Annotated in this window: 126 protein-coding genes, 7 pseudogenes and 1 riboswitch (1 of these 134 only partly in view); of the genes and pseudogenes, 95 read left to right on the top strand and 38 right to left on the bottom strand. The window is 39.4% G+C overall.

Going from position 1 to position 115,343, the window contains the following annotated elements; translation table 11 throughout:
- The first annotated feature begins 525 nt into the window (after positions 1 to 525).
- Together AC6CIB_RS04125 and mgtE are read left to right on the top strand one after the other, a co-directional pair.
- Positions 526 to 3,690 carry a DEAD/DEAH box helicase gene (locus AC6CIB_RS04125; protein WP_498278195.1) on the top strand — a complete coding sequence of 1,055 codons (3,165 nt, stop codon included), beginning with the start codon at positions 526 to 528 and terminating at the stop codon, positions 3,688 to 3,690.
- 312 nt (positions 3,691 to 4,002) lie between these two features.
- Complete coding sequence (mgtE, locus tag AC6CIB_RS04120) at positions 4,003 to 5,361, top strand: magnesium transporter (RefSeq protein WP_498278194.1); 1,359 nt, start codon at positions 4,003 to 4,005, stop codon at positions 5,359 to 5,361.
- Between the two features lie 481 nt (positions 5,362 to 5,842).
- On the opposite strand, the gene AC6CIB_RS04115 is transcribed toward mgtE, so the two are convergent.
- The 3 genes from AC6CIB_RS04115 to AC6CIB_RS04105 all read right to left on the bottom strand — a co-directional run bounded on the left by AC6CIB_RS04115 (position 5,843) and on the right by AC6CIB_RS04105 (position 11,113).
- Positions 5,843 to 6,337 (bottom strand): DinB family protein, encoded by a 495-nt coding sequence (locus AC6CIB_RS04115; protein ID WP_498278192.1) that lies wholly within the window; start codon positions 6,335 to 6,337, stop codon positions 5,843 to 5,845.
- Between the two features lie 134 nt (positions 6,338 to 6,471).
- The gene (locus AC6CIB_RS04110; RefSeq protein ID WP_498278191.1) at positions 6,472 to 7,923 is read right to left on the bottom strand and encodes an MDR family MFS transporter; all 1,452 of its coding nucleotides are present in this window, start codon (positions 7,921 to 7,923) and stop codon (positions 6,472 to 6,474) included.
- A 130-nt stretch (positions 7,924 to 8,053) separates the two neighbouring features.
- Entirely contained in the window at positions 8,054 to 11,113 is a 3,060-nt protein-coding gene (locus AC6CIB_RS04105) for an efflux RND transporter permease subunit (protein WP_498278189.1), read from the bottom strand.
- A gap of 211 nt (positions 11,114 to 11,324) precedes the next feature.
- On the opposite strand from AC6CIB_RS04105, the gene AC6CIB_RS04100 reads away from it, so the two are divergent.
- Both AC6CIB_RS04100 and AC6CIB_RS04095 read left to right on the top strand, forming a co-directional pair.
- On the top strand, positions 11,325 to 12,209 hold the full coding sequence (locus AC6CIB_RS04100; protein WP_498278187.1) for a TetR family transcriptional regulator: 885 nt from the start codon (positions 11,325 to 11,327) through the stop codon (positions 12,207 to 12,209).
- Between the two features lie 279 nt (positions 12,210 to 12,488).
- Complete coding sequence (locus AC6CIB_RS04095; protein ID WP_498278185.1) at positions 12,489 to 13,691, top strand: M14 family zinc carboxypeptidase; 1,203 nt, start codon at positions 12,489 to 12,491, stop codon at positions 13,689 to 13,691.
- Positions 13,692 to 13,737: 46 nt separating this feature from the next.
- On the opposite strand, the gene AC6CIB_RS04090 is transcribed toward AC6CIB_RS04095, so the two are convergent.
- Entirely contained in the window at positions 13,738 to 14,151 is a 414-nt protein-coding gene (locus AC6CIB_RS04090; RefSeq protein ID WP_498278183.1) for a VOC family protein, read from the bottom strand.
- Between the two features lie 200 nt (positions 14,152 to 14,351).
- Here AC6CIB_RS04090 and AC6CIB_RS04085 point away from each other — a divergent pair, with 200 nt between their 5' ends.
- The 11 genes from AC6CIB_RS04085 (at position 14,352) to AC6CIB_RS04035 (ending at position 22,404) form a co-directional block, all read left to right on the top strand.
- Positions 14,352 to 14,660: an RNA polymerase sigma factor gene (locus AC6CIB_RS04085; RefSeq protein ID WP_498278182.1), complete on the top strand. Its 309-nt coding sequence runs from the start codon at positions 14,352 to 14,354 to the stop codon at positions 14,658 to 14,660.
- Positions 14,661 to 14,879: 219 nt separating this feature from the next.
- Complete coding sequence (locus AC6CIB_RS04080) at positions 14,880 to 15,365, top strand: GyrI-like domain-containing protein (protein ID WP_498278180.1); 486 nt, start codon at positions 14,880 to 14,882, stop codon at positions 15,363 to 15,365.
- Between the two features lie 492 nt (positions 15,366 to 15,857).
- Entirely contained in the window at positions 15,858 to 16,508 is a 651-nt protein-coding gene (locus AC6CIB_RS04075; RefSeq protein WP_324748334.1) for an ABC transporter permease, read from the top strand.
- 18 nt (positions 16,509 to 16,526) lie between these two features.
- Entirely contained in the window at positions 16,527 to 17,519 is a 993-nt protein-coding gene (locus tag AC6CIB_RS04070; protein WP_498278179.1) for an ABC transporter ATP-binding protein, read from the top strand.
- Positions 17,520 to 17,523: 4 nt separating this feature from the next.
- Positions 17,524 to 18,261, top strand: coding sequence for an ABC transporter permease (locus AC6CIB_RS04065; protein ID WP_498278178.1), 738 nt, complete (start codon positions 17,524 to 17,526; stop codon positions 18,259 to 18,261).
- 23 nt (positions 18,262 to 18,284) lie between these two features.
- Positions 18,285 to 19,190: a glycine betaine ABC transporter substrate-binding protein gene (locus tag AC6CIB_RS04060; protein ID WP_498278176.1), complete on the top strand. Its 906-nt coding sequence runs from the start codon at positions 18,285 to 18,287 to the stop codon at positions 19,188 to 19,190.
- Positions 19,191 to 19,344: 154 nt separating this feature from the next.
- Positions 19,345 to 20,082 carry a glycosyltransferase gene (locus AC6CIB_RS04055; RefSeq protein WP_498278175.1) on the top strand — a complete coding sequence of 246 codons (738 nt, stop codon included), beginning with the start codon at positions 19,345 to 19,347 and terminating at the stop codon, positions 20,080 to 20,082.
- A gap of 13 nt (positions 20,083 to 20,095) precedes the next feature.
- Complete coding sequence (locus tag AC6CIB_RS04050) at positions 20,096 to 20,374, top strand: hypothetical protein (RefSeq protein WP_498278174.1); 279 nt, start codon at positions 20,096 to 20,098, stop codon at positions 20,372 to 20,374.
- A 340-nt stretch (positions 20,375 to 20,714) separates the two neighbouring features.
- Positions 20,715 to 21,110: a VOC family protein gene (locus AC6CIB_RS04045; RefSeq protein ID WP_498278173.1), complete on the top strand. Its 396-nt coding sequence runs from the start codon at positions 20,715 to 20,717 to the stop codon at positions 21,108 to 21,110.
- Between the two features lie 94 nt (positions 21,111 to 21,204).
- Positions 21,205 to 21,777, top strand: a complete 573-nt coding sequence (locus AC6CIB_RS04040) for a maltose acetyltransferase domain-containing protein (RefSeq protein ID WP_498278171.1) — start codon at positions 21,205 to 21,207, stop codon at positions 21,775 to 21,777.
- Positions 21,778 to 21,909: 132 nt separating this feature from the next.
- A complete protein-coding gene (locus AC6CIB_RS04035) occupies positions 21,910 to 22,404 on the top strand; it encodes a GNAT family N-acetyltransferase (protein WP_498278169.1) in 495 nt (164 codons plus the stop codon).
- Positions 22,405 to 22,445: 41 nt separating this feature from the next.
- On the opposite strand, the gene AC6CIB_RS04030 is transcribed toward AC6CIB_RS04035, so the two are convergent.
- Positions 22,446 to 22,970 (bottom strand): glycosyltransferase, encoded by a 525-nt coding sequence (locus AC6CIB_RS04030; protein WP_498278168.1) that lies wholly within the window; start codon positions 22,968 to 22,970, stop codon positions 22,446 to 22,448.
- Positions 22,971 to 23,867: 897 nt separating this feature from the next.
- On the opposite strand from AC6CIB_RS04030, the gene AC6CIB_RS04025 reads away from it, so the two are divergent.
- Both AC6CIB_RS04025 and AC6CIB_RS04020 read left to right on the top strand, forming a co-directional pair.
- Positions 23,868 to 25,283 (top strand): N-acetylmuramoyl-L-alanine amidase, encoded by a 1,416-nt coding sequence (locus AC6CIB_RS04025; RefSeq protein WP_498278167.1) that lies wholly within the window; start codon positions 23,868 to 23,870, stop codon positions 25,281 to 25,283.
- A 131-nt stretch (positions 25,284 to 25,414) separates the two neighbouring features.
- A complete protein-coding gene (locus tag AC6CIB_RS04020; protein ID WP_498278166.1) occupies positions 25,415 to 25,729 on the top strand; it encodes a DUF3892 domain-containing protein in 315 nt (104 codons plus the stop codon).
- A gap of 107 nt (positions 25,730 to 25,836) precedes the next feature.
- Here the strand turns inward: AC6CIB_RS04020 and AC6CIB_RS04015 are convergent, their stop codons facing one another.
- Together AC6CIB_RS04015 and AC6CIB_RS04010 are read right to left on the bottom strand one after the other, a co-directional pair.
- Entirely contained in the window at positions 25,837 to 26,598 is a 762-nt protein-coding gene (locus AC6CIB_RS04015; RefSeq protein ID WP_498278165.1) for an AAA family ATPase, read from the bottom strand.
- 87 nt (positions 26,599 to 26,685) lie between these two features.
- Positions 26,686 to 26,922, bottom strand: coding sequence for a hypothetical protein (locus AC6CIB_RS04010; RefSeq protein ID WP_498278163.1), 237 nt, complete (start codon positions 26,920 to 26,922; stop codon positions 26,686 to 26,688).
- A gap of 205 nt (positions 26,923 to 27,127) precedes the next feature.
- Between AC6CIB_RS04010 and AC6CIB_RS04005 the strand changes: the two genes are divergently transcribed.
- The 4 genes and pseudogenes from AC6CIB_RS04005 to spoIIP all read left to right on the top strand — a co-directional run bounded on the left by AC6CIB_RS04005 (position 27,128) and on the right by spoIIP (position 30,646).
- Positions 27,128 to 28,603: a flavin monoamine oxidase family protein gene (locus AC6CIB_RS04005; RefSeq protein ID WP_498278162.1), complete on the top strand. Its 1,476-nt coding sequence runs from the start codon at positions 27,128 to 27,130 to the stop codon at positions 28,601 to 28,603.
- Between the two features lie 141 nt (positions 28,604 to 28,744).
- Positions 28,745 to 29,221, top strand: a complete 477-nt coding sequence (locus AC6CIB_RS04000) for a DUF2975 domain-containing protein (RefSeq protein WP_498278161.1) — start codon at positions 28,745 to 28,747, stop codon at positions 29,219 to 29,221.
- Between the two features lie 9 nt (positions 29,222 to 29,230).
- Positions 29,231 to 29,407 (top strand): annotated as a pseudogene (locus tag AC6CIB_RS03995) (helix-turn-helix domain-containing protein); the annotation flags it as partial.
- Between the two features lie 75 nt (positions 29,408 to 29,482).
- On the top strand, positions 29,483 to 30,646 hold the full coding sequence (spoIIP, locus tag AC6CIB_RS03990) for a stage II sporulation protein P (RefSeq protein ID WP_498278159.1): 1,164 nt from the start codon (positions 29,483 to 29,485) through the stop codon (positions 30,644 to 30,646).
- A gap of 92 nt (positions 30,647 to 30,738) precedes the next feature.
- Here the strand turns inward: spoIIP and AC6CIB_RS03985 are convergent, their stop codons facing one another.
- Positions 30,739 to 30,915, bottom strand: a complete 177-nt coding sequence (locus AC6CIB_RS03985; protein ID WP_498278157.1) for a hypothetical protein — start codon at positions 30,913 to 30,915, stop codon at positions 30,739 to 30,741.
- A gap of 96 nt (positions 30,916 to 31,011) precedes the next feature.
- Here AC6CIB_RS03985 and AC6CIB_RS03980 point away from each other — a divergent pair.
- Positions 31,012 to 31,289 (top strand): annotated as a pseudogene (locus tag AC6CIB_RS03980) (four-helix bundle copper-binding protein).
- Between the two features lie 49 nt (positions 31,290 to 31,338).
- On the opposite strand, the gene AC6CIB_RS03975 reads toward AC6CIB_RS03980, so the two are convergent.
- The gene (locus tag AC6CIB_RS03975) at positions 31,339 to 31,554 is read right to left on the bottom strand and encodes a Fur-regulated basic protein FbpA (protein ID WP_498278155.1); all 216 of its coding nucleotides are present in this window, start codon (positions 31,552 to 31,554) and stop codon (positions 31,339 to 31,341) included.
- A 106-nt stretch (positions 31,555 to 31,660) separates the two neighbouring features.
- Positions 31,661 to 31,768: riboswitch (SAM riboswitch) on the bottom strand.
- 232 nt (positions 31,769 to 32,000) lie between these two features.
- Between AC6CIB_RS03975 and AC6CIB_RS03970 the strand changes: the two genes are divergently transcribed.
- Entirely contained in the window at positions 32,001 to 33,398 is a 1,398-nt protein-coding gene (locus tag AC6CIB_RS03970) for a protoporphyrinogen oxidase (protein WP_498278153.1), read from the top strand.
- A 103-nt stretch (positions 33,399 to 33,501) separates the two neighbouring features.
- Here AC6CIB_RS03970 and AC6CIB_RS03965 read toward each other — a convergent pair whose 3' ends face one another.
- The 7 genes from AC6CIB_RS03965 to AC6CIB_RS03935 form a co-directional block, all read right to left on the bottom strand.
- Positions 33,502 to 34,428, bottom strand: a complete 927-nt coding sequence (locus AC6CIB_RS03965) for an NAD-dependent epimerase/dehydratase family protein (protein WP_498278151.1) — start codon at positions 34,426 to 34,428, stop codon at positions 33,502 to 33,504.
- Positions 34,429 to 34,476: 48 nt separating this feature from the next.
- Positions 34,477 to 35,745, bottom strand: coding sequence for a glycosyltransferase family 4 protein (locus tag AC6CIB_RS03960; RefSeq protein WP_498278652.1), 1,269 nt, complete (start codon positions 35,743 to 35,745; stop codon positions 34,477 to 34,479).
- A 29-nt stretch (positions 35,746 to 35,774) separates the two neighbouring features.
- Positions 35,775 to 36,836: a phosphotransferase gene (locus tag AC6CIB_RS03955; protein WP_498278149.1), complete on the bottom strand. Its 1,062-nt coding sequence runs from the start codon at positions 36,834 to 36,836 to the stop codon at positions 35,775 to 35,777.
- A 2-nt stretch (positions 36,837 to 36,838) separates the two neighbouring features.
- Positions 36,839 to 38,017 (bottom strand): carboxylate--amine ligase, encoded by a 1,179-nt coding sequence (locus tag AC6CIB_RS03950; RefSeq protein WP_498278147.1) that lies wholly within the window; start codon positions 38,015 to 38,017, stop codon positions 36,839 to 36,841.
- Positions 38,017 to 39,351 (bottom strand): glycosyltransferase family 4 protein, encoded by a 1,335-nt coding sequence (locus AC6CIB_RS03945; RefSeq protein WP_498278145.1) that lies wholly within the window; start codon positions 39,349 to 39,351, stop codon positions 38,017 to 38,019. The genes AC6CIB_RS03950 and AC6CIB_RS03945 overlap by 1 nt, the downstream gene beginning before the upstream one ends.
- Positions 39,348 to 40,004: a PIG-L deacetylase family protein gene (locus tag AC6CIB_RS03940; protein ID WP_498278143.1), complete on the bottom strand. Its 657-nt coding sequence runs from the start codon at positions 40,002 to 40,004 to the stop codon at positions 39,348 to 39,350. The genes AC6CIB_RS03945 and AC6CIB_RS03940 overlap by 4 nt, the downstream gene beginning before the upstream one ends.
- A 92-nt stretch (positions 40,005 to 40,096) precedes the next feature.
- Positions 40,097 to 41,905 carry a hypothetical protein gene (locus tag AC6CIB_RS03935; protein WP_498278141.1) on the bottom strand — a complete coding sequence of 603 codons (1,809 nt, stop codon included), beginning with the start codon at positions 41,903 to 41,905 and terminating at the stop codon, positions 40,097 to 40,099.
- A 162-nt stretch (positions 41,906 to 42,067) separates the two neighbouring features.
- Between AC6CIB_RS03935 and AC6CIB_RS03930 the strand changes: the two genes are divergently transcribed.
- From AC6CIB_RS03930 to AC6CIB_RS03920, 3 genes are all read left to right on the top strand, one after another.
- Complete coding sequence (locus AC6CIB_RS03930; RefSeq protein WP_498278139.1) at positions 42,068 to 43,162, top strand: hypothetical protein; 1,095 nt, start codon at positions 42,068 to 42,070, stop codon at positions 43,160 to 43,162.
- A 136-nt stretch (positions 43,163 to 43,298) separates the two neighbouring features.
- Positions 43,299 to 43,505: a hypothetical protein gene (locus AC6CIB_RS03925; RefSeq protein WP_498278138.1), complete on the top strand. Its 207-nt coding sequence runs from the start codon at positions 43,299 to 43,301 to the stop codon at positions 43,503 to 43,505.
- A gap of 156 nt (positions 43,506 to 43,661) precedes the next feature.
- Entirely contained in the window at positions 43,662 to 43,850 is a 189-nt protein-coding gene (locus AC6CIB_RS03920) for a hypothetical protein (RefSeq protein ID WP_113967738.1), read from the top strand.
- Positions 43,851 to 44,030: 180 nt separating this feature from the next.
- On the opposite strand, the gene AC6CIB_RS03915 is transcribed toward AC6CIB_RS03920, so the two are convergent.
- Positions 44,031 to 44,582, bottom strand: coding sequence for a kinase (locus AC6CIB_RS03915; RefSeq protein ID WP_498278136.1), 552 nt, complete (start codon positions 44,580 to 44,582; stop codon positions 44,031 to 44,033).
- Between the two features lie 644 nt (positions 44,583 to 45,226).
- On the opposite strand from AC6CIB_RS03915, the gene AC6CIB_RS03910 reads away from it, so the two are divergent.
- The 7 genes from AC6CIB_RS03910 to AC6CIB_RS03880 all read left to right on the top strand — a co-directional run bounded on the left by AC6CIB_RS03910 (position 45,227) and on the right by AC6CIB_RS03880 (position 49,397).
- Positions 45,227 to 46,150: a hypothetical protein gene (locus AC6CIB_RS03910; protein ID WP_498278135.1), complete on the top strand. Its 924-nt coding sequence runs from the start codon at positions 45,227 to 45,229 to the stop codon at positions 46,148 to 46,150.
- Positions 46,123 to 46,557 (top strand): hypothetical protein, encoded by a 435-nt coding sequence (locus tag AC6CIB_RS03905; protein ID WP_498278134.1) that lies wholly within the window; start codon positions 46,123 to 46,125, stop codon positions 46,555 to 46,557. The genes AC6CIB_RS03910 and AC6CIB_RS03905 overlap by 28 nt, the downstream gene beginning before the upstream one ends.
- 243 nt (positions 46,558 to 46,800) lie before the next feature.
- Complete coding sequence (locus tag AC6CIB_RS03900) at positions 46,801 to 47,646, top strand: aminoglycoside adenylyltransferase domain-containing protein (RefSeq protein WP_498278133.1); 846 nt, start codon at positions 46,801 to 46,803, stop codon at positions 47,644 to 47,646.
- A 61-nt stretch (positions 47,647 to 47,707) separates the two neighbouring features.
- On the top strand, positions 47,708 to 47,923 hold the full coding sequence (locus AC6CIB_RS03895; protein WP_498278132.1) for a diacylglycerol/lipid kinase family protein: 216 nt from the start codon (positions 47,708 to 47,710) through the stop codon (positions 47,921 to 47,923).
- Complete coding sequence (locus AC6CIB_RS03890; protein WP_498278130.1) at positions 47,898 to 48,596, top strand: diacylglycerol/lipid kinase family protein; 699 nt, start codon at positions 47,898 to 47,900, stop codon at positions 48,594 to 48,596. The genes AC6CIB_RS03895 and AC6CIB_RS03890 overlap by 26 nt, the downstream gene beginning before the upstream one ends.
- A gap of 12 nt (positions 48,597 to 48,608) precedes the next feature.
- Positions 48,609 to 48,920: an iron-sulfur cluster biosynthesis family protein gene (locus AC6CIB_RS03885; RefSeq protein ID WP_498278128.1), complete on the top strand. Its 312-nt coding sequence runs from the start codon at positions 48,609 to 48,611 to the stop codon at positions 48,918 to 48,920.
- A gap of 102 nt (positions 48,921 to 49,022) precedes the next feature.
- Positions 49,023 to 49,397: a nucleotide excision repair endonuclease gene (locus tag AC6CIB_RS03880; RefSeq protein ID WP_498278127.1), complete on the top strand. Its 375-nt coding sequence runs from the start codon at positions 49,023 to 49,025 to the stop codon at positions 49,395 to 49,397.
- A 92-nt stretch (positions 49,398 to 49,489) separates the two neighbouring features.
- Here AC6CIB_RS03880 and AC6CIB_RS03875 read toward each other — a convergent pair whose 3' ends face one another.
- Positions 49,490 to 49,927 carry a hypothetical protein gene (locus AC6CIB_RS03875; RefSeq protein WP_498278125.1) on the bottom strand — a complete coding sequence of 146 codons (438 nt, stop codon included), beginning with the start codon at positions 49,925 to 49,927 and terminating at the stop codon, positions 49,490 to 49,492.
- Positions 49,928 to 50,181: 254 nt separating this feature from the next.
- Between AC6CIB_RS03875 and AC6CIB_RS03870 the strand changes: the two genes are divergently transcribed.
- Complete coding sequence (locus AC6CIB_RS03870; protein ID WP_498278124.1) at positions 50,182 to 50,709, top strand: GNAT family N-acetyltransferase; 528 nt, start codon at positions 50,182 to 50,184, stop codon at positions 50,707 to 50,709.
- Between the two features lie 375 nt (positions 50,710 to 51,084).
- Positions 51,085 to 51,789: a class I SAM-dependent methyltransferase gene (locus AC6CIB_RS03865; RefSeq protein WP_498278123.1), complete on the top strand. Its 705-nt coding sequence runs from the start codon at positions 51,085 to 51,087 to the stop codon at positions 51,787 to 51,789.
- Between the two features lie 75 nt (positions 51,790 to 51,864).
- Here AC6CIB_RS03865 and AC6CIB_RS03860 read toward each other — a convergent pair whose 3' ends face one another.
- Positions 51,865 to 52,743 (bottom strand): LysR family transcriptional regulator, encoded by an 879-nt coding sequence (locus AC6CIB_RS03860; RefSeq protein WP_498278122.1) that lies wholly within the window; start codon positions 52,741 to 52,743, stop codon positions 51,865 to 51,867.
- A gap of 109 nt (positions 52,744 to 52,852) precedes the next feature.
- On the opposite strand from AC6CIB_RS03860, the gene AC6CIB_RS03855 reads away from it, so the two are divergent.
- The 5 genes and pseudogenes from AC6CIB_RS03855 to AC6CIB_RS03835 all read left to right on the top strand — a co-directional run bounded on the left by AC6CIB_RS03855 (position 52,853) and on the right by AC6CIB_RS03835 (position 55,626).
- Positions 52,853 to 53,944 (top strand): citrate synthase/methylcitrate synthase, encoded by a 1,092-nt coding sequence (locus AC6CIB_RS03855; RefSeq protein WP_498278650.1) that lies wholly within the window; start codon positions 52,853 to 52,855, stop codon positions 53,942 to 53,944.
- A 102-nt stretch (positions 53,945 to 54,046) separates the two neighbouring features.
- A pseudogene (locus AC6CIB_RS03850) lies at positions 54,047 to 54,429 on the top strand (VOC family protein).
- A gap of 397 nt (positions 54,430 to 54,826) precedes the next feature.
- Entirely contained in the window at positions 54,827 to 54,955 is a 129-nt protein-coding gene (locus AC6CIB_RS03845) for a VOC family protein (RefSeq protein ID WP_498278648.1), read from the top strand.
- Positions 54,948 to 55,133 carry a hypothetical protein gene (locus tag AC6CIB_RS03840; RefSeq protein WP_498278121.1) on the top strand — a complete coding sequence of 62 codons (186 nt, stop codon included), beginning with the start codon at positions 54,948 to 54,950 and terminating at the stop codon, positions 55,131 to 55,133. Before AC6CIB_RS03845 ends, AC6CIB_RS03840 begins: the two co-directional genes overlap by 8 nt.
- Complete coding sequence (locus AC6CIB_RS03835) at positions 55,126 to 55,626, top strand: NUDIX hydrolase (protein WP_498278120.1); 501 nt, start codon at positions 55,126 to 55,128, stop codon at positions 55,624 to 55,626. The genes AC6CIB_RS03840 and AC6CIB_RS03835 overlap by 8 nt, the downstream gene beginning before the upstream one ends.
- A gap of 164 nt (positions 55,627 to 55,790) precedes the next feature.
- Here AC6CIB_RS03835 and AC6CIB_RS03830 read toward each other — a convergent pair whose 3' ends face one another.
- Complete coding sequence (locus AC6CIB_RS03830; RefSeq protein ID WP_498278118.1) at positions 55,791 to 56,297, bottom strand: GNAT family N-acetyltransferase; 507 nt, start codon at positions 56,295 to 56,297, stop codon at positions 55,791 to 55,793.
- A gap of 186 nt (positions 56,298 to 56,483) precedes the next feature.
- Between AC6CIB_RS03830 and AC6CIB_RS03825 the strand changes: the two genes are divergently transcribed.
- The 5 genes and pseudogenes from AC6CIB_RS03825 to AC6CIB_RS03805 all read left to right on the top strand — a co-directional run bounded on the left by AC6CIB_RS03825 (position 56,484) and on the right by AC6CIB_RS03805 (position 59,996).
- On the top strand, positions 56,484 to 57,131 hold the full coding sequence (locus AC6CIB_RS03825; protein ID WP_498278117.1) for a pentapeptide repeat-containing protein: 648 nt from the start codon (positions 56,484 to 56,486) through the stop codon (positions 57,129 to 57,131).
- A 172-nt stretch (positions 57,132 to 57,303) separates the two neighbouring features.
- Complete coding sequence (locus AC6CIB_RS03820; RefSeq protein ID WP_498278115.1) at positions 57,304 to 57,648, top strand: DoxX family protein; 345 nt, start codon at positions 57,304 to 57,306, stop codon at positions 57,646 to 57,648.
- A 185-nt stretch (positions 57,649 to 57,833) separates the two neighbouring features.
- Positions 57,834 to 58,745, top strand: coding sequence for an ABC transporter ATP-binding protein (locus AC6CIB_RS03815; RefSeq protein WP_498278113.1), 912 nt, complete (start codon positions 57,834 to 57,836; stop codon positions 58,743 to 58,745).
- Between the two features lie 15 nt (positions 58,746 to 58,760).
- Positions 58,761 to 59,504 (top strand): ABC transporter permease, encoded by a 744-nt coding sequence (locus tag AC6CIB_RS03810; RefSeq protein ID WP_498278112.1) that lies wholly within the window; start codon positions 58,761 to 58,763, stop codon positions 59,502 to 59,504.
- A gap of 29 nt (positions 59,505 to 59,533) precedes the next feature.
- Positions 59,534 to 59,996 (top strand): annotated as a pseudogene (locus AC6CIB_RS03805) (GNAT family N-acetyltransferase).
- A 112-nt stretch (positions 59,997 to 60,108) separates the two neighbouring features.
- Here the strand turns inward: AC6CIB_RS03805 and AC6CIB_RS03800 are convergent.
- The gene (locus AC6CIB_RS03800; protein WP_498278110.1) at positions 60,109 to 60,594 is read right to left on the bottom strand and encodes a sigma-70 family RNA polymerase sigma factor; all 486 of its coding nucleotides are present in this window, start codon (positions 60,592 to 60,594) and stop codon (positions 60,109 to 60,111) included.
- A gap of 330 nt (positions 60,595 to 60,924) precedes the next feature.
- Between AC6CIB_RS03800 and AC6CIB_RS03795 the strand changes: the two genes are divergently transcribed.
- The 3 genes from AC6CIB_RS03795 to AC6CIB_RS03785 all read left to right on the top strand — a co-directional run bounded on the left by AC6CIB_RS03795 (position 60,925) and on the right by AC6CIB_RS03785 (position 62,114).
- Positions 60,925 to 61,224, top strand: coding sequence for a hypothetical protein (locus tag AC6CIB_RS03795; RefSeq protein ID WP_498278108.1), 300 nt, complete (start codon positions 60,925 to 60,927; stop codon positions 61,222 to 61,224).
- Positions 61,225 to 61,606: 382 nt separating this feature from the next.
- Positions 61,607 to 61,945 carry a DUF4181 domain-containing protein gene (locus AC6CIB_RS03790; protein ID WP_498278107.1) on the top strand — a complete coding sequence of 113 codons (339 nt, stop codon included), beginning with the start codon at positions 61,607 to 61,609 and terminating at the stop codon, positions 61,943 to 61,945.
- Positions 61,946 to 61,958: 13 nt separating this feature from the next.
- Positions 61,959 to 62,114, top strand: coding sequence for a hypothetical protein (locus tag AC6CIB_RS03785; RefSeq protein ID WP_498278105.1), 156 nt, complete (start codon positions 61,959 to 61,961; stop codon positions 62,112 to 62,114).
- Positions 62,115 to 62,206: 92 nt separating this feature from the next.
- On the opposite strand, the gene AC6CIB_RS03780 is transcribed toward AC6CIB_RS03785, so the two are convergent.
- Positions 62,207 to 63,259, bottom strand: a complete 1,053-nt coding sequence (locus AC6CIB_RS03780; protein WP_498278104.1) for a serine hydrolase domain-containing protein — start codon at positions 63,257 to 63,259, stop codon at positions 62,207 to 62,209.
- Positions 63,260 to 63,436: 177 nt separating this feature from the next.
- Here AC6CIB_RS03780 and AC6CIB_RS03775 point away from each other — a divergent pair, with 177 nt between their 5' ends.
- Together AC6CIB_RS03775 and AC6CIB_RS03770 are read left to right on the top strand one after the other, a co-directional pair.
- A complete protein-coding gene (locus tag AC6CIB_RS03775) occupies positions 63,437 to 63,802 on the top strand; it encodes a VOC family protein (RefSeq protein ID WP_498278103.1) in 366 nt (121 codons plus the stop codon).
- A gap of 118 nt (positions 63,803 to 63,920) precedes the next feature.
- Entirely contained in the window at positions 63,921 to 64,376 is a 456-nt protein-coding gene (locus AC6CIB_RS03770) for an NUDIX domain-containing protein (protein ID WP_498278102.1), read from the top strand.
- Between the two features lie 17 nt (positions 64,377 to 64,393).
- Here the strand turns inward: AC6CIB_RS03770 and AC6CIB_RS03765 are convergent.
- Both AC6CIB_RS03765 and AC6CIB_RS03760 read right to left on the bottom strand, forming a co-directional pair.
- Positions 64,394 to 64,861: pseudogene (locus AC6CIB_RS03765) on the bottom strand (isochorismatase family protein).
- A gap of 71 nt (positions 64,862 to 64,932) precedes the next feature.
- Complete coding sequence (locus tag AC6CIB_RS03760) at positions 64,933 to 65,115, bottom strand: DUF1272 domain-containing protein (RefSeq protein ID WP_498278101.1); 183 nt, start codon at positions 65,113 to 65,115, stop codon at positions 64,933 to 64,935.
- A gap of 419 nt (positions 65,116 to 65,534) precedes the next feature.
- On the opposite strand from AC6CIB_RS03760, the gene AC6CIB_RS03755 reads away from it, so the two are divergent.
- From AC6CIB_RS03755 to AC6CIB_RS03720, 8 genes are all read left to right on the top strand, one after another.
- A complete protein-coding gene (locus AC6CIB_RS03755; RefSeq protein ID WP_498278100.1) occupies positions 65,535 to 66,212 on the top strand; it encodes an HAD family hydrolase in 678 nt (225 codons plus the stop codon).
- A 4-nt stretch (positions 66,213 to 66,216) separates the two neighbouring features.
- The gene (locus AC6CIB_RS03750; protein WP_498278098.1) at positions 66,217 to 66,762 is read left to right on the top strand and encodes a GrpB family protein; all 546 of its coding nucleotides are present in this window, start codon (positions 66,217 to 66,219) and stop codon (positions 66,760 to 66,762) included.
- 123 nt (positions 66,763 to 66,885) lie between these two features.
- Positions 66,886 to 67,653 carry an aminoglycoside phosphotransferase family protein gene (locus AC6CIB_RS03745; RefSeq protein WP_498278097.1) on the top strand — a complete coding sequence of 256 codons (768 nt, stop codon included), beginning with the start codon at positions 66,886 to 66,888 and terminating at the stop codon, positions 67,651 to 67,653.
- A gap of 349 nt (positions 67,654 to 68,002) precedes the next feature.
- Complete coding sequence (locus AC6CIB_RS03740) at positions 68,003 to 68,242, top strand: helix-turn-helix transcriptional regulator (protein ID WP_498278095.1); 240 nt, start codon at positions 68,003 to 68,005, stop codon at positions 68,240 to 68,242.
- 73 nt (positions 68,243 to 68,315) lie between these two features.
- A complete protein-coding gene (locus AC6CIB_RS03735) occupies positions 68,316 to 69,587 on the top strand; it encodes an MDR family MFS transporter (protein ID WP_498278094.1) in 1,272 nt (423 codons plus the stop codon).
- Between the two features lie 218 nt (positions 69,588 to 69,805).
- Positions 69,806 to 70,486, top strand: coding sequence for a serine/threonine protein kinase (locus AC6CIB_RS03730; RefSeq protein ID WP_498278092.1), 681 nt, complete (start codon positions 69,806 to 69,808; stop codon positions 70,484 to 70,486).
- Between the two features lie 60 nt (positions 70,487 to 70,546).
- Positions 70,547 to 71,620 (top strand): NAD(P)H-dependent flavin oxidoreductase, encoded by a 1,074-nt coding sequence (locus AC6CIB_RS03725; protein ID WP_498278091.1) that lies wholly within the window; start codon positions 70,547 to 70,549, stop codon positions 71,618 to 71,620.
- A gap of 181 nt (positions 71,621 to 71,801) precedes the next feature.
- Positions 71,802 to 72,491 carry a DUF4145 domain-containing protein gene (locus AC6CIB_RS03720; RefSeq protein WP_498278090.1) on the top strand — a complete coding sequence of 230 codons (690 nt, stop codon included), beginning with the start codon at positions 71,802 to 71,804 and terminating at the stop codon, positions 72,489 to 72,491.
- A 35-nt stretch (positions 72,492 to 72,526) separates the two neighbouring features.
- On the opposite strand, the gene AC6CIB_RS03715 is transcribed toward AC6CIB_RS03720, so the two are convergent.
- On the bottom strand, positions 72,527 to 72,664 hold the full coding sequence (locus AC6CIB_RS03715) for a hypothetical protein (RefSeq protein ID WP_498278089.1): 138 nt from the start codon (positions 72,662 to 72,664) through the stop codon (positions 72,527 to 72,529).
- Positions 72,665 to 73,191: 527 nt separating this feature from the next.
- Here AC6CIB_RS03715 and AC6CIB_RS03710 point away from each other — a divergent pair.
- The 16 genes from AC6CIB_RS03710 (at position 73,192) to AC6CIB_RS03635 (ending at position 90,194) form a co-directional block, all read left to right on the top strand.
- A complete protein-coding gene (locus tag AC6CIB_RS03710) occupies positions 73,192 to 74,370 on the top strand; it encodes a TraB/GumN family protein (protein ID WP_498278088.1) in 1,179 nt (392 codons plus the stop codon).
- Between the two features lie 105 nt (positions 74,371 to 74,475).
- A complete protein-coding gene (locus tag AC6CIB_RS03705) occupies positions 74,476 to 74,670 on the top strand; it encodes a hypothetical protein (RefSeq protein ID WP_498278087.1) in 195 nt (64 codons plus the stop codon).
- A gap of 679 nt (positions 74,671 to 75,349) precedes the next feature.
- The gene (locus AC6CIB_RS03700; protein WP_498278085.1) at positions 75,350 to 75,535 is read left to right on the top strand and encodes a hypothetical protein; all 186 of its coding nucleotides are present in this window, start codon (positions 75,350 to 75,352) and stop codon (positions 75,533 to 75,535) included.
- Between the two features lie 890 nt (positions 75,536 to 76,425).
- A complete protein-coding gene (dppA, locus tag AC6CIB_RS03695) occupies positions 76,426 to 77,250 on the top strand; it encodes a D-aminopeptidase DppA (protein ID WP_498278084.1) in 825 nt (274 codons plus the stop codon).
- 14 nt (positions 77,251 to 77,264) lie between these two features.
- Positions 77,265 to 78,197: an ABC transporter permease gene (locus tag AC6CIB_RS03690; RefSeq protein ID WP_498278083.1), complete on the top strand. Its 933-nt coding sequence runs from the start codon at positions 77,265 to 77,267 to the stop codon at positions 78,195 to 78,197.
- On the top strand, positions 78,197 to 79,150 hold the full coding sequence (locus AC6CIB_RS03685) for an ABC transporter permease (protein ID WP_498278082.1): 954 nt from the start codon (positions 78,197 to 78,199) through the stop codon (positions 79,148 to 79,150). The genes AC6CIB_RS03690 and AC6CIB_RS03685 overlap by 1 nt, the downstream gene beginning before the upstream one ends.
- Before the next feature lie 5 nt (positions 79,151 to 79,155).
- A complete protein-coding gene (locus AC6CIB_RS03680) occupies positions 79,156 to 80,169 on the top strand; it encodes an ABC transporter ATP-binding protein (protein ID WP_498278081.1) in 1,014 nt (337 codons plus the stop codon).
- A gap of 42 nt (positions 80,170 to 80,211) precedes the next feature.
- Complete coding sequence (locus AC6CIB_RS03675; RefSeq protein WP_498278080.1) at positions 80,212 to 81,837, top strand: peptide ABC transporter substrate-binding protein; 1,626 nt, start codon at positions 80,212 to 80,214, stop codon at positions 81,835 to 81,837.
- A 90-nt stretch (positions 81,838 to 81,927) separates the two neighbouring features.
- Complete coding sequence (locus AC6CIB_RS03670; protein ID WP_498278078.1) at positions 81,928 to 82,866, top strand: S66 peptidase family protein; 939 nt, start codon at positions 81,928 to 81,930, stop codon at positions 82,864 to 82,866.
- Positions 82,863 to 83,942: a dipeptide epimerase gene (locus AC6CIB_RS03665; RefSeq protein ID WP_498278077.1), complete on the top strand. Its 1,080-nt coding sequence runs from the start codon at positions 82,863 to 82,865 to the stop codon at positions 83,940 to 83,942. Before AC6CIB_RS03670 ends, AC6CIB_RS03665 begins: the two co-directional genes overlap by 4 nt.
- 21 nt (positions 83,943 to 83,963) lie before the next feature.
- Positions 83,964 to 84,887, top strand: coding sequence for a C40 family peptidase (locus tag AC6CIB_RS03660; protein ID WP_498278075.1), 924 nt, complete (start codon positions 83,964 to 83,966; stop codon positions 84,885 to 84,887).
- Positions 84,884 to 85,888: an ABC transporter ATP-binding protein gene (locus AC6CIB_RS03655; protein ID WP_498278074.1), complete on the top strand. Its 1,005-nt coding sequence runs from the start codon at positions 84,884 to 84,886 to the stop codon at positions 85,886 to 85,888. Before AC6CIB_RS03660 ends, AC6CIB_RS03655 begins: the two co-directional genes overlap by 4 nt.
- 14 nt (positions 85,889 to 85,902) lie before the next feature.
- Entirely contained in the window at positions 85,903 to 86,694 is a 792-nt protein-coding gene (locus tag AC6CIB_RS03650) for a serine hydrolase (protein WP_498278072.1), read from the top strand.
- A gap of 476 nt (positions 86,695 to 87,170) precedes the next feature.
- Positions 87,171 to 87,482: a metal-sensitive transcriptional regulator gene (locus tag AC6CIB_RS03645; RefSeq protein ID WP_498278646.1), complete on the top strand. Its 312-nt coding sequence runs from the start codon at positions 87,171 to 87,173 to the stop codon at positions 87,480 to 87,482.
- 14 nt (positions 87,483 to 87,496) lie between these two features.
- A complete protein-coding gene (copZ, locus tag AC6CIB_RS03640; RefSeq protein ID WP_498278070.1) occupies positions 87,497 to 87,703 on the top strand; it encodes a copper chaperone CopZ in 207 nt (68 codons plus the stop codon).
- Positions 87,704 to 87,776: 73 nt separating this feature from the next.
- The gene (locus AC6CIB_RS03635) at positions 87,777 to 90,194 is read left to right on the top strand and encodes a heavy metal translocating P-type ATPase (protein WP_498278069.1); all 2,418 of its coding nucleotides are present in this window, start codon (positions 87,777 to 87,779) and stop codon (positions 90,192 to 90,194) included.
- A gap of 70 nt (positions 90,195 to 90,264) precedes the next feature.
- On the opposite strand, the pseudogene AC6CIB_RS03630 reads toward AC6CIB_RS03635, so the two are convergent.
- Together AC6CIB_RS03630 and AC6CIB_RS03625 are read right to left on the bottom strand one after the other, a co-directional pair.
- Positions 90,265 to 90,504: pseudogene (locus tag AC6CIB_RS03630) on the bottom strand (cupin domain-containing protein); the annotation flags it as partial.
- A gap of 134 nt (positions 90,505 to 90,638) precedes the next feature.
- Positions 90,639 to 90,980, bottom strand: a complete 342-nt coding sequence (locus AC6CIB_RS03625; protein WP_498278068.1) for a YqzG/YhdC family protein — start codon at positions 90,978 to 90,980, stop codon at positions 90,639 to 90,641.
- Between the two features lie 269 nt (positions 90,981 to 91,249).
- Here AC6CIB_RS03625 and AC6CIB_RS03620 point away from each other — a divergent pair, with 269 nt between their 5' ends.
- The gene (locus AC6CIB_RS03620) at positions 91,250 to 94,327 is read left to right on the top strand and encodes a GNAT family N-acetyltransferase (protein ID WP_498278067.1); all 3,078 of its coding nucleotides are present in this window, start codon (positions 91,250 to 91,252) and stop codon (positions 94,325 to 94,327) included.
- 124 nt (positions 94,328 to 94,451) lie between these two features.
- On the opposite strand, the gene AC6CIB_RS03615 is transcribed toward AC6CIB_RS03620, so the two are convergent.
- The 4 genes from AC6CIB_RS03615 to guaC all read right to left on the bottom strand — a co-directional run bounded on the left by AC6CIB_RS03615 (position 94,452) and on the right by guaC (position 96,521).
- The gene (locus AC6CIB_RS03615; protein ID WP_498278065.1) at positions 94,452 to 94,643 is read right to left on the bottom strand and encodes a twin-arginine translocase TatA/TatE family subunit; all 192 of its coding nucleotides are present in this window, start codon (positions 94,641 to 94,643) and stop codon (positions 94,452 to 94,454) included.
- A 55-nt stretch (positions 94,644 to 94,698) separates the two neighbouring features.
- Complete coding sequence (locus AC6CIB_RS03610; protein WP_498278064.1) at positions 94,699 to 94,893, bottom strand: hypothetical protein; 195 nt, start codon at positions 94,891 to 94,893, stop codon at positions 94,699 to 94,701.
- Positions 94,894 to 95,022: 129 nt separating this feature from the next.
- A complete protein-coding gene (locus AC6CIB_RS03605; RefSeq protein ID WP_498278062.1) occupies positions 95,023 to 95,349 on the bottom strand; it encodes a hypothetical protein in 327 nt (108 codons plus the stop codon).
- Positions 95,350 to 95,537: 188 nt separating this feature from the next.
- Positions 95,538 to 96,521 (bottom strand): GMP reductase, encoded by a 984-nt coding sequence (gene guaC, locus AC6CIB_RS03600; protein WP_498278061.1) that lies wholly within the window; start codon positions 96,519 to 96,521, stop codon positions 95,538 to 95,540.
- Positions 96,522 to 96,787: 266 nt separating this feature from the next.
- Between guaC and AC6CIB_RS03595 the strand changes: the two genes are divergently transcribed.
- Positions 96,788 to 97,339 (top strand): 2'-5' RNA ligase family protein, encoded by a 552-nt coding sequence (locus AC6CIB_RS03595; protein WP_498278059.1) that lies wholly within the window; start codon positions 96,788 to 96,790, stop codon positions 97,337 to 97,339.
- 76 nt (positions 97,340 to 97,415) lie between these two features.
- On the top strand, positions 97,416 to 97,565 hold the full coding sequence (locus AC6CIB_RS03590) for a hypothetical protein (protein WP_498278058.1): 150 nt from the start codon (positions 97,416 to 97,418) through the stop codon (positions 97,563 to 97,565).
- Between the two features lie 270 nt (positions 97,566 to 97,835).
- Here AC6CIB_RS03590 and AC6CIB_RS03585 read toward each other — a convergent pair whose 3' ends face one another.
- A complete protein-coding gene (locus tag AC6CIB_RS03585; RefSeq protein WP_498278644.1) occupies positions 97,836 to 98,795 on the bottom strand; it encodes a nucleoside hydrolase in 960 nt (319 codons plus the stop codon).
- 174 nt (positions 98,796 to 98,969) lie between these two features.
- Between AC6CIB_RS03585 and AC6CIB_RS03580 the strand changes: the two genes are divergently transcribed.
- The 13 genes and pseudogenes from AC6CIB_RS03580 to AC6CIB_RS03520 all read left to right on the top strand — a co-directional run bounded on the left by AC6CIB_RS03580 (position 98,970) and on the right by AC6CIB_RS03520 (position 108,268).
- Entirely contained in the window at positions 98,970 to 99,356 is a 387-nt protein-coding gene (locus AC6CIB_RS03580; protein WP_498278057.1) for a MerR family transcriptional regulator, read from the top strand.
- Positions 99,353 to 100,862: pseudogene (locus tag AC6CIB_RS03575) on the top strand (class I adenylate-forming enzyme family protein). Before AC6CIB_RS03580 ends, AC6CIB_RS03575 begins: the two are co-directional and overlap by 4 nt.
- Positions 100,859 to 102,541, top strand: coding sequence for an acyl-CoA dehydrogenase family protein (locus AC6CIB_RS03570; protein WP_498278056.1), 1,683 nt, complete (start codon positions 100,859 to 100,861; stop codon positions 102,539 to 102,541). Before AC6CIB_RS03575 ends, AC6CIB_RS03570 begins: the two are co-directional and overlap by 4 nt.
- Positions 102,542 to 103,252: 711 nt before the next feature.
- Positions 103,253 to 103,810, top strand: a complete 558-nt coding sequence (locus AC6CIB_RS03565) for a hypothetical protein (protein ID WP_498278054.1) — start codon at positions 103,253 to 103,255, stop codon at positions 103,808 to 103,810.
- Between the two features lie 207 nt (positions 103,811 to 104,017).
- Entirely contained in the window at positions 104,018 to 104,887 is an 870-nt protein-coding gene (locus AC6CIB_RS03560) for a cation diffusion facilitator family transporter (RefSeq protein WP_498278052.1), read from the top strand.
- Positions 104,888 to 105,069: 182 nt separating this feature from the next.
- A complete protein-coding gene (locus AC6CIB_RS03555; RefSeq protein WP_498278051.1) occupies positions 105,070 to 105,774 on the top strand; it encodes an MFS transporter in 705 nt (234 codons plus the stop codon).
- Positions 105,775 to 106,038: 264 nt separating this feature from the next.
- A complete protein-coding gene (locus AC6CIB_RS03550; protein WP_498278050.1) occupies positions 106,039 to 106,500 on the top strand; it encodes a PH domain-containing protein in 462 nt (153 codons plus the stop codon).
- A 52-nt stretch (positions 106,501 to 106,552) separates the two neighbouring features.
- Entirely contained in the window at positions 106,553 to 106,753 is a 201-nt protein-coding gene (locus AC6CIB_RS03545) for a YxzE family protein (protein WP_498278049.1), read from the top strand.
- A 68-nt stretch (positions 106,754 to 106,821) separates the two neighbouring features.
- The gene (locus AC6CIB_RS03540; protein WP_498278047.1) at positions 106,822 to 107,028 is read left to right on the top strand and encodes an alpha/beta fold hydrolase; all 207 of its coding nucleotides are present in this window, start codon (positions 106,822 to 106,824) and stop codon (positions 107,026 to 107,028) included.
- Positions 107,025 to 107,489, top strand: a complete 465-nt coding sequence (locus tag AC6CIB_RS03535; RefSeq protein ID WP_498278046.1) for a GNAT family N-acetyltransferase — start codon at positions 107,025 to 107,027, stop codon at positions 107,487 to 107,489. Before AC6CIB_RS03540 ends, AC6CIB_RS03535 begins: the two co-directional genes overlap by 4 nt.
- Before the next feature lie 62 nt (positions 107,490 to 107,551).
- Complete coding sequence (locus tag AC6CIB_RS03530; RefSeq protein ID WP_498278045.1) at positions 107,552 to 107,689, top strand: hypothetical protein; 138 nt, start codon at positions 107,552 to 107,554, stop codon at positions 107,687 to 107,689.
- 7 nt (positions 107,690 to 107,696) lie between these two features.
- Entirely contained in the window at positions 107,697 to 108,119 is a 423-nt protein-coding gene (locus AC6CIB_RS03525; protein ID WP_498278044.1) for a GNAT family N-acetyltransferase, read from the top strand.
- 17 nt (positions 108,120 to 108,136) lie between these two features.
- A complete protein-coding gene (locus AC6CIB_RS03520) occupies positions 108,137 to 108,268 on the top strand; it encodes a hypothetical protein (RefSeq protein ID WP_498278042.1) in 132 nt (43 codons plus the stop codon).
- Positions 108,269 to 108,312: 44 nt separating this feature from the next.
- Here AC6CIB_RS03520 and AC6CIB_RS03515 read toward each other — a convergent pair whose 3' ends face one another.
- The 3 genes from AC6CIB_RS03515 to AC6CIB_RS03505 all read right to left on the bottom strand — a co-directional run bounded on the left by AC6CIB_RS03515 (position 108,313) and on the right by AC6CIB_RS03505 (position 109,398).
- Positions 108,313 to 108,702: a sporulation protein gene (locus tag AC6CIB_RS03515; protein WP_498278041.1), complete on the bottom strand. Its 390-nt coding sequence runs from the start codon at positions 108,700 to 108,702 to the stop codon at positions 108,313 to 108,315.
- Positions 108,702 to 108,839 carry an FbpB family small basic protein gene (locus AC6CIB_RS03510; RefSeq protein WP_498278039.1) on the bottom strand — a complete coding sequence of 46 codons (138 nt, stop codon included), beginning with the start codon at positions 108,837 to 108,839 and terminating at the stop codon, positions 108,702 to 108,704. Before AC6CIB_RS03510 ends, AC6CIB_RS03515 begins: the two co-directional genes overlap by 1 nt.
- 292 nt (positions 108,840 to 109,131) lie before the next feature.
- Complete coding sequence (locus tag AC6CIB_RS03505; RefSeq protein ID WP_498278038.1) at positions 109,132 to 109,398, bottom strand: PH domain-containing protein; 267 nt, start codon at positions 109,396 to 109,398, stop codon at positions 109,132 to 109,134.
- A 690-nt stretch (positions 109,399 to 110,088) separates the two neighbouring features.
- On the opposite strand from AC6CIB_RS03505, the gene AC6CIB_RS03500 reads away from it, so the two are divergent.
- From AC6CIB_RS03500 to AC6CIB_RS03490, 3 genes are all read left to right on the top strand, one after another.
- Positions 110,089 to 110,511, top strand: a complete 423-nt coding sequence (locus tag AC6CIB_RS03500) for a DUF1801 domain-containing protein (protein WP_498278037.1) — start codon at positions 110,089 to 110,091, stop codon at positions 110,509 to 110,511.
- 196 nt (positions 110,512 to 110,707) lie between these two features.
- Complete coding sequence (locus tag AC6CIB_RS03495) at positions 110,708 to 111,343, top strand: FMN-dependent NADH-azoreductase (protein WP_498278035.1); 636 nt, start codon at positions 110,708 to 110,710, stop codon at positions 111,341 to 111,343.
- Positions 111,344 to 111,459: 116 nt separating this feature from the next.
- Positions 111,460 to 111,588 carry a hypothetical protein gene (locus tag AC6CIB_RS03490; protein ID WP_498278034.1) on the top strand — a complete coding sequence of 43 codons (129 nt, stop codon included), beginning with the start codon at positions 111,460 to 111,462 and terminating at the stop codon, positions 111,586 to 111,588.
- Between the two features lie 140 nt (positions 111,589 to 111,728).
- Here the strand turns inward: AC6CIB_RS03490 and safA are convergent, their stop codons facing one another.
- Complete coding sequence (gene safA / locus AC6CIB_RS03485; protein WP_498278033.1) at positions 111,729 to 112,358, bottom strand: SafA/ExsA family spore coat assembly protein; 630 nt, start codon at positions 112,356 to 112,358, stop codon at positions 111,729 to 111,731.
- A gap of 256 nt (positions 112,359 to 112,614) precedes the next feature.
- Here safA and AC6CIB_RS03480 point away from each other — a divergent pair, with 256 nt between their 5' ends.
- Together AC6CIB_RS03480 and AC6CIB_RS03475 are read left to right on the top strand one after the other, a co-directional pair.
- Positions 112,615 to 113,376, top strand: coding sequence for a class I SAM-dependent methyltransferase (locus AC6CIB_RS03480; RefSeq protein ID WP_498278031.1), 762 nt, complete (start codon positions 112,615 to 112,617; stop codon positions 113,374 to 113,376).
- 110 nt (positions 113,377 to 113,486) lie between these two features.
- Complete coding sequence (locus AC6CIB_RS03475; RefSeq protein ID WP_498278030.1) at positions 113,487 to 114,125, top strand: hypothetical protein; 639 nt, start codon at positions 113,487 to 113,489, stop codon at positions 114,123 to 114,125.
- A gap of 2 nt (positions 114,126 to 114,127) precedes the next feature.
- Here AC6CIB_RS03475 and AC6CIB_RS03470 read toward each other — a convergent pair whose 3' ends face one another.
- Positions 114,128 to 114,433: a hypothetical protein gene (locus AC6CIB_RS03470; RefSeq protein WP_498278029.1), complete on the bottom strand. Its 306-nt coding sequence runs from the start codon at positions 114,431 to 114,433 to the stop codon at positions 114,128 to 114,130.
- Positions 114,434 to 115,343, bottom strand: partial view of a TolB family protein gene (locus AC6CIB_RS03465; RefSeq protein ID WP_498278028.1) — the 3' portion only. Its footprint extends 23 nt past the window's final position; the window shows 910 of its 933 coding nt (coding positions 24-933); its start codon lies off the right edge, out of view; it ends in the stop codon at positions 114,434 to 114,436.

The following is a 115,343-nucleotide window of genomic DNA, read 5'->3' as shown; positions in this document are numbered from 1 at the left end:
ACGACCCATCTAATGAAAATTCATCAAAAAACCTTCCCACTAATGAAAAAACTCCCGGATTATCCGCAAAAGATAATCCGGGAGTTCTTCCTTCTGACCATACATCCAATTCACAACAAAAAAACGCATGAATTGAGTCTATCCTTCATACATATCAACAGGGGACAAATATTTTACACAGCGATCCTCTAGAAGGGGGTGAGGGTGGTGGAGAACTACTTTATTTTCATGCTGATATTTCAAGCAGGAAGTTTCATCATTTCATTGTTGAATCATATTGAAAAGTAGAGGGCTCCTAAAAGATTTTTCCGGACTATGACTGGCCTCATAGTTCGGTTTTTTTCTGTCGGATCGCTTCCCTTATAGTCTATGTAGATCATCTCGCGAATATACGTTTCTATTAATATAGTAATCGATGTCGTACAGTTTCTAAATTTGCCTATTGTTGTTATCATAAGATTATTGAAGAAATCCAATTAGGGAACTTCGCATACATACCAACATTTCCAGGAAGGAACCAGACACTTGAAGGTCATACATCAAAAACTTATAAAAGAACGATGCGGTACCGTTTCTTTCAAAAGGGGAGAGGGCTATTACCGTTCCAATAAAGTCAAAATGGACGAATTCAGTTCCAATTATTGTGAAGCGACCGTTACGGGGGAGGAAGATTTCCACGTAACCGTTACAGGAGAAGCTAATGGAGTAATCCATGCAAAGTGCAGCTGTCCCAAACTAGCATCGTTTGTTAAAGATTGTCAACATATCGCAGCTGTCCTACTCTCCATTCATTATGAGCAGCGTAGAGGAAATAGCCAAGGTAGGGAAGTAACAGAAGAATTTTTTACCTTGTTTCAGGATGAATCCATACGATCCACTGGTCACCAGAGGCATTTTGAAAACAGACAAGTTCTGCAATGTGAAATATTAATTAAACCTGTTACCTTAAAAACAGGTGGAGTTATGATCGGGATTGAATTAACGATACGCTCTATCATGGTTCAACAGGTTAGAGGGTTTCTACAGAGCATCAAAGAAGGAGTTCCCTTCCATCTTTCAGACTCATTCATTTTCAATCAACAACTCCATTGCTTTGAAATCGAAACCGATGCTGTGATACAACAGCTGATTAAAGTGGCCCAGGAAGAGACAATATACTCTTCAATTGAAGTGAACAATAGTGAACAATTGCTCATTCCACCCTCATCATGGGAGCGGCTTTTACCATTTCTTATAAAGTCGACAAGGGTTAAAGTAGAGCAAAGCCAGCACACAGTAGAGGGGATCAAGCTATTGAAATCCCCGCTTCCATTGAAGTTCCAATTTGGCCAAAATGAGAACGGAAGCTATCGATTACACATAACTGGATTGAAAAATATGGTCGTCCTGGATGAGTATCAAGCCGTTCTTTATGAAGGGACATTGACCCAACTGCACACCAGGGATTGCAAGCGTCTTTCCGAATTAAAGCGACTTCTCATCAAATCAGGAACAGATTCGATTCCCATCCCTCAAACCCAGATAGGCTTCTTTCTAGAAAAAGTAGCGATTGGTTTAAAGAAATTGGGGAAGGTCACCATCTCGGACGAAATTTCCAAAAGGTTGGGATTGGCGCCGCTTGTTGCAAAGCTGTATCTTGACCGAGTGAAGAATCGCTTGCTGGCGGGTCTTGAATTTCATTACGAACATGTAGTGATTTACCCGTTGGAAAATAGGGAGCCCCCTTCAAGTTCTGTGTTAATCAGGGATGTTGAAAAAGAAGATACCATCCTTGAATTAATGGAAGAGTTCTCTTTTGGAAAAACAGAAGGTGGTTACTTTTTACACAATGAGGATTTAGAGTATGAGTTTTTAACCTATGGTGTGACGAAGATTCAGAAGTTTGTCCAAATCTATGCAACTACAGCAGTGAGAAACCGTGTCTTTAAAGGGAATAATGGTCCGAAGATTCGGGTCAAGGTGAAGAAAGAACGAGTGAACTGGCTGGAATTCAAGTTTGAAATGGATGGGATTCCTGACCGACAGATCATGGAGATTCTTCAGGCATTAGAAGAAAAACGTAAATATTACCGGATGAGAAACGGATCACTTCTGTCACTGGAATCCAATGAATTTCAAGACATTCAGCGATTTCTTCATACGTCACAAGCGGAGAAAAATGATTTAATCAAGGGACTTGAGCTTCCATTGCATCAAAGCCTTCAACTCCTGGATTCAGTTGATGCGAGCCACACGTTTAAATTAGGGGAATCGTATAAAGAGTTCTTACAACATATCATGAATCCCGGCAGTATGGAGTTTAAAGTACCACCAACTTTGAACACACTGTTGAGAGAATATCAAAAAGACGGCTATCGATGGATGAAAACCCTGGCCTTTTATGGTCTGGGCGGAATCTTAGCGGACGATATGGGGTTAGGGAAAACCATCCAAAGCATTTCTTTTCTTGTTTCGGAGTTAGATGAGATTAGAACGCAGAAACTTCCGGCTCTGATTGTTTGTCCCTCGTCTCTCACGTATAACTGGCGAAGTGAATTTAGGAAGTTTGCTCCTGAAATACAAGCAGTGATACTGGATGGACATAAATCAGAACGAATGAAGAAGCAGAATGGATTAAAGGATGTCGATGTGATCATCATTTCCTATCCTTTACTTCGAAGTGACATCAAGTGGTACGAGAAACAGAAATTTCACAGTGTGTTTTATGATGAGGCTCAAGCGTTCAAAAATCCGATAACGCAAACAGCAAGAAGCGTAAAGAAGATTGAAGCCAATCACCGTTTCGCATTAACGGGAACCCCTGTTGAGAACTCTCTCGAAGAGCTTTGGTCAATCTTTCACGTAGTATTTCCGGGATTATTTCGAGGGCTTAAGGATTACAGCCGCCTTACAAAAAAAGATATTGCCAAAAGAATTCGTCCGTTTGTCCTGCGAAGGATGAAGGAAGATGTTTTATCAGAACTTCCGGAAAAACAGGAGATCATGGAATCGGCGGAACTGCTGCCACCTCAAAAGGAATTGTACGCTGCTTATTTAGCCAAACTGCGTCACGATACGCTTAAGCACCTGGATAAAGATACCTTGAGGAAAAACAGAATCAAAATTCTGGCTGGTTTAACCAGGCTTCGACAAATATGTTGTCATCCAGGTTTATTTGTAGAGGGCTACCAGGGAGCATCAGCAAAATTCATTCAGCTCATGGAGATTTTGGAAGAATCAAGGCATTCAGGCAGAAGAGTGTTGATTTTTTCACAGTTTACTAAAATGCTTGAGTTCATCGGAAGAGAGCTTTCGGCAAAGGGACAGAGCTTCTTTTACCTTAATGGATCAACGCCTTCTGAAGAGCGGGTAGGCATGTGCAACAGATTTAATGAAGGCGAACGCGACCTGTTCCTTATTTCATTGAAAGCTGGAGGTACGGGACTCAACTTAACAAGCGCTGATACCGTCATCCTCTATGATACATGGTGGAATCCGGCTGTCGAAGAGCAAGCAGCGGATCGAGCCCACCGCATGGGGCAAAAAAATGAAGTACAAGTGATCAAGCTCATCGCTCGCGGAACCATTGAAGAAAAAATGAATGAGCTTCAAGAAAAAAAGAGACACCTCATTCAAGAGGTGATCGACCCTGATGAGAAAATCGTTTCTTCCTTGACGGAAGATGAGCTTAGAGAAATATTATCAGTTTAAAACGTTGGATTATAAAGGTGGAGCTTCTATAATGAAGTGCAACCTTTTATATTTATTCTCGGCCTGAATTTTACCATGAGGGTTTGATCATATGAATAAATTAATAATAAGCATGATGAAAATGGGAAAGAATAGAAAGTTTCATTCGATAAAGATATTGTTGATTTTTTAAGAATCATAAATAAACTATTCCTTGTAAAAGGTCTAATAGAATTATAAAAAATCCCATTGATAGAACGAAAATAAGTTTATTCATTTACAAAAACAATAAGAGTGTATGGAAAACAAGTATTTTTAGCAAGGAGTAAGCATATGACGTTGGCTATGACTGAAAACGAAATCACGCTTGCCATTATTCAAAGTCTTAAAGACGGTAAAAAAAATACGTTTCTTGAAATAATAGAAGAATTGCAGCCTTATGACATAGCTCAGCAATACTTAAATGTGCCATCCAAACATCAAAACAAATTCCTATTATTTTTACCGTTAGAGCAATTAACTGAATTCATTCAGGAAATTGATAAAGAAATTCAACTAGTGGTGTTACAAAAGCTGGGGATTGAAAAATCAACCAAAGTCCTGGACTTAATGGAAAACGATAATCTGGCTACCTTATTAACCGACCTTAAACCTGAGAAGATTGAAGAACTCTTGTCAGAAATGAATCAAGAGGAATCTCAAGTCGTTATGAACTTAATGAATTACCCGCCAGAAACGGCTGGTAGAATAATGAACAACCGCTGCGTTTGGATTCCGAAGCATTATACAGTCCGGGAGGCAGTTGATAAACTAAAGGATTTTGCCGAATTAGCTGAATATCTTAACTATCTGTATGTTATCGATGAGGAAAAGAAGCTAATAGGCGTTATTTCTTACAAGGATTTATTACTAGGGGAACTACAGGATAAAATTGAAACGATTATGTACAGCAGAGTGGTAAAAGTAGATGTGTATACCGATCAGGAAGAAGTAGCTAAATTGATTAGCCGGTATGATTTCATTACAATTCCGGTCATTGAGGAAGATGGGAAATTGGCTGGTGTCATTACTGTTGATGATATTATCGATGTGGTCATTCAAGAAGCAAATGAAGACATCGAAAAGTTGTCAGCTTCAGGAAAATCGATTGACTTCAACACCAAACCATTAATAGCCGCCTATCGTCGATTGCCATGGTTGATTTTGCTATTATTCATTGGGCTTGTTTCAGGAAGTATCATTAATATGTTTTCTGCTACACTAGAGCAAGTCGTGGCACTCGCTTTCTTTATGCCCATGATTGCTGGAATGACGGGTAATACCGGAACTCAATCACTTGCTGTAGTCGTAAGGGGGCTTGTTTCAAACGACCTAGACCTTCAACAAGTGTTGAAGCTGATCATGCGTGAGCTGTCGGTTGGTATCATCATCGGAGTGACATGCGCAGTGATGATTGCCCTCATTGCATTTGTTTGGCAAGGAAATATCATATTAGGGCTAGTAGTAGGGAGTTCCTTATTCATCACTCTGATTATTGGGACGTTGGCAGGTACAATTATTCCGCTCATCCTATACAAGTTTAATGTTGATCCTGCTGTTGCTTCTGGTCCTTTAATTACTACAATCAACGATATCTTGTCTCTTATGATCTATTTTGGGATTGCTACCATGTTTATAACGAGATTAATGTGAGGTATATAGGCGAGTGTAAAATGAGCATGAGTTTTATGCTCGTTTTTTTAAGATGAGAGTGGCTTCATTTTGAAATCTAGTATAGGTTTGAAGTTTGGAGGGGGATTCGTGTGTTGTGTGTCTTTATGTAATTATGTTTCTATATAGAGTAAGAGGATGAGAACAAAAAAATCCTTGAAAATCCACACATTAGCAAACGGGTGTACCTTTATTCTTTCCTTTGCCATCGACCTGAGCGAAAAAATCGAAGGTTTGAACTACCTCACACCATTCAAATACTTTGAGCGAAGAATGTGGATGGTGGTTTGGAATTGATATTTGTAGGGATTTCAATTGTTTTGATAGGGGTTCTGGCGGTATCTACATTTGTTCTGACAGGCGGGATTTGAATGTATAAAAGTAAGTAATCTAGTGATAGATAGTATAGTTACGAGGATAAAAGGAGCTTCTCCACTAGAGAGAAACTCCTGAATCGATAGGTTTATAATTTTGCTTTTAGTTCTTCAATCTGCTCTAAATGCCTCTTCTCATGGTACCCAATAAAAGGTACCCATTCATCTAATCGGATAAGTCCGAATATAGGATGAGGATACGCCTTATTCTGTAATTCTTCTTTGCTTGTTGTATGAAGAAAGTTGAGAAGATCTTTACGAGAAGTATTCAGTTTGTCCTTCATTTCTTGAAACGTAAGGCTTTCTTCCGTAGGGACGACAAATGGAGGTGCATCTACTTTCGTCGTTCGGTCTACCGTATAGTGAATCGGCTTCGATAGCACTACCTGCTCTTCACCTTTAGCTAACGTTGATTCAATCGCTTTCGTCAACGATCTCTCCATTAGATACAGATGATCCAGCACTTGCATGATTGTCCATCGACCTTCTTCAATTATTTTGTTTAAATCATCATTGGTTAAATCGCTTACACTATTCAATAGGTCAGAACGGATGTCCTCAATCATGTTAATTTCATTATCCATACAAGTTCCTCCTCATGGGTGGTTTCATCATCCATTTTACTTTTGAGAAAAGTGAACGTACAGTAATAGCACTTTTGAAAAAAAAGCTCAGGAACCTGAGCTTTTTAGGTAATAGGTTAATTTGTTTACGTAACTTAACTTTCACTTCCAGCCTTTTCTCCTTCGCCATCAAAATCAGGAGCAACAGCTTTTCGGATGAATAATGAAATAAGGAAAGCGACAGCAGCTAGGGCAAGAGCAAACCAATAAGCATGATGTACACCGTAGGTCATAGCATTGTTTAAGATTCCTTGTGTTAACTCACCCGTTTGCCCTTCAATATACCCAGCCTGACTTTGTGTCATGATGCTGACAAAAATTGAAACACCTAGAGCTCCTGCGACTGGCTGCAGGGTGTTTGCAATGGCCGTTCCATGTGGATATAAATGCTTTGGTAGTTCATTTAAACCATTCGTTTGTGCAGGCATCATGATTGCTGAAATGGATAGCATCAGAACCATATAGAAAAGAACGAATAACCAGATTGGTGTAGATGGATTAATCGTGCTAAAGAAAATCATAACCCCGACTAAAGTTAAGGTTCCTGGAATGATCAGTTTTCTTGGTCCGTATTTATCGAATAACGATCCCATCGTTGGAGACATCAGACCATTTAAGAGTGCCCCAGGAAGTAATAATAATCCGGCTGCTTTTGCAGAATATCCGAGAGGTCCTTGTAAGTACATTGGCATGACGATTTCGGATGCAAACATAGCCATGATGACAATGACGAAGATCGATACTCCTCTCGCATAGCTTTTATATCGGAAAACACGAACATCGAGAAGTGGTTCATCAAGCCTTAACTGACGTAAGACGAATAGAATCAAGCTTATAACCGCAATTGAAATAATCACAATAATTTTCAGAGACGTAAAGCCAGCAGATTCTTCACCCGCGGAACTAAATCCGTATACAATTCCTCCTATACCAATTGAAGAAAGGATAATGGACAAGATATCCACACTTGGCCGAGTGATTTCGCCGACATTTTGTAAATATTTTAGAGCGAATAGAATAGAGAACACGGCGAAGGGAATGACCGTAATGAATAACCATCTCCACCCTAACAAGTCGACAATCACACCAGAAAGAGTGGGTCCGATCGCTGGTGCAAACATAATGACCAGTCCGAACGTACCCATGATTTTACCACGGACTTCCGGTCGGTAAATTAATAATAAGGCATTCATGATGACAGGAATGAGTAATCCGGTCCCAACCGCCTGAATCATCCGGCCAGCAAGTAACATAGGGAAATTCATGGCACATGCAGCAATCACCGTGCCGAGAAGAAACACACTCATCACACCAATAAACATCTGACGAGTCGTGAACCATTGGATAAGCAGGGCGGAGATTGGCATCAGCACACCCATGACGAGCATGAATCCTGTTGCTAACCACTGAACCGTGGGAGCATCGACGTTAAATACAGCCATTAATTCGGTTAAGGCGATATTTAACAACGTTTCATTTAATATGGCAAAAAAAGCACCGATCATAAAAGTAATGAGGATCGCTTTTGAATTGATTTTTGATGGCATATTGTTCCTCCAGTAAAGATTAAAATAAAATACTTATCTATAATGCTTGATTTTGAATAATTTCTCAAGTGCATTGTTCCGTAAATCACGAAAAAGAGGGGTGTTACATGGACACCCCTCTAGACCATTCTTATGCTTCGCACTTTCTTCTTCTAAAGCGGTGGAAGACAAGATACATCATCGGAACTATGATCAGCGTTAATACAGCTGAGAACATGATACCTGAAATAATGGTAACAGCAAGTGGTGTAAAAAGGGCATCTCCGCTGACTGCAACTGGTATAAGTGCTACAATCGATGTGAGTGCCGTTAGTAGAATTGGACGAATACGGTTACGCCCTGATTCCACGACAGCTTCTTTCACGCCCATACCGTTCTTCAATCCCTGTTCAATAAACTCAATTAAAACGACTGAGTTCCTCACAACAATACCGGTTAATGACACCATCCCCATGACAGCAAGGAAGCTGATAGGTGTTTGAGTAACGAATAACCCGAGAATCGCACCTGCTATCGCAAGATAAACCGCAACAAGCACTAAGAACGGTAGTGATAAAGAATTAAATTGAAGGGCAATGACTAAATACACTAAGAATATAACGATCGTAAAGAGGATGGTGATTTCAGAAAAGAAGTCATTCTGGGCTTCATTTTCTCCACCAAGTGTAATCGAATAGTCATTATCATCAAGACTTTTTCGTACATCTTTCACTATATCCTGAACATTTTCTTTATAGTTCTCCTCATTCTCAGGGAAGGCACGAATCGTGATTGCGCGCTCTCCGTCTTTATGAGGGATGAATTGAAGATCTTCTTTCTTCTCAGGAGTCACTAGCTCATCAAGAGAAATCAGCTTCGGTGGTTCAGCAGAATTAGCTGTTTCAACAGGAACCTCAAGAGAAGACAGGTCGACTTCTTCATCACTTCCTCTCAATACCAATGTCATATCACGTTTCGTGACACCATTATCAAAGGCTTTCATCGGAATGCCTTCTGTAGCCAATCGCAGCTGTTGGCTGATGTGGTTGATCGTAATCCCGTTATCCTCGAGAAGCTCGCGGTTAGGAACATATTCAATCGTTTGCTCCATTTCCCCGACATTATCAACGACTAGATCAGTATCCAGCTTTTCAATTTCAGATGAAATCGTATCACGAAGTTCCATTAATTGATTCATCTCAGGACCAGAAACCGTAACTGTAACAGGAGCTCCTGCCGGCGGACCTTGCTGGATCGTTTCCATAAAGATCTTCGCATCAGGATTGTCTTCTCTTAGTTTATCAGTCCATTCGTCAATCAGACCTTGGGCCGTTTGGTTTTCTCGATCAACTCTAGCAACCAATTGACCTGTATTTTGACCGGAATTTGAAAGAGAGCTGTTAAATAAGTTAGGTAGTCCTGTACCTGCAAACGCTGATGTTTCATATACACCTTCGTCTGTTTTTAAAAGTTGTTCCATGTCTTCTAAAGTGCTCGCTGTTTCTTCAATCGTTGTGCCGATTGGCAGTGTTACATCCACCGTTACTTCTTCACGGTCAGCTGACGGGAAGAATTCAAATGGGGTAAGAGCAATCAGACCAAAGATGGCGGTTGTGAAGACAAGGCCGATGGCAGATACCACGAAAGGTCGCTTTGAAAACTTCTTTAGAACAGTATCAGCATAAAAGTCAGCCAGTTTATTCAATGGTTTTCCCAGAAAACCGGGTGCATCTGGTACTTTTTTCGTTGTCCTACTATAAAGCAGGTATCTCATGATCGGAACAAAAATCAGAGCAACGAGTGTAGAGGCGATAATGGTTGTAATTAATACCGTCGGCAACGCTCTAATGAATGCTCCGTTTCCGCCCGATAAAAAAATAAGTGGAAGGAACGTGAACACAATGGCAAGAGAAGAGGTCACAATCGAAACCCAGATCTCTTTGACACCATTTACGGCCCCCATAAGTGCACGATCACCAAGCTTGTAGCGACGTTGAATATTGTCATTCACAACAATCGAGTCATCCACAAGGATACCGAGAGCGATGATGGCACCAATGACAGAAATTTGGTTAAGGTCAACCCCGGAAAATGGCAGTGGAATCAACCCCATTAAGACAGAAATCGGAACCGCTAATGCAACCACAAATGCACCAGATACCGTAAGTCCCAAAGCGGTTGTTAAAATGACGGCAACAACGGAAATGGCAAGGGATATAAACAAACCATCAAAAATATCCGTTACAATGGATGCCTGGGAGTAATAGGGCACAAGGTCCACATTGGAAGGAAGAGACAGAACCAGTTCATCCACTTTGTTGCTTACTTTCTCAGCTATAGAAGGGATATCTTCCCCTGTCTGAACAAATGCTGTAAAGGAGAGGGAAGGCTTGCCTTCAAATGTGACTATATCTTTAACCTCTTTAGGAGCAATTTCAACGTTTGCAATATCTTGTAAAAAGACCGATTCTCCTTGAGGGTTCTTGCCAACAAAAAGCTCTCTCATTTCATCAAGAGTTGAATAATGATCAACCGTTAATTGAACGACTTCGTTATCGACTTCTTGCTTCCCTAGTGGTGTGGGGTAGTATTCATCATTAATCGCATTCATGACAGTAGATGGAGTGAGTCCGGACGCTTTTAGTTTATCCTGTTCTAATTCGATGACAATTTCTTCTTCAGGTAATCCTTTAACCGTTACACTGGAGACCCCCGTGATTTCATCGACTTCTTCCTGCCAACGATTCATTTCTTCATGAAGAGCGAGAAGGGATTCCTTGTTATCACTTGTAAGGTGATAGGAAACAATAGGCATTTTTACCGTGGATTCGTTCATTTCAGGATCGAATACGTCATCAGGAAAAGAGGTGGATGCATCGGAGACAGCTTGTTGCACATCTTCAAACACTTCTTTTTTGTTTTCTCCATCTTCAACCTCTACAATAATAGTAGAGAAACCGGCTGAAGAGGAGGAGCTGATTTCTTTAATTCCATCAATTGACTGGAGGGAAGATTCGATGGGATTGGTTACTGTCCTCTCAACAGAGTCAACGGTTGCACCCGGATATACGGTGCTGACCGTTCCGATGTTTACGCTTGTTTCCGGGATTTCTCGCTGTGGTAATTGAAGGAATGTTAAAAAACCGATAATCACAAACAACAAGACGAAAATCAGCGTGATTTTGGAACGGTTTAAAATCGCTTTCAACATAATGTTATCCTCCTTTGATAATAATTTGACTACTGGGTCAAATGTTTTTATATAACTTGAATATTTACTGATATAACAGTCATTAATCAGTTGACTCTCTAGTCATTTTACATGTATTTTTTCTGTAGTCAAGAAATAATGCTCTTCTATTTTTGGGAGAGTATGGTTAAAATGATAGAGTGAATTTTCTCTGGATATAGAGGTGTAGAAATTGGATAAACGTAAATCAATACTCGAATCAGCCGTAGAGCTCTTTGCAGAACACGGATATAATCAAACGTCCATGCAACAAATCGCCGAAAGCGTGGGCATTTCAAAAGGCTCCCTATACTCATTTTTTCAATCAAAAGAAGATTTAATCATATCGATTTATGAACATTATCAGCAACTTGTCTTCGAACGTGCTTTCGTCGTCGGACTAGATGGGAATTTACCACCTCTGGAGCGATTCGCAAAACAGTTTCAAGTGCAATTTGAGGGGATACTTGAATATAAGTCCTATATGAAAATGCACATGAGGGGAGAGTCTGCAAAGAACAGTGAGAAATTGGCTTCAATGGAGCACCGTATGAGGGGGCGGTTGTTTAGCTGGCTCGAACATAATCTATTGGAAGTATTCGGAAGAGGGATCAGGCCCTACAAATGGGACCTCATGTGGATGACCCAATCTATTTATTCATCGTATATGATGCTCCTGATTTCTACTGATGATGCATTGGATCCCACTACTCTTGGGAAGCATCTGGTGCGACAGATTTATCTGCTGGCCCGGGATTTTCTTAAAGGGGAAAGCAAACCTTTATTGGATGATGACATGATGAAATCATTCTCAGTAAGCATGGACCGGGAAGGAGCCTTTATTTCATTTGAAAAGAGGGAGAGTGCCTGGAAGAGTTTGTATGAAAAAATAAACGGGTTGAGTGAAGAACATGTTAAGTATTACTTAAATATTGCCAATCGGATTTCAGAAGAATGCCGCCAATCAAATCAAGACGAACTGATTATAAGAGGATTATTCAGATTGATGACGGATGAAGAGAATTTGAAAAATGAAGCTATAGAGTTAGAGATGCAACTCCTTCCTGAGAGTGAATAGGGAAGGAGCTTTTTTTTGTCATTGATTTGAAGGGGGCTTTGGGAGAGCTGGGGTGCCTGGATTTTTATACACCTTGTTTCATCGTTAAAGGTGAGCACACCTCGATAGATAAATAGACTTAAATTCAAATTGCTATTTTCTTAATATTCTACACCTTTAGATATATAAGTCTATATTTCTTCTCCTCAATATTTCCTGTTTTACGTAATGTTGAAGGTGATCTTCACGTAAAGGCAGAAATTGTTTAGGGTACCGAAACAAATGGGAGGGAATATATTTATGAAAAAGAAAAAAGTAGTCTCAGGTTTAGCAGCTATTCTTCTTTGTACTAGCATGGTATCAACAAGCTTAGCGTCCAGTTCACCGAATGGAAATTTAACAAATGACCAGTCAAATTTACCAATCTCCGGTTTTACTGATCATGCAGAATTAACGAAGGCTTTACAAAAAATTGTACAGACAAGCCAAGGTAGAGTGACGCTGGATGTGGCAGGTCGTTCTCATAATGGATTAGAGATATATAAAGCGAGGGTAGGGACCGGAGACCGCGTAGTGATGATTCAAAGTGAAATCCACGGGAATGAAAAAACAGGAACGGAAGCCCTTCTGAATATTCTTCAGTACCTGGGGTCGAGTAATTCACCAGAGGCAGAGAACATTCGTGAAGAAATTACACTTGTCGTTCTCCCTATGATGAATCCTGATGCAAGTGAATTGAATCGACGTGCGAATGATATGACATGGAGTGAGGTTGTTGAAAAGTTTCCTTCATTAGCAGGAGCGCCGCCCTCCTGGAATTATTACACTAGGACTCTTCAAGATGTTGATTATAGTGAACGCCCTGGATTTGACGTAAATCGTGACTTTAATCCGAATTTGAATTATACCGCTCAACCTGCTGATTTCCCTGGAAGTTCAGATCAACCTGGTTGGTATATTACACCTGAATCCCAGACAGTTAGAGATGTTTATAAGAGTTTGAGAGAGGAATTTGGGAACGTAGATACATTTATTGACTTGCATCATCAAGGTCAATATTACGTCGAGGGGACAGATGATATTGTAACCATGTCTCTATCAGGCCAGTTTGTTCCAGATCCTAGTTCACCTGAAGGAAGTGATTATGCAGAGTACGCTGAGAACTATCGATATGATTATTCCAGGCAGTTAAATGTTGCAGCGTATAATGCATTACAATCAATTGGAAATTCACCGTTTAATAACATTACCTTGTATCAGCAAAACTTAGATCTTCCAGGGACAGCCCTTGGGTCATTCGCCCTTAATGGTAGCGGTACTGTGCTGTTCGAAGTAAGAGGACAAACATGGACTCTGGGACAAAAGAAAAAAGGTCAATTAGTGAAAGCAGTTGAGACGGGATTAAATTCAATTATTAGCGGTGTGGCTAATGACAGTATTGATGACCTCAATCCAGAAGAATATGAAGATATTCCAGAAACGGCATATAGACCTGGTTTATAGTAATAGAAAAGCTGACTCCAATCATGGGAGTCAGCTTTTTTTCGACCTATTTATACTGGGATTTTCTTACCTGGTCCCGGTGGAAAGGAGAATCTTCAACTTCATCCACTACGCTAAATGGATTATTATCCAAATCGAAGAATTCAAATCCTTTCATTCCTCCATAGTCTTCAATTTCAGAAGTGACAACTCCAGAGTTCTTTAGCTCCTTATGAACCTCTTCAATGTCTTCTACCAAGAAATTAAAGTACACATTTTTCTTTTTCCCACTGATGACAAATTCAGTAGGCTGAGGGGAATCCACTTGAACCAATCCTAATTGAGTGTCACTATTAGGAAAATAATATCCCGCACCACCATCCCAAGTTTCGATTTTTCTTACACCTAAATGCTTTACATACCATTTCATCGATTTCTCCATATCCGTCACCGGAATAAATACACTACCTACTTTAAACAAAACACTCACTCCTTCTATTTGGAATTCATTGGTATAACGATTATACTAGAATAAAAGTTACACATGTTTTTAAATTTTTTTGAAAGGAAGAAAATGTTGATTTTTGAGGAACTGGAAAATACGATTCTAAAACTATATAAGTATTGTGTTAAGCTCTCTGGTTCTACTCCAGAGCAGAAGACCTTGTTCAGGAGACTCTTTTGAAAACGTACAAATTGAAGAAATCAGAACCCGAACGAAACTTTTCCATGTCCTTTCTCTATACCATCGCCAAAAACCTTTTTATTGATGGGAAAAGGAAAAGGAAAGAAGTGATTTATTTTCAGGAAGAGTATCATTTCGAATCACATGACTTTATAGAATATGACTCTCTGTTGGAGTGTCTATTTACACAGTTACCCCTTAAGCAAGCTATGCTTCTCACATTGAAAGACGTGTTTGGCTACTCATTCAATGCTTCGAATCAGCGATACATCCGTGAAGACCGCTCTTCATCGAGCCAGGAATAGAATAGTGAAGGATCTACCTTATGCAAATTCAGATAAAAAAATCCTTTGTGAAATAACAAACTCCATTAAAGAATCAAATACCTTACGATTATTTCAGTATTATCGCCTACTAGAAACCAAGTATTATAGTGTCTCGAGAAATGCAGTGAATACTATTTGCTATGCTGTTGATCCAGATGGAAATGTGTTAGAGATCATCAATTAAGGAGGTATAATGATATGATTACGCATAAAATAAAAGTGAAGGAAATTGGTGGATTGAACTTAGTAGGTTTTCGAGTCGTATGTCCAGGTGAACGGTACATCATTGAGATCCCAAAAGCTGCTGCTAAGTTGAAAGAAAGGGTCGATGAGATTCAACATCTTGTAAATAAGCAGGTTCAACTTGGTGCGTTCGTAGCAGAGGACACTACTGCCGATTTGGATGGATACTGGGTAGGGATGGAGGTGGTGAAGATTGAAGTTGCTCCCCCTGGAATGGTGTCATTAACGATTCCACCCCAAACCTATGTAAGTACCTTTTATCAAGGGACGAACCATGGAATTAGAGATGCATATCGTGACATGCATGAATGGACAGAGATAAACGGATATGCAAGACGAAGAGATTTATGGCACGTAGAGAGATTTTATTGTTTTGATAGTGGTGAACAGGTAGAAGTGGAATTGTTGGATACAGTTGAATTGAAGAGATTGGATGGCTGACTCTGGTATAGGAGTCGTTTTTTTGGTTGGACGTGATTTGGTAAGGGGGTTCTCGTGTTGAATATGGAAATAAATGAAATTCAATAAGAATCAGATATTAGCAATTTGGGGTTGAATAGACCGTTTCGCCGTTATATTTGAAATATCGCCGTTTCTCAATCCTTTTCACTAAAAAATTCACGGAAACCATCCAAAATACCAATTCATTTCGAAAAAAACTATAATATGATCCCAAAAAGACTAAACAATTAGAGATATCACAAACCCTCCACACCCTTCATTACACCTGCTAATCCAACAAAATTCACAGTCCAAACTTAACCCTCTCCCACCACTATTTTCCGACATGATGTTTTGAAATTCGACAAACAGGGTAAAGGAATGTTGGCGCAATTATACGGTTATACTAAATCCGTGGGTCGTCAGGACTAGATTTGATCCTGGACGGCTTTTGTTTTGTCCAAAAATACATACATAAAGGAGGGTGTAACTGTGGAGAAATGGATGAAGTTTCTGGAGGTTAATGCACCTCGAATTCTTGATTTGACGATTGAGCATGCAGTGCTTGTCGGACTTGCGATTATAGTTGCCCTTTTAATCGGGATACCTTTAGGGATATATTTAACGACCAATGATTATTTGGCGGAGACGGTGTTGCAGATTGCGTCGGTAATGCTGACCATTCCAAGTATTGCCTTGTTTGGGGTGATGATTCCGATCTTTTCCATCATCAATCAGGGAATAGGATTTGTTCCGGCCTTCGTGGCATTGGTTCTCTATTCGCAGCTTCCTATTATACGGAATACATATACAGCGATTCGAAATGTGAGTCCTGAGATGCGTGATGCGGCGAAGGGAGTTGGGATGAAGACTCATCAACGTCTGCTGCGGGTTGAAATTCCCAATGCATTTCCTGTCATCATGGCGGGGATCAGAACAGCAGTCGTCTTAAACATAGGAATCGGTGTAATCGCAGCATATATAGGAGCTGGTGGCCTCGGAGTCCTTATTACTCAAGGAATTTCCAGAGGAGACAATTATTTAATTATTAGTGGATCTGTAGCGGTCGCGATATTGGCGATGATTGCAGATGCAATCCTTTTATGGATTCAAAAACGCTACACACCAAAAAGCATTGCATAAAGTGGAAGAGGTGAAGGGATGATTACATTTGATCATACAACGAAGACTTACGAAGGTGATGTGACAGCGGTTAAAGGTGTAGACTTTACCGTTGAGAAGGGTGACATTGTAGTTTTATTAGGGCCATCCGGGTGCGGGAAAACCACCTTATTACGAATGGTAAACCGTCTGGAATCGATTACAGATGGGAAAATCATCATCGACGGGCAGGACTCAATGGACTTGAATCAAATTGAATTGCGTAGAAAAATCGGGTACGTTATTCAGAGTAACGGACTGTTCCCTAATATGACGATTGAGGAAAACGTTATGATTGTTCCCGATATGCTAGGCTGGGGTAAGAAGGAAAAGAAAGAGCGGTTCAATATGTTGATGGAAATGATCGGTCTTAGCGGAAAAAAATTCGGTAAGAGATATCCACATGAATTATCCGGAGGACAGCAGCAGAGAATTGGTGTTATTCGTGCGCTGGCAGCAGATCCTCCCGTTATGTTGATGGACGAACCGTTTGGGGCACTTGACCCAATCATTCGTGAGAAGATACAGGATGAATTCCTGCAAATTCAACGTGAAGTGAAGAAAACGATTCTGTTTGTGAGTCATGATATCGATGAAGCGATTAAAATGGCTGACAAGATTGTTCTATTGCGTGGAGGAGAAATCATGCAGTACGACACTCCATCAGAAATGCTCGTACGTCCTAAAAGTGATTTTGTTTATGAGTTCTTTGGTAAAGATCGTGCCATTAAAAGTTTAAGTTTACATACGATTGAAAATTTAAAGAACATCATAGGCTTAGCGAACTTTGATGAATCCATTCCTGATACGAAAACGATCAATATTCGTCATGATCTTCGAAATACGTTGTCGATGCTTTTAAATCAGGAAGCAGACCAGGTCATCGTGACGGATGACGCAGGTAATAAACAAGGGGCCATTACGATTGACCTTGTACAGAAATACCTTCATTACGAGATTAAAGGAAAAACGAACGTAGTTCAGAAAGGATGATTCTGTGAATACGAAAAAGGTTGTCAGTAATATCGTTCGGTATTTCGTCTATGCACTGGTCATCCTTTTCTTTGCCTGGGCTATTAAAAATCAATATTTCGACTATATGTTCAGTCAATCGAAGACGTTTCTACTTTTATTAAAGCAGCATATGCAGCTTGTGTTTGTTTCTTCCTTATTAGCACTTATAGTAGCGATACCAGCTGGAATATTGATTACACGAAAGCAGTTCAGACGAGCAGAGTGGATCGTGTCGAATACAGTCAATTTTGGTCAAACGATTCCGAGTCTAGCGGTTCTTGCACTTATGATCAGTATTTTAGGAATCGGTTTTAAAACAGCCATTTTTGCACTGTTTATATATTCTCTTTTACCGATTTACCGAAATACGGTTGCTGGGATTGATTCAATAGATGAGAACCTCATTGATGCAGCCAGAGGGATGGGAATGAAACCTTATCAAATCCTTTTCCGCATTGAACTGCCGAATGCAGCATACTCAATCCTGGCTGGAATCCGAACGGCGGTCGTGCTGAATATAGGAACAGCTGCCCTTGCCTATGTCGTCGGTGGTGGGGGATTAGGCGTATGGATTTTTACAGGTATTCAATTGTTCGATAATGGATATTTAATATCAGGGGCCATACCTGTTACAATTCTAGCGATTATGGTAGATTTACTACTGCGATTGGTTGAGAAAATCGTCGTTCCAAAAGGGACAAAACAAACATTAGATATGTAATTCATAATCAGGAGGTGACGATCGTGAAACGGAATTCAAAGTGGATAGGGATTCTCATCCTGACTCTTATGCTAAGCGCCTGTTCGAACGTAGGAATAGGAGGCAAACAAATATCCGTGGGGGGGAAGAATTTTACGGAGCAATACCTTCTTTCTGAGATGACCGCCTTTTTATTAAAAGAAGAGGGTTTTAAAGTAAAACAAATGAACAACCTGGGAAGTACGGTTGTTCGTAAAGCATTGGAAAATGAGCAGGTGGATATGATGTGGGAGTACACTGGGACTGCTCTCATTACATATATGGGGCAAGAACCGATGTCAGACCCTGAGAAAGCTTTTCAAAAAGTGAAAGAGCTTGATGCAAAAAGGGACATTCATTGGATGAATATGTCCAATGTGAATAATACTTACGCACTAGTCATGAATCAGGATAAGGCAAAGGAATTGGGTATTGAATCCATCAGTGATCTGGCTGAATATGTAAATGAAAATCCTGGCGAATTAACAATGGCGTCGGACGCAGAATTTGCGAATCGTCCGGATGGTCTTCCAGGAGTAGAGGAATTGTACGGTTTCAAATTCGGTTCCGGACAGATCAAACAGATGGATCTTGGTCTGACGCAAAGGGCATTGAATAACAGCCAAGTCGATGTTTCGGTTGCCTTTGAGACAGATGCAACGATTGTAGATTATGACTTGGTAACGTTGAAGGATGATAAGAAATTCTTCCCGCCGTACCGGGCAGCGGTTAGTATAAATAAAAACGTTTATGAAACATATCCGGAAATCAAAGATATTACCGCAAAATTAGCTGATAAACTTAACAGTGATATTATGCGTGAACTGAATTACAAAGTGGATATCGAAGGGAATAGTGTATCCGTTGTGGCTCATGACTGGCTTGTTGAGAATGAGTTGATTAAAGAATAGCACAGACTTAAAAGAAAGGACTAAACCGCTTATGGTTTAGTTCTTTTTTTTGAATATAATACCCACTTTATGCTCATCCGTCTAAGCATAAAACGGGAAAGTGAATAGTCTATAGTAATCACGTCTTGTCTAAGGCAGCACTGGAGGAGTTTTCTTGAAACCTACTGTATCTATTGTTATACCTTTTTATAATTGTTCCTATGTCGATCAAGCGATTCGTAGTGCATTAAATCAATCCTATTCAAGTATTGAAGTAGTTGTAATTGATGATGGATCAACGGAAGAAGTTGAGAGGCTAACCCCCTTTTTAAATCAAATTACCTACTTTAGAAAAGAAAATGGTGGAACGGCAACCGCTATAAATGAAGGAATAAAGAGAGCGAGTGGAGAATATATCGCTTGGTTGAGTTCAGATGACTATTTCGATCATCTGAAGGTAGAGAGGCAATTGGATTATATGTTACGAAGGGGGGCGAAGGCAAGCTTTCACAATTATGATGTTATTAACCAGGCTAATGAAGTATTGCTCCCCTTCATTGGGAAGAGATTTACCAATGCAGAAGAAATCTACCATACCTTTATGACGATCAATCCCGTCAATGGGTGCTCTATCATGGTTCATAAGGATGTGTTTAGGGATATAGGTTATTTCAGGCCAGATCTTAAATTCACGCAAGATTATGAGATGTGGAACAGGATGTTAATCAATGGGTATGTCATATATTATTTGGATGAGGTTTTATTGAAGTATAGATCACACCCTGAGTCGGGAACGAGTAAACATTCTGACAAATTGAAGAGTGAGGTATCCATTATTAAACATCATTATCATCAGAAGCTCCATCAATATCTGTTGGAAAATGGGTCCCGATTAAATAGCATCAGATTCTAGAAGGAAAGTGATCATGAAGAATTTACTGATCTCCTACTACCCTCTACCATATTCAGGACCGAACAATCCATATTTGCAGCTTTATTTATTATCATTACAATTAAAACGATACGCTATTATACAGCCGGTTTGTTTATACACAGTCTCAATGGATGAAGAAGGTAATCCAACAACATTTACCATAGATCATGGCAAGCCAATATTCAAAGGTCCGATTAAGAAATTCATTCTCTGCTCAGGCAGACCCGAACCAGAAGAGCCACTCTTCTGGTATATTAATGTAGCATGCTAAATCAATTCGATTTCATATGGTCCAGTGTCAAATAAAGTGGGGTGTTCCATTTGTTTCATATCATTTTTGGAGGAATATTTTTGCCGGGGAGGAATAAGAGCTATTGTGGGAATGGAGCTTTTTTATTTGAGAGTACGACCACATACGGAGGAAACTGTATAAGTCCATTTCACATTAGAACCGACTTTTTCATATAGGATCCAGAGTGTTTAGTGGAAATTATATTTTGTGATTTGCTATTTCTCCCCTGTTGGTGACATTATTTTTTCTTTTTGAAATAGGAGTATCTTGTTTTTCATCGAATTAGTTATCTAGAGGATAAAAAGGAGTGAAGGTTTAAATGAACCAAGATCAAAGCATCACAACATTTTTTATGTTCAACGGAAAAGCAGAAGCGGCAATGAGTTTTTATACATCGATTTTTGATGATTCCGGAATTGTTAGTGTGATACATCACGAAGATGGAACTGTTTTGCATGCGACATTCACTTTAAAAGGACAAACCTATATGGCAATCGATAATATAAATCGAAACGATCATCCATTTTCTCCTGCCATGTCTTTGTTCGTAGCATGTGATTCGGAAGAAGAAATCGAACGTGTATATGATAAATTATCTTTAAACGGAACTGTGTTGATGCCCTTGGAGGAGTCTTCCTTTAGTGAAAAATTCGCCTGGGTTGAGGACCGGTTCGGTGTCTCATGGCAGTTGAATTTACCGAAGAGTGATGAATAATGTCAGGGCTCTCTACAAAGTATCCTGCCTAAACAGAAACATAAAGAGAGAATAGAAAAATAGTAATCTTACTACATATAATGGAGGCAGATAAATGAAAACTGAAAAACAGAAAATGCTGGACGGTGAACTTTACGAACCATGGGAACCGCAATTGATGGAAGAGAGAAAACAAGCCCGTTATTTAACACGAATGCTGAATCTGACCACCGAAGAAGAAGGCGATGAGAGAATGGCTGTTATTAAGAGACTATTCGGATCTACTGGGCAAAGCGTTTATTTAGAGCCTAACTTCAGATGTGATTATGGTTATAACATTTACGTAGGAAACCATTTCTTTGCCAATTTTGATTGTGTGATTCTTGATGTTTGCGAAGTTCGCTTCGGTGAAAATTGCATGCTAGCACCTGGTGTCCATATTTACACAGCGACTCACCCAGTGAATCCGATTGAGCGAAACAAAGGGCAGGAATTTGGGAAGCCTGTCACAATAGGAGACAACTGCTGGATTGGCGGAGGCGCGATTATTAATCCCGGAGTGACGATTGGTAATAATGTCGTCATTGCATCAGGTGCAGTAGTGACAAAGGATGTCCCTTCTAATGTAGTGGTTGGTGGAAATCCTGCCCGTATCATCAAGGAGATAGACTTGGAAGATAGGAGGTAATCTGTTTCAAAAATATAGGTTGTTCTCAAAGGTTGTACCTTAACGAACTACATTATTTATTCGTACTGAGAGGTATTATTTGCTTTTATTCACTATAAAATGGTCAACTACCTTTTTGAAAAGGGTGAAAAGATGAAAATACAAGCCATGCTCCCATCAGCTTGGGAACAAGTCAGTAACATTTATTTAGAGGGGATCAATACAGGAAACGCGACTTTCCAAAAAGAAGTACCTTCTTGGGAAGATTGGAACAAAACACATCTAAATGATTGTTGGATGGTAGCGATCCTCGAAAATCAAATAGTTGGCTGGGCCGCCCTGAGTCCCATCTCAAGTAGATGTGTGTATGCAGGTGTCGCTGAAGTCAGAGTGTATGTCAGTCAGAAATATAACAGAAAAGGTATTGGGAGCGCTCTCATGAAGTCTTTAATTGAACAAAGTGAGGAACATGATATTTGGACCTTACAGTCAGGGGTTTTTCCAGAGAACCTTACGAGTATTCACCTTCATAAGAAATATGGTTTTCGTGAGGTAGGCATAAGAAAAAGGATTGGGAGACTAGATGGAGCCTGGCGGGATGTGATACTGCTTGAAAGAAGAAGTGACAGAGTCGGTATTGAAGAATAAGAAAAGCTAGGATGGCTCGAATCATCCTAGCACTGAAACAATTAGAACTTCTCCGGAAACTGCTTCACAATTCCACCTGATAGGGCATCAGACAGGTGAAGAATATGGGCTTTCCCTTTATCAAAGCTTGTAATGTTTCCTTTCCAGTCTTTCTTGATTCGGGCGACTGCTTCATCGGTGACGAATTGCAAGTGCATGTATAACAGGTCTTTTAGCGCATTTTCAGACCAGTATGGATTTGCTTTTGCTAAGAATCCTGCAATGTCATCTGCATTACGATACCATTCTTTGTTTAATTTCTCCACCTCTGCTTGCTTTCCATTTTTAGCAGCATCAACGATTTTTCCCGCCAATACAATATGCTCGGTCAACAAATCAGCCAGCTTATTCCCAGCCTCTTCACCGTAATAAGGTTTGATTGCGTTCCCGATGTCTTTCTGATTTTGAAGCAATCGTGCAAGAACCACATCCTGATCTTCTAATCCATCAACGGCGCTAATAATATAGTTCCTGGTATAGATAACATGATCGTTCCATAAAATTCTCATGTCTTCTTTTGCTATCACGCTGGCTTCACTTACACATTCAGCCTGCAAGCTTCAGCTGAAGTACTGAGTACAGGTATGAAAGAAAGTATTATCATCATTACACCCACCACAAGAATTCCAATCTTTTTCACTAAAACTCCTCCATTCATTTAGCTTTCGCCTCTTACTATTCGCTTCTTTTCCACATTCACTCATAGAAACCTAATTGGTAAAATGTGTTGATATATTTGAAATAGAAATCGGAGAAAGAGTAGATGTCACCTATTATCTTGGCGGTGAAGAGATGACAATAACCTATACGCTGAATGTGGACGGGAGGTGTAGTATGGCGTCGAACTTCTCTCTTTTTTGAGGGATGCCATAAAACTTAGAAAATGATCCATTTTTTGAAAAAAGGCTGTCCTATTTTCATAAAAACTCGTTGCTTGTCCTCACCTTCCGATCACTTTCGACATAAAGTATTCTATGGAGGTGATGCATTGGCAAGAAAATTACTAGGGTATCTTTTTATCAGTCCACCAGTAACTCATTTCAAGTTTGACTTGGGATCTCCTTCCCTCTCAAATATGTACGTTGCACAGTTTGGGGTTACTCTTCGACCCCTTGCTCAGTAAGAGAACAATGGTTATAAGATCAACAGTTCATACTGAAAAAAATGAAGCGAGCACCAGTGTGAAACTCCGCCGATCAATTGAAACAATGATGATGAATAATAACGAGTTTACAGAAATAGAATGAAATAAAACCCATAAGAATGTTTCCTCCATAAATATAGAATCGTGCATTAAAAATGTTCCCTTCTCTACTGGGAACATTTTTTCGTAATGTACAATAGGCGCAAGCAGGAAAAGTCCAAGCAGGCTTGTCCATGTGTGAATATAGTACTATATGTCTTACTCTTAGGAGGAAATAATATTGAAAACTATAATGATTGATCCTGGTCATGGAGGTACTGATCCAGGTGCTGTTTACAATGGGAATGAGGAGAAAACCTTCAATCTCTTAACGGCCCATATTGTAAGAGACTTTTTGTTGCAAAATTACAATGTGAATATTTTGATGACGAGAACTGGAAATGAAACGCTATCTTTAACGGAAAGGTCAAACTTAGCCAACCGAACTAAACCTGATTTCTACTTGTCCATCCATCATAATGCTGGAGGTGGAACCGGGTTTGAGAGCTATGTGTATAATGGCAGTGTTCCTTCCAAGACTATTACCTATCAGAGAATCATTCACGATGAAGTGTCGGCAGCTATTAAATCATCTTATAACGGTAATGATAGAGGGAAAAAGAGAGCCAATTTTCATGTATTACGTGAAACAAGCATGTCTTCACTTCTATTAGAGGTCCTATTTATTGATCATCCAAAAGATATTGCGTTATTGAACAACGCTAAATTTAGAAACACTGTAGGAGTGGCTATCGCAAGGGGCGTTGCAAAGGCTTTAGGTTTACCTGCAAAAATTGTGAATGAGAAAGAACTTTTTAAAGTGATTGCTGGTTCATTTACGAAGCGTGTAAATGCTGAAGATCGAGTAAATGAATTAAAAAGAAAAGGAATGAAATCATTCATTGATACTGTGGTGGTCTTGGATAGAACGTATTACAGGGTCCAAACCGGTGCTTTTACAGAAAGGGTGAACGCAGAAAACCAAGTGGCCAACCTGAAAAAAATGGGTATTGAAACATTTATTTTAGTAAGAGTTGACAATGATAACCCCAAGCCCCCTGTACCGTCTCCGACTGATCCGCCAAAACCGACACAGCCTCCTCAGCCACCGGGAATACAGTATTCAATCCTGGGTACATCTGTATTACGAGCTGAACAACTAGATGACTTTGCGAGAACGATTAATCGGGATGCTCCACTTTTAGGCAAATTCTATCTCTTTTACGGGAATCTTTATGGAATTAGAGGAGACGTAGCTTACTCTCAAGCCATACATGAAACCAACTATTTCAGGTTCACAGGACAAGTCAAACCAAATCAAAACAACTATGCAGGAATTGGTACTACCGGTCCTGGTAATGACGGAGCATCATTTAAGACTCCAGAAGAAGGGGTTCTTGCTCATATTCAGCATCTGTACGCTTATGCATCGACCAACCCAATTCCAAAAGGACAACAACTGGTGGATCCCCGCTTTTCATTAGTCATACGTGGGAGTGCCAAAAACTGGACAGAATTGAACGGAAAGTGGGCAGTGCCAGGGACTAACTATGGACAAAGCATCCTTTCTGTTTTTAATAGAAACATCCAAAATACGATAAAAGCAATGGATGAACAAAAAATGGTGTTAAATGATACTCTTGGGAAATTGAACTGATGATAGTGGAGTGCCTTGATGGAAGGCACTCTTATTTTGATTGGAAGAGGAACCAATGTATGTTGGAATTTATTTATCATAATACCTTACTCCAGAGTCAATACTAAACGTATGTTCGGGAGGTGAACCAGATGGAAAAGAAGAGCTTTGAACAGATTTATGAAGAATACAAGAAGCAAGGGAAATTTCAGGCAAAAGTAGAAATGGCTCAGGAGCTTGCAACTGGAGCAGAACAGATTGTAGCCGTTCGTCGAAATGCGGATGACGATCTCATCGCTTTTAAAACCGAAAGTGGGAGAGAGCTGGATTATATCACTGCACTCGAAGAGGCAAAGTCAGGAAAACTGGCTCATGTCGATGTGATTCATCGGTATGGCAGAGATGTTCTTCGCAGTGAACCAGACGGCTTAAAAGAAAATAATCTTAGTGAACTTCCTTCTTTTTAAAAAGAAGAAAATGAGCATAAAACAGGGATTGGTTTTATGCTCATTTTATTTAATAGAGGAATGCTTTATTGATCAACAACGGTAATGAATAAATCTTCTTTCCACATTCAGTCTTCTTCTTTCAGTAAATGATATATCATTCGTTCCCGATCATTAAAAAATTGCTTCATAATCTTATAATGGCTCGTTTCTTCCAATGAAGACTTCTGTAAACCTTCTTCTGTTAATTCAATGAGGGAAGAAGAAGGGTATGCCATCAGAATAGGTGAGTGAGTGGCAATAATGAACTGGGAATCATCATTCACAAGTTCATGTATTCTAGAGAGCATGGATAACTGCCTTAAGGGGGAGAGTGCAGCTTCGGGCTCATCCAGTATGTAAATTCCTTTCCCTCGAAAACGATTCATAAAGGTTGAGAAAAAGGCTTCCCCGTGTGATTGCTCATGAAGGGATTTCCCTCCAAAAGAATCAATCACTCGTGGCCCAAAAGAGGGCTGCTGATCCATTTCCTCAATATTCGACGCAACATTGTAAAAGCTTTCTGCCCTCAAGAAAAAACCATCCTTAGGTCGATCGACTCCCCTCACAATTCTCAAGTATTTATCCAGATTCGAATACGAATCGTACGTGGAGAATGTAAAGTTCAGCGTACCTCCTTCAGGATTAAAACCAATGGCCATTGCAATGGCTTCAAGAAGAGTTGATTTTCCCATCCCGTTTTCCCCCACAATAAATGTAACATTGGGGTGAAAGGAGAGACCTGTCAGGTTCCGAATACTCGGAATATGAAAAGGATACGAATGAAAGGAAGGAACGTTTTCGCTATGAAGTGAGACCTTTCGAATATAAGGCAGTGAATGTAATGACATAGTGCCCCTCCTTTGTATCTATAGAAACAGAATCCAGGTACAAAGAGTGCCATTACGATTTACGCAATGGCACTCCATTTTATAATCTTATCTTGAAGGTTCGAGAAGAACAACACTTTCTATGGTTGTAGCCAAAAGGTTGATGTCTGTAAACTCTTCCACTTTCATTGAATCCATATAGGTGATTTGAAAGCAATCCGTATCCAACAGGTAGGTAACAGTCATAACAGGTGAGTGATCATAACTTGATATCGTATGAACGATCTCACTATCCTTGAATTCCTTAAGAGTCATGAGCATGGTTACGATATTTTCTAGCGACATATAACATGTCTCCCTTCTACTTGCTCGAGGAATTGGTTAAATACAGTCTCGTAGACCCAATTAAACTTAAGTATAACACATAAACGTATAAATAGAAACGTTTGTTCTGAAAATGACTGGAAATGAGCTTTTTGGTACAGAAATCATACGTATACCTCCTTTCTTGACGTCATATGATGTAAGAAAAAGGGAGGTGGGTGATGAGATGGTAAATCAACTTTCAAGAGATGACCCCTCCAAATTGAACTATCCAGATGACATGCTGGCCATTATCCGGAATGGATTAAAACTATCTAATTCTAAAAAAGTGATAATCGTTGGAGCAGGAATGAGTGGTTTAGTCGCAGCTTCTTTACTGAAAAAAGCCGGGCATGACGTAACGATATTAGAAGGAAATAAACGAATTGGGGGCAGGATATATTCAGTTCGCAAGCCATTCACCCCCGGTAATTATATGGAGCTGGGTGCCATGAGGATTCCCGATAACCACAAGTTAGTGTTCGAGTATATTCGAAAATTCAACCTGGCTTATGAAGAATTCATTAATAGTTCCCCAAGAGATTTATTATTAGTAAACAATATCCTCACAACAAGGGAGCAATACGAAAAAAATCCAGACATTCTACAGTATCCATTACCAGAAGAGGAAAGGGGAAAAACGGCTTCAGAATTATTCCTTGAAGCAACCAGCCCCTTTATCGAATTATATAGAAACAGTGACCATGAGGAACAGCAAAAATTAATAAAAAAATACTCTGGTTATTCTATGGGACAATTTTTAGCAAATAACCCACACGGTAAATCATTATCCTTTAATGCAATCCGAAAAATCAATGTTATTCTTGGAATAGAAGGATTTCCTGAATTCTCGTTCGTGGACATATTAATAGACATCATTTTTCCTATATTCAGGAAACAAACAAAATTTTATCAAATAATAGGAGGAAACGACCACTTACCTTATGGATTTGTCCAAGAGCTTGGGACACACATTCTACTGAATCAAAAAGTGACCCACATTATTCAATCCGATAGTGGAGTAAGCGTTCGAGCAGTAGACTCTGCAGACGGATTGGTACGGGAATACAATGCCGATTATGTCATCGTAACCATTCCTTTTGCTGTCTTCCAGTTTATCGATGTCATACCTTATAATTCAATATCCTTTAAAAAGTGGCAGGCGATTCGGGAAGTAACGAATGTTCCATCCGTGAAAATAGGAATCGAATTTCGTCGTCGCTTCTGGGAAGATTTGAATTACGGGAACATCGTGTCAGATCTCCCCACACGCTTTACATATATTCCAAGTCACGACAAGGGTAGCAACAAACCAGGGGTCATGTTAGCGAGTTATAGCTGGGGACAGAATGCACTCCTATGGAACAGCAAATCAAAAGATGTAATCATCAAAGAGGTATTAGAAGACCTCTCAAAAATATATGGTGAACAGGTCTACACAGAAATGCTGAATTATGTGGTTTACAACTGGAGTAAAAACCCTTTCTCCGCGGGATGTTTTACCCTTTATACCCCTGGTCAGGCAAGTGATATCGGGGATTATATCCAGAAACCTGAAGGCAGAATTCATTTTGCCGGAGAGCACACATCTTCTATTCATGGATGGATTGAAGGGGCGATTGAGTCTGGGGTGAGGGCAGCAAATGAAGTGAATAGTCGATGAGATGTAAAACGCATGATTTTGCTCATGCGTTTGTTTTTTTTGAAAGTTTTTAATAGAGAATGAAAAAATCAATAAAATTTTATTGGAATACAATAAATCTCATTATATAATTTAGAAAAACATGGTATCCAGAGGTGTGTTATGAAACGAGGAACGACGATTTTTTTTAAAGGGGCAGTAATGGCAATAGGAGCGATTGTATTCATCCTTTGTGTTGTCTGGTTGCCAACCATGGCAAAGCATTCGGCTGATCTATTTCCGGAATTCGCTTATTTGAAATGGCCGATTCTAATAGGGTTATACTTAACAGCGGTTCCATTTAATTTAGCGCTTTATCAAGCTTTTAAGCTTTTAAAATGTATTGAAATGAAACACGCTTTTTCAGGAAAAGCAATAGTAGCTCTTCACCGAATAAAACTGTATGCATTACTGATTACTGCCATCTATGTGACAGGTATAGTGTTTCTACTAATCCAACATGCTCTTCATCCGGGTATTGCCATGGTTGGGGTCATTATCAGCTTTGCGTCTGTCTCCATCTCGATTTTCGCAGCTGTTCTTCAAGAATTGCTGAGGAATGCTCTTGAACTAAAATCTGAAAATGATTTAACGGTCTGAGGTGAGTATATGACGATTATCATTAATATTGATGTGATTCTTCTTAAAAGGAAGATGAGCGTTACGGAGCTATCTGAAAGAGTAGGAATCCCCAAGTCTAATCTTTCAATCAAAAAAGAATGGGAAAGCGAAAGTCTGCTAAGAGGGAAGGTCAAACAGGTAAGGTCTAGGAAATCCGAACGAATCCCAGAAAAAACCTTCTACTCTATCAACCCTCTGCATAAAGTTAACTATTAAATACTTTATATAGGGGTACTGATCATGTCGTATAAGTCACGAAACAACAATAGCTTAGTCCCACTAGTATTCGTCTCTATGAAGGCCATCATTCGGGTAATGTTGATCGGTATTGTTCTCATTTACTTGACCGTATGGTTGATCTCGTCAACAGCCATTAAATTGAGAGTGGATAGTTTACTGTATTCATCTATGTCCGAACTCGTCCCGAAGGAAACGTTTCTTATGTTGTTGTCACAGGAAATGACTGGACTGCGAGCCACCAATGAGGCAGCATTAAACAGTGATTTTGATTGGTTGGAAAGCGTCACGAATGTTTCACTCCTTGATCCGCGAAGTTTATTTGGACGGGAAATCCCCGGGATCGAAAATTATCATACCCACATAGCCGTTGCCGGGAAAGGGACAGACATTACGAACCTCCCAAATGAATCACCGGCTCCTACAGAAGATCAGTTGAAAGATCAGGAAATCGATCAGAGTCAAATCGATCAGGCCAACAACCATTCAGGAGACGGAGTTCAAGAGATTGATGAAAAATCCGTCTACATCTATCATTCACACAGCTGGGAAGCGTTTAGCCCGCTGATTAAGAATAACGATTCGAAAGATCCAGCGAGTACCAACGAGAAGGTCAACGTCATTGCTGTCGGATCCAAATTGAAGCAAGAGCTTGAAGCACGGGGTATTGGAGCGGTTCAGGATAAGACAGATGTAAACAAAGCACTCAAAGACAAGTCATGGACATATTTTGAATCCTATCAGTTATCAAGGGGACTAGTACAAGAAGCTATCGCCCAAAATGATGACCTAACGTACCTGATTGATATCCATCGGGATTCTCAGCCACGTAGCATCACTACCAAAACCATTAACGGTAAAAACTATGCACGCTTATTTTTTATCGTAGGAAAAGAAAACAAAAACTTCGAAAAGAACCTTAAGATCGCAAAGGAATTGAATGCTAAACTGGAGGAAAAATATCCTGGCATCAGCCGGGGTGTCTTCATCAAAACAAGAGCAGAAGGTAACGGGGTCTACAATCAGGACCTAACCGAGAGAGCCATGTTACTTGAGTTTGGCGGAGTGGAAAATAATTTAGTGGAATTGTATAACTCTACAGAAGCGTTCGCGGAGATCTTTGCAGAATATTACAAGAAGGATGCTATCGAGGTGAATGCACAATAAGTGATAGAGAGAAAAGACGTATGCCGAGTGGTAGACGTCTTTTTTCTGTTCCCGTGGAGAGTGGTTTCCGTAACTGACACAATTATGATCTACTAAATAAACATCGCAATCACCACCGTACCTGCCAACAAACTAACCGTACCCTTATCCGCATCCAACACATTCACTATCACGAATGCCTTTAACAACGAAGGAATCTTCCCGACAGAACTGATCACAGAAAAGATCAAAATAGAAATAGAGCTAAAGGCAGCCGCAAAGGTAACCATACTTGAAGACTACTATACTTAAAATTTATACAAGGAGGAGATTCAGAATTGTCCCAAAATAACAATCTAATAGCGATTCAAACTTTACACGTATGCATGGAGGCGTGCAACCATTGATTTGATGCATGTCTAAAGGAAGATAATGTAGGAATGATGGTGGACTGCATTCGTATGGACCGTGAATGTGCAGACATGTGTGGATTTTTGGAATAAGCTTTGGTGAGAGGAACGTCATTGGTGGCTGAACTTGCTTCAGCTTGTACAGTGATTTGTGAATCATGCGGAAATGAGTGTAAGAAACAAGATCACAACCATTGTCAAAATGAGCAGATGCATGCTTTAAGGGTGCAGATGATTGCAGACAGTTAGCTTAAGTATTGAAAAATAAGGAAGCAGCAATCCACTTCCTTGGATTGCTGCTCTTTAACTGCTTAATTTTTCACAATTTTTCCAATGAATGGAGCCAACATCGCTATGCGGATGGCATTCCTTTTGAAGATATTTGTATTCGTCCTCAAGTTCTTGCAGCGTCAACTCAAATAATTGTTTGTCCCCTTTTTTGAAAATGTTGTGGACAATTAATTTGTTTATTAACTCATTTCTTCGATTATGAATCGCTTCCTGAAGGATTTTGCCCATTTTTGATCACTCCTCTTATAATGTATACGAACAGAGGAAGAGGCTCTCTCATTAAAAAGAGCCCTCTTCCTAGTAGATAAGAAGAAGGCTTGATGTATCAAACTTCAACTCATCTTCCAAGCGAAATGCTTGTGGAATTAGCACAGTGTTCTACGATGTAGAATCTGTTGCTGAGGCATCATCGGGCCAGTCCCTCTTCCTCTCTGGATAAGTGGCTATATAGTCGTCATAGATTTCTTATATTATATACATAAGTATTCATAGTTGTCAACTAGGGATTAGATTGTGGAAATAGATTATAGGACAGATGAGGGGAATTGTTGAAAATAAAACTGTTGAACCTAACCCTCATTCCCATACTTTTTTACCATTTCAGACACAGAATCTTTTTCTATTCAACAAAAAACATGATAATCTGTATACATAAACTTATTGGAGTGAATCGTATGAAGACAGTGGTTGTCGTAGGTGGAGGAATTACAGGATTAACAACGCTGTACCATCTTCAAAAAATGTCCATAGAACGAAAAATAGATATCGAGTTAATCCTAATCGAGCGAAATCAGCAGCTCGGTGGCAAAATTAGAACGATAAGAGAAGGCGAGTTCATAATGGAAGCAGGAGCAGATTCCATCGTTGCCCGTAATGAAGGGGTTCTTCCTCTAGTTGAGGAAATTCAACTTCAAGAGGAACTCGTCTATAATGAAACGGGCACATCCTACATATATACAAATGGCGAATTACACAAGATTCCCCAAGACACGATTTTCGGAATTCCCATGTCCGTTGAGTCTCTAAAAAAAAGCACCCTGTTGTCAGAAGAAGGGAAGATTGACGCACTTAAAGACCTTGAAACGGAAAATACACAATTTACAAAAGAGAGTTCTATAGGCGAATTTTTAGAAGCATTCCTGGGTAAGGAACTTGTTGAGAAGCAGGTAGCTCCAGTATTATCAGGGGTCTACTCTGGAAATTTGCATAAGCTCACCATGGCCTCAACACTCCCATACTTACTTGAATATAAAAATAAATACGGCAGTATCATTAAAGGTTTATCTGCCAATAAACCAAAATTCCAAGGGGCGTCCAATAAAAAGTTCATCTCGTTTAAAAATGGTTTATCAGCCATCATTGAACGTTTAGAAGAAAAATGTTCCAGTGGGACAATTTTAAAGGGAGTAGAAACAACTAACCTCCAAAAAACAGGAGACAAATATGAGCTGACTCTTAATGGTCATGGGAGGATTCAAGCGGATTATGTGGTATTCGCAACACCCCATGACGTAACCCAGAAGATTCTGACTCATGAAAAACTTGAACCTAATTTTAAAATCTTGAAAAATTCTTCACTTATTTCGATTTACCTTGGATTTAACATTCCAGATGAGGAATTGCCTGCTGATGGAACAGGCTTTATCGTATCAAACGGCAGAGATGTGAAATGTGATGCATGCACATGGACGAGTCGGAAGTGGAAGCATACATCCAATAATCAAAACCTATTATTGAGACTTTTTTATAAAAGTACAAACCCTTATTACAATGATTTGAAAGAGTTTAGCGAGGCAGAACTTGTGAGCATGGCACTTGAAGATATTAGAAAAAGTGTCGGCATAGACGGAGATCCGATTTCTGTCGAGGTAACGAACTGGAAAGACCTAATGCCAAACTATCATCTTGAGCACAGTCAGGCTGTGCAATCGTTAAATGAAAATCTCGCAACCGAACTACCACGTGTGAAGCTGGCAGGTGCTTCATACTTTGGAGTGGGCATTGGCGCTTGTATTCAAAACGGGAAGAAAACTGCAGAATGGATTATAGGTGAGTTAGAGGCGAAAGTTTGATTTTTTTACATTTTCATTTTTTGATAATGGTGGATAAAGAATAAAGGAAAAGAGTTTGGAATTTTCCAAGCTCTTTTCCTTTCTGTTTGCGCGAGTTATGAATTCATTCGTCATTCTTCATTTTCTTTTTGAAATATTCAACAGTATTCTCTAAACCGGAGTTTAGATCATATTGAGGTTCCCATTTTAGATAGTGTAGAGCTTTCGAATTTGTTAGGTGACTGTGTAAAATATCTCCTTCCCGTTTCGCTTCGTAGTTTGGCTTTTGCGAAGAGTGGAGTTGGTTTGAAAGTAGGGTGTAGAGTAGGTTGACTGTTGTTTGGGTATTGCTGCCGATATTGATGATTTGGTTGTCTGCATTTGTGACGGCAAGAAGATTTGCCCGTGCTACATCATCTACGTAAACAAAGTCGCGTGTTTGGTTTCCATCTCCAAAAATAACAGGTGCTTCATTGCGTAATAATTGTTCAATAAAAATGCTTATCACTCCGCCTTCACCATCCGATCGTTGCCTGGGTCCATAAACATTAGCGTAACGAAAGATGGTGTATGGAAGATCATAGAGCCTATTAAACAGTTTGATATAGGTTTCAGATACTAATTTTGAGGTGCCATAAAAGGAAATCGGGCTAGTAGAACTCTCTTCATGGATAGCCTCACTTGTATACCCATATACTGCACTGGAAGAGGAGAAGATGAATTTTTTTACACCATATCTGGTGCTGTACTCCAACAACTTTACGGTTCCTAATACATTGACTGCCGCATCTTCTGCAGGATTTTTAAGTGATTTAGCTACGCTCACTTGAGCAGCGAGGTGCATAACGATGTCGGGTTTTTCTTTTTCAAAAATTTCTTCAACTTTATCGGATAATAGATTTTTTTTATATATTTTGACTCCACTTGGCACGTTTTCCTCCCTGCCATTAGAGAAGTTGTCTAGAATAATTGGGGTGTGACCTTCAGCCAGCAGTAGATCTACAAGTTGTGAGCCGATAAATCCGGCACCGCCTGTAACTAAAATCTTCATGTATGATCCTGGATCAGTTCATTCTCCCTCATGATGAGTCTCCTTTCTTCATAAATATGTTTGATAGATCTGTTCAATTTTTCTCGTCATAACTTGACTAGTAAAGTGTTGACGAGCATAGGATTCAGCAGCCTTAGCAAACCTATAACGTTCTTCCTTATTCGTTATGAAACGCTTTATCGCATGTGCCAGTTGTTCGACGTTACCAGGTTCACAAAGTATGCCTGTTTCTTCATGTTGAACCATTTCCGGGATTCCGCCACATGTGGTGGAGATGACAGCTTGCCGGGAAAACATTGCTTCCATGACGGATAGGGGAAAGTTGTCATTCACAGTTGCTAACACGTAGATGTCCGACATGGAAAGAATATAGGGTATATCGTGTCGTTTCCCAAAAAAGATGACGTTATTTAGCTTAAGTTCTTTCGCTTGTTCCATCAGTTTTTCCTTCATGACACCATCTCCGACAATCCATACTTCTACATTAGTCAGGTGTTCACGAAGCTTGGACAATGCTTCTAAGAGATATCCATGACCTTTACGTGGGGACAGTCGGGAGACACACGTGAGGATAATGTTTTCATGACTTTTATGAGGAAGAGGTTTAAAATCGATGCCCGTATGAACGGTGACCATCCTTTCATCTTTTGCACCGAAATCCATTAAGTTAGGTCGAAAGGAATCTGAAATCATCACGATTTCAGTACTTGCTTCAATACCTACTTTCTCAAGTTCAGTAAAGTAGGCTTCTTCAATGGAATCTTTCTGCATTTTGTTGAATTTTAAGCGACTTTTCGTAAAGAACCCGTGTGGCGTAAAGAGTAAAGGTTTTTGGTACGTTTGGTTTAAATGTCCAAGGATGAAGAGGGCAAATAGGTCTTGAGCGTGTATGATGTCATATTGCTGGAGATTTTTTTCTTTGAGAAACAATTCAAATACATGAAGGTAACTAAGATTTTTAACGATTTTTTCATTGACTAATCCGTAGCGTTCATTCATAAACTTACGGGCTTCAGAGTCAGCTTCGGGAATCCATTCTTCCAGCTGTTTTGAAGACATGTGATTGGGCGCTAGTACATCTACACTATGACCGACCTTTTCAAAACCGTTTTTTATAGAAGTGATGTAATGAGATAATCCACCTGTATGAGGGTATTGAAAAAATGTAACGTATAAGATTTTCATTGGCTTTGAATCATCGCCTTTTGTCTTCTGACCGAATGGTTGGAGAGTGAGAGACTCCTTATAGTCTCTTTCCACATCATAATACTGATCCATGATGGCAAGAAGAGAGGGATGAATGTTGAAAGGGGGCATTCGACTCAAGTTTTCTCATCCTTTCGTATCTATTTATAGATTCCCAGTTCACTTCCCCAGGTTGATATTTTTTCTAAATGGTAGGGAAGAAGCTCACCTCCGCGGTTGTCAAAGATACGTCTCAGCTGAGTGTGTAATCCTTTTTCGAGGGTTCGTTGAAGGTACGCCATTTTGTATAAATGAATGGGTTTGGTTTTAAACTCGATACCATATTTCTTCATTTCATTCGTGTACACGTCGACCGCATGGGTGCGAATTTCTTCTGCATTACTTTGCCAATCTTTCCGAAAACCTAGTAAAATTTCTACCAGGACAATCATGTCAAACCATGTCGGGGCATATTTGGCAGATTCCCAATCGATGAATTGAATTGCCCAGGGTTCATTTTTGCTGACATCTTTAGAACAGATATTCTGCATATGAAGATCTCCATGTGTAATGGAATATCCGCTTGCCAATAGTTCCGGAAAGAAGTCAGGACCGTTACTGTATAGGTTTTTTAATGGCTTATAATGTGGTTTGATGATGTCCTTCAATTGTTTATCCTTCTTGGCATCGTCTAGAAATGTCATTGTATTTGATATAAATTTTTCCCGATCTTTTTTCATTTTTACCGAGTTGTAAATGGGAAACCAATTTTGAAAAGTGCTTTTTTCTTTCTTGAAATTTTCTTCGTGTGTGTGGGCGTGAAGTTTAGCAAGCGTTGGGATAATATAATCAAAATGCTTGGGAGTAAAGGTCAGTTGTCCACGAATTTGGCGAACAAACTCCATGAACACCCAAGTATCACTTCCTTGTTTCTCCATCAGGTAGATTTCAGGAAGAAACTCTTTTAAAAAAGGGTATGCTTGACTGTAGACATTAATCTCGACTTCATTTTTGTATTTGGTAGAATGGTAGATTTTAAAAATGATAGGGAAGGTGTCTGTGTGTTTTTGTAGCTGAAGCTGATAAATGCTGCTTCTTTTAGTTGATTTAAGGTTTTGGATTGATGAAGCCTGAATGGTCACTTTATTCCCAAGGGATGTGGAGAGTTTTTCTTCGATTCCATGTTTATGAAACATAGATTTCAGTTCTTGTGGTGTATACATACTCAATCACTCCTTCGTTTTCTTTTCCACGCATTCCGCAGGTGAGACATGGTACTCCTGATAAATGGCATAGGGTCATCAAAGGCAAGAAGAGCGAATACCTTTTTTCCTCTGAGTCCATAAAAGAAGTCTTTTAAGCTCATTTCTCCATTTTTTCTTTTTTCAAGAAAGGTAAGGAAGTAACGTACTAGGTAAATCCATTGAACCCCGTCTATTTGCTGCAGTTTTGGAGATGGGCGTTGACCTGTAAGGTACAGATAATATTGATGGGCAAAATCAACTCCGGAATGACCGGTTAAACTATGGGTCAGCCAGAACCTGGGATTGATTTCAATGAGCTTATATTGCCCATCCCGTGGATCTTTTTTATATTCGATCATACTTACTCCTTTTAGTGCCAACTCTTTCAATAGTGGAACACCGACATCGACCAGATCAGGTATTCGTTTGCTCACGATATGTGCTCCCGTTCCGAATTGTGCAGGGAATTGGTGGTTTTTTTGGAGAGTGAAAAGGGCAAGTAATTCCATATCCTCATCGAAAAATGTGGCCACCTTATAGAAACATTGGTTGTCTCCAGGAATGATCTCCTGAATAATAAGCTCACCGAACTTGCGATAAATAGGATAGATTTTCTTTAACTGGATGGCGTCTTGAATATGAATGGCTTTCTTATTTACATGTATTCTGAATTCATGTCCGAATACAGGCTTTAAGATACATGGAAATTCTAATTGAGTAATCGCCTCATCAAGCTGCTCTTCATTTTCCACAAAAAAGGTTTTAGCTGTTGGGACATTATATTCCAATGCTAATTCATAGGTTTTCTTTTTATCTAATAAATCCATAATTAAAGAGTGGTCAGGATATAAAAACAGGTAGTACTGGGATAATTCGTTTCTGTATTTTGAGATAAAGACAACATAATCATCTGCACCTGCGTAGAGCACAGGCTTATTATCAAGATTCATCGCTATTCCTTTTAAAAAGGATAGAAGCTCTGCTTCTTGGTTCAAGGGGCTTGGACATACCCCACATATTGCAAGTCTTGATTTTCCCTTTGAATAGGGACCTTCTGTATCAAATGCATATACATCAATTCCTTTTCGGGAAAGGGCATGAATGATGCCAACTCCATTAGCGCTTAAATCAAGAACAACAGCTGGATGTGATGACAACATCATTCTCCCCCCGAAGTTATTAGATTTTGGTAAATCACTTCAACCTTGCCAACCATGGCTTCCCGAGTGAGATGACTTTTGGCATATTGATACGCATTGCCGCCAAGTTTCTTTCGCAATGCTTCATTTCCAATCAAGTGTTTGAGTTGAGTTGCTAACTGACTGACATTGCCTGGCTCAACAATGATTCCGGTTTCATTATGATGAACGATTTCCGTAATACCGCCACAATTAGTTGTCAGAATCGCTGCACCGCTATGCATGGCTTCAATAACGGAAATGGGAAGGTTGTCATTGACGGTTGGAAGAACAAATATATCTGTTTTACTTAATATGGCAGGAACATCATCGCGTTTCCCTAAGAATCGTACGTTTGATAGTCTCAACGCTTTGACTTGAGCTTCAAGCGCTTCACGCATTTCCCCTTCTCCGACAATTTGCACCTCAACCTGATGACTGGTTCCATTCATTCGAGAAAGGGCATTAAATAAATCCGTATGTCCCTTTCTAGGTCCAAGTCTTGCGATGCATGAAATCACAATTTTTCCACTCGTTCTACTGCGATCAATGGTTTTAAAATCAATTCCTGTATTAATCGTTGTCAGATTCGCAGATTTCGCTCCAAGTGAACTCAATGGATCACGGAAAGAGTCACTTAAAATGACCATATGGCTCGCATATTCAATCGCTTTTTTCTCAATTTCTTTGTAATACACTTCTTCTACTGACCCTTTTTCAATTCGGTTAAATTTGACTCTGCTAAAGGTGAACATGCCATGGGGGGTGAAAAGAAGAGGTTTACCTAAATCCTCATTGAATCTTCCTAATATATTGGCTGTGAATAAATCCTGTGCATGAAGTATATCGTATTTTTCCAGTTTTACAGATTTCATCATCTGTTCATAGATGTAGAGTAATCGACAACTTTGTATGATTTTGCTTGTGTATGCTCCGTATCGTTGCTCAAAAAAGGTCTTTAATTCCGGAACAATCACCTCACGTAGCTTTTCTACATTCATTTTTGAAAACTGATTCGGAGCAATGACATCCACTTTGTGACCTAAAGACCTCAAACCTTCTCTTAGAGTAGTAATGTAATTGGAAAGACCACCCGTATGAGGATAGTCCCAAAAAGTCGCTATCAGAATGGATAGTTTCTTGCTGCCAGGTTTACTTTTCATCTTTTTAGTCTTTGATTTCTTTTTGCGTTCTTTTTTTCGTTTAGAATCTTTACCCTTATCCTTTATTTTTGCCGTTATGGGTTTTGACTTTACTCCATAATATTTATCGAGAGCAGAAACAAGGTAAGGATAAGGAAAAAATAGTTCCTTCATTTCCAGACCCTCCTTATAACTTCAAATGCTTCCGCATACGGTACCCCAACCGTCATGCCTCGGACACTTGCCAAATGTTTGACTCCCTCATAGGAACGCGGATGTGGAAACTCTCGCATTTCCACTTCATAATGTTTTAAGGAAGCAATTTTCTGAACAATCACCGATGAAATGTTCACATAATAATTCGGTTTAAATTGCTTATCATTTGTCTGAGTACTCCATTCACTTGAGGATACCGTTTCAAATGTGATCAATTCAATCGGTTCTCTATTTGGTAGAGGACGAACTGCTGTTAACACTGCTTGAAACGTAATTTGGTGATCAATATTCAAATCGCCGTAATGATGGGTAAAAATCTTAGTAGGTTGATAAATATCAATTAATTTTTCAATTTCCTTGGTAAATAGATGAAGAGGTATCATTTCTAATTCCAGGTTAGGATGCTCCAGAAAAATAACTTCCTTTATCCCAATCTCTTTGTTTGCTTTTCGGGCAAGTTGTTGAATATGATGGGCCTCTTCCTTTCTACCGTTTGCTGTAATGATCGATACGACTCTATTTCCTTGATCCACTAACCTTTTTAGCGTACCAGCGGTCCCAAGTAGTTCATCATCTGGATGTGCTGCTATGACCAATACAGTTTCTTTCATTCCCTTCACCCCATTCTAATCTCTATTACATTACTATATGTATCCTTTTATATTGTCGAAACAGACACTAGCACAGGGCTAATGTCTGTTTCTTATTTTTTCTTTTTCGTTTGACCAATACTAATTCCACCGCTGATAATTTGTAACCGTACATATCCATCACCATCAATCCATATGAAGAAATCAGGTCCGGCTGTTAAAAATGTTCCTTGCTGATCGAGTAGTTTACTTCCCGCATATACATTGATTTTGTCACCAAGTGTGAAATATTTATTCAAAATCGTGGTAGGGAAGTCGTCTTTATCCTTGGTATGAGAAGAAGGTGAAACTGTACTAACCTGTTTATTCGTTATCTGGTGAAATGGTTGTAATTTCGATTCTTTAATTGAGGTGTTGTTGTGTAAGATATCGAAATCCTGATCTTTAGTAGTTTTAACTTCGTCTTTTACGATATTTTTTGGTTTTTCATTGCTGAATTTGACTTGTTTCTTAGTGCGATTTAGTTTGTACTTCACGTCATTCCCTGGTGACTTAGAGCTTAAGATATCAAATTGAACTCTTTTAATAGATGGAGTATATTCTGTTTCGTTTTTTTTCACTTTCATAAGTGAAAAATCTGTAGGCTTGACGTCCTTTTTCACTTCTTTGACAGATGAAGCAGAGTGTAAGATATCAAATTGAACTTCTGTAGTAGGTGTAGGGGAATTTGATTCATCACTTGCCGATTCTTTAGCTGGTGGGCTCGAGTTTAAGATGTTGAAATTGATTTCATCAGCACTTTTGATTTTTTTAGTTCTTAAATCAGTCCGGTTTAGTTTGTATTTCACTTCTTTCGTTGAAGGAATCGAGCCTGGTATGTTGGATTCAGTAGTAGATTTTAAATTTTTATCTTCATTTATGTTTTTATTCAGTTGGTTATCCAATTTTGTTGTGTTTGGGGCAGTTTCATCATACGAATTCTTAGGGTGTAAAACGGCGTTATCCATTGTTAGTGATGATTGGTTAGAAATATCTTTATCAATTTCATCTTCCTCTAAGTGGGTATAGAGATGCTCATCTTTTTTATCTTCCAAAAGGTCATCATGAACTGCTTTCATTTTTTCTTCTTCCTTCAAAATGATGTCACGATTTCCATCTTCAATGGATGAGCCGGCAGAGTAAGTTTGTTTCGTAACATCTGATTCTAATAAGTGGGAGGGATGCATAGATTTCATTTCATGTTTCTTAAGGTCATGAGGTTTTTCCACATGAGAAACCTTATCGTTAACTGGTTCATCATCTTGACCATTTAAATAGGTTTTTTGATCATTTTGATGAATGTTTTTTCTAGTCTCTTTTCTTAATGTTTTCTCCTGCTCATGCTTAATTTCGATATACTCTTCTTTACTTTCTTCATTGTCACATTGACTATTGGTTTGATTATTTTTTTGTACATCTTGTATGGTTGGTGCGCTTGCTTGATATTTTGATTGGGGGATACTGTTGTTGTGATCGATATAATTGAATCTTTCGAATGGTCGCACCTCTCGGGATAGTAAGCGCGGACATTTCCCACGTCTTTTACGGTGTTTTGGCTTAGAAATTCGAGAAAGTACTATGCTGGGTTGATCTTCAGTTGTTAAAGTGATGTCGAAAGAAGGTCGATCAGTCGATTGTTGTTGAGTATTGGTTTCGTTCAAGCTGCTCATCATACTGTGAATGATTTGAGATACATGAGTCTGATCAAGAAAAGGAGCATTTTGCAGCTGTTCTACGGGAAAAGTAACAGATTCTTTTTTGGGTTCTTGGTAGCTCACAAAGATGGATTGATTGTGACAAGGGACCATAAAGTCATCGTAATAAAAGGAGGAAAAGATCCTTGGCAATATATGTTCATTAATAAAAAGATAACAATTGGGCATGTGCTTCACTCCACGTCTCTGTATCTATTAATAACCTATTCAAAAGCCCGGTTAGAGTGAGCGGAATTTGGGATAATACCATAAAAATAGGCTATACATTCCATTTTTACATACATATATTGATTATGAATTGTAGATAAAATGTAAAGGAGTGGAAAACCTATGGTAGAAGAGTTTGATGATAACACAAGAAAATATTCCGATCATCATGACGACGAAGAGCATTGTGAGGGAGATCCTGATGAGCAAGATGATTTGTGCTTAGGAGACGCCGGTGAGCAAGAAAAATCAGGCAATCAAGATTTTCCTGAAACAGATGAGAACTGTGCGCACGATCATGAAAAGCATTGTTCAAATCAGGATTTTGACAACCTTCCGTGTAAATCAGTTGAAGGAGTATTGAATTCAATGTTCCAGCTTGGAGATCATCTTGAAGTGTTCTTTGAGGATGAAATGATTGACAGCGGAGGGACATTTGTGGCAACTTTCGACAATATTCTCATTTGGATGGATTATGATGCAAATGTCAATATCACAGATTTATGCGGTCCGATCAGTGTAAGGAAAATTGGCACCAAGAGAAAGAAAAAGCAGAAACGCAATGACAAAAACAAAAATAATACTAACCACAAACGTGATAATCAAAACGATAAAAAGAAAAAAGACAAAGCGGAAAAGAAAGAAAAAGGTTCACGGAAAAAGGATGTAAAAAATGACCAGTCCGGCGTGAATGAAGAACTGCTGAACTTCGTAAAGCTTGAAAAAGGAGAACATGAGATTGAGAGGGGTTCCCAGGAGAATCTAATTCTTCAACAATTACACAAAGACAATGAAACAACTGAAAATGAGAGTTTCACTGTAGAAATTCTTGATTCCTCTGGTGGTGAGGGGGATGACTCCGTACACGATTCATTTGATGAAAAAGGAGGGGGAATCAATTTATATATTGAAGAATCCTCTAACGATTCAGAAGAGGAAGAGGAGTACACTCCACAATTGGAAACAGATGAAGTTCAATCTGAGGAAAAAGAGCTAGACCAAGGCATTGAAGAGAAAAGTTTCGAAAACGAAAGTGACTTACAAGAGGTGTTAAAGGATGAACTAGACATCAAAACACCAGAGGAGCGCCTTGCCTCTACACTAATAGATGATGAAGGTACAGATGTAGTTGAAGAGTTCGAAAGCCAGGAGGAGACTTTATTCATTATGGAGGAAACCTCTTCAGAAGAAGACTCGGATCATTCACCTATCAACTAACTCCCTAAGAATGATAAGAAATAATTAATCTAGTAAATGTCTAATTCGAAAAATATTTATGAAATCTAGTTATCTGCCTTTACGCATTTAACGGTTCAGCATAAAAATAGAGTAAACACCGAAAGGAGGAAACATAATGTCTAATTTGTTTAAAGATGGTAGTATGGCTGATTTTCTTAATAAAATTTTATCTCTAGGTGATAAAATCGAGGTCCTATCTGGTGACGAAGAAATCGAAGAGGGTTCATATGTTTACGCAAGCGATAACTTCGTTGTATGGGCTGATGACAATGGCCATATGAATACGTCTAACTTAAATAATGTTACTGTTCGTAAAGTTTAGTTAACATTATTTAGGAGCGAAAAAATGACTGGATGCTATCCAGTCATTTTTTTTGGAGCAAAATGGAAAATGATAGGTAATAGCCCTATCAATTTTCGTATTTTCTAATATAAATATATAGACTGTTGTATGTTAAAAGAGAAAGGAGGAGGCATTATGGGATTTTCCGATAAACTTAATAAAGTACTCAAGCTTGGTGATAAAATCGAGGTTATTTCTGGAGCAGAAAAAATAGACTGCGACGGAACATTTATAAAAGCTGAAGATCACTATTTAGTATGGTCTAATGGTAATGGTGACGTTTTATTCACTCACTTGGATAGAGTAACGGTGAAAAAAGTCTAATCATTCTTATTAAAAAATAAATTACTTTTAGGGATAGTACTTTTTATGGGAGTACTATCCGTCTTTTTGATTCCAGGTGCTTGTCCTAAAACCTTTTTTAAAAAACATTCTTTCCTTGACTATAGGAAAGAACGTCCTTGTTTCTATGATATACTAGTGGGAACTTCATTTTGTATGGAACTACTTGTATTTCTTCCAAGCATCATGGAGCTTAGGATTTAAATTCTTTACATTTTCCAAGAACTCGCCTGTTAAACCAAATTTCTTCATTCCTTTTAACAGCTTGGTTGGAACAGGTGAGTCGGATGTAAACGCTCGCTTGTGATCAATCACTTTGAATCCGCCACCATTTTCATCCATTAACATGTGTCGAACCTCCGTATCCCATCGCGTAAAGCCTAAACGCTTAAATTCTTCTAAAACGAATAAAATTTTTTTAGTCATTTCTTCATCAATATGGCCGTGTCGTTTCATATGACGGGCAAGGGATATTCCTTGAACAAACTCCATGACAATGTAATTGTCACCAAATTCATAAAGACGAGGCATAATGGCAGAAGTCTGCCCTATTTTCATCGCTTCTAGTTCCCGTTGATGTGTTTCTTCCTTAAAGAAGTACTTTACAACTTTGTCATCTGCTACCTTGTAGATTTCCCCATCTTTCCCATCACCAATCATTTCAAAGGCTTCCAGGTCTTTCTTTGAGATTTTCCCGTTAAAAAAGTTCTCCATTGATCATCACTCCTTTACATGGTAGACTTTCACTTTTTCTTTATTGTATGGAAATAGATTCAGTTTTGTAACCGAGCCAAATGCTGAAATTTCAAAGAAATGGGTTTTGTTATAAAATAAGGCTCCTTTCGCAAAGTGTGTAGTTTTGTATAACATAGGGGGCTCTGTCAACCCGCATGTGCCTGATTAAGGACTAATAAAATTTAATTGTATAAATTAAATTACAAAAGTGTAAAAATACGCATAAACTGTTTGGAGAATAATAAAGCCCATACATACAGGGAATGAAATATACTCAATGGTACTGAATACTTCAATTTCAATATCTAGTTCATCATCATATAGCCTGCAGCCTTCTCAGCAGAGACTACCAAATTATAGTATTCTTCCAATACTATAGACTCTTGTTGATTTATAGAACCACAGGATGTTTGTCTACACGTACTATCTATTTTTTTCATAAACTATAGTAATTCATTATTTGGTTAGTAGGATTAAGATATTGATATATGAAAAGTAGGTGAGTAAATTGGGATCTAAGAGAGGTCATGATAAGGAATACAAGTATAAAGAGTGTAAGAAAAAAAGTGAGAAAAGCAGAAATCGAGAAAAGCGAGCACCTCAAGGAGATTTAGAGCCCCAAGATGTCCAGGTTATTCAAGGAGAACCAGGACCTCGGGGGGAACAAGGACTTCAAGGTGAACAAGGGCCTCAAGGCAAACAAGGGCTTCAAGGTGAACAAGGGCCTCAAGGCAAACAAGGGCTTCAAGGTGAACAAGGACTTCAAGGCAAACAAGGGCTTCAAGGCGAACAAGGACTTCAAGGGGAACAAGGGCTTCAAGGCGAACAAGGGCCTCAAGGTGAACAAGGGCCTCGTGGCGAACAAGGACTTCAAGGGGAACAAGGGCTTCAAGGCAAACAAGGACCTCGGGGGGAACAAGGGCTTCAAGGCGAACAAGGGCTTCAAGGTGAACAAGGGCTTCAAGGCGAACAAGGGCCTCAAGGTGAACAAGGGCCTCGTGGCGAACAAGGACTTCAAGGGGAACAAGGGCCTCAAGGTGAACAAGGGCCTCGTGGCGAACAAGGACTTCAAGGGGAACAAGGGCTTCAAGGCGAACAAGGACCTCGTGGCGAACAAGGACTTCAAGGGGAACAAGGGCTTCAAGGCGAACAAGGACCTCGGGGGGAACAAGGACTTCAAGGGGAACAAGGGCTTCAAGGCGAACAAGGGCCTCAAGGTGAACAAGGGCTTCAAGGCGAACAAGGGCCTCAAGGTGAACAAGGACTTCAAGGCGAACAAGGGCTTCAAGGTGAACAAGGGCCTCAAGGCGAACAAGGGCTTCAAGGTGAACAAGGGCCTCAAGGCGAACAAGGGCTTCAAGGCGAACAAGGGCTTCAAGGCGAACAAGGGCCTCAAGGTGAACAAGGGCTTCGTGGAGAACAAGGAGTTCAAGGCGAACCGGGTCCTCAAGGAGAGCGTGGAATTCAGGGTGTCAAAGGTCCTCAAGGGGAATGCAGATGCAATCGGAGATATTGTAATGTGTATAGAATTGGCGGAGATCTTATAATACCTGACCAACCTGTTTCTTTTAACCATACTGGCATTAGTTCTGCTGGGGACTTTATTCACTTGGGAACATCTATAATCGTAGTAAACGAAGGAGACTATAAAATAAACTATAACGTTGTATTTACTAGTGGAAAAACAGGATTTAGTAGAGGAGGAGCATACGCATTATTCCTGAATGGTTCAATAGTAACATCCAGCAGGTATGGTAACCAACTAGGCATCTTCACAAGTGCTCCTGTGACCCTGGATTCCATTTTTCAAGTTAATGGAGAAGCGATTGTTACTATACCCGCAGGTGGAAAAGTAGAACTTAGAAATATTGGGCATACGACAGATAACCTCATTGGTAATGTGGATAATACTCCAACTAATAGTGCAGGATTAACAATGTTAAAGCTAAATTAATAAAAGGAATTAACTATCTAGAATGCGCTGACCGGACATGTGGAGGGGTCAGCGTTTTTTTATACTGTACCTATTATCTCACCGATGTTTTTCAATTCTTCATTAACCTTACACACTAATGGAATTAAATGTTAATATGTTTACTGAGTGATGATCTTTCACTGCTATTGATACTTAAAGCATAAATGAGAGATGGATAATAATGAGGACATCGTATAATTAGTATTTTAAAGGGGAAATTAAATGGCCAGAGTTCCAAGTGTTGTCCAAGCAGTATTAAATGACTACCTAATTTTATTTAACAAATACTTGCCAAATACGATAGAAGGCGTGTATTTACACGGTTCCATCTCGTTGGATGCGTATGTGAATAATTCAAGTGATATTGACTTTATCGCGGTTACCAGCCGCCGAATGACATCTAAAGATGCTGAGAGTTTATTTCTTATACATAAAGAATTAGCGTTGACATACCCTAAGCCAGAAATGGATGGAGTTTATATCATTCAAGAGGAGATAGGAAAACTTAGCACAAGCGACACAAACGAATATCAAGAAAATGCTTATTACAATAATGGTGAATTGAAATTTGGTGAGTATTTTAATTTCAACCCAATCACTTGGTATTTGTTTAAGCATGAGGGGATTAGCGTTATGGGGCCGGACACCACTTCTTTTGATGTAACCATTCCTTTACACCAATTATGTTCTTATGTTCTTTCCAACATGAATACGTATTGGAAAGGAAGGACCAGTAGGATGGAAAATTCAATCGAGGACGTAACGAATTATCCGACTGACATCATTGATAATGAGATAGAATGGTCCGTCCTTGGTTTGCTTCGTCAATACTACACATTAAGAGAATATGGAATTATCTCCAAGCAAGAAGCAGGTGAATATGGACTGCATCATCTTCATGATGAATGGCACAACATTATAAGGGAGGCCATGAATATTCGGGAAGGTTTGAAAGTGAGTCTCTTCAACACAGAAGAAGAACGGATTAAACATACCCTTGGATTTGCCAAGTATTTAATTTCTTATTGTAATGATATGTTCTATCCTACCAATTTTAATCATACATAAGATTCCAATTCTCTAAATCAGGGTAAAGATACCGTATACATATTAAAAGGAGGAAATCTCTGTGAAACAAGCCATGCTTATCGTTAACCCCTCTTCTGGGAAAGAAAAAGGGGAGGACCTTAGTGAACATGCTCTTGAGACCATGACAAAAATAGGATATGAAACGGAATTGCGTATGACAGAAGGGGAAGGAGATGCCATGGATTTCGCCAGGGAAGCTTGTGAGCGAAAGTTTGATTTCGTAGCAGCCAATGGGAGGGGACGGAACAATCAATGAAGCGATTAACGGAATAGCTGAGCAGGATCACCGTCCTCTATTTGGTCTAATCCCACTCGGAACAGTAAATGATTTCGCACGAGCTTTAAATATTCCTATGAAACCCGAAGAGGCTATCGAGATATTCAAGCAAAATCATGTGCAGAAGACCGATGTTGGAAAAATCAATGACCGATACTTCATTAGTATCGTCGCAGTAGGCGCCTTGGCAGAAGCATCGTTTTCAACACCCGTCGAACAGAAGTCGAAGCTTGGTCCACTTGCATATATAATAGAGGGAATGAAGAAAATGAAGGAGAAGCAGCCATTCGGGCTCAAGGTCCATTCCGACCATGAATGGGAAGGGGACGCGCTTCTCATGCTTGTTGCCCTGACAAACTCTGTCGGGGGTATGGAAACCATTGCACCCGAGGCCAAAGTAAATGACGGTAAGCTCCATGTCTTAATCATCAAAGACATAGCCCTTCCTCATTTTCTATTGCTCCTTCCAAAGATCCTTTCAGGAGAACTGGCAGAAAGTGAACATGTCCATTATATGAAAGTCACAAAGTTGGAAGCGTCATCTACCTATGAGATGATTGCCAATGTCGATGGAGACGAGGGGGATAAGCTACCAATCACTGTAGAAAACCTAAAGCAGCATCTAGACATACTTGTTCCACTTACAGACTAGGAGGTATGTACAATGAAATTAGAAATCACTCAATCTGCAAATGAAAAACTAAATGAAATCCCTGATGGCAAAATCATTCAGCTTTCACTTGACCGTGGAAGCTGCGATATAGTGAACAATCTCTATGAAATAAAGGTAGTAGAAAAGAGAGAACCTGATTCAACAGAGAAAATCATTCAATCCGATGATTTGTACTTCATTGTTGACGACGACTTCGAAGATTTGTATGAACACGAACTCACGATTGATTTTAAAGATAATTTCTTCGTGTTTAAAAATAGGAATCAGACGTTTAATAATCGGATCGGACTCCGATACGCATAAAGAGTTCGGAGATGACTCTCTTTTTAAATGATACGTTGTATAGTAATTCTATCCTTTATGTGTTACCATTACTTCTTACAGCAAACAAAGGACGTGACATACATGATAAAGATTGAAATCCCACAAGCGGATATTTCCATAACGGAACGCAGACAACCAAGGGACTCAGAAGAACCGAAGATCAAAAGTATCCAAGGGTTTATCGATCTTCACGAAATCCCAAGAGACAAAGGCGGTATCATCTTGTTTTACAACATCAACGACGAACTTCTCTTCGTTGGGAAAGCACGTAAACTAAGACAAAGAGTCAAGAAACATCTTGAAGATACTGTGTCACCACTACGTAATCACAGAGGCGAAATCTACCGAATCGATGTGGCCATTGTAGAAGATGCGATGGATCGTGACATTTACGAAACTTATATCATCAACAAGCTCCAAGCGAAATATAACGTAGATAAAGTTTTCTATAAATAATATTAAAAGGAACCCGTGTCACAAAATAGACGCTGGTTCCTTTTTGGTTAAAAAATGTATTTCATCAGGTAGTAACCTTTTTATCATGTTTTTCACCTAATCACAAATTCAGGATTCCATCTGACCAACAACTCTTCTCGAAGCCCATAATATGTCGTATCAGTCCGATCCGTCACTCCATAAGACACTACACATCCATCATCCGACCAAGCAATGTTGATTGCTACTATGACAGAAGGTCTCTTCACTCCGGCAATCTCAATATCTACTGACTGATTTAACTCAAAAACCGTCCGAAAACTAATCTCTTCTCGATAAATCGAAGCCGGGGAAGGAGCATCATCTATATTCACAAACTTCTTATCTCGACCATGGATGTCGTACGTAATAAATGATTTCCCAGGCTTTATCCAGTACGTTATTAATGTCACACATCCTGCTTTTAAGGGTGTCCCCTTAAAGGCTTCGTGAAAAAGATCTTCATACTTAATTACTTCATTCAGCTTAATGGGATTGATGGTTCCGTTCACATAAGTACCTCCTTGATATATACCTATATATGGTCATAGTTATACATATTGGAGGTCGGGCTACAATAGAACAGGTAGTTAACTGCAGATATTGCTGTAGATTAAGCCTATCAAGGGAAGGCGGTCAGGGAAACAGTGTAATTGAGACGAGTATAAGAACGAGTGACTAAAAGAAAGGTTATTGGAATGAGCCATAATATAAATGATACTATTAATTCAGTGGTTAAAATATTTGAGATTAGAAAGGGAAGATTATGACTATTCATTTTACTGAGGTATTCGAACCAAATCCTATAATTGTTAATGCCTTGAATCGTTGGGAAAACAATCCAGACTTAATTCCATTAATTCGCCCTAATAAAAACAAGGAGGAACTGGAACAACAGTGGCAGATAACTTTAGAAGAGTTCAGAAACCGTTTAGACACTCACCATTTTTATCTTATTTATATAGATGACAAGCTTGTGGGAGAAATGAATTACATGGTCGACCCAAGTCATCTTCACAAAAGAGTACCCGGAACTGCTTGGATAGGAATTACAATAGGTGAAGCGGATGGACGTGGTAAGGGAATAGGTTTCAAAGCTATCCATTATTTAGAAGAAGAGATAAAAAACCAAGGACTTACAAGAATTGAATTGGGTGTATTTGAGTTTAATACCCGCGCACATAAGCTTTATCAACAGTTGGGATATCAAGAAATTGCTAGAATTGCTGACTTTACCTATTGGAATAATACAATGTGGTCTGATATTAGGATGGAGAAGTATTTAGGAGAATGAGCAAGAAAAGATTAATGTACTTAAATTACAAATGGTTGAACAAGAAAAAAGGGTGAATAGAATTAAGTCACCAATCCTTCTCTTTACTGATACATTATTGTAATAAATGTAATGTTTAATCATTCTCATTTACTCGCACTTCCCTCACAAATGTGTTTGTATTAAGCAAAATAGGATCTAAATGCTTTTGTATATCGCTCTATTAAAAGTGGGTTTAAGTATATTATGGCCCCCCCCCTGTCACTTCTGTGTACATAATAATCATCTCTTTAACCATCCAGCACCATTTCGAAATTACAAAATTGTAAAATCGTGGTAACCTTTCTTCATTTGTAATAAATTAAAATGAAATTAGCTTTAAAAGGGGGTAACTACATGCAAGAAAACATTCATAATTATGATGATTTATTGGAAATGCTTGATTCATTTTTAAGGGAACCTGCTCCATTTTGGGATGAGTTTTTTTCTGATCGTGACAAATCAGTACCCATATTTGTGAATGCACCTGACGAAAATTTAGTATCATACGTGGAAATGGGAAGGGTTACGCCTGGAAAAGTACTGGAACTCGGTTGTGGGCCAGGCAGGAATGCGATATATTTAGCGGAACACGGCTTTGAGGTGGATGCTATTGATCTATCGAAAACCTCCCTCGATTGGGCAAAGGAACGCGCAGATGAAAGGAATCTTACCATCAACTTTTTGCACCAAAATATTTTTGACTTCAATAGTGAGCCGGGGAAATATGATTTCATTTATGATTCAGGTTGTTTTCATCATATAGCACCTCATAGAAGAATAAGTTACATAGATATTATTGACAAATCATTAAAAGATGGGGGATATTTCGGTATTACTTGTTTTCTTCAAGGTGGAAAGTTAGGGGGCTCTGATATATCCGATTGGGAAGTTTATAGAAGAGGCTCACTTATTGGAGGATTAGGTTATACAGAGGAGCGGTTAACATATGTTTTCCGCTCATTAGAGCCTATTGAAATTAGAAAAATGGTCGATAAAAAGGATACAGAAAACCTATTTGGCGCCTCTGACTTATTGACTGGTCTTTTCCAAAAGAGGTAATTAAAAAAGGGGGCTGCCAAAATTAACTAAAAAAGGGATGACATGATCGGTATTTAGTGATCATGTCATCCTTTATTACACCCTGAATCGAGACAAGAAACGCAAAAATTCCTTTTGTACTCTATGTTGATATTTTGTAATGGCGAAGGTTTTTGCTTCCGGCATGGGAAAAGCTTTTGTTTCAACCTCCAAGAGTCTTCCTTCCAGCAGCTCTCTCCTGACTGTAGATGAGGGAAGATAGGAAACGCCAAGTCCTTCTGCGATGAATCGTTTCGTAATATGTGTTTGTGAAACCCTCATCATCCTGGTTTTTGGATAGAATTGCTTTATTGTATAACAGAGCTCATCCCAATAAGCAGGGTGATTGTGGGTCAATAAGTAATTGGATGCTAATAACTCCTCTTCTTCCAAAGGTGGGGCTGATTCAAAATCTCGTCCATCATGAGGAGCCACCAAAATGACTTTATCTGAAAACAATAAAGTTTGTTCAAGTTCAGGACTAAAGCAAGGAAGGCAGGATAGTCCGATATCGACTCTTTCCTCTAAAACTGCCTTCTCTATTTCAGCAGATTCAATAATTTCAACCGAAATCTCAACCTGGGGATGGGTTTCTAAATATTGTTTTAAAACAAAAGGTAACACATTATCAGCAATCAAGGGGGATATAGCCATCTTAAGTGTTGTGGTGTATCCCTGACTAAAGGATTGAAGATCAGAGATTCCCTCCTCATAGATCTCGATCAATCTCTTAGCATGCTGTAAATAGGATCTTCCCGCTTCTGTCAGTTTGATTTTCTTCCCACCTCTCTCAAATAGGATAACTCCCAATTCTTTTTCAAGTTGTTTAATATGAACCGTTACGGACGGCTGTGATATATATAATCGCTCAGCCGCTTTCCTGAAATGGTTGAATTCAGCTGCTGTTATAAACGTTTTCACCACATTTAAATCCACTTTTTCCACCCTATCCTTATTAATAAATATAATCAATTGAATTAAATATATTTAATTTTCTTAATTATAAATCCATTATACAATAATTGTAATAAAGGAAAAGGGGATGATACGAATGTTTAGTGAAGGACTAAAAGGAATTATAGCAGCACAAACAACGATCAGTCATATCGATGGTAAGGAGGGTGTCCTCATCTATAGGGGATATGAAATCGGAGAACTCAGTCATCTGTCATTTGAAGAAGCTGCTTTCTTATTATGGCATGGGCATCTTCCAACGATGGAGGATGCAATGGAGATCAAAAAGAAACTGAGCACCTACCGTTTCCTGACGCCTGCAATGAGGGACATCCTTCATTCTCTACCACAAGGAATGGACATGATGAGTGTATTAAGAACCGTTATCTCCTCTGAGGGAGGATCAGAATACAAATGGAAGCCAACTATTGAGCAGGCCATGAGATTGACGGCCGTTATTCCTACCATCATTGCCTACCGATTCAATATGATGTTGGAAAAACCTTTCATTGATCCGGATACCCAGCTGAACCATGTGGAGAACTATCTCTATATGCTAACCGGAAACAATCCGTCAAAGGCAGTTGCGGATGCATTGGAAACGTATATGGTCCTGACCCTTGAGCATGGGATGAATGCTTCTGCTTTCTCGGCAAGAGTCACAGCCTCAACGGAATCTGATCTGGTTTCCGCGATCACTGCAGCCATCGGAACAATGAAAGGGCCACTTCACGGAGGAGCACCATCCGGGGTCATTGATTTACTGAACGAAATAGCTACGGCTGAAAAAGCGGAAAGTGTCATCAGGAGAAAATTGCTGAAAGGAGAGAAGCTGATGGGATTTGGCCATCGGGTGTATAAGACTCATGACCCAAGAGCCATCGCTTTAAGAAAGAAGCTGTTAGAAAATATGGGGGATGATCACTCTCTGGATCTAGCACTTTATGTGGAGAAGAAGGCGATTGAACTTTTAGCTGAAATTAAGCCGGGCAGATCCCTATACACAAATGTAGAGTTTTATGCTGCTGCCATCATGAAATCGATCCATCTACAATCAGATCTCTTCACACCGACATTTACGGCCAGTCGTATCGTGGGATGGACAGCACATGTGATGGAGCAGGCTGAAAACAATACAATATACAGACCTCAATCCGAATATATAGGAAAACGAAACGGCTAAAGAGAAAAAACCTGCATAGCTACATAATGCAGGTTTTTATCATGTAACCGTTTCAATTGAACGGTGATATAATTGAAGCAAACTTTTATAGGAGTGAACTTGATGATCAGTAAAGTCGGTCAAATCATGTTGTATGTTAATAACCAAGATGAGGCGGTACAATCCAGGACTGAAAATGCCGGGTTTACAGTCCTGACGGAAGAAGACAATGGGCAGGGGATGAGATGGATTGAAATCGCACCGACGAAAGAGGCGGAAACAAGTTTTGTGCTTCACAACAAGGAACCGATTGCTAAAATGCAGCCGGGAATAAATCTGGGAACCCCATCCTTAATGCTGTTCACAGACGATCTGGATGAATTCCATAAAAGCCTTCAGATAATAACATAACGGTGGGACAAATCGTTGAAATGCCTTCTGGCAGAGTATTCAACTTTTCAGATTATGAGGATAATTACTTTGCTGTTATGGAGAAAAATAAATAAAATGCGTAATAGAAAGCCGAAGATTTTAATTTGATCTTGGGCTTTCTATATCTTCATTATATCATGTGCCCCGCCATAAGATTCGTCAATCTCCTATATTTTTGGAATCACCTATCGCTATAGGAACTCCAAAGGATTATCTCCGGAAGCTATTGCTGGAGCCTGGAATCATTCAGGAAATTGATTTGAATGAGATTGATCATCAATAGTATGTGCTAACTCCAAGTTATGATCAGTTTGCTATCGAGCAAAGTAAACAGCTTTATGGAGGGTATTGGGAAATTTTGTCGAATTGAAATAATACGTTTTTTTATAGGTCAAATCTATAAGAATGCTCAATTTTTGATGATATAAAGAATTTGGAGGTAACGAACGTGAAAAATCTAACAGGAAAGTAATTGGCTTTGAATTAAGTAGTCAGGATCCAGAAAAAGCAACAGCATTTTACTCAAGCGTATTCGGTTGGGGAGTGACTGAATCTCAATGGGACTACTGGGAAGTTTCAACTGGGCATGGTGATGAATGAGTGGGACATAAGCAAAGGACCTCATGATCATCCAGATGGTACACGTATTCAAATGGAAGTGGACTCCATTGAAGAAACTATTTATGCAGCAAAAGAACACGGGACGATGGTGTTCCGGGACAAGTCGTGGGATTATCTATTATTTTATAAAAGGAAAAGGAGAGTCAACTTTGTTTGAAACTGTATTGGGAAAACCAAAAAGCGAGACAACTGAATACAAAATGAAATACAGAACCGCCGTGAAAGCAGTCACCATTCAAGATCATAAGATTCTCCTTATGCACTCAAACAGAGGAGATTATAAATTCCCTGGAGGTGGAGTTGAAGAAGGTGAAACTTTGCATGGTGCCCTGATAAGGGAGGTGGCTGAAGAAACAGGCTTTATACATTGTGTTGTTAAGGAGCCCCTTGGAATTGTGATTCAAAGGCATTTGGATGTGTTTGAAGATGATGCCTTATTCGAAATGACTTCCCACTATTTCCAATGTGAATTAACAGACAGAGAAAGAATACCACAACAATTAGAAGAATATGAATCGGAACTGGATATGAAACCAAAATGGGTTACACTGGATGAAGCGATAGGTGGGAATGAGAAGCTGATGGACCAGTTTGATAACAACTGCTGGATTAAGCGGGAGAGCTATGGGAGAGTTGAAGAAGTCATTTAAATAAGAACGATCTGAACGCGTATCTGATGTAGGATAGGTGTTTTGTTCGTTCCTTTAGGAAGCCCTATTTTATTAATAATTACAGGTACACGCTTTTCATTCTAGAAAAAAAGAGCTGTGAATTCCAAATCTCAGCTCTTTTCAATATGAATATAGTTTAATACCTAGAAGTTCAGCCCGTACTTTTTCAGTTCTTCTGTATCATTCGGCAATGTCACATACCCTTCTAATTGCATATCAAGTTTTTCCAGTAGTTTAGATGAGGATTCATTATCCTTCGTCGTAATCGCTACAATACGTTTGATTCCTATGTCCTTTGCAAGTTCCACCGTAGCTCGTGCGGCTTCAAATGCATATCCTTGAGATTGATAGCCAGAGAGAAAGGCAAAGCCAATATCTACATCTTCAAGTCCGTCGCGCTTAATCAAACCACACAATCCGATCGGAGTATGATCCTCCTTACGTTCTGTTAAGAACAAGCCAAATCCTTCCCGTTCATACATTGCCCTGGGACCTTTCATGATATAGCCATTTGCATCATCGATTGTTCGAATTCCTTTGTCACCTATGTACTGCAGCCATCCAGGTTCATTTAATAATCTCATAATGAATTCTGCGTCTGTAACCTCGACCCACCTCAGGGTGAGTCGGTCCGTTTCTAGTACTTTCAAGTGGGACACCTCACTTCTTGTCATTACATCTTATTTTAACCCGAAAAATAGATTGGGTACACCAGCCATTCGATTAACCACAAAAATCATTGCGAGACACACAACCGAAAAAAATCCAAGACTACTATTCAAGATTCTACATGCTATAGTTTCTATATACAAAAATAACATGGTAGAGGTGCAGTCATGATGTTAAAGTTCAAAATAGATGCTCCAAAAATCCCGACTCGATTAGAGTCAGCTAATTTTCAGGATGTTTATTATGAAGAAGATCCATTCCTTTCGAGTTGTACGATAGAAAATGTAAGGCTGGATCACGAAAAAATCGATCAGCTCGTTTTATCAAAAATTGTATTTAAAAATGTTTCCTTTATAAATGCATCGTTCCCTCGAATCGATATGACCGATGTTGTATTTGAAAACTGTGATCTTTCGAATGCAAACTTCACAGAAGGCATCATTCATCGGGTCACGTTTAGAGAATGCAAGTTAATGGGAGTGAATTTTTCCGAAGCGAATTTAGGCAATGTCAGTTTCATAGAATCCTTGGCAAATATGAGTGACTTTGTTGATGCACGATTAAAGCAGGTGAAATTCAACCAAACCTCCTTACAAAATGCCAACTACTCAGACTGCAAGCTCGTGAAAGTAATCTTTGATCAGTGCGATCTTAATGAGATTGAATTCACCCAGACTAATCTTAAAGGAATCGATATTAGTTCATGTACGTTTACACGAATAAATGTAACCCTAGAAAATCTATATGGATGTGAGGTTTCACAGGAGCAAGCGATCGGGTTTGCAAGCTTATTGGGATTGAAGGTGAAAGAGTAGAATCAAAGACGTGTAGAGGTTGGTTAACTCTACACGCTTTTTTATGCAGTACCCATCATGATAAAACGTAAAGTCCAGCTAAATACTCCAGTAAAATGTATGTATGAAATAATTCAAATTAGCATATTCATGTATCAATGCCCATTGCATTCAATTCGAAGGGGGAAACAACATGACCATCTTCATCTGGGTTTTACAAGGATTATTAGCAGCAATGTTTTTAATGGCAGCAGTCGGTAAATTAACCGGTTCAAACATGCATCGTGGTGTATTTGATCACTTACGGTTACCTCAATGGTTTCGGGTTGTCACTGGATTGGTTGAATTAACAGGTGCTGTGCTCTTAGTCATTGGATACTGGCAGGAAACGTTCATTGTTCCTGGCTCACTCATCCTTGGTGTAACGGCTATCGGTGGAATGCTGGCCCATATTCGTGTGAAAGATGTATTTAAAGACATGTTCATGATTGTCTTTCTGGGAATGCTTGCATTTATTTTACTATATTTAGCTCGATAAAGAAGGGTTTTCCTGTTTGAACATCTCATATTAAAAAATCCGATTATATTTAATCGGATTTTTTAATGATTGAAACAGTATTGCAGTTATGGGGGATCAAACGTGAAATGAAACTTTTTCCAGTATTTAATGTATAACTATTATACACATAGTCATAAAGGGTTTCGATGAAAGGAGAGTTTTCAATGATCGAAGTTGCTAACGTAAGTAAGCGATATGATTCCATCCAAGCACTGGACGGAATTCAATTCAATATCCAAAAAGGAAATTGCTTTGGGCTGGTAGGACCAAATGGGGCAGGGAAATCGACATTAATGAAAATTTTATCCGGTGTTCTACAAGGTTTTGAAGGGGATATCATAGTCAATGATCATTCAGTATGTAAGGAACGAATGAAAGTAAAGCAGCTGATAGGATACATACCTCAAGATATTTGTTTGGAAGAAACACTTACGGCAAAAGATAATCTCACTTATTTTGGCAGTCTGTATGGATTGAAAGGGAAGATCCTTCAAAAACGAGCCGCAGAGATATTAGAGCAAATCGGCTTGAAGGACCGGGGGAAAGACAAGGTTTTCACCTTTTCAGGAGGAATGAAAAGGAGACTGAATATTGGATGTGCCCTGCTGCATAATCCTTCGATTGTCATCATGGATGAACCCACTGTTGGCATTGATCCGCAGTCGAGAAACTCCATTTTCTCCATCATCAACCAATTAAAAGCAAAAGGCAGCACAATCATCTATTCTAGTCATTATATGGAAGAAGTGGAACAGCTATGTGACAGCATCGGTCTAATTGACAAAGGAACGCTAGTAGAATGCGGGACAATGGCTGAATTGCATCATAAATATAATAAGCCTTCATTATTTATTTCTGGAGACCGGTTAGATAATAAGATGCTATCAAGACATGGTCGTGTGGAATCAAAGGGAAATGGATTTTTGTTAGATAGTGAGGACCCTTTAGAAACGCTCCAAGGTCTGATTGCTGAGTTTCGCAATCATAACATTGAACCACGCAGACTGGAATTATATCATCCAAGACTTGAAGATATTTTCTTCAACTTGACTGGAACACAACTGCGAGATTCATAGAAAGGGAGGATAAGCATGTGGGCTATTGCACGAACGGAATTAAAGAAAAATATTCAGGATAAAGGTTTATGGTTTTGGACGTTTATCTTACCAATAGTATTTATTATCGCTTTTGTCTCCATTTTTTCAGGGGATGAAAATACAAGTTATAAGGAAGTCGTCACACAAATCATTCCCGGATACACAATTATGTTTGCCTTTTATATTATGATTTCCATGGTGATTGCATTTGTTAAGGATAGGGATAAAGGGATGGTGTCCCGTATCGCTAGTACCCCATTACCAATCAGAGACTATTTTATCGGAAAATGGATCCCATTTTTATTGATTGTGCTGATCCAAGTTGCAGTATTATTTAGTTTCGGTGTGGTTGTTTATGATCTACCATTAGGAGATCCATTCGCATTGATCATGTTATCTTTATCACTAGCATTTATTGTAACAGGATGGGGTATGGCACTCGCCGTATTGGTGAAAACAGAAAACATGGGTATTGCTATGACTCAGATCATAGCCCTTGGTGGTGCTATGCTTGGGGGTTTATGGGTTCCAGTAGAGCTAATGCCAGACTTCATGCAAACCATCAGCAAGGCATTGCCTCAGTATTGGGCTATCGAAGGGTACAAAGAAGTCATCCTTGCAAATGGCACGATAGGGGATGTTTTGTTTAATATCGGCATTTTGCTTATCGCTGGAATAGCGGGTGGTTTCATTGCTTTCGCTGCTTATCCACGGTTCCTTCGTTTATCAAAGAATTGACGTGATAACAGGCATTAAAGGGCTTCCGATTGGGGGAGTTTTTTTTATACAGTGTGAAAATAGTAGAAGCAAATAAAGATAATTGGTACGATTGCTGTCAGCTGGAAATATCCGATGATCAAAAGGCATTCATCGAGTCAAATGCGATATCGATTGCCCAATCAAAATTTGAGCCTGCACTTAAGCCCTTTGCCATCTATTATAAGGACAAAGTGGACGGCTTTTTAATGTACAACACTATACCAGAAGAACTCGATGCTTATGGGTATACCGAATCATGGTGGATAAAGACTTTCAGCGTAAGGGTGTGGAAAAGCAGCAACTGCCTTGATGATAGAAGAAATGATTGAAACCCTGGATGCCGATAAGATTGTAGTGGGTTATCATCCTACTAATAAAGAGGCAAATCATTTATATTCCAGTCTGGGATTTGTTGACCAGGGAGATAGATTCGGCAGGGAAATAGCTGTTGTGAAAAATTTGCAGTCATAAGAAATAATACAGGAAAGGCCAAGTTTATATAATTGGCCTTCAATAAGACTATTCTGCCTGGATCTCTTTGATTATTCTCAGCTTGAAAGCCAATCATACCAATATTCTCTGGCTATTTTACATCCAACAATCCCCGTATTCTTTCCTTTGCTCCCTTACGCCACTTCTTCACTGCGGAAATCGAAACATTCTCTATCTCTGCAATCTCACTCACCGTCAGCATGTGTATACATGTATAAAACACCCACTTTCTCTGATTTTCAGTTAACCCCTCACAGTAACTATACAGTAACTCTTGTGCCAACCCATCATTCACTTTTTCATCCTCCATGATTTCAAAAAAGTCCGCTTCTTTGAAAATACTTTTCTGTTCATTCCGGTTTTCACTTGTTAATTGAGATAGTATTCTGCCGCGTACAAATGAATAAGCATAAGCAGGGAAAGCCCCTTTTTCTGAATCGAAATTTTCATGTGCCTCCCAGAGTGCAATGAGACCAGTTTGATAATATTCATGCTTGTTTTTGTATATGTGCAAGGAATGAATCACTTTATGAATCATTAAATCATATTGCTTATGAAGCTCTTCAAATTTCTCCAACGCAGATTCCTTCTGATTGGCGCGCCTCTCTTTGTATTCCCAGGTAGCTTAACCATATAAAGAAATAGGGAGAGGGACAAAAGGAGTAAGTGTACGTATACCTGAAGTAAACTTAGAGTAAGTTAATGGTGTGGTATCCCCTTTTTCTCATTAAAAACTCATTGTTTACCTGAATTATCACCGTTATAAAATAAATACCGAAATACGAATCAACATTGCCTCTATTATTCAAGATTTATTACTTTAAGGACATATTAAGGTAGATTCGTTTACCAAATCACATCAATAGGCAATACTAAAAGTACCAAGTGATGCTAAGGAGGGACTAACATGCCAAGGAAAAATGAATCCTCAACTGAACAAAAAGATGAACCGGTACAGGAAAAAGATAAAACCGATAGGCTCGAACGAATGTTAGCGGCTGTTCTGAACTATTTATCAGATGATGATATAGAAGAAATTGACCTTGAATATCTCCTGACAAATACCAAAGATCTTCGGGAATGGTGGAATCTGTACCGGGAGAAAAACAAAAAGCAGGTTGAGGACGAAATTAAAAAGTCTTTGAGCAAGTTGACTCTTGAAGAACTAGAAAGTATTAGGGAACAAATAAAGGAAAAGAATGGCTAAGTCATTAATCACTTAGCCATTTTATATAGAATTATTTTTATTTAACAGCTCCTTACTATCTTTGATTGAACAAGTATGCAGTCAGTGAGCTATTCAAAAATAACAATTCATAATAATATTATGTAAACTATAAAATATTATTATAAAAAGAAATTTTTCTATAGAAGAAGAGTGGATAAACAACTGTCTTTTAAAGGGGGGCACAATCACCTGTTTAACCAAACAAAAGCTTATAAGGTTATTGATATTGATAACCTTATTCTAATTCTCACTAGTAATTTTCCACTTTAAGGTAATTTATGTTAATATAGTAGAAGATTTATAGGGAGGGTGAATAATCATTCTTCATTGGTATCTTACCTCAGCTTTTGCATTAATCTTAATGGTCTTCAACGCTATGATAGAAAAAAAATTAAGAAAATCATTTCATATTCCCAAAGAGGGAATGAATGAATTACGGCACCCGGTACATAAGTGGGGGAAGAGAATACTATTAATGCTCATGGTCGCCGTGTTATCACAATTCTTTTCAAATATGAAAATATCATTAGCCCCGAATTGTATTTTCTGTCCTTCTTCATCGTTCCAGCACGTATTCAGAGCTTTCATGAAATGGTTGTTATGCCGGAAAACAAAAGAATATGTATTAACCATTTCAGCTATTGCATCTGGCATCACCATGTTAATCTTCATGGCGATTCTCGAGCAGCTTTCAATATAGAAGAGGAGAATTTATGACAAAAGCATACGTTCTTTTTATAGGCGGATTATTTATATTTATGCTGGGTGTTTTCTTATCCATTCAGTGGATTGTTATTGGAACCTTGTTTAGTATATCTGGCGGCTTAATAATGGGAAGCAGCTATATTTTTTGGGGAAGAAAGCCGTGAAAAGACGATCACACTAGTTAGTCATTTGATCGAGTATGAAAAAACGCTCAGTCTGAGCGTTTTTTCTTCAATATAATAGGTAAACCTCTAATTCAAATCTCATTTGCTATTTCACGAAACAACTGATCTGCAATCGCCACAACCCCGACTGGCATTTGATTCACGATAACGGTCAAAGACATTTCATAGTCAGGATAATATAGAGTCACTGATTCGTACCCATGTATCCCTCCCTGATGACCAACGGCTTTTCTTCCATCCTCAAAGGTATATTGATGGAGTCCCAAACCGTAGGACTGCTTCGGATTATCAGCTTCGAGGAATTGCATCATGTCATTCATCGATTCCTCAGATATTAGCTTGCCTTTAAAAAGGGCCTTCATAAACGTTTGAATCTCGATAGGATTGGAAATTAGGGCCCCTGCAGTCCATGTAATCGATACATTGAGATTCGTTATTTCTGAAATTTCACCCGAAAGGTCTGTCAGGTCAGGGGTTGCTTTAGAATACCCGCTTGCAAAAGGTTGTCTTAGACCATTCTTACTAGGAAAGTATGTCCTTTCCAATTGAAGCGGTTGAATAATCCATTGATTGAATAGGTATTCTATCGATTTTCCGGAGAGTTTTTCCGCTATCATTCCAAGCAGGATATAACCTGTATTCGAGTAGTTAAATTGAGTACCCGGTTCAAATTCAAGATCATGGTTGGCAACAAGTCTGATGAGGCTTTGCGGCGGGAATACATCTTGAAGGCTAGATACAGCGTGCTGGATACATTTTGTTCCTGCAACATCCATCCATATGTAGTCCTTCAAGCCACTTCTATGTTGAAGCAATTGACGGACGGTTAGATGGATGCCATTTTTCAAGATGCCGGGTAAGATGGAATCCACGGTTTGTTCAAGTGACACAATGCCTGCATCCTTTAGTTTTAAAATAAGTGTGCTGATGAAAATCTTCGTAATGCTCCCGACCCGTAGATGATCATACGAGTCTAACTTTGCATCTGATGCAATATGACGAACCCCGGCTGCCATTGGATAGTCCTCTCCAGAAGAATCTGTCAGACACACTGAGATGCCTGGAAGCTTATATCTCTCGCGCAATGAACGGACGGTATCTTCAACCAATATGCGATCTATCAAAAAAATCATCCTTTCGAGTTTTAGTTAAACTCAGTGTATCAATAATTTATCTTAAAGTACTCAGTCTTGAAACCGAGAGCTCATACTCCCAAGGGAGAAATGGAAGATTCGGGAAGGATATGTGAAGCCTTGTGTTGAAATTTATTCTAGTACTCGAAACGAAGTGGAGGGGGCTCTATGATTAAAAGTCCGATCAAGAACAAAGTGAACCTGGTTTTTATTCCTGTAAGTAACATTGAAAAGTCTAAAGAATGGTATTCTAAAATTCTTGGGATTCAAAAAGGAGAAGAACATTTTGATCATCTATTCGTTGCTGACATGGACGGAGCAGGTATGATCCTTGACACAATGCCCATGTGGAAAGACGAAAATGGAAACCTACCAAGGCTGAATTTCCCGGCCATTCAATTTGCCACTGATGATATCCATGATTCCTATCAATTTATGAAAGACAATGGTGTCGAATTGGTAACAGATATTCAAAATGAGCAATATTTTGTTTTTAAAGATCCTGATGGAAATGTATTGATGGTTTGTAAATAATCAACACTAAAAACATCCGGAGACTCTTTTTTAAGTCTCCCGTCCTTTCCAAATGATTGGTAGTTAGCGATATTTTATACATATGAGAAATGAAAGCAATTAGAAGGAGAGATTATCCATGCCCATCCGAAATTCAGCTAAAGCCATCATTATAAAAGATGACAAAATCCTGCTCACCAAGAATAAAGACGGGAATGGATTCTTTTATCTGTTTCCAGGTGGGGGCCAGGAACAAGGTGAGACACTTCATGAAGCTTTAAAAAGAGAATGTATCGAGGAAATCGGAAGAGAAGTGGAAGTAGGGGAACTCTTACACATACGCGAGTATATCGGGCGGAACCATGAACATGCTTCCTTTGATTATGACGTACATCAGATGGAGTTTTATTTTAAGTGTTCAATGCTCAATGAAATAGACAAAGATCCTGCCCCCACCAATCCGGATAGTCATCAGGTAGGGGTCGAATGGATGGTATTGACTGAGTTAACGAAGTGTAGATTATATCCTAAGAAAATCATTCATCATCTAAATAAAGACCTAACTCCGGTAGTATATCTTGGAGACATCAACTAATGGATCAAGTTCAGGGTTCAAACTCTGAGCTTAATCCATTCCCCAGTGGTTATCGTATCCGCAAGCCAGCACAGCACTTCATTATGATGTGAGATTATTTGATCTGCAGAAATATCACTTTTGTTAAAAGTAGAAAATGCATCTGTTAATAATGTCACCTTATAACCTAAACTAAATCCCCTTCTGCAAGTTGTATCTACACAGGCTTCGGTTTGAATGCCTGAGAGGATCAAGTGTTCAATGTGTAAGTTATTAAATTTCTGATGTAGTTTCGTTTGATAGAAGCTATCAGGTGTATGTTTATATACGATAATATCCCCACATTCAGGTGAAATAGCTTCATGAATGTTCCAGCCCTCTGACTCCTTCTCTAAAGGACTGTTTTATTGGCCGTTATGCTGAATATAAATGACTGGCATATCTTGTTTCTTTGTATATCCGATTACTCTTTTAACATTATTTAAAAGAGTGTCTCCTCGATGAATCGGTGGCTACATCGAGAACATTCCATCTTGCACATCAATAATCAGAAGTGCTTTCTTCAAGCGATCCCCCCTTAATGCTCAATTCCCATAGGCGGTTTCGGTCTTCTGACTAACTCTCCACTACAGTTCGGGCAGATAGAGTCATTTTTAGCTGTACAATCCTCACAAAAGGTACATTCATGGACACAAATGTACGCGTCATTCGTCAAAGTCCTCCGGCACGCCTGACAATCCGTCTTCATTTCTAGTCCCATTTGTATCTTCCTTTCTATTAATCTCTTTCCATTATATTCTAAAATGCGTTAATATATGGAATAGTCTTTTTGAATCGGGCTGATTATTTGGATTCTATATACGAAACATAGAGGAACTCAAAAGTGAAATTATCATAAGAACCGGATCCAATCCATTTCGGGATCAGCATGTATATGTGTGGAGATGTTTATTTTACATAAGGTACTGGAATGGTGTGTGTTCGCTGATATATTAGAAATTTTGCTGATAAATGAACACGTAAGTTGGAAACATAGCACTAAATCTCTAATAATCACAAAAACAGCTGGGATGACGACGCAAATCCCTTCTTCGGACAAAATCAGCTACCTATTTGACAAAATCTCTATATGTAATATGAACCTTCGACTAAAACGATAGGAATGGAGGACACCCCATCATGATCCAAGCGGCCATCTTCGACCTGGACGGAACCCTGCTGAACAGAGACGCCTCTGTAAATGAATTCATCACTAACCAATATGAAAGACTGGATAAATGGTTAAGACATATCCCAAAAGAATCGTACATAACCAGATTCATTGAATTAGACCGGCGCGGCTACGTCTGGAAAGATGAAGTGTACAAGCAGCTTATCGAGGAATTCACTATTCCTGAATTAACCTGGGAAGAACTGCTTGAGGATTATATCAGTGAATTCAAGCATAGCTGTGTACCTTTCCCACATTTACATCAAATGTTGGATGAATTAAGAGAGAAAAATATCAAACTAGGAATGATCACAAATGGCTTTGGCCAGTTTCAAATGGACAACATCCTGGCTCTTGAAATAAAAGCACACTTTGATGAAATTCTAGTTTCAGAATGGGAAGGCTTGAAAAAGCCAGACCCTGAAATCTTCAAGAGGGCATTAGTAAGGTTGAATTTAGAACCTAATGAATGCATCTTTATCGGGGATCATCCTGAGTATGATGTGTTTGGTTCTCAAAAGGTGGGGATGAAAGGTATTTGGAAGAAAGACCCTCACTTGAGTCATGTGGAACAAGCAGATTGGGTGATTGATGATTTGATGGAGTTGCCGAAATACATTGATCATCTAAATAACAATGGAAGGTGAAATAATGACCATCAACAAACCAATCGTCCAATTAACCCCATACAATCCAAATTGGAAAATCCTGTACATACAAAAAGAAATGAAAATCATTCATGCGATAGGTCCGTCCCTCATAGGGATAGAATATATAGGAAGTACTTCTGTGGAAGGGCTTGATGCAAAGCCGATTATTGATATCTTGGTTGGTGTAAAGGATCTTGATGTCGTCTCTTCATTTATTAAATCGTTAGAGAAAGTGGATTATGAGTACGTACATAAGCCTGAGTTGATTGATCGCAGATTTTTTCGAAAAGGGGATTGGGGCAGAGGTACCTGTCATCTGCATATATGTGAGTTTGATAGTAGTGAGTGGACTGATAAGATTCTATTTCGTGAATATTTAAGAACCTATCCCGAAACTGCCCAGGAATATTCAACATTGAAAAAAGGTTGGCTTCTGTCTATCAATTTGATCGACCCAGGTATACTCAGGAGAAAGAGCCACTTATCAGAGATATTCTTATTCGTGCGAAAAATGATGAGAGAATATAGTTATGTACACTGCTGGTAATTAACTGTATGACAGGCATCCTGCATAAAAGGTTATGCAGTTCATAGAAGAAGGCGAGATAACCAAGCAGATTAGTGAAAAAGCTAATTTGGTAGAGATCTAATTTAGAAAATGGTGAAAAAAATGAAAAACGAACTTCAAATTGATTTAGTGGAAATCGTCGGAAGTATAAAATCTATTCGTCTTCTAGAAGAACAAGGTTGCACTTCTGAAGTTCGTCAGCTCGTAACTGACGAAGGATCCTATTTGCTTAAAAGTTCCTTTAAGGAAAAATACCGTGAGTGGGTAAGAGATGAGGCTAACAAACTACAAGTCCTGTATCATCATAATATGCCGGTTCCTACATTCCTGGGGTTGATTGATAACGAGGATGCCACTCATTTAATTATGTCTTTTGAAAGAGGGATCACGTTAACCACTGCTTTACGTTATGCATCCTCACAATCCGAAAGAAATAGTCTCATCCAGAGCTTTGGGGAGTTTCTTCATCACTTTCATGAGGGAGAACCAATCAAGTCTTTGATCCCAAAAGGCGATTGGTTGCAAGAGCAGCTTACTCAAGGAAAGCGCTATGTCGTTAATGGTCAAACCGATGCAACCATGGAATTATTAGAAAAGTTAGTCTTGAAGAAACCTGAAGTGGTCAAACAAACCATGATTCATGGTGATTGTACGACCGACAACGTAATGGTGGTCGATGGTAAGGCAAAGCTCTTTATTGACGTAGGAGGGGTATCAGTGGGTGATCCCCGCTATGATGAGTCTCTGGCAATCCGAAAATTCATTGATAAACCTGAAGATATGAATTCATTTTATGAAGGATATGCCCGTTACAAAGTATCCAAGGAAGAATATCAATATTTTGAAGAAGGATTATATGAATTTTTCTAATAAGATTCATGATAATATGCTGTGTGCAAGTTAGGGATTTAAACAACAGAATTTCGGATAACTGTCATTAATTTCATAAAAAATGAAAATGGGAAAATATTTAGAGTCAATCCTCTAAGTATTTTCCCATCTATTTTTCAAATGAAATCGTATATATACTGCTCTGTAGCTCATTAAAACTCACACCATCCAAAAGTCGCAAATAACTTTCAGCCAATCAAACCATGAAGAGTTTCCAATATAACCGTATATTGTAAATAAGAAAAGCATACGGTTTCCCTTGAAAATGTGTAGAAATTTCTTTATATTTAGTAAATATAATTTTACCAAATGTTGGAGGAGTCAACCTATGAAGGACATGAAGAAATTATGTAACTCCATAAATAATTGTTTTGTAAGAAATGACTCTCATACTGACAGACTACATATGGGAGAGATCGTTCACATTCTGCGGGTGAAATCTCAATTAACACAAGAGGAATTAGCTCAGAAAGCAAACGTGAGTGCTCAAACGATTAAGAGGCTTGAAGGAGGTAAGGGGAAAGTAAGTGACATCACCTGCCGATCTATAATTGAAGCACTTGAGTGAATATTACTTTATTAACGGCCCTTTTAGAGAAATAACGTACCTTGATGTTTAAATGACAGAGAGAAGGAATGAAATGAGATTTAGAGATTTTCATAAAAATATTAAAATACGAATTATCGAAACGTTTATGAGTCGATTCATCGGGAGTATGATTTTCCCGTTTATGTCTATTTACCTAGCTGTTCATTTTGGAGCCAAAGTAGCAGGACTTCTCCTTCTGATCAACGTGTTTGTAGGGATTGGAATCAATTTTCTTGGAGGTTATTTCGCAGATCAATTTGGTCGGAAGAAAATCATGTTATTTGCAGAGACACTTCGGTTTCTAGCCTTTCTCACCATGATGGCCTGTAACTCTCCCTGGTTTGAATCTGCAGCGGTCACCTTCGCCATGATGACGATTAACAGCATTTGTTGGGGACTTGCTGGACCAGCAAATCAGGCAATGATGATTGATGTAAGCACGCCACTACAACGAAAGTTGATGTATTCGATTACGTATTGGGCAAACAACCTGTCCATCGCTATCGGAGGAATTCTCGGTGCCTTCTTGTTTAATGATTACCTGTTCGAGCTGTTCCTAGCCCTGAGTGTAGCATCTGCCATAACCGCTTCATTGGTTGCATTCTTCATTAGTGAAAGCTATGCACCAGTGAATTCTGAGCTTACTCCTTCCCAGCACGTAAAGCAAATAGTATCAAACTACGGGAAAGTCATGCATGACAAGCTATTTGTCCTCTTTACGATCGCAGGCGTTCTTATTCTATCAATGGAGTTCCAGCTAACCAATTATATCGGAATTCGATTAAGTGAAGAAATGCCTTCTCAACAATTCCTTTTATGGCAAATTGACGGAGTACAGACGATGGGAATTCTCAGAAGTGAAAATACGATTTTAGTCGTGATTCTCATGCTATTTGTGACGAGGATCCCGCACTCGTTAAAAGATAAAACTGTTTTAGTTTGGAGCTGCTTCCTATTCACAGTAGGGTATGCTTCTCTCGCTTATTCCAATAATTTGTTCGTACTGTTCTTGATGATGGCAATTCTCACGATTGGAGAAGTATTCCGAGTGCCTATCGAACAATCATACATGGCTGCCATTCCGCCTGACGATGCACGTAGTTCTTATATGGCCTTCAATGGATTGAAGTTTAACTTATCCATGTTGATTGCTTCTGTGACGGTCACGCTTGGTGCAATACTACCATCAAGCATCATGGCGGGAATCATCCTTGCAATCGGTCTTATCGGGACACTCATATTAAAGAACATTACCACTGAGTTGGATAGACGAAAAGAAAGGGTAGAGTTAAAGCAGCAGGCTGATGCTGTGAAAACAGGTTAATTTAGTTTTATGGAGCCGTGATTTTGAGCTCCCACAAGCTCTTAACAGACATTAACTGTCATTACGAATTTCTACCATTAAATACAACTGTCTAAAATTTCTAGCAAATTACGAAGGTGCAAAATTGATATCATGGTTTGGCAGGTGCTATATTATTCTGAATAAGGTATGAATTCCAATCATACCTTTAATAGAGTGATCCAACGAAGGGAGAACATATGGATAATAAATGGGAAGCAGCACTACCATCTCTATCTCAAGTTACCGTGACGTCAAACCCCAATAATGAACCTGTCAGGATATTTGGTGGGGATGATAGTCTAAGATGCATCGGTGTCGGGACAGATGCAGCGGTTTTTCAATCCATTTATGCTCCAGAGTTTGCGTTCAAATTGTACGCGGAGGATAAGGGATCGAAAATTAAAATAGAAGAAAAAGTATACAATACCATTGGGGATTCACCTTTTTTCTCAACCTGCTATGCAGCATATGATAAGTTTCTCGTTCTAAGTTACGAAGAGGGACCAACATTATTCGATTGTCTGCTCCAAGGAATTCATATTCCAGAACAAGCAGTTCAAGATGTGGAGGATGCTAGACAATATGTTCGTGATCAAGGATTGAATCCCCGTGATATTCATTTAAAGAATATATTGCTTCAAAATGGAAGAGCCAAAATTATAGATGTGTCAGAGTACGTGCTCCCTGGAAATGATTTTAGATGGGAGCATTTAAAGAAAGCATATGAGGATCACTACAACCTCATAGACGGAAAAGCTATTCCATTTTGGTTACTTGAAACGATTCGAAAATGGTATAACTCCTGGAACAAGCATTTTACCTCCTATGAGGAATTCATGAAAATTGTCTTAAAGTTTACTTCATTTAAAAAAGACTAAATTTGACATGATTTATTTATAGTTCAATTTTAAATAATTCAAGAAGAAGGTGGGGAAACCATGTGGAAACAAAACAGCGTTTCTAATATACTGGGCATAGGCTATCCCATCATCCAAGCAGGAATGGCTGGTGGAGTCACTACTACAAACCTGGTATCTGCGGTCTCAAACTCGGGATGTTTGGGAACCTTAGGAGCAGGATATATGTCCGATGATGATATGAAACTAGCAATCAAAGAAATAAAAGATCAAACGAATCAGCCTTTTGGGGTCAACCTTTTCATACCTGAAGCTCCAATAGTAACTGATGAACAAATAACCAACGCCCAAAGATTAATGGAGCCTTTTAAAAAAGAATTACACCTACCGGACAACAGCTCTTTTTCAGAGCTGCAATCCGATTTTGAAAACCAGCTAGAAGTCATCTTCAATGAAAAGATACCCGTTTGCAGCTTTACTTTCGGCGCCCCATCTAAAGAGCTTGTGAAAGAGTTAAAAAAGGAAGGAACCATTGTGATCGGCACCGCGACCACTGTTGAAGAGGCAATTATCAATGAAGAGAGAGGAGTAGACATCGTTGTCGCCCAAGGGAGTGAAGCAGGTGGACATCGAGGCACGTTTCTTGGTTCATTTAAACACTCAATGATCGGAACCTTTTCTCTCATTCCACAAGTGGTGGATGCGGTATGCATACCTGTGATTGCAGCCGGAGGGATTATGGATGGAAGAGGCGTTATTGCAGCACTTGCTTTAGGGGCAAAAGGAGTCCAAATGGGAACTGCTTTTCTTACATGTAAAGAGAGTGGGGCTGGGGCTCCACATAAAAGGGCTGTTTTAGAATCATCAGAAACTCACACGGTCATCACAACTGCCTTTAGCGGGAAACCTGCACGAGGGATCGAAAACGGATTTATAAGGGGAATGCAGGAATACGAGAGCCAATTACCTCCGTACCCCATACAAAATGCGTTAACGAAAGAACTAAGAAAAGAAGCGGGTAAAAAGGGAATCCCAGAATTCATGTCCTTGTGGTCAGGACAAAGCCCGAGACTCAGCAGGGATATATCTACTAAAGATCTGCTTGTATCCATCGTAACGGAAGTGGAAGAAACGCTAGGGAAGTTGAATGAATAACTAAGTCACTCCATTTCATTTATAGTCCCAATCTCACAAATCCTTTTTTCCACATATTAAACCTTGTAATCATTTCTAGCAAAGGTATAATTTTGATATAAGGAAAGCGTTTTTTTATTTATCTTAAATTTTCTAAATAGTTAAAATCTATTCGTTATGTTGCGTTTTTTAGGAGGTTCAAATGAGAGAAATACTACCTGGATCTGTACTGTCTCATATTCAGTATGGTTATCAAAAAGTTCCTAAGAAAGTCAAAAGTCAATGTCCAAGCTGCTCAAAGGCAAGTGAATTTGTTTTGAAAGCCAATTTTTATCAAGTAAATAAAACAGGACTATTTGCAGAGGCAAATTGTTCAGAGTGTAAGAAACCCGCTGTTTTTATTATTATGCTTAATGATGATTCGGTCAAACAACGTGAGGAAGCTGGCCTTTATATTTATGATCCCCTGGCAACGAACGGACCTTTGGATCAGATTCAAGGGAATAAACGGATTCCACAGGACCTCGTACGATCCTTTCGATCCGCATTAAATGTCAGCCAGTCGAAGGATAACTCCGCCACAGCCGTTATGTCTAAGCGCGTTCTAGAGAGTGTTCTGAAGAATTTTAATGGGGACAAAGTAAACGGGCAATCCTTATCGGAACAATTCGACCAGCTTCCAAAGAATGTCGATCTTACAAAGCCAATCCAGGCGCTGAGCCACCTTGTACATCCAAACTCCCCCTTCTATGAAATGCTTGAATTGGAAAGGGAAATTGACGATGAAACAGCGGGATTACTTATGGAATTACTAGAAGGCCTCATTGAATACTTATTCGTTCTTCCAGAAAAAATCGAAACGTTACAAGAGAAAATCGAAAAGAAATATTAGTTGAAGTAGAGTGCCGTTTCTAGCACTCTATTTTTTTATAGTGGTTTTAACTTAAGTGAATACAGTGCCTGATTCACGTCATCGATGTCATGGATTTTCTTCTCTAAACAAAACTGAATCACGAGATCGAATCGGTCACTGTCTGAAAGGGAGAAACCGGCGGCACTCAACATATCATCCGTTTCTTCCTTCGACAGTTCAAGAGAAAGACACAGGGCTACTACTATCCGTTTACTCGGCTTGTAATCAGGAATCGATCTGATTTTCGAAAAGTGTTTTCGGTCAATTCCTGCTTATTTGTAGATGGAAGCATCTGTTTGACCCTTGCCATCGATGTGTTGAAACAACATTTGTGAAAAAGGCGCTGATTGATGTAGCTCAAAAAATTCTTCAAGCTCACTTGAGTAAATCTTATCACTTAAAAAGGGCTCTTTTTTTCGCCGTTATAACTCTGATTTCGCCGTTATAATTAAAATATCGCCGTTAAAATCGAAATATCGCTGATAAATCGAACCAATAGCAATCAACACCAAAATTCCAACCTTAACCCAGCTAAAACTTATAAAAATCACCTCCAAAACTAATATCTTTCTCGATTCTAAATAGAATTTATTTAAATTTTGCCAAAACTAGTTTATCATTATGAGGTAGAATCAATTTATACCAATTGGAAGTCAACGGAGTTAAAGGAAGGTACACTATGTCGACAGAAAACGAAAAGAATATTACCAGAATACATATGGATGGGAAGGAATACATTCTCATCGGAACTGCTCATGTATCTCGTCAAAGTGCAGAGCAGGTAAAAGAAGTGATTGAATCCGAACAGCCGGACACGGTTTGTGTCGAGCTGGACGAACCAAGGTACCAATCAATCGTCGAGGGAGATAAATGGAAGGATACAGACATCTTTCAAGTAATTAAAGACAAAAAAGCTACATTGCTTCTTATGAATTTGGCCATTGGATCATTCCAGCGACGGATGGCCAAACAATTCGGCATCAAACCGGGTCAGGAAATGATTCAAGGAATTGAGTCGGCGAAAGAAACTGGCGCTGAACTCGTCTTGGCTGACCGGAATATCCAAATCACGTTCTCCCGAATCTGGAACAGTGTCGGGTTCAGTGGCAAAGCAAAACTCATGACACAAATCATCTATAGCATCTTCAGTAACGATACCATTACAGAAGAAGAACTCGAGAAAATCAAATCTCAAGATATGCTGGATTCGATGCTAAATGAATTCACCCAAGTGTTTCCTAAATTGAAAACACCATTAATCGATGAACGGGATCAATACCTTGCCCAGAAAATCAAAGATGCCCCGGGAGAGAAAATTGTAGCGGTGTTAGGTGCAGCTCATGTTCCTGGGATCACTAAGGAAATCAATAAAGAACATAATTTGGACAAACTGAACGAACGGCCTGCTAAGTCAAAATGGCCAAAGATTATAGGCTGGGCTATTCCTGCAATGATCCTTGCCGTGATTGCCTATACCTTCATTTCCAACCCAGATGCCGGGATACAACAGGGAATTAGTTGGATACTATGGAACGGAGGATTCTCTGCACTTGGCGTAGCCATTGGACTTGGACATCCATTAGCGATATTGACAGCATTCATAGCAGCACCATTCACGTCGTTAAATCCACTTCTGGCAGCAGGATGGTTTGCCGGATTCGTGCAAGCATATTTCCGCAGACCAAATGTCGGTGACTTTGACTCACTATCTGAAGACGTTCTAAGTGTAAAAGGATTCTGGAGAAACAAAGTAACGCGAATCCTCCTCATTGTTGTGCTTGCTAACTTAGGAAGTACACTCGGTACTGTAATCGGTGGGGCAGATGTTGTGCGACTGTTTCTTGAAAATTTAAAGTGAAGTGAAATAAGCTATCCTTTTGGGGGTAGCTTATTTTTCATTAAGATATTTTGGAATATTATGTTAAAATGAATAGAATAATGATATTTTGGAGGGGTTTTTTATATGAACCACTTTATAAGCAGATATGCCCACTGGTTACTTCTCCTTCTTGTTGGATCTAGTTGTGTTATGGGATTCACACTCTTCACACATACTGTTCAGGGAATAATCGCTGGTGCATTTGGGATTATTGGATTTAGTGGTGTAGCTTTTCTTGTTTTTCATATTGAGAGACAGAGGAGACAGAAGGCTAAATAATAATATAGTTAGGAATTATGAAGTTCAGGAGGCATTATGATGGATCCTGAATCACTATCAAACATGATATCTATTAACAACGATGTTTTGTGGGGAGTCATTTTAGTAATGTGATATTTAATCTCCACCTCACTAGCATTAGCCATATTTTCATCTATCCTGCTTCAAAATAAGAAGAACGGATTATTACTCCTTATTCTCTAAATTGTCATGGGTGTGCTGACCCTCTATAGAGTAATGAATTATTCTATAACATTAGGATTAATCATTGGTTTCATGTATATCATTTTATGTTTTGTTACCTTTCTCTCTTTGAAAAAGAAAATGATTAGTGAAAATCATTTGTGACTTAGTTTTGAAACTGAGAGTGAATAAATCGTTACATAGGTAAGATAGAATGATAGAAAGGACTGTCTATATGAGGAGCACTCTTCTAATAATGGCGATTTTAGATTATTTTCTTTCTGAACTATAGATATACTGATTAGGGGGATACGATGATTGAAAGAAAATTTGTTCTTCGTTTAGGGACAGGAATTCTAATCTGATCAAAGCAGTCGGGAAAATACGCTAATGATAAATGCTCGCTATACGTTTTCAAAAAAGATCATTGGGTAAATAGTAAGTAGCCTTTACCCGCAACCTTGTGAGGAGAGAATAATAGGAGCTGTGACGATCGTTGCTTAATATACATGACAAATATTCCATTGTTTTGTATCAAACCCATATGGCAAAAAATCAAGCTTCTCGTAAATCTCAGAAAATTACGATCCAAATGCTTTCTCAGTATACAGGTTTCTCTGAGGAAATCATTCTCGAAGCACTTGAGTTTGGAAAATTAGCACCTGATTTGTCTATTAGATAATCACCTACGTGTAAAGGTCTAAGAAAATTATTTTCTCCTCCAAGGTTGACCATTAGAAAGACTGTAATGTAGTTGATTCATTCTTGTTACATAATTAATTTTTTAAGAATATATTGAAAAAACAAGCCTATATTTATTATAATAACAGAAAGGATTTATAGAGGAGGATCTAATGGACACCCACAGGAGTAAAAGGATATCCAAGTTATACCGAAAGTTGATTACTTCTGATGCAACACAAGCTTTCCTAATTTATAAAGGCCTAGATGAGACAACGAAAGCAGAATTACTCGATTTAGTTGCAGAGATGGGCTCTCAGCACTCAGAAAAACTTTTGAATAAAATAAGCTAACATACATTAACCGAGTTTAAGACCTGGAGAGATGATTTCTCCAGGTCTTTTTCCTATGAAAGGATAAATTGAGTGAACATGGTGAAATTGAGAAGAGAGATAATTCGTTTATCAGCGAAATCCAGAATATATCAGCGAACCGTAATCAGAATCCTCGCTGTCATCAATCAACCAGGGAATAAAAAATCAAGTCAAGATTTTCATTTTCATAAAAACGACTAAAGCCATTGGAATATATCAATAAAATGATTCTAGGTCATTTGTTGCCCCCACCTAACTACTCGAATTCAATGATATATGACATGCACATAAACAAAAGAGTGCGGAGTGATTTCGATTAGGAAATCTATTGCATTTTTAGTTTTTCATCAGATTTGATAATTCTAACTACCTATTTTTGAGTGAAAAGTGAAAATCTTTATTTTTTAAAAATAGGAATAAATTCCTTTTTATTCAAAAAAATGTTGTAATTAGGCGAATTAATATTTATAATATTAAGAAAATTTAATAAATATTTCCTAGGAAAGGGGGCTACTCTATGAATGTATATATGTCGGTGGATATGGAAGGAATTACAGGCTTAGTTGATCATACACACGTGGATTCGAGCAAGCATAATTATGAGCGCGGGAGAATCATTATGACAGATGAAGCGAATACGGTAATATCTGCTGCCTTTGAAGCAGGCTGCGCCGAAGTACTGGTAAATGATAGCCATTCACAAATGAACAATCTGTTAATTGAAAAGCTGCACCCTGAAACAAAGTTGATATCTGGTGGAGTGAAACCATATTCTATGGTTCAAGGACTGGATGAGACGTTTGATGGGGCTTTTTTTGTTGGTTATCATGCACGAGCGTCCATGAAAGGGGTGATGTCCCATTCGATGATCTTCGGCGTTCGTAACATGTATATCAATGATGTTGCCGTCGGTGAGCTGGGCTTTAATGCGTATGTTGCAGGATTTTATGGGGTTCCAGTGTTGATGGTTGCCGGTGATGACCAGGCAGCACTTGAGGCAGAAGCATTGATCCCTAATGTTAAGACAGCCGTCGTGAAGGAAACGATTTCCCGTTCCGTGGCGAAAAGCCTGACACCTCAGAAATCAGCTCAATTATTAAAGGAGAAAACCGAAGAAGCAATACATAATAAAGAAAACGTAAAACCTCTCACTCCACCTGACCATCCGACATTACGAATCGAATTTGCGAATTATGGACAAGCAGAGTGGGCAAGCCTTATGCCAGGAACAGAACTGGAGACAGGCACAACCACTGTACGATTTGAGGCGAAAGATATCCTGGAAGCTTATAGAGCCATGCTTGTGATGACTGAACTGGCGATGCGAACAACATTCTGTTAGAAAGTGTGAGATCAATGGGTACATATTTGTTGAAACGGCTACTGGCCATGGTGATTACGTTATGGCTGATTGTGACATTAACATTTTTCTTAATGCACGCCATACCAGGGTCACCGTTTAATGAAGAGCGAAATACAAGTGAGATAGTACAGCAGAATTTAGAAGCTCATTATCATTTGAATGAGCCGTTGATGGTTCAATATTTTCTCTATTTAAAGTCTCTTGTTTCATTAGATTTTGGTCCATCTATTACACAACCATCACAAACCGTAAATGACTTATTAGGAAGGGGATTTCCAATTTCCTTTGAATTGGGAATGATTACTCTCGTGATTGCAGTATTATCTGGCATTATTTTAGGGGTATTGGCTGCACTCAGACATAACGGGATCATAGATTACATGGCAATGACCTTCGCCGTACTTGGGATTTCGATTCCAAACTTTGTGATGGCGACATTACTTATTCAGGAATTGGCTGTAAACAGGGGAATCTTCCCTGTAGCCACATGGACGAGCTGGCGTCACATGGTTCTCCCGACATTGGCTTTAGCGACAGGGCCAATGGCGATCATTGCCCGTCTGACTCGTTCGAGTATGTTGGAAGTATTAACCCAGGATTATATTCGAACAGCCCGTGCCAAAGGGTTGTCACCAATCAAAATTGTGTATAAGCATGCCCTGAGAAATGCTTTACTGCCGGTTGTAACCGTACTGGGTACTCTAGCAGCAGGGATCTTAACAGGAACATTCGTTATTGAACAAATCTTTGCGATTCCGGGAATGGGAAAGTATTTTGTGGAAAGCATCAATCAGCGTGATTATCCCGTCATTATGGGAACGACCGTATTTTACAGTGCATTTCTCATACTCATGCTGTTCTTAGTGGATTTAGCTTATGGGTTCCTTGATCCACGTATTAAGTTACATAAGAAGGAGGCGAAATAATGGGGGTTCCAAAACACCAAGAGCCAAATACGACTCCCGATGTGCTGGATGAATGGTTCACACCCAAGAAGAGGAATAAAGATGATGCGGAAGCCGTGGTCCGACCGAGTCTTTCCTATTGGCAGGATGCGTGGAAGCGTCTTGTGAAAAATAAGCTGGCAATGCTTGGCTTTGTTTTTTTAATCGGATTAATTGTGATGGCTGTCATTGGCCCCATTATTTCACCCCATGACGTTACGAAGCAAACACTTTCTAACCAAAACCTGCCGCCTTCCGGTGATCACTGGTTTGGTACCGACGATATGGGACGAGATGTATTTACCCGTACGTGGTACGGTGCACGCATATCTTTGTTTGTAGGCTTTATGGCAGCACTCCTTGATTTTGTCATTGGGATTGTATATGGGGGCATAGCTGGCTACAAGGGCGGTAAAACCGATAACGTTATGATGCGTATTGTTGAAATTCTATACGGATTACCTTACCTATTAGTTGTGATTTTATTAATGGTTGTGATGGGGCCTGGCCTGCTCACTATTATCGTCGCATTAACTGTGACGGGCTGGATCGGGATGGCCCGAATTGTAAGGGGACAAGTGCTCCAAATCAAAAACTATGAGTTCATTCTTGCTTCTAAAACTTTTGGTACGAAAACAGCCCGTATCATACGGAAGAATCTACTGCCTAACACGATGGGACCGATTATCGTTCAGATGACACTTACCGTACCAAGCGCTATTTTTGCGGAAGCATTCCTAAGCTTCCTAGGATTGGGGATTCAAGCACCTTATGCAAGTTGGGGAGTCATGGCTAATGATGGTTTATCTACGATTCTATCAGGCTATTGGTGGCGTTTATTCTTCCCGGCTTTATTTATTTCACTAACTATGTTCTCATTCAACGTTTTAGGTGACGGACTACAAGATGCACTTGATCCGAAGCTAAGGAGGTAATCATCATGATTCAAGTATTATCTGTACAAGATCTACACATATCATTCACAACATATGGGGGAGAAGTCAAAGCGGTTCGGGGAGTGAGCTTTGATTTACATAAAGGGGAAACGCTTGCCATTGTGGGCGAATCTGGATGCGGAAAGAGTGTAACGTCTCAAAGCATTATGAGATTGATTCCGAGTCCTCCTGGGAAGGTGACGAACGGCAGGATACTATTTAAAGGAAAAGACCTTTTACATGTAACCGAACCGCAAATGCGAAAGATTCGAGGAGCCGATATCTCGATGATCTTTCAGGATCCCATGACGGCTCTGAACCCGACCCTGACAATCGGTGAGCAAATTATAGAAGGAATTCTGCAGCATAACGATGTTTCCAAGAAACAGGCTAGACAAAAAGCGATTGAGATGCTGACACTTGTTAGTATTCCAAACCCTGAAGAACGATTAAAGCAATATCCCCATCAATTTAGTGGGGGAATGAGGCAGCGGATTGTTATTGCCATGTCACTCGTATGCGAACCAGACGTATTAATCGCCGATGAGCCAACAACAGCTCTCGATGTAACCATACAGGCGCAAATTTTGGAATTATTCAAAGAAATCCAACAGAAAACTGGGGTCTCGATTATTTTGATTACCCATGATTTGGGTGTAGTAGCTCAAGTTGCTGATCGGATTGCCGTCATGTATGCCGGTAAAATAGTAGAGGAAGGAAACAGAAGAGAGATCTTCTATCACCCTCAACATCCGTATACACAAGGGTTACTGAAATCAGTTCCAAGGCTTGATCTTGATGGGGAAGATCTGATTCCGATACCCGGTTCACCGCCTGATTTATTTTCACCACCTGTTGGTTGTCCTTTCGTTCCCCGGTGTGAAAAGGCGATGGAAGTGTGCGACCGTGTGTATCCAGCGAAAACACAGCTATCAAACGATCACCACGTTGACTGCTGGCTTCAGGATAAACGTGCCAAAAAAGCGATGCTTTCATCGATTAGCTTAACCATCCGTTAGGTTAATTGTTTGATAGATAAAAAGAATAAGAGGGGGAAGAACATGAAGAAGCTATTATCAGTTTTTTTAGTAGGTATGCTCCTGTTTGTGTTGGCGGCTTGTACAGCTACGAAGGATGCAGGCAGTGAGTCGAGCAGTGGAGACAGTAAGAAAGAAAATGCAGGAAAGGTTCTTAATTTGAATAATGGTGCTGAACCAACGTCTTTTGATCCTCCAATTGGATTCGACTCCTATTCCTGGACAGCATTAAATAATTTAATGGAGGGGATGACGCGTTTAAACGCAAATCATGAACCCGAACCGGCGATGGCAGAAAAATGGGACGTATCTGAAGACGGAAAAGTATACACATTTCACATTCGTGACAATGCGAAATGGTCTAATGGTGATGAGGTAACCGCAGGAGACTTCGTTTTTGCTTGGAAACGTCTGTTGAATCCGGAAACGGGATCACCGGCTGCATTCTTAGGTTATTTCATTGAAGGTGGAGAAGCCTTCAATACAGGTACAGGGTCAGCTGATGAAGTGAAGGTAGCAGCGAAGGACGAGAAAACATTTGAGGTCACTTTGACAAGTCCGCAAGCTTATTTCTTAAGCGTCATTGCGAATCCAGCATTCTTCCCAATCAATGAGAAGGTTGCTACTGAAAACCCTGAGTGGTTTGCAGAAGCTGATACATTCGTTGCAAATGGTCCGTTTAAATTAACGGAATGGGAGCATGACAGCCATTTTGTCATGGAGAAGAACGATCAATATTGGGATAAAGATTCAGTGAAATTGGATAAAGTTCACTGGGCAATGGTGAACGATACAAACACGGATTATCAATTATTCAAAACAGGTGAGCTTGATACAGCGGATGTTCCGGCTGATTTAAGTAAACAGTTATTCGAAGAAGGCAAAGTGAATGTAGAAGATCAAGCAGGAACCTACTTCTACCGTTTCAATTTAGAAAAAGAGCCTTTCCAAAATCAAAACATCCGTAAAGCATTTGCCATGGCGGTTGATCAACAGCAAATGGTCGACTTTGTGACAAAGAACAAAGAAAAAGCAGCATACGGCTTCGTATCAAAAGGGTTCAATGATCCTTCAGGAAAAGACTTCCGGGAAGCAAACGGAGATTTAGTGAAAACAGATATCGAAGAAGCGAAAGCCCTTCTGAAAAAAGGAATGGAAGAAGAAGGATACGATAAGCTTCCTGAAGTAACCTTAACGTACAGCACTAGCGATACACATCAGAAAATCGCTGAAGCCCTTCAACAAATGTTCAAGGAAAACTTAGAGGTAAACGTTAAATTAGCCAATATGGAATGGAACGTATTCCAGGACGAGCAAAAAGCATTAAAGTTCCAATTATCCCGAAGCTCATTCCTGGCAGACTACGCAGATCCGATCAACTTCTTAGAGAACTTCCAAACAGGCCACTCTATGAACCGGACAGGTTGGAGTAACGAAAAGTTTGACAGCTTAATCAAACAAGCCATGAATGAAGCAGATGAAACGAAGCGCTTCGAATTAATGTATGAAGCAGAGAAAGTCTTAATGGATGAAATGCCGATCATTCCAGTCCACTTCTACAACCACGTGTATTTACAAAATAAAGATGTATCCGGCATCGTTCGTCATCCAGTTGGATACATGGAATTAAAATGGGCAGACAAAAAATAGTCCTTGAACACAAAGTGAGTGGAGAAGACGCAAGGTTACTTGGAGCCTTGCGTTTCCTCCCTCTTTTTCTACGAAAGGGGTAGACAGCGTATGGTGATAAAACCGTCAAAACTCAAAAAAGGAGATACAATAGGAGTCATTGCTCCTGCAAGTCCTCCGAAACCTGAACCATTAAAAAAAGCCTTATCATTTCTTGAAGAATTAGGTTTGGACATAAAGTTGGGGAAATCTGTCCATAAGAAATATGGGTACCTGGCAGGTTATGATCAAGAACGGATAGAAGATATACATATGATGTTCAAAGACCGTGACGTTAAAGCCATCATTTGTGCCTGTGGCGGTTATGGTACAGGGCGGATCGTAACCCAATTGGATTACAACTTGATTGGGGATAATCCAAAAATCTTTTGGGGATATAGTGATATCACTTTTTTACATACAGCTATTCATCAACTAACAGGACTCGTTACGTTTCATGGTCCTATGTTAAGTTCTGATATTGGTCTTTCTGGTGTACATGCATTAACGAAGGGTTCCTTTGAACAGTTATTCCGTTCGGAAGACATCGAATATACAAACAAACTTTCCATGTTGGAAACTGTTGTAGAAGGCGCAGCAAGCGGACCTGTAGTAGGTGGAAATCTTACCTTATTAGTAAGCACATTAGGGACTCCTTTTGAAGTGGATACAAAAGGTAAAATCCTATTCATCGAGGATATCGATGAAGAACCTTATAAAGTGGACCGAATGGTGAATCAGCTAAAAATGGCGGGTAAATTCCATGACGCATCCGGAATCATCATCGGTGATTTCAAAAACTGTGTGCCGGTAAAACGTGAACGATCCCTGACTCTCGATGAAGTGATCAAAGAACATATTTCAAGTGCAGGTAAACCTGTATTAAAAGGATTTCATATCGGTCATTCTTCCCCAAGTATTGCCATACCATTAGGCAGCATGGGACGTATGAATACGTATAACCAAACATTTATCGTAGAAACTGGCATTGAGGAGGGTGAGAACACATGAAGATCCATCAACTGGAAACATTCAGAACTGCTGTCCCTTTACATACCCCTTTTAAAACTGCGTTACGCACCGTTGAAGTGGCAGAAAGCATCGTTGTGAAATTAACGTGTGATGACGGGACTGTTGGATGGGGAGAAGCGCCGCCAACAGTCGTGATTACAGGGGACAGCTTATCCAGCATTGAATGGGCCATACAACAAGTGATCAAGCCGGCCATCATAGGTAAGAGTCTCTTAAATTATGAACAGCTTTTTCAACAATTACATTCATTGCTCGTCCATAATTCAAGCGCAAAGGCTGCTGTAGATATGGCCTTATATGATTGCCTTTCTCAACATTGCAATCTTCCACTCTATCAATTTCTTGGCGGTTACCGTCATGAGCTAGAGACGGATTATACTGTGAGCGTTAATAGCCCAAAGGAAATGGGTGAGGATGCAGAAGCCTATGTGAAGCAAGGCTTTAACGTACTGAAGGTCAAAGTGGGAAAAGATGATATCGAGACGGATATTAAAAGAATTCATGAGATCCGCCAACGAATCGGGTACGATATCAAAATTCGACTGGATGCCAATCAAGGCTGGGAATCGAAAGCGGCTGTCAAAGCGATTCGTAAACTGGAAGACCTTGATCTTAATATTGAATTAGTCGAGCAGCCTGTACCTGCTCATGACATTGAAGGGCTGAAGAGAGTCACTGATGGAGTGGATACACTGATTATGGCAGATGAGAGTGTTTTTACACCATATCAAGCATTTGAGGTGTTAAAAACCCGCAGTGCAGACCTGATCAATATTAAACTCATGAAAGCCGGGGGCATTTATTATGCTCAGAAAATGAACGATCTCGCGGAGGTTTGTGGTGTCGAATGTATGGTAGGAAGCATGATTGAAACGCGCCTCGGGATTACGGCAGCAGCTCATTTTGCAGCAAGCAAGAAAAACGTGACCCGATTTGATTTCGACGCCCCTCTTATGTTGGCAACAGATATTGTAGTGGGAGGAATAGAATATAACGGTCGAATGATAACGATGCCCACCCAACCTGGATTAGGGATAGAGAGAGTACTAGTTTAAATACTACGAGGGGGAATTAATATGACGACAAAAGCGTTAGTAGCAGTACCCGTATCAACCGTATGGACATCTAAGGATTCAGCCCGTAATTTGGATACATCTGCCGTTTCCAATCCGGTGCAAATCAACGAATGGTTAGATTCCTTGACACATGAAACCCGGTTGGCTCTTTGCGATGAAAACCGTATACAATCTCAAGCTTTATTCGGCCAGGAAGTATTAGTGATGGAAGAGGAGGACGGTTGGTCTCATGTGATCATTCCAGACCAAGCTTCATCGAAAGACAATCAAGGATACCCTGGTTGGGTCCCTAGCGCTCAACTTTCACACGGGGAGTTACCTCAAACAGATACATATGCCATAGTCATTAGCAAATTTACGGATTTAATCAATGAAGAGAATAAGGCAGAATTGGAACTCAGTTTCCAAACGATTTTACCCGTTGTGAAAGAGCATGATCATGTTATTGAAGTTATGACTCCGTTAGGTACACGCTTCTTAAAACAGAAAGATGTAATCATCTCAACCACAAAGGTTAACGATCAAAAGGGTAGCGGACAAGACATCGTCAATTCTGGAAAAACATTTCTTGATCTTCCTTATTTATGGGGAGGGATGACGAGCTATGGGTTTGATTGCTCGGGCTTCAGCTATACCATGTGCAAGGCGAATGGTTATCTGATTCCCCGAGATGCAAATGACCAGGCAAAAGCCGGAAAAGAATTGGCACTGGATCAATTAGAGCCTGGTGATCTTTTATTTTTTGCATATGAAGAAGGTAAGGGGAGCATTCATCACGTTGGAATCTATCATGGTGACGGACAGATGATCCACTCTCCCAACACTGGGAAAAGCATTGAAATTCTTTCCCTGAAAGGTACCTACTACGAGAAAGAGCTATGTATTGCAAGACGCTACTGGGAGGAAACGGAGGAATCATCATGACGAATCACAAACTACTCGAAGTAAAGGGATTGAAAAAATACTTTCAGCTTGAAAAAGGTAAAACCTTAAAGGCAGTAGATCGTATTTCATTTGATATTTATAAAGGTGAGACATTCGGATTAGTAGGGGAATCGGGTTGCGGGAAGTCGACTACAGGCCGCACCATTATCGGATTGTATGACAGGACAGAAGGGGAAGTCCTGTATGACGGAAAGAACGTTCATACACTCTCTGAAAAAGAAAAGCTATCCTTTTATCGAAACATGCAGATGATTTTCCAGGATCCTTACGCTTCTCTTAACCCCCGTTCAACGGTACGTGAAATTATTGCAGAACCGATGGAAGCCCACAATTTATACCGTGATAAAAAAGAACAGATGGAACGTATTTATCAGCTGCTGGAAGATGTCGGACTGAATAGGGATCATGCTAATCGCTATCCCCATGAATTCAGTGGAGGACAGCGGCAGCGTATTGGTATAGCACGGGCTCTGGCCCTTAATCCAGACTTCATTATCGCCGATGAACCGATTTCTGCTCTGGATGTTTCCGTTCAGGCTCAAATCGTAAACTTATTGAAAAAGCTTCAAAAAGAAAAGGGTTTGACCTTTTTATTCATTGCTCATGATCTTTCCATGGTAAAGCATATTAGTAACCGCATCGGAGTGATGTACCTGGGACATATTGTTGAATTAACCGAGAGTAAGGAGCTTTACAAAAAGCCTCTTCACCCTTATACCCAAGCATTACTTTCTGCTATTCCCATTCCTGATCCCGATGTAGAGGATGAACGTGAACGAATAATCATTCAAGGAGAAATCCCCAGCCCTATCAATCCACCAAGTGGCTGTGTTTTCAGAACCCGTTGTCCTGTAGCCATGGAAGCGTGCGCTAGCCATAAACCAAAATGGAAGGAAGTAGAAGAAAAGCACTTTGTTGCTTGTCACTTGTACGACAATGAAATCACCAAGGATCATGACGAAGTAGCGGTCACAAAGTAAAGGATGAATAGTGGATGAATGAGAAATTATTAGAGGAAAGAATTTTGGACACTATTGATAAAAGTATAGGCAGGGTCAGTGTAGCCATTGACCTGCCATCATACTCCATCCAAATCAATAATGACACTCCTTATTCTGCCGCAAGTTTAATCAAGGTTCCGATCTTTCTTGAAGGCTTTCGGCAGGCCGAGCAAAGGAATATCGATTTAAATGAAACGGTAATGGTCCCTAAAGAGGATAGAGTGGGAGGGGCAGGAGTGTTGTCAACACTATCCGAAAATATTTCGTTGACAGTAGAAGACCTTCTCACACTCATGATCATTGTGTCGGATAACACCGCGACGAATCTCATAATCGACCGTCTTGGGTCAGATGCAATAAATAACCTTTGTAACTTTTTAGCATTAAAACACACTAAGCTTAGTCGGAAACTGATGGATTTCCAAGCAATCGAACAAGGCTATAATAATTTCACCTCTGCTTCTGATATCATCACCTGCTTACGTATACTAGACCAGGGACAACTGTTCAGTGAGCAAAGCCGGGAAAAAATGCTATATATATTGCATCAGCAGCAATTTGATACCAAGCTCCCGGCAAGAATGGACAGGGAAAAAGTCTTTATAGCAAACAAAACAGGGGAGCTACCTGGGGTTGAACATGATTGTGCCATTGTTCGATCTCAAGAAAAAACGGCCTACATAGCTGTATTAATTGACGAACTTGGAGAAAATGAATCTGCGCGAGACACAATTGCCAAAATCGGAAAGTTCCTATACGATTATTTAACTAAACTTAATCAGTAAAAAAACAGCATTTTCCCGGAACTCTTTACCTTTTTGTTGTCTATTTAAGTAAATTATTTCGTTCTCCCTGTAAAAACGTTCTATCCGCGCTCGCTCTTTGTGATACTCAATTACGCTATACCTGGATCTTCAATACTCTTGATTTAATACCAGATGATCAAATAAGAAAAACAGACGTTGAGCTAGAAAAAAGAGGAAGATGAAATCAACAAACATATAGAGATAAGATATAAAATGCGTGGATCCAATATGGAAACGCGCTTTTTTTGATGTAGGAAGAAAAGACAGCGGTATAAGAGACCCATTTAAGGTGTTACTCTTAGAATAAATCAATAATAAAGTATCAAATCAATTTTCTTTACATACCATAATGGGGTATAGTATATTTATAGCATGGAGGTGGGAAAATGGCCGATGAAAAGAATGAAAAATATCCTGAGATTAACCCATCCGTGATTCAAGAAGAAGAGCGTATAATGGATCATGCTGCATGCTCAGATGAAGAAGTCCGGAAAAGCCATCACTCTGATAAAGTTAAGAAAAATCTTGTAACACGATTAAATCGGATTGAAGGACAAATAAGAGGAATTAAAGGCTTGATTGAGCGCGATACGTATTGTGACGACGTCATTACGCAAATATCCGCCACCCATTCTGCCCTCAACAGCGTAGCCAAAATTCTATTAGAAGGTCATATGAAAACATGTGTTCTTGATCGAATTCACGAGGGAGACACAGAAGTATTAGATGAAGTTATGGTTACTATCCAAAAACTTATGAAAAAATAAAGGAGAGTTTTCAGATGCAAAAAGAATCATTAACAGTAGAAGGTATGTCTTGTGGGCATTGTGTTAAAGCAATTGAAAGCAGTGTCGCTAAATTAGACGGTGTGAAATCGGTGCAAGTAAGTTTGGAAGACAAGAAAGTAGAAGTCGAATTCGATGGCTCACAAGTAAAGCTTGATGACATCAAAGAAACAATCGATGATCAGGGATATGATGTCGTGTAAGAATACTGTGCTTTCTCAGCACGGTTTTCTTTTACTATAAAGTATACCCCATATAGGTATGGAGGGATTGGAAATGGCTCAGCATAAAGAAACCAATATAGATATAACAGGTATGACTTGCGCTGCTTGTGCGAATCGAATTGAAAAAGGTTTAAATAAAATGGAAGGTGTAGAAAAGGCTACGGTCAACTTCGCGATGGAGAAAGCAGCGGTAAAATACAATCCTGAAGTAGTGAAACCAATGGATCTTCAAAAAAGCATTCGGGATCTAGGTTATGACGTACAACTGGAAAAAACAGAGTTTGATATTACCGGGATGACCTGTGCTGCTTGTTCTGCAAGAATCGAGAAAGTATTGAATAAGCAAGATGGTATACAACATGCAACGGTTAATTTGGCATTAGAAAAAGCAACCATTGAGTATGCCCCTGGGACAATCACGACAGATCAAATCATTAAAAAGGTTGATTCAATTGGCTACGGTGCAACAGTGAAAAATGATGACAATCAAGAAGAACAAACCGATCATAAACTTCAAGAGATTCAGAAGCAAAAGCGTAAATTCATATGGTCTCTATTATTATCGCTGCCCCTATTGTGGTCAATGGTCAGTCATTTTGAATTTACATCGTTCATCCCATTACCGGATATCTTAATGAACCCTTGGGTGCAAATGTCTTTAGCAACTCCTGTACAGTTTATTATCGGGAAACAATTTTACGTAGGTGCTTATAAAGCATTAAAGAACAAGAGTGCCAATATGGATGTTTTGGTCGCACTTGGTACATCTGCTGCTTACTTTTACAGTGTGTTTCTTGCCTATCAGTCCATTGGATCAGGAATGCATATGGTTGAGCTATATTTTGAAACAAGTGCCATCTTAATCACACTAATTATTCTCGGGAAATTGTTTGAAGCCAAGGCAAAGGGTCGTTCTTCTGAAGCCATAAAGAAGCTTATGGGACTTCAAGCTAAAACAGCAACGGTAGAAAGAGATGGGAAGGATGTAGAAATTCCTTTAGAAGACGTTGTAACAGGAGATATTGTGTATATCAAACCAGGTGAAAAAGTTCCTGTAGATGGAGAAGTCATCGAAGGTCGTTCAGCACTTGATGAATCGATGATTACAGGAGAAAGCGTTCCAGTGGATAAAGTTATAGGTGATACATTAATCGGTGCCACAATGAATAAAAACGGATTCCTTAAAATGAAAGCTACAAAGGTAGGGAAGGATACTGCCTTGGCACAGATTATCAAAGTGGTGGAGGATGCTCAAGGTTCCAAGGCTCCTATTCAACGATTAGCGGATACAATATCAGGTATATTTGTCCCTATTGTTGTAGGAATTGCAGTCCTGACATTTCTTGTCTGGTACATTTGGGTTGAACCAGGTAATTTTGCCGAAGCACTTGAAAAACTGATTGCCGTACTTGTGATTGCCTGTCCATGTGCCCTTGGGTTAGCGACTCCGACTTCGATAATGGCAGGTTCGGGACGTGCAGCAGAATTCGGGATTCTCTTTAAAGGCGGCGAACATTTGGAATCGACCCATGGAATTACAACCGTTGTACTCGACAAAACGGGTACTGTTACAAACGGTGAGCCGGTATTAACAAATGTAAAAGTGGCAGATGGACATGTTGAAGTAGAATTTCTTGCTTTGGTTGGAGCGGTGGAACGATCTTCTGAGCATCCACTAGCTGTTTCAATTGTAAAAGGGATTAAAGAAAAAGGGATTACTTTATTAGGTAGTGAAGAATTTGATGCTATTCCAGGGTATGGTGTAAAAGCAAAAGTTGTGAATAAAGAAGTGGTCATCGGTACCACGAAACTTATGGAACAAAATGGTGTCCAGATCCATCATGTGTTAGAAACCAAACAAACCCTTGAGTCTGAAGGGAAGACGGTTATGCTCGTTGCTATAAATGGGAACTATGCCGGCCTTGTCGCTGTAGCGGACACTATAAAAGATACTTCTAAACGAGCCATTCAACGGTTAAAGGAGATGGACTTAGAAGTCATCATGATCACTGGTGACAATCAGCGGACCGCTGAAGCAATCGCAGAGGAAGCTCTCATCCAGCATGTAATTGCGGAAGTATTACCTGAAGGAAAAGCAAAGGAAGTTCAAAAACTGCAGAAGGAAGGAAAGAAAGTCGCGATGGTGGGAGATGGGATCAATGATGCCCCTGCACTTGCGATGGCGGATATCGGAATGGCGATCGGTACAGGTACAGACGTAGCCATGGAAGCTGCCGATATTACCCTTATCCGCGGTGACTTGAACAGCATTGCCGATGCTATCTTCATGAGTAAGAAAACCATTCGTAATATTAAACAAAACCTGTTCTGGGCTCTGGCCTATAACTCACTCGGCATCCCCATTGCCGCAATGGGATTCTTGGCACCATGGCTTGCTGGAGCTGCAATGGCATTTAGTTCTGTGTCCGTTGTCTTGAATGCCCTGCGATTGCAGAGAGTGAAGCTGTAAACTTAAAAAAGATCAAAGGTGACTTGACCTTTGATCTTTTTTTACTCATTCGATAAGCTTGTCTTTATCCATCCAATTCCCATGCATTCGGATGCCAGTGAGGTTCGCGTAAATGGCCCTTTGATAGATATAGATCTACTAATGCACCTCCTACCATAGCCGGCAATTGAGTCGAAGTCACTTCATATGCGATATTATCGGGATTTCTCTCAAAGAATACATTCTTTTTCGAGTCAAAGAAGAGGTTGGGTGTACCACTCGTTTTCTTAATATTAGTATTATTATAAGGCACATAACCTGATTTCCCCATTTTGGTAAATAACCATATCATTTAAACCTATAATTTTTATATGATTCATCGAGGGAATGGCTGAATGTGTATATAAACCCAAAAAGACCTCTTAGATAAGCTTATCTAAGAGGTACGGTCTATAAAAGATAGAATTATCGATCCGTTTCAGTGAATTTGATATCAATCATCTTTTCAGTATCCGTTTCAAACTGAATGTCCACAAACACACCAAATTCTTTCCCACCACGTTTTAACCATAGCTTAAACTTCTCAGTCGATACCTTTGATCCATTTTCCTTCCCGATATGAAGGTAGTCAACGATCGCTGCATCAGGATATTTCTCTTTAGTCTTTTTCACTGCCAGACTTCCCCATTTAGCATAGGAGGGAATCTCTTGTTGAGCGTGTACGGGTTTCAGGTCAACTATTGCCGTGTTGGCAATAAAAAGCAAGCATAGAACAATTGGAATATGTCGTTTCATTTTCAATACCATAACCTTCTTTTTATCTTGTAGGTTTATCTATTCTGGCTGAAATTATTCTGCTTTTTCCACTTAGCTTACCATTACTGGAGTAAATGAAATCTTTTTTCTTATTAGAATATTCTTTACATACTCGTCATAAAATCTTAAACTGTGGATGTGAAGAAAATATTACCAAAAACATAAAAGGAGGCGATGACGATGATTACGATCGTCTATTCAATTCAAAAAATGCATGAGGATAAGGTTCTATATATTAAAACCTAGTGTAGGAGGACATTATGAAGACTACTTTGGAGCAAGTGAAAATCGTAGAATATCATGAAGGTTTAGCAAAAGGAATCGCGAAAATGTGGAATGAAAGCCGTGAAAACTGGGGTGGAGATTCCGTTGTCACCACTGAACAAGACGTGAAAGATAAGGAAGCTAACTCCACAAATCTCCATCTGTTTTTGGCAATGGTGGGAGATGAAGTGGCAGGCTACTGCGGATTGTCTGAATATCGCGAGGACGAAGGTGCCCTCTACATTCCTCTTCTGAACGTGCACCCCGAGTATCAGGGCTTAAAGATCGGTAAACAACTCGTACTTAAAGCGTTAGAGAAGACTGTGGAATTAAAATGGCCGAGACTGGATTTATTTACATGGGCGGGTAATACAAAAGCCGTACCACTATACAAAAAATGCGGATTCTTCTGGGAAGAGCGCGATGACACCGTTCATCTGATGAATTTTATCCCGATGGTACTCCAAATAGACTGGCTGAAACCATTTTTTGAGAAACATGATTGGTATACAACGAGTCAGCGTTTAATTGAAATCAAACCAGATGGCCTGAAAGATCGAGATCATACTTATTATGAATACAAATGGGAAGCAGAAAATGAGTTCGTTCGTATTCAATTTGAACGGACAGGACGAGGCATTCGCTTAATTGAAACGCAGGATCTTTTAGTTGAAATGAAGCTGCCTGACTTTAAGCTCCTTGAAAAAGAAGATCACTTTGTGATGTATCATGTTGAGAATCGAAGTGAAAAACAAGTTGAACTATCTCTAACGGGATTATCATCTCCTCATGTAAAGCATGAATTCCATGAGACCGTTTTAGTGGGAAAGAACTGGATTGGAGAATTCCCTGTCAGTGTCGCTATGCCAACCAGTCAACCAAGTCCTTGGAAGACTCACCCGACTGTCGGGGTAACAGTTGAGGTGGACGGTCAATCAATCCCATTAGCACTAGGGGTGTTTCCTAAACAAGCGGGGAAGCTTCATTTAAGATCGGTAAAAAAGAATTGGAAATCCCATGGTAAAGGAATGCTCTATCTTGATTTGGTAAGCCAATTAGAAGAAGAAACTACCTGGACGATTAAACTACCTGTAAATAAGGTAGTAGAGTGGGAAACCTCAGAAGTGATGGCAAAAATTGAAGGGAAAAAGAGAGTTTCGATTCCACTTCCGATCCAACTATTGAAAAATGGCTTTTTGTCAGAAGAAGTGAATGTAGAGGTCGAAGGGAAAAATGGGGACGTGACTGCTTTTGCTACTCGGCTGTCATTGGCTCTACCAGGGTTTGGAGCAAAATTCGGTGGGGAAACAGACGAACATTGGTCAGGATTTAATGGCCCACATTATGTTGAGATTGAAAAACGAAACCATATCGTTAAAATTGGGTCTATGAGTTCAACCCAAGATCCGATCACTTTCTTCACACCTAAATTTGGAAAACCATACAGTGAAGAATTTTCGAAGAAAGAAGCATCTTCTGTAGAATATATTGAGCTTCCTGAAGCTTTCGTAATAAAAACAACACTAGAGTCGGATGCATTTTCCTCCATACTTCTGAACACCTATTTTAAGATTTACGGTGATGGCTTAGTGGAAATCAAACATGAAGTGGTGAATACCGGAGAAGAAGACAGGAAGCATCTTTCCCTGATTCAGCCTGTTTTTATAAATTTTGAAGGAATGGCTATCCCACAAAAAAATGGAGTCTTGATCGGCAGTGAGTCACTGGTTCCTTTTATGGAGTATATTAAAGATAAAGATATGGCTGAACGTTGGATTTTCACACGTTCTTCAATTGGAGATACTATCGGCCTTGCTTGGCCAGGAGAAGCTCTTGGAAGAAAAGATGATTGGCGAATGGCTCTTGAATATGAAATCGACCTGATACAATCCCAGGAAGAAACGTGTTTAGGTCCCATCCAGGTAGGGATCAATACTTCCAACCACTGGTCTAAGTGGCGGGAGTTAGTGGTGGGTGATGAAGGGGAAATGATAGAGCTGCCCCTATATGCTTTAGATAAAACAGGTGGAGATATTATTTCTTCTGTTGGTGAAAGGGAAGATTATTCATTCCGATCCATGCTTACACCTTATATTCATGGTAAATTAACCGTTCAATCTGAAAATGAAACATTCGCGAAAAAAGTGGATAAAGATGAGTCAGTAACCCGTTTGAATCTTGGACTTAAGCATTCATCACCAGGCCTAAAATGGATAGAGGGAGAATTCGATTCCAAAAGTCACTTCGGAAAAGTAGAAACTCTGCAACTTGTTAAGGGTATGAGGGAAGTGAAGGTTGGGAGGAAAGAAGATGTCTGGTCCGTAGATAATGGAGTCCTGTCGTTTAAAGCGTCATCTGCTTATTATCCTGGTATCTATTCCCTATCGATTGACGGTAAGGAAACGTTGGATCATCAATATCCAAACCCGGGTCCACGGGCGTGGTGGAATCCGTGGGGTGGAGGTATCAGATACTCTTTTCAAGCCGTTAGTTCCTATTCAATGTTGAAAGAGAAGACCGCAATCATATCTGTAACAAAATTGGATCAACACGGACATCAGTGGGCAGGGATTTGTTTGACAACAGAATTTAAGGAGCATGAAAAGATGAAGGGGATTGTTCTTCGTCAATATGCATTAACACTTCCAGAAGTGCCTGTACTAGCTGTATACGCAGAGATTCAGCAGGATTCAGGAAGAACGTATACGAAAGAATTACTGGATTTGGAGGCTTTCTTCAAGGCTGGTAAAACATTGACATCCAGTTTCGTTAAACCTCCAACACAAGGTCTGATCCATAAATACTATGCAGGCGTTGAGGAATTCGTCTTGAGAGATACACCATTTATTACAGTTGGATCGGATGATCACCCAGAAACTGTGACATTTGTTCACCCAAGCACTAGAAAACGGTCAGAAGCATACTTAAATCAAAATGTCCTTCTTATTGCATCAACAAACGAGTGGTCTGGAGCAAAGGGGAAAACCATCGTAATTGACCCAAGTATCCTACTCTACGGTGAAACTCGATCTGAACAAGCAATCAAGCCCCTCCAAAACATTCGATTCACCTAAAAACTTCGCGAACCTACCTCTGCCGTAGGTTCGCGTTTTTAAATGGGAGGGACGGACCTTTAAAAGTTAAAAATCGTTGATGAATGGGGATTGTGTTTTTATAGAGGTCCGTCCCTAAATGTATCTACATATCTTGAGTAATACTCTTCTCACCACTATGATTTTTGTCCTCGCCCTCCATCAATCCGCTGACAGCCTGTTTAAATTCTCTCAAAGACACACCGGCAGCTTTTCCGAGGTCTGGAAGTTTGTTTGGTCCAAAGAATAGGAATGTTACGAACAAGATAATCGCTATTTCACCGAAACCCAGATTCATTTTTATTTCCTCACTTTATTATAGAAGTAGTTTCAGTACGCAAGTTTGCTTTAACTTACTTTAAATCGAATATTTCAACAATTTCTTTCCACTTGATCATCATATCCCAAGAGAATCGAGGGACGAATGAGATAATGCTATTTCCGCTCAATTCTCCAGATACCAGTATCGTTCCAACAAAGATAAGTAGGAATAGAGAACAGAAGACATAACAAGCAATAGATTCCTTACGATATTCATAATTTCTCATACGAATGCACCTCAGTTTAATTTAATTTTCAATGATCAATGTTTATTTAAAATAGGCACTGCAAAAAAACTCTTAACTGCAAAGAGAAAAAAGGGTTTACGATCACACGTTTTTTATGAATGTAAGGAATCAGAGGTAATTTGAATGGGACTTAACTACTTCATGAAAGCCCATTGAGTCTGGAAAAATCTCAGTACTAAATAGACATCCAGCTATAGGGATTAATTTGAAGTGTAATGTTGAAAGAATGGAAGTTTTATTAGAAGTCATACCATCTTGTTTCTGAACCAGTGAAGGGACCACGTCGAGAATCATGTCTGCATCGGTTAAAAACACATGGTCAGAAATAGTAGACACATCATCATAACTTATGAAAATCGGGCTTTGATTCTGTTGTTGAACAGGAACTGTCCAGAACACCATGCTCAATACCATCAATAACAGCAATCTCATCACAGTCACTTCACCTCCCAAGATAATATTAAAACTAATTATAGCTTAATTTCCCCCGGTGTCTATAACAAGTGAAGAGGGACGGACCTCCGATGGGAAAAACTACTATAATTCGAATAGTATAGAGGTCCGTCCCTAACGAAAAAAGCCGGATACGAATGTACCCGGCACAAAGTCATTATAATAAGTGATTAATAAACTTTGTCTCCATTAAAGATTGAATTTTTTACTACTACATAATCCACTGTTCGGATTGCTTCAAGCTTCGTTCCACCAGCATAGGAGATAGAGGATTGAAGGTCTTGTTCCATTTCGGTCAACGTATGTTCCAGTGACCCTTTATGTTCAACAAACATTTTTTTACCCTCAACATTTTTCTTTTCGCCTTTTTGGAACTCTGAAGCTGATCCAAAGTATTCTTTGAAGAGCTTGCCGTCTTTTTCGATTGTATCTCCTGGAGACTCTTCATGGCCTGCGAATAGGGAACCGATCATCACCATGGACGCACCGAAACGAATGGATTTTGCTATATCACCGTGGGTACGGATACCACCATCAGCGATGATTGGTTTTGTAGCGGCTTTTGCACACCAGCGTAGAGCAGCCAGCTGCCATCCACCTGTACCAAATCCGGTCTTGATTTTCGTAATACATACTTTCCCTGGTCCGATTCCCACTTTTGTAGCATCAGCACCAGCATGCTCCAGTTCTCTGACAGCTTCAGGAGTACCTACGTTCCCGGCAATCACAAAGCTATCTGGTACGTGCTTTTTAATGTGCTGAATCATGCTGATTACCGCATTGGAGTGACCATGTGCAATATCGATTGTAATAAACTCCGGTGTCAGCTTTTCTTCCGCTAATTGCTCTACAAACGCATACTCTTCATCCTTAACACCTACAGAAATAGAAGAAATCAGGCCGCGGGACTTCATATCTTTAATAAAAGAAATTCGTTTTTCAGGCTCGAAGCGATGCATGATATAGAAATAATTATTTTCAGCTAAATATACAGCGATTTTTTCATCAATAATGGTTTGCATATTGGCAGGTACCACAGGTAACTTAAATGTATGTCCACCCAGGGTCACACTCGTATCACATTCAGAACGACTGTTAACCACACATTTTGCAGGAATTAATTGAATATCTTCGTAATCAAATACATTTTCCATTATTACACCCCTAAACACGAATATTAAAGTTTGTTCAATTTATAAATGTTCGTCCATAAGGTAATTTACATCATTTTCTTATCGATGTCAAAGATTTTTATCATTTTAGGTGAAGAGGCTTTAGATTTAAGTACAAATTCTTGATTCAATCAATATTTAAGCGTCTGCGAATAAGGGTCTATGAACCCACTGAAATTGAGACTATGTTACAGTATAAGGAAGAAGGGCTTATGAACAATCCGTATAACAGGAAAGGTGGTTAAGCTATGTACTGGGTAATTGCTCTATTCGATGAAAAGACTGAAGAGTTGATACAAGATATATGGAAGGAACTAACCGTTAAAAATATTTCTTACTATGAGGAAGAAATCAACGATGCACGTCCCCATATTACGATAGGGAGTTATAAAGAATTAGATAAGCAAAAATACATAAAAGCATTAGAGGAGTATTATGAACATAAAAAAACGATGGATATCACCTTCAACACCGTAGGTTCATTTCTAAACTTCGGAACTCTATTTTTCTCCCCAACCATCACAAGAGAACTACTAAACTTCCATTCGGATCATCATGATTTCTTTCACGGTTTCAATGAAACAGCTAATCCACTCTATTTTCCTGACAAATGGATACCACACTGCACTTTAGCCAATAAGCTTTCGCCAGAAAAATTATCCCAAGGCTTTAAGCATTGTTTAGAAAGAGGAGACTCAATTGAAGCGAAGATAACTGGTATTGCGTTAATTGAATTAGTCGATGATTCAAAGGGTTGCATAGACGCTCCGATTGTTTATTCAAAATCACTATTGGAATAAACTGCAACATTTATAGAAACGATTTTTGGTTGATTATGGTATCCTAGCGAAGAACGATCTTCAAGGGGGTACACCAATGATGGAACTAATCAATATTATTTTATTCCTTTTATTCATCGCATGTAGCATGGAGATATTCGCAATGGGAAAACAACAAAAACAAATGAATGAGACCATCCAAGAGCTGAGAGATGATCTTAAGAAATTAGTGAATCACGATAGGTAGTAGAAAGTGCAGGGCTTGCTTAAAATAATCACACTCCCAGAATCAATAACACGAATATAAACAACTATCAACGCAATGGAGAGACCTACCCATTGCGTTTTTTATGCTTATATACAAATAGATTATTCTTCCGGAACTTTTCCATTAGGCCACTGGCATAAAAGATTACTTTCCCCCAGGACGAACTACTCTATCCTATTAGATACATCAACCCTACAGCCAAAATTATTAATGCAAACAACAAAGTGGAGTCAATCCTCAATGTTGAGATCACTTCTTTTTTCTCTCAAATGATTCCCCGGTCATCACATTCATAAATCGCTCGAAAAACATGGCATACTCGAACGAAAAGGCAATCCGATGTTTTTTTGCTTTTTTTTCAAACTGAATGTACGGTCTGATATCAGCAATGCTTTGTCCGCGGTGAATGCCAGTGCTCGAGGTCACTACATGAACGGGTAGATTTCGAAACGTAAACATGTCTTCATTGGCTGCTGACATGAGGGTGATCGCATCATGTACTGGGCTTCCTTTAATAAATGGATTTCGTTTCTTATAAAAACCATAGTAATAGTCTAACAGGGGCTTAACAAGCTTCGATCGACCTTTATACTCGATATAATCAACCATTTCAGGTGTTACAATTGCATGGTCAGTTACATTAAGAGGGATGATGGTAAGATTACTTGCATATGTCAAAACAATCTTAACTGCAATCGGATCAGAATGAAAGTTTGCTTCAGATACCGCCGTTACATTTCCCGGTACCCAGAACGCTCCGCCCATAATATAAATCTTTTTTACTTTGTTCATAAGAGTCTGGTATAAGATAAACATATTCGCGAGGGACGTCAGCCTTCCAACATTTACAATGATCAGTTCATCCCCATATCTCTCAATCAATCTTATTATTTCAAAGAAATTTTCAATAATTCCTTCATACAGACCAGGCTTAATTGGTCCAAGTCCATATTCTCCGTGTATTTCAGGATAGAATTTAGGCTGCTCTGCTGTCATCGGAACCTCTGCTCCACCAATAATCGGAATCTGATCTTTAAGGTTCAACAGTTTCATGAGGTAGTGAACACTAGCCACAGCACGGGATCTTGGGACATTTCCATACTCAGCTACGATCCCGACCAGTTCAATCTCTTCACTCAGATGAGAAAAGATCAAGGCAATGGTATCATCGATTCCTATATCGGCAAATAACAATACCTTCTGCATGATTCACTCACCACCTCTGCAATTATTATTACTAGTATATGGAAAACAGTATTCTGATTATGTGTAAAGGGACCCCTACCAAAGAACCAAAAACTATTATAAAAATAAGTTGAACTTTACGTTAACGTCAATGGTAAACTTAAAGTATCAAAATTTTCTAACAAAGAGATGATCACTATGACATACACAATAACTAAGCTGGCTAAGGAATTTAACGTAACGACACGCACGATAAGGTACTATGAGGAGCTAAATCTGTTGCAACCGGCAAGGAGCGAGTCAGGAAGGAGGATCTATTCGAAAAGTGATATCACGAAACTTAAATTGATTTTCAGGGGAAAACGCTTTGGCTTCTCTTTGGATGAAATCAAAGAAATGGTCCTATTATTTGATCAGGATCGAACTGGAAGGAAGCAATTAGAACGTACGATTGAATATGGAACCAAACGAATCGAGGAGGTGACAACCTTTATTGAAGAGCTCGAAGCTATGAGAACAGAAATGGAAGAACTAAGGGATGAGTTTGCCAGAAAATTAAATGAGACAGGGGAGACATCAGATTGAATATTTCACGTTTATTGTCACGAAATGCCCGTAAATATCCGACACATCAAGCCATAGTTACTGAAGGAGAAGTGTTGACCTACCAACAACTTAATGAAGCAGTTAATCAATTTGCCTCTAGTTTACATCATCGCGGTATCGGTCTTGGAGATAAAGTGGTGTTATTCATGCCAAACACGAAGGAATTCGTGATCAGTTATTTTGCCGTTCTCCGGCTAGGGGCTATCATTGTCCCTGTCAATACGAAACTGACACAAGGAGAGCTGGGATACATAGTGGATCATAGCGATGCTAAAGCCATTCTCGTTCACGAATGGTTATGGGAAACCTGTAGGGATTTAAAAAACAATGAGCTATTGTGCGTGAAAACAGGAAATGCCCAAGACTCATGGAAGTCCTTTGAAACCTTATTAAAAGAAGGGAGAACCGATGAAATCGATTGTCGGTTAACCGAAGATGATGAAGCGACAATCCTTTATACATCCGGAACTACGGGTCAACCCAAAGGCGTCCTGTTCACGTATCGAAACATACTTACTGTATCCACTATGATGTGTGTTGAATTTGAAATGAACCCAGAAAGCAGAATACTACAAATGATGCCTCTCAGTCACTCGGCACCACTTCATCTTTTCCTTGTGGCCGGCACGTATGTGGGAAGCACACACGTCTTATCACCAACCTTCACACCAGAGAGTCTACTCAAGCTTGTCGACCAAGAGCGGATTACCCACTTCTTCGGAGCACCCGTTGCCTACCTATTCACTGCTAAAATGCCAAACATCAACACCCATAACCTCACCTCCATGAAATACTGGCTTTACGGGGGAGCACCCGTATCAGCCGAAGAAATTAATATTATTAAAGAAAAATTAGGGACGGACCTCCTTCATTGTGTATACGGACTAACTGAAGCAGGACCAAGTGGGACTTTATTAACCGCGGATGAACACCATGAAAAAGGGGGAAGCATTGGTAAGAGAGGAGCCCTGGGGACCGACATCATCATCGCCAATGAAGATGGAGAACCGGTCGGGGTCAATGAGATAGGGGAAATACTCCTTTACGGAGAAGGAAATATGAAAGAATACTACAAAGACCCGGAAAAGACTAAAGAGACTTACATCAACGGTTGGCTGAAAACGGGTGACCTCGCCAAGATGGACGAAGACGGATACTTCTGGGTAGTCGACCGGAAGAAGGACATGATTATTTCAGGTGGCGTAAATGTTTATCCTAAAGAAATTGGTCCAGCATCCAGCTATTTCTGAGGTCGCAGTAGTCGGTGTCCCACATCCAGAGTGGGGGGAGACCGTAAAAGCATATGTTGTAAGTTCCCTGGAAGGAGAAAAACTTGCCCAGGAATGTAAAGCTTATCTAGGTGGAAAACTGGCAAGCTACAAAATTCCTAAACTGTATGAAGGGATTCCGGCACTACCGCGTAATGCAACGGGTAAGATTTTGAAACAAGTATTGCGCGACGAAATAGAGGAGGTGAAATCATGAAAAAAATTGAAAACTTCTATCGTGAAGATCCTCATTTCAAAGAACTCATGAAGCAATATCTGGACAAAGATTTTTTCGGTTGGGCTGACCAAGAGCTGGACGGATTCGGTGAATTGTGCGCAGGGGAAATTGATGATCGTGCCGTACACACTGATCGTGAAGGACAGCCAAGGCTCATCAAATACAACCGATTAGGAGAAGAAATCTCTGAAATCTGGGTGAATGAAGGCTATAAGAAAACGGTTGAACAAACGTATAACAGGGGGATTGTCGGATATATCCATAAAGAAATTCCTCCACTCGGTCACAAAGGGAACTATGTGTATTCCTTTGCACAAGGCTATCTCTTATCACAAACAGAGCCTGGATTTTATTGCCCGGTCACTTTATCCATGGCTACTGCTTTGCTTCTTGAAAAGTATGGTTCGCATCAGGTAAAAACAAGATTTCTGCCCCATGTGCTATCAACGGGAGAAGTGGAATTATATGAGGGAGCTACATTCTTAACGGAACGCCAAGGAGGATCTGATGTTGGCGCCAATGATACAAAAGCGATTAAAAATGGTGATTCCTATCAGCTCTGGGGTGAAAAATACTTTGCCTCCAACTCAGGGATGTGCGGAGTGACCATGGTGCTAGCCCGTATAGAAGGGTCTGGCAATGGAACAAAGGGACTCAGCTTATTTGCGGTTCCATGGAGAAACGATGATGGCTCCCTGAACGGAATTCATATTCGAAGATTGAAAGATAAATTAGGTGTCCGTGCGGTGCCGTCAGCCGAAGTAGAATTTGAAGGAGCATACGCTTATCTAGTAGGAGAACCGAACCGGGGTATCTACTATATGATGGAAGCCCTTAATTTATCCCGTGTCTGTAATGCGATTGCATCAATTGGTATTATGAGAAGAGCTTACCTGGAAGCTCGGAATTATGCCTTGTATCGTGAAGCATTTGGGCAGCCGTTAACTCAATATCCGATGATCAAAGAAACACTATCTCGTCTTGCAGCCAAGCAAGAGGTAGAAACAAGTGCAGTATTTCATCTCGTCCACCTGTTCGACCGTGTCGTTTCAGACGATACCCCGACGACAGAAGAAGAATCCGTCCTAAACAGATTACTTATTGCGATTTTGAAAAAGGAATCAGCAGAACAAGCGATTCATTTCTCGCACGAAGCCATTGAAATGCACGGAGGAAATGGCTACATCGAGGATTTTGTTCTCCCACGCTTACTTAGGGATGCCCAGGTATTGACGGTGTGGGAAGGAACTGCAAATATTTTAGGACTTGAAGTACTAAGATTAATGAATAAGCATCGGGCTCATGAGTACTTTTTGGTCAAAATCAAAGAAGAGTTATCCAATTTGCCAGAAGAGCTCCTCTTGTTTAGCACCCCGGTTACAGAAGGTATCGCTAAGCTAGAACAATTATTGGAAAAAGTAGCAGTGGGGGACGTCCACACACAAACCTATCATGCAAAACGAATTGCTGAGTTAATGGCCAATATATTCGAAAGTGTCATCGCACTTAAGGATGCCCATACAATGGGTGGAGATAGGAAGCGAATGATTGCTGAAGTATTTATCGAGCATACATGGAAACAAACCGAATGGATTGATGAAGAGATGAAGTCAGTTCAATATTTCGACGATATTGTTGGTGTATATGTACGAGTATAAAAATAATTGGCCCCTAAACTCGAATGGAGATTAGGGGCTTATATTATTTTTCACAACAGCAAGGACAATCACATTCTTTTTTCGTCTTACACTTACAGCGTTCACATGAACACTCTTTTTTCACCAAGAAAAGCACCTCCAATATGTCTTATGTTAATATTCATCGTAACCAAAACTTTTCTTTCCATACATTCAGGCTGAGGAAGAGGATGTTCTTATTAATTTCTTAATTGGAACCTACTGGAATGAAGGGTGATATTGAATTTTTGAAGATGAATCTGGGGTGATGTGAAAAATCAGTTCATTTTCGATTTAAATGCTAATTCAAGGCTCGGTCATGCTATTTCAGAAGTATTTGGGCTTGGGTAGTTCAGTCGAATAGATGGATATCAGCGGAATTTTAAATTTATCAGCGAAATCGATACTTTTATCAGCAAATTTCCTAATTTATCAGCGAAAAGAATGCCTGCTCGTATAAATGGACTGATCATTCACCTTTTAGACCAGCTCCATAAATCGCGATTCTAATACTGATAGAGTATTACAAGGAAAATTAACCATATATGATAATATTGTTATGGTAACTACTTATTCCGACAGAAGTTGAGTTATTTACAAATAATACAAAATAATATCCATTTGTTTACATACAAAATCAAATAAGGTAATATATGTAATTGGAGTGGCTCATAAAAAAGGGAGGAAATGATAATGAAAAAATTATTAGTACCGTTTATCTTGTTATCTATGAGTTTATTTATTGCTGCCTGCAGCAGTGATGAAGGTAGTACAGTTGAAAAAGATAAAGAAACGAATACTGAAACAACAGGTGAAACAGCTAAATCAGATGAGATGGAAATGAAAAGCGCTCTATTAGACTATCAAATGAAGATTATCAACACGGTAAACGCGAATGATTCGGCTATTTATGCATTTGAAGCAGCTAAAGCAAAGGAAGAGGATAAACCATCTGATGAAGAAATTGCAAAACTGAAAACTGATGCAGAAGCAGCTGCTAAATCTGTAGCAGAAGACGTTCATGCTCTTGAAGTTCCTGCCGCACTTGATTCTAAGAAGGAAGAAATCCAAGGAGCGTTAGATGATCTTGCAAAATCGTATGAAACTAGAGCTGCCAATCTTTCAGATGAGGCGAACGCCGAATACACAGAATCTGATGAACAATTTGCTGCATTCGAAGAAAAAATGGCAGCCGTCTATGAAGAAGCAGGCTTAACAAAACCTAGTTTTTCAGCTGATATTGTAGACTAATAGCGAAAGATTCATAGGAATTAACCATTCCAGGACCAAACAGGACTGCACTCGCAGTCCTATTTTTTGTGTGTTCATAAAAGTTTGCTCAACAAAACATTTTTAACCTCTTCATAATAAGATAGCTGAACTAAAGAAGGTTGCTATAGACCCACATGATTGCGGATTGATATGATAAGCACAATGAAAGTGTGGAGGATATAACCAGTGGATCAAGAAAAATATAAACAGTTAAAATCAGGTGAACGCGGAGCTATCATCAGTATCCTTGCATACATCGTATTATCAATAATAAAGTTTATCATTGGAACCACGTCCAATTCAGAAGCATTGCAGGCAGACGGCTTGAACAACGCGACAGATATTGTGGCTTCTGTTGCTGTACTTATTGGACTGAAATATTCGAGAAAGCCTGCAGATCAGGATCATCCCTATGGTCACTGGAAAGCAGAAAGCGTTGCCTCTCTAATTGCCTCATTCATCATGATGATTGTAGGGCTTCAAGTACTATATAATGCCATACAGTCTGTATTTGACGGAAAAACCCAATCACCTGACCTTCTTTCAGCCTGGACAGGGGTGGGTGCAGCTATCGTCATGTATCTGGTTTATCGCTATAACAAAAGACTGGCTGAAAAAATAAATAGCCAATCCCTTATGGCTGCTGCCAAGGATAATCTTTCTGACGCATGGGTGAGTATCGGAACAGTAATCGGAATTATTGGAGCTCAATTCTATCTTCCTTGGTTAGACCCTCTGACGGCCGTTTTTGTAGGTCTCTTAATTTGTAAAACTGCATGGAATATTTTCCGGGAAGCTTCACACTATTTAACAGACGGGTTTGATGAACAATTGATTCAAGCCTACGAAGAGACCATTCAAACCATCCCGGGTGTGAAAGGGGTAAAGGATATACGCGCGAGAAACTACGGTAACAACACTGTCGTGGATGTGGTTATTTTAGTAAGGTCAACACTTGATATTAAACAGGCACATGACATTTCAAGCGTTGTGGAGGAAGAATTGATGAAGAAGCATGAAGTGTACGATGTGCATGTACATGTGGAGCCGAATTAATAGTAGGATGATTTACTAATACTTTTTCATAAGCTGCAATTTAAAACTCCTGAATAAATTAGTAATCATCAAAAAGGACCCGACATGGGTCTTTTTTGATGGAAGTCAATTCAAATTAAATGCAAAGATAAGAGTCATTCCGATGAAAATCAGCTTACCAATCCGAACAGGAACGTCTCAAAATGAAATCCGAAAAGAAATCAATAGAAAAACAAACTGTAGGCGTAGCCTTTGCAGAATACAAGAAAGATCTAATTGAAGGTTTTACAATCGTATTCAAATCCCATCTCGCAAAATTTTTATTGGGATCAATCGTTGCAAACTTTGACATCGGGTCAATCTATGCCATTTTGGCGGCATTTGCTGATGACAGAGGTGGCTCTGAATTATATGGTCTTTACTTAGCAGCCATTTCCGGAGGTGCATTGATCGGAGCCATTGGGGCATCCTGGTTTGAGCGCTATCCGTTGAGTAAGCTTACGATTGTATTATTCTTCTTGGGTGGAACCACTTGGATGATTTCAGGTTTTATTCCTATGAATAGCTTAAGCATTATATTATTCTGCGTGTCATGGATCCCTATTGGTGCCACCAATGTCATCACGGGGGCTGCTCTTCAATCAATCGTTCCACAGCATCTGCTCAGAAGAATATTCTCTGTCATATCATCTCTAAAGGCAATGGCCATGCTGTTCGGTTCCCTTATTGGCGGCTATCTTTCGGAAATATTTAGCAGCACGTCTGAATACATCTGGAGTGCTGGTGGAATTTTATTTATTTCCCTCGTATGGATCTTAAACAAAATTTTACGTTCCCTTCCACACACCTCAAAGCTTAATCCAGAGGAAGTAGGCTTGGCAGATGAGAGTGTAACGGCTTCATCTTAATAAAAGCAACATCCCTTCACAAAGAATTCCTATGAGGAGGGATGTTGCTTTTTGATAAAATACTTTACTATCACGTGAAAGCATTGGATGATAATGGTAAACTAGAAGTATAGTACATTCAATACTAATTCCCATTGCATTCATAATAAATTCTGGCATATTCGTATAATCTTTGGATTTTCCAGATGAACCAATTGGTACATTTTAAACAAGCAGCTCAACATGCTGAATCCAAAAGACAGTAAATAAGGGGATGAACATATAATGAAATTTCGTTCTAAAATTGATCGATTTTTTATTTCTGTGATTTTCATATTATTGCTTCTTATCTCTATTGTATATTTGATTCCACTTATTTTTATAGGTCGTCCTACCATAATGGACATCATAGTCGTTGTAAGCTTATACGTCTTTTCAGCAGGCATCATTATATGGACAGGATTCTTTCAGCAATATGAGTTGTACGAAGATTACCTATATATTAAAGGAGGTCCGTTCAGGAGCCGAATTTTTTATGGTGATCTTACCAGAGTGAGAGCTAACCGGGATATCTTCACTGGATACAGAGTCTTGTCTTCGAGAGATGCCCTTGAAATCTTTTATCGAACCGGTTATTGGGGGAGCGTTAAGATTTCACCTCGAGACAAGGAGCTTTTTTTATCTGAGCTGGATAAACGCTGTTCCCATTTGTTCATTCAAAGTTCACCCCAAATCAATTCTAAATAATCTGAAACCTTGTTTGATTCATGACCGTATACAATAGCAAGAGGTGATAAAAGTGACAGGAATACTATTCATTATACTAATTCCAATCATCTTCACAATGATTGCTTTAAATCTTTCCCATTCATCAAAAAGAGGCGACAGAAGTGGGGATGGGGGCTATTATGGTTCATATGATGGAGGCCATGATTCAGTAGGCAGCTGCGGCACCGGATTTGGCGGTGGGGATTGTGGAGGCGGTGGAGGAGGCGAATAACTTGCTTCCTTCTGTTTTTTTGCTCGTGACGACAATCGCAATACATAGGAGATGAGCACCGTTGAAGCGTGTTTTATTCAGCACTCATCATACAGAATGGTGAAGCCCCTTCTGATTCCGTGATGTTTGGCCTGCATGGTCTTGGAAGTACCGGTCTCCGTTTTATTGACGTGGCCGAGGAATTAAAAGAGGATTACAGGATTATTTCAATTGATACTGAGGGAAATCAGAAACCGATGGAAATAGGAAAAAAAGAGGAGGCACTCATTCTATGATTCTATTACAACCAATGAAAGACCACGAATATACTCTTTGGATTCAAGACTCTATTAAAGAGTACGCAGAGGAAAAGACGAAAGCATGTAACTTCCAAAAGGAAACTTCACTAGAGCAGGCTAAAAACGAATTTAATCAATTACTGCCAGATGGACTGGAGTCAAAGGATCATTACTTATTTACTTTAATGGATGGTGAAAACCAGGAAGACGTAGGGACTTTATGGATTAATGTACAGGATGACGGGAGAGAAGCATTCATTTATGATATTAAGATTCATGAAAGCAAAAGAGGGAAGGGATATGGAAAAGAAGCCTTAAATTCCCTGGACTCATTTGCAAGGGAAAAAGATATCTCGAAAATAGCGCTCCATGTATTCGGTCATAATAAAGTGGCTCTTTCGTTGTACCAGAATTCAGGGTTCAAAGTGACCAATGTCTTAATGTCAAAGACTCTTTAAATTCGAACAAAAGGCACCACTCTAATCCGGTGTCTTTTTCTATGTAGAGGAGGCCATTCAACTTGAGTGCATCAAGTGAAACATACAGTTATGAAGACAGTTATTTTTTAATAGGAAATGCCGGAATACTAATCATTGGCATAGTTGTACTAATCCTGATCATCGTATTCCTTTCCTTATTTTTAAAGAAAAGAAAGTAGGAGCGTCATGAGAAAAGTAGCATATGCCCAAATAGACGATTTGGAATCTCTTATACAGATTGATTGTCAAGTGATCGGAAACGAAAGCAGACACGAGCAAATCCAGGAGGCAATATTAGAAAAGAGATGTTTAGTTGTTAGAGAGGGAGAGACTACTGCCGGTTTTCTTATATTTAACACCCACTTTTTCGAAAATACTTTCGTCTCTCTCATCATTGTTTCACCAGAGGAAAGAAGGAAGGGCAATGCCTCTTTACTATTGAAACATGTTGAAGAAATTTCGCCGTCAGATAAAATATTCTCGTCTACTAATCGATCAAACCGGCAAATGCAAAAAACATTTCAAGTAAACGGCTATTCTCCAAGTGGAAAGATCGAAAACCTGGAACCAGGGGACCCGGAGATTGTTTATTATAAACAAAGAAGATAGGAAAGGGAGGTCATGGAGTGGTTATCATTTTAGCCATTTTTCTATTAATCTTTTCATTTGATTTCACCAAATTCAGAAAGCAAAATCAAACCATGATTGAGCAAAATGAGAGAATTATTACGCTTCTCGAGGAAATCAAGAATAAATAATACATATGGAAGGTAGGCTCCTTATTGGGGAGCCTACCTCAGCTTCAATCGATTGTAATGTAATCCTCATCCAGGCTTTCTACTCCCTGATCGAACGTCAGCTTCGTTTTAAAGAGGTAGCGTACCCCGTTTTCTTCGGAGTATGGCAGAGAATTAGGAATCCGGTAGGTGAAGGATAATTTGTTTCGTTCTTCAGCCTTGATGCTATCAGATTTTAAAACGGTAGTTGAATCAATGATTTTTTCTTCCTTGCCATTATTATCAAGCATCACCAAGTCACATTCCACCCGCCTCAGCTTTTGTTCGATAATACCTCCTTCTAAAAAGAAGTATCCATGTAAAAGTTCTCCTTGCTTGAACGAGTTTTTAGGTAAAACAAGATCAATCTTGGCAGAGCCTATACCAAAGAGAGACATATATTTACGTAAAATCATTAGGCATTCTCCTTTTTTGTTGAAGTATATTTATTATCTATTTTTACTTCGATTTTGTTCATCTCATTTTTATCGTTTAATATTTCATTTTTGTTTTGTTCTATTAGTTGAGAGAGGTTTGTTTTTAATTTTTTCATTGTCGAAAACTTCCTTCCAAAATGAAGTGATATAGAAAAAGACCTTTACCTGAATTGGTAAAGGTCTTTTTTAGACATATATAAACCTTCACCAACTGGTAAAGGTCTCGCTAACAACATGGTTGTCAATAAAGCCGAGAGTGATAAACTCTGTAATGACGACTTTATTGTTACAGCTACTCCCCTTTAGGAGAATATTAAATTATGAGACTATCATAATCGATGGGTGGAGGGATGTCAATGAATTTGGATGTGGGGGGGAAGTGGCGAGATTTTATGTGCCGTTACCTAGTCAATGTTTTTTCAACTCATCATACCACTCCTTGGTTTCCCCAGGGTTTCCACCATTCAAAAAGATATGTTGATCATTCACCCGGATATAAATATAAGGAGCTTCCTTGTGTATAAACAACAAGCTTTTCCCATAACCTTTCACTTTGAATTGTCCTTTAGCCAAGGTGGAAAGACCGAATCCGTTGATTTTCCAGGTGACTTCAGGCATACCTTCCATTAACTCAACCTTTTCAACCTCTTCAAGCTGCCACACTTCTCCATACAAACCAGTGACCTCAAATACCTCATCCTTACAATCAGATCATATTTTTCATACCCGAGATAAGTGAGAACACTCACAAAACCTAAAACAACCACAGACAAAGTAGAACTAATCCAGAAACCTCTTTTCCTTTTGCCTGAAACCTCAAATTTGGATAGATATATTAAACCACCCATTAAAAAGACAAGCATAAAGACAAATTGAACTTCAATTACATATGGAAAAGAGGTGAAAGCAAGGGGAAGAAGGATAAGCATTCCGACAGCTGTATAAATCAATAAAGACCCGGTCTTTTGAGGATAGCCATTTTTAATCAACTATTCTTGTTCTGTCTTACTTAGCGTCACAAACCCCGAAATCAGCCTATAATTTTTTTTTACTCTTTTTACTCGGATCGCCCATCCTAATAATGAAAAAAGTACTATAACAATTAGTTGAATCCCAATCAGGATTCCCATGCACGTTCCTCCACTCAGTATATTGATAGTATATTTACGATTTTATATTGGAATAGTTTCAATTATTTGGTGTTTATCTAGCCGATAAAAGAAACAACTCCCAATAAATACCTTTTTGATTAAACTATTCTGACCATGAGAAATTTATAACTTAACGCTGGATGCAGGAATTGAGCTGGAAAATAGAGAACTATGTGGGTAAAATAACATGTGAGAATCAGAAAGGGGCAGTCGAATGTATGAATTGAAAACAAAACAAAATGACAGCAGTGTGATTGAATTTATTGAAGCAGTAGAGAACGCAAAAAAACGCGAGGATGCCTATAAACTGCTGGATATTTTCACAGAGACGACCGGGTTTAAAGCAAAAATGTGGGGACCGAGTATTATCGGGTTCGGTTCTTATCATTACAAATATAAAACCGGGCACGAAGGAGATGCTCCGTTAGTCGGATTTTCACCGAGGAAAGCGAAAATAAGTCTATATTTTGCACCAGGGGACCCTGAAAGGGAAAAAGTATTAAACTCATTCGGTAAACATACAACAGGAAAAGCTTGCGTGTACATAAACAAAGTAGCAGATATCGACCAAGACGTTTTGAAACAATTGATTAAGCAATCCGTGAGCTTTCTTCAAAAAACATATCCGAATCCATAAACAGGATAATCAGGAGGAATTAGTCTAAATACCGTGACTAATTCCTTATTTTTTATACGTTGAAGCTTTATATTTGATATTAAAGAAAATATCCTATAATATTAATCTCGAATTAAAACTATTCCAGTTCAAGGTAATCAATTTAGTTTCACCGAACTGGATGATGAAATTCACAATCAGAAAGGGACGATTCTACATGACAAAGGTTTTATACATTACGGCACATCCGCATGATGATACACAATCCTACAGCATGGCAGTAGGTAAAGCATTTATTGACACATATAAAGAGGCAAATCCAACTCACGAAGTTGTGAATGTAGACTTATACAAAGAAAACATTCCACAAATTGACGCTGACGTATTCAGTGGCTGGGGAAAATTACAATCCGGGCAAGGGTTTGAAGAGCTTTCTCAAGAAGAACAAGCAAAAGTAGGCCGACTTGGTGAATTATCAGAGCAATTTATTGAAGCTGATAAATATATTTTTGTTACTCCATTCTGGAACTTCTCCTTCCCTCCAGTAATGAAGGCATATATTGATTCTGTGTCCGTTGCCGGGAAAGCATTCAAATATACAGAACAGGGACCTGTTGGGCTTCTAACTGACAAAAAAGCTCTGCATATTCAAGCTCGCGGAGGTATTTACTCTGAAGGCCCAGCTGCAGCAATGGAAATGGGTCACCGCTACCTTGACGTGATGATGCAATTCTACGGTGTTCCTTCATTCGAAGGCTTATTCGTCGAAGGTCATGCAGCTATGCCTGACAAAGCTGCAGAAATCAAAGCAAATGCGATTGCAAGAGCAAAGGATTTAGCACAAACATTCTAATAGTGAGAAAGAGTCAACTGTGGTTGGCTCTTTTTTTAATTTTTTAGTAAAAATGAAACTTTTTCTCTATAAATTCGTATGAGAGCATAAAGAAGGAAGAATAGGGGAGGAAAAGAATGAAAGAACAATTTTTCATCGATATTGAGGTCTCTGATTCATTATCAGAAACATTACAAAATCTTATTGATACTATAAGAGCTGAAACGGGATCTCACAATGTTTTCATCCAAATGTTATTCCATTAGGTGACAAACGTTTCACGGTTATATTAGAAATCGTTCAGGAAATCTATTAATCTTATCAGAGAGAACTTCATCGTATTATTCTGTTCAAAAGTTGTAAAAAAAGAGAAAGACCCTCCAATAATATCGGGGGTCTCTTTGCTTTATCTTTTTATAAACATTTGCGTCCAATAATGACCGTACGATCCACCCTTCACATATCCCACGCCGATTTCTGTATATGTCGGAGAAAGGATATTCTTTCTGTGTCCTTCGCTGTTCATCCATGCTTCAACTACTTCGGCAGGTGTTCTTTGCCCAGCGGCAATGTTTTCACCTGCTGCTTGATAGGAAATTCCGAAATCCTTCATCATTTGGAAAGGAGATCCGTATGTTGGGGATGTGTGGCTGAAATAGTTCTTCGCAATCATGTCTTCTGACTTATAACGTGCCACACGTGATAATTCCCAATTTTCCTTCAGTGGAGGTAAACCAACTTTTGATCGTTCCTGGTTTACTAGCTTAACCACTTCGTATGTATAGCTTTCAGCGGTACGATTTGCTCCTGGTATGTTAAGGGTTTGTCCAGGGTAAATCATATTCGGGTTGCTGATATTCGGGTTTGCCGAAATCAACTCAGATACACCCACCTGATGCTTTACGGCAATCTTCCACATTGTGTCTCCATAACTCACAGTATACGAACCTGCTGCGGAAACCTTAGAAGCTTGACCAAAACCAATGACAAAAGTGACAGACAACAATAAGATGGATAAAAGTTTTAAAGTTTTCATAGTTCTATTGAAATATAATTCTGTTAATTTTGGAACAGGTAGTTGTTACCACCTTTCCACTTAGCCCATAAAATCAACATATAGTAAATATTACTAGGATATTTTCAAAGTAAACGATGGTGACTATATAATCATACCTAATTAAATTCCAAATCATGGTCTTTTTTCGGTATAATGGAAAATAGTAACTATTAGAGGTACATATGATTACTAAAATAGTAATGTAAGTTTTATACATTGTAAGGAGGTCAACACTATGACAGTTTCATTATTTGAAAGTTTATTAAATGATGTGGAAAAACATTTCACTGGATGGGATTTTTCTTTTGTCACCGAAACCGGCCGTATGGGATCTGGAATGATTTCCTGGTCGTATGGGAGTTTGGCGATTCCACTGATACGGAATGCGAACTCAATGCTCGATATGGGAACGGGGGGAGGAGAATTGCTTTCTAAACTACAGCCCTTTCCACCATCTGTTTTTGCAACAGAAGGATACGCTCCTAACCTTCCTGTGGCTAAGAAATGCCTGGAGCCATTAGGCGTTAGAGTAGAAGGTATCGACGGAGACGACAATCTTCCATTTGAGACAAACCAATTCAACTTAATCATCAACAAACACGAATCCTATTCACCTGGTGAAGTGAATAGGATATTATCACCAGGTGGCATCTTTTTGACTCAACAGGTGGGTGGAGAGGATTGCAATGATATCAATAGAGCTCTCGGTGCTCCGACCAATGAAGAGTTTCTACATTGGAACCTGGAATATGCCCATAAGCAATTGAGAGAAGAGGGTTTTGATATTCTTTTGTCTCAGGAAGAATTTTCTTCCCAACGATTTTATGATATTGGTGCATTAGTCTATTACTTGAAAGCCATCCCTTGGCAGGTCCCGGATTTCAGTGTCGAAAAATACCATGATCAATTGTTCAGGATTCATCTATCCATTGAAGAAAACGGATTCTTTGAAGCAAACCAAAATCGTTTCATCCTGAAAGCGCGAAGTCAAGATTAATGGAAAAAAATGAAACCTTATCTTATATATGATCGTAAAACAGGAAAGGAAGATATCAAAATACCACCAATCCTAACTCTTACCGATCACTTCAAAGGGGGTACTTCATTATGTGGATCAACTTATTCTTCATCGTTATCTTCATCATCGGAATCGTGTATCTCATACGTTTTCGATTAAACCTAAAATATGCCGCAGAAAAAGCAGGCAATGCCCTATACCCAACCAGGCAAGAAGATATGAACAGTATTGTGATTCCAAGCGAGTTCAAGGTTATGCAGCCACTAACAAAAGAAACCAAGTCATATCAATGGGTGAACTGGGGGACGGTAGGTGTCATTACCCTGTTAACTGCTTTATTAGCGGTTGTATACTGGACCGAGATGCTTCATGAATCTATTTTTAGTATCGTCCATCTCTTTTTCATTCTGATTAGCTCCATTAAACACCGTGGGAATTTTTATTTGTTAGCTGAAGGTCTTATACTGAATGGCTATTATGTGCCGTGGGGCAGGGTGAAAGGATATGAAGTAGAAAAGATTATTAAGTGGCACGAGCTTTACGGCCTAGATGACAAAATCAATTATGGTTACAAATTAGAGGTGAAGGTGAAAAACAAGTGGTTCCAGCCTCAATTTGTAGTGGTTAGAGATCAGGTTCAATTGGATCGAATTCTAGCACTGTTAGAAAAGCATGGAGTGGAGAGCATAAGAGAAACCTCCCACACTCCAGTATCTAAGAATGTATAACGTTACTCATAAACGGAAATGGCACTGACATTTTCAAGCCATTTCCTCGGGTTCTTGCCGTCTTCTTCAGCAAGCCAAACGTCTCGATTCTCATCTGTGATCGACTTTCCTCTGAACCATAACAACTGGCGATTGGAGGAGAGATATTGTGGATTGTAATCTCCGAATAGCTTGGGTGGTTCTGTAATTTTCTCTTGAACTGTCGTTTGTAAAGATACTTGATATAGGGAAGGTAGAGGGCGCTCAGAGAAGGCATTTGACCATTCCTTCTCCTTTACCCTGGACGTTACAATGGTCTTATTGTTCACCTAGAAAAAATCAAGCTCAGAAAAAGTTTCAGGAGTGATCTCTCGAAATGCAGGGAATTCTTTTGTCTTTAGTTTCTTATTTTTAAATCCGAACACAATACGTCCACCACCGGCAATATAAGCAAGCGTATCTTCATTCGGAGCCCATTTCGGCTCACCTACACCAAAGATCACTTCACCCAAAACCTGAAATTCTTCTCCTTTTTGAGAAATCACACTCAGCATATTGCTATCCATGGACCAGGAAGCAGTAGGAGAGACGATAAATGAAATCCACTTTTGACTCGGTGAAAAACGAAGGTGAGAAGCATCAATAGACTGGATTTCGCTGTTATTGTCACCAACATTCGTAGGAATTGTGAAAAAAGGTTTCACATTTTTCGTTTCAGACAGATTATCTAATGGAAAAGATAATGTCTTCGTAAACAGTTTCGGGTTGGACCACCCATCAGGATGCAATGTTGCCTGAGAAGATAGGAGGAAGCCGGATCCATCACGCAGCCAACTATAGCTGCTGACACCAGAGGCGATATTATAGAAAGACTTTAAATCGGATAAATCAAGATTATCCCGTTGTAAGAATAAAAAAACCATGTTATTAATAGGGGACCATTTGGGTTCATATCCATCATAGAAAATCATTTTGTTCATACTGTTTCCGATATTGTACACCCAGAGTTCGTTTTGTACTTCCTTTCCAACTTCAGATGGAGCAGTTAGTTCGTATAGGATCCACTTACCATCATGAGACCATTGTGGAGTCCCATGTACGGTACCTGATGAAGTGATTTGCATTTCCTTACCATCCAATAAGGTGAAAACATTCCCATCCCTGACAAATGCAGCTTTACTTGGTGCACTTCCAATAACACCATCTGGAAAAAGCAAAAAGAAAGTGAGAGTCAAAGTC

The sequence above is a fragment of the Rossellomorea sp. GQ25 genome (genome assembly GCF_059758515.1).
This window is presented reverse-complemented; position numbering and strand designations above follow the sequence as displayed.

Coding starts and splice junctions, on each gene's coding strand:
- mgtE (WP_498278194.1), top strand. CDS start 4,003: ATGACGTTGGCTATGACTGAAAACGAAATCACGCTTGCCATTATTCAA.
- AC6CIB_RS04115 (WP_498278192.1), bottom strand. CDS start 6,337: ATGGATAATGAAATTAACATGATTGAGGACATCCGTTCTGACCTATTG.
- AC6CIB_RS04110 (WP_498278191.1), bottom strand. CDS start 7,923: ATGCCATCAAAAATCAATTCAAAAGCGATCCTCATTACTTTTATGATC.
- AC6CIB_RS04105 (WP_498278189.1), bottom strand. CDS start 11,113: ATGTTGAAAGCGATTTTAAACCGTTCCAAAATCACGCTGATTTTCGTC.
- AC6CIB_RS04095 (WP_498278185.1), top strand. CDS start 12,489: ATGAAAAAGAAAAAAGTAGTCTCAGGTTTAGCAGCTATTCTTCTTTGT.
- AC6CIB_RS04080 (WP_498278180.1), top strand. CDS start 14,880: ATGATTACGCATAAAATAAAAGTGAAGGAAATTGGTGGATTGAACTTA.
- AC6CIB_RS04070 (WP_498278179.1), top strand. CDS start 16,527: ATGATTACATTTGATCATACAACGAAGACTTACGAAGGTGATGTGACA.
- AC6CIB_RS04050 (WP_498278174.1), top strand. CDS start 20,096: ATGAAGAATTTACTGATCTCCTACTACCCTCTACCATATTCAGGACCG.
- AC6CIB_RS04045 (WP_498278173.1), top strand. CDS start 20,715: ATGAACCAAGATCAAAGCATCACAACATTTTTTATGTTCAACGGAAAA.
- AC6CIB_RS04040 (WP_498278171.1), top strand. CDS start 21,205: ATGAAAACTGAAAAACAGAAAATGCTGGACGGTGAACTTTACGAACCA.
- AC6CIB_RS04035 (WP_498278169.1), top strand. CDS start 21,910: ATGAAAATACAAGCCATGCTCCCATCAGCTTGGGAACAAGTCAGTAAC.
- AC6CIB_RS04020 (WP_498278166.1), top strand. CDS start 25,415: ATGGAAAAGAAGAGCTTTGAACAGATTTATGAAGAATACAAGAAGCAA.
- AC6CIB_RS04015 (WP_498278165.1), bottom strand. CDS start 26,598: ATGTCATTACATTCACTGCCTTATATTCGAAAGGTCTCACTTCATAGC.
- AC6CIB_RS04010 (WP_498278163.1), bottom strand. CDS start 26,922: ATGTCGCTAGAAAATATCGTAACCATGCTCATGACTCTTAAGGAATTC.
- AC6CIB_RS04005 (WP_498278162.1), top strand. CDS start 27,128: ATGGTAAATCAACTTTCAAGAGATGACCCCTCCAAATTGAACTATCCA.
- AC6CIB_RS04000 (WP_498278161.1), top strand. CDS start 28,745: ATGAAACGAGGAACGACGATTTTTTTTAAAGGGGCAGTAATGGCAATA.
- spoIIP (WP_498278159.1), top strand. CDS start 29,483: ATGTCGTATAAGTCACGAAACAACAATAGCTTAGTCCCACTAGTATTC.
- AC6CIB_RS03985 (WP_498278157.1), bottom strand. CDS start 30,915: ATGGTTACCTTTGCGGCTGCCTTTAGCTCTATTTCTATTTTGATCTTT.
- AC6CIB_RS03975 (WP_498278155.1), bottom strand. CDS start 31,554: ATGGGCAAAATCCTTCAGGAAGCGATTCATAATCGAAGAAATGAGTTA.
- AC6CIB_RS03970 (WP_498278153.1), top strand. CDS start 32,001: ATGAAGACAGTGGTTGTCGTAGGTGGAGGAATTACAGGATTAACAACG.
- AC6CIB_RS03965 (WP_498278151.1), bottom strand. CDS start 34,428: ATGAAGATTTTAGTTACAGGCGGTGCCGGATTTATCGGCTCACAACTT.
- AC6CIB_RS03960 (WP_498278652.1), bottom strand. CDS start 35,745: ATGCCCCCTTTCAACATTCATCCCTCTCTTCTTGCCATCATGGATCAG.
- AC6CIB_RS03955 (WP_498278149.1), bottom strand. CDS start 36,836: ATGTATACACCACAAGAACTGAAATCTATGTTTCATAAACATGGAATC.
- AC6CIB_RS03950 (WP_498278147.1), bottom strand. CDS start 38,017: ATGTTGTCATCACATCCAGCTGTTGTTCTTGATTTAAGCGCTAATGGA.
- AC6CIB_RS03945 (WP_498278145.1), bottom strand. CDS start 39,351: ATGAAGGAACTATTTTTTCCTTATCCTTACCTTGTTTCTGCTCTCGAT.
- AC6CIB_RS03940 (WP_498278143.1), bottom strand. CDS start 40,004: ATGAAAGAAACTGTATTGGTCATAGCAGCACATCCAGATGATGAACTA.
- AC6CIB_RS03935 (WP_498278141.1), bottom strand. CDS start 41,905: ATGCCCAATTGTTATCTTTTTATTAATGAACATATATTGCCAAGGATC.
- AC6CIB_RS03930 (WP_498278139.1), top strand. CDS start 42,068: ATGGTAGAAGAGTTTGATGATAACACAAGAAAATATTCCGATCATCAT.
- AC6CIB_RS03925 (WP_498278138.1), top strand. CDS start 43,299: ATGTCTAATTTGTTTAAAGATGGTAGTATGGCTGATTTTCTTAATAAA.
- AC6CIB_RS03920 (WP_113967738.1), top strand. CDS start 43,662: ATGGGATTTTCCGATAAACTTAATAAAGTACTCAAGCTTGGTGATAAA.
- AC6CIB_RS03915 (WP_498278136.1), bottom strand. CDS start 44,582: ATGGAGAACTTTTTTAACGGGAAAATCTCAAAGAAAGACCTGGAAGCC.
- AC6CIB_RS03910 (WP_498278135.1), top strand. CDS start 45,227: ATGTCCAGGTTATTCAAGGAGAACCAGGACCTCGGGGGGAACAAGGAC.
- AC6CIB_RS03900 (WP_498278133.1), top strand. CDS start 46,801: ATGGCCAGAGTTCCAAGTGTTGTCCAAGCAGTATTAAATGACTACCTA.
- AC6CIB_RS03890 (WP_498278130.1), top strand. CDS start 47,898: ATGGGAGGGGACGGAACAATCAATGAAGCGATTAACGGAATAGCTGAG.
- AC6CIB_RS03885 (WP_498278128.1), top strand. CDS start 48,609: ATGAAATTAGAAATCACTCAATCTGCAAATGAAAAACTAAATGAAATC.
- AC6CIB_RS03880 (WP_498278127.1), top strand. CDS start 49,023: ATGATAAAGATTGAAATCCCACAAGCGGATATTTCCATAACGGAACGC.
- AC6CIB_RS03870 (WP_498278124.1), top strand. CDS start 50,182: ATGACTATTCATTTTACTGAGGTATTCGAACCAAATCCTATAATTGTT.
- AC6CIB_RS03865 (WP_498278123.1), top strand. CDS start 51,085: ATGCAAGAAAACATTCATAATTATGATGATTTATTGGAAATGCTTGAT.
- AC6CIB_RS03840 (WP_498278121.1), top strand. CDS start 54,948: ATGAATGAGTGGGACATAAGCAAAGGACCTCATGATCATCCAGATGGT.
- AC6CIB_RS03825 (WP_498278117.1), top strand. CDS start 56,484: ATGATGTTAAAGTTCAAAATAGATGCTCCAAAAATCCCGACTCGATTA.
- AC6CIB_RS03820 (WP_498278115.1), top strand. CDS start 57,304: ATGACCATCTTCATCTGGGTTTTACAAGGATTATTAGCAGCAATGTTT.
- AC6CIB_RS03815 (WP_498278113.1), top strand. CDS start 57,834: ATGATCGAAGTTGCTAACGTAAGTAAGCGATATGATTCCATCCAAGCA.
- AC6CIB_RS03810 (WP_498278112.1), top strand. CDS start 58,761: ATGTGGGCTATTGCACGAACGGAATTAAAGAAAAATATTCAGGATAAA.
- AC6CIB_RS03795 (WP_498278108.1), top strand. CDS start 60,925: ATGCCAAGGAAAAATGAATCCTCAACTGAACAAAAAGATGAACCGGTA.
- AC6CIB_RS03790 (WP_498278107.1), top strand. CDS start 61,607: ATGGTCTTCAACGCTATGATAGAAAAAAAATTAAGAAAATCATTTCAT.
- AC6CIB_RS03785 (WP_498278105.1), top strand. CDS start 61,959: ATGACAAAAGCATACGTTCTTTTTATAGGCGGATTATTTATATTTATG.
- AC6CIB_RS03775 (WP_498278103.1), top strand. CDS start 63,437: ATGATTAAAAGTCCGATCAAGAACAAAGTGAACCTGGTTTTTATTCCT.
- AC6CIB_RS03770 (WP_498278102.1), top strand. CDS start 63,921: ATGCCCATCCGAAATTCAGCTAAAGCCATCATTATAAAAGATGACAAA.
- AC6CIB_RS03760 (WP_498278101.1), bottom strand. CDS start 65,115: ATGGGACTAGAAATGAAGACGGATTGTCAGGCGTGCCGGAGGACTTTG.
- AC6CIB_RS03755 (WP_498278100.1), top strand. CDS start 65,535: ATGATCCAAGCGGCCATCTTCGACCTGGACGGAACCCTGCTGAACAGA.
- AC6CIB_RS03750 (WP_498278098.1), top strand. CDS start 66,217: ATGACCATCAACAAACCAATCGTCCAATTAACCCCATACAATCCAAAT.
- AC6CIB_RS03745 (WP_498278097.1), top strand. CDS start 66,886: ATGAAAAACGAACTTCAAATTGATTTAGTGGAAATCGTCGGAAGTATA.
- AC6CIB_RS03740 (WP_498278095.1), top strand. CDS start 68,003: ATGAAGGACATGAAGAAATTATGTAACTCCATAAATAATTGTTTTGTA.
- AC6CIB_RS03735 (WP_498278094.1), top strand. CDS start 68,316: ATGAGATTTAGAGATTTTCATAAAAATATTAAAATACGAATTATCGAA.
- AC6CIB_RS03730 (WP_498278092.1), top strand. CDS start 69,806: ATGGATAATAAATGGGAAGCAGCACTACCATCTCTATCTCAAGTTACC.
- AC6CIB_RS03725 (WP_498278091.1), top strand. CDS start 70,547: ATGTGGAAACAAAACAGCGTTTCTAATATACTGGGCATAGGCTATCCC.
- AC6CIB_RS03720 (WP_498278090.1), top strand. CDS start 71,802: ATGAGAGAAATACTACCTGGATCTGTACTGTCTCATATTCAGTATGGT.
- AC6CIB_RS03715 (WP_498278089.1), bottom strand. CDS start 72,664: ATGTTGAGTGCCGCCGGTTTCTCCCTTTCAGACAGTGACCGATTCGAT.
- AC6CIB_RS03710 (WP_498278088.1), top strand. CDS start 73,192: ATGTCGACAGAAAACGAAAAGAATATTACCAGAATACATATGGATGGG.
- AC6CIB_RS03705 (WP_498278087.1), top strand. CDS start 74,476: ATGAACCACTTTATAAGCAGATATGCCCACTGGTTACTTCTCCTTCTT.
- dppA (WP_498278084.1), top strand. CDS start 76,426: ATGAATGTATATATGTCGGTGGATATGGAAGGAATTACAGGCTTAGTT.
- AC6CIB_RS03690 (WP_498278083.1), top strand. CDS start 77,265: ATGGGTACATATTTGTTGAAACGGCTACTGGCCATGGTGATTACGTTA.
- AC6CIB_RS03685 (WP_498278082.1), top strand. CDS start 78,197: ATGGGGGTTCCAAAACACCAAGAGCCAAATACGACTCCCGATGTGCTG.
- AC6CIB_RS03680 (WP_498278081.1), top strand. CDS start 79,156: ATGATTCAAGTATTATCTGTACAAGATCTACACATATCATTCACAACA.
- AC6CIB_RS03675 (WP_498278080.1), top strand. CDS start 80,212: ATGAAGAAGCTATTATCAGTTTTTTTAGTAGGTATGCTCCTGTTTGTG.
- AC6CIB_RS03670 (WP_498278078.1), top strand. CDS start 81,928: ATGGTGATAAAACCGTCAAAACTCAAAAAAGGAGATACAATAGGAGTC.
- AC6CIB_RS03665 (WP_498278077.1), top strand. CDS start 82,863: ATGAAGATCCATCAACTGGAAACATTCAGAACTGCTGTCCCTTTACAT.
- AC6CIB_RS03660 (WP_498278075.1), top strand. CDS start 83,964: ATGACGACAAAAGCGTTAGTAGCAGTACCCGTATCAACCGTATGGACA.
- AC6CIB_RS03655 (WP_498278074.1), top strand. CDS start 84,884: ATGACGAATCACAAACTACTCGAAGTAAAGGGATTGAAAAAATACTTT.
- AC6CIB_RS03650 (WP_498278072.1), top strand. CDS start 85,903: ATGAATGAGAAATTATTAGAGGAAAGAATTTTGGACACTATTGATAAA.
- AC6CIB_RS03645 (WP_498278646.1), top strand. CDS start 87,171: ATGGATCATGCTGCATGCTCAGATGAAGAAGTCCGGAAAAGCCATCAC.
- copZ (WP_498278070.1), top strand. CDS start 87,497: ATGCAAAAAGAATCATTAACAGTAGAAGGTATGTCTTGTGGGCATTGT.
- AC6CIB_RS03635 (WP_498278069.1), top strand. CDS start 87,777: ATGGCTCAGCATAAAGAAACCAATATAGATATAACAGGTATGACTTGC.
- AC6CIB_RS03625 (WP_498278068.1), bottom strand. CDS start 90,980: ATGGTATTGAAAATGAAACGACATATTCCAATTGTTCTATGCTTGCTT.
- AC6CIB_RS03620 (WP_498278067.1), top strand. CDS start 91,250: ATGAAGACTACTTTGGAGCAAGTGAAAATCGTAGAATATCATGAAGGT.
- AC6CIB_RS03615 (WP_498278065.1), bottom strand. CDS start 94,643: ATGAATCTGGGTTTCGGTGAAATAGCGATTATCTTGTTCGTAACATTC.
- AC6CIB_RS03610 (WP_498278064.1), bottom strand. CDS start 94,893: ATGAGAAATTATGAATATCGTAAGGAATCTATTGCTTGTTATGTCTTC.
- guaC (WP_498278061.1), bottom strand. CDS start 96,521: ATGGAAAATGTATTTGATTACGAAGATATTCAATTAATTCCTGCAAAA.
- AC6CIB_RS03595 (WP_498278059.1), top strand. CDS start 96,788: ATGTACTGGGTAATTGCTCTATTCGATGAAAAGACTGAAGAGTTGATA.
- AC6CIB_RS03590 (WP_498278058.1), top strand. CDS start 97,416: ATGATGGAACTAATCAATATTATTTTATTCCTTTTATTCATCGCATGT.
- AC6CIB_RS03580 (WP_498278057.1), top strand. CDS start 98,970: ATGACATACACAATAACTAAGCTGGCTAAGGAATTTAACGTAACGACA.
- AC6CIB_RS03570 (WP_498278056.1), top strand. CDS start 100,859: ATGAAAAAAATTGAAAACTTCTATCGTGAAGATCCTCATTTCAAAGAA.
- AC6CIB_RS03565 (WP_498278054.1), top strand. CDS start 103,253: ATGAAAAAATTATTAGTACCGTTTATCTTGTTATCTATGAGTTTATTT.
- AC6CIB_RS03555 (WP_498278051.1), top strand. CDS start 105,070: ATGAAATCCGAAAAGAAATCAATAGAAAAACAAACTGTAGGCGTAGCC.
- AC6CIB_RS03550 (WP_498278050.1), top strand. CDS start 106,039: ATGAAATTTCGTTCTAAAATTGATCGATTTTTTATTTCTGTGATTTTC.
- AC6CIB_RS03535 (WP_498278046.1), top strand. CDS start 107,025: ATGATTCTATTACAACCAATGAAAGACCACGAATATACTCTTTGGATT.
- AC6CIB_RS03525 (WP_498278044.1), top strand. CDS start 107,697: ATGAGAAAAGTAGCATATGCCCAAATAGACGATTTGGAATCTCTTATA.
- AC6CIB_RS03515 (WP_498278041.1), bottom strand. CDS start 108,702: ATGATTTTACGTAAATATATGTCTCTCTTTGGTATAGGCTCTGCCAAG.
- AC6CIB_RS03510 (WP_498278039.1), bottom strand. CDS start 108,839: ATGAAAAAATTAAAAACAAACCTCTCTCAACTAATAGAACAAAACAAA.
- AC6CIB_RS03500 (WP_498278037.1), top strand. CDS start 110,089: ATGTATGAATTGAAAACAAAACAAAATGACAGCAGTGTGATTGAATTT.
- AC6CIB_RS03495 (WP_498278035.1), top strand. CDS start 110,708: ATGACAAAGGTTTTATACATTACGGCACATCCGCATGATGATACACAA.
- AC6CIB_RS03490 (WP_498278034.1), top strand. CDS start 111,460: ATGAAAGAACAATTTTTCATCGATATTGAGGTCTCTGATTCATTATCA.
- safA (WP_498278033.1), bottom strand. CDS start 112,358: ATGAAAACTTTAAAACTTTTATCCATCTTATTGTTGTCTGTCACTTTT.
- AC6CIB_RS03480 (WP_498278031.1), top strand. CDS start 112,615: ATGACAGTTTCATTATTTGAAAGTTTATTAAATGATGTGGAAAAACAT.
- AC6CIB_RS03475 (WP_498278030.1), top strand. CDS start 113,487: ATGTGGATCAACTTATTCTTCATCGTTATCTTCATCATCGGAATCGTG.